Origin of the sequence: Lentzea alba (assembly GCF_011067745.1) — a bacterium.
Classification (GTDB): domain Bacteria; phylum Actinomycetota; class Actinomycetes; order Mycobacteriales; family Pseudonocardiaceae; genus Lentzea; species Lentzea alba.
In genome coordinates this window covers 225,505-340,847 of sequence record NZ_JAAMPJ010000014.1, presented here as the reverse complement: position 1 = coordinate 340,847, position 115,343 = coordinate 225,505, and the positions used below count along the sequence as shown (strand labels likewise).

99 protein-coding genes, 1 tRNA gene and 1 pseudogene (1 of these 101 running past the window's edge) are annotated in these 115,343 nt (G+C 67.6%); 53 read left to right on the top strand and 48 right to left on the bottom strand.

The window, feature by feature from the left end; genetic code table 11:
• Positions 1 to 536 precede the first annotated feature (536 nt).
• Positions 537 to 1,862 (bottom strand): PIN-like domain-containing protein, encoded by a 1,326-nt coding sequence (locus G7043_RS39780; protein ID WP_166053862.1) that lies wholly within the window; start codon positions 1,860 to 1,862, stop codon positions 537 to 539.
• Between the two features lie 601 nt (positions 1,863 to 2,463).
• Here G7043_RS39780 and dpdE point away from each other — a divergent pair.
• Genes dpdE through dpdD form a run of 8 tightly spaced genes read left to right on the top strand, consistent with a single transcriptional unit; the run spans position 2,464 to position 19,725 of the window.
• Positions 2,464 to 5,487, top strand: coding sequence for a protein DpdE (dpdE, locus tag G7043_RS39775; RefSeq protein ID WP_278186005.1), 3,024 nt, complete (start codon positions 2,464 to 2,466; stop codon positions 5,485 to 5,487).
• Positions 5,472 to 8,003, top strand: a complete 2,532-nt coding sequence (gene dpdF, locus G7043_RS39770) for a protein DpdF (RefSeq protein ID WP_166053860.1) — start codon at positions 5,472 to 5,474, stop codon at positions 8,001 to 8,003. The genes dpdE and dpdF overlap by 16 nt, the downstream gene beginning before the upstream one ends.
• Positions 8,000 to 8,920, top strand: coding sequence for a hypothetical protein (locus G7043_RS39765; protein WP_166053859.1), 921 nt, complete (start codon positions 8,000 to 8,002; stop codon positions 8,918 to 8,920). The genes dpdF and G7043_RS39765 overlap by 4 nt, the downstream gene beginning before the upstream one ends.
• A 53-nt stretch (positions 8,921 to 8,973) precedes the next feature.
• Positions 8,974 to 12,006, top strand: coding sequence for a hypothetical protein (locus G7043_RS39760; RefSeq protein WP_166053858.1), 3,033 nt, complete (start codon positions 8,974 to 8,976; stop codon positions 12,004 to 12,006).
• Positions 11,999 to 12,688, top strand: a complete 690-nt coding sequence (locus G7043_RS39755; protein WP_166053857.1) for a hypothetical protein — start codon at positions 11,999 to 12,001, stop codon at positions 12,686 to 12,688. Before G7043_RS39760 ends, G7043_RS39755 begins: the two co-directional genes overlap by 8 nt.
• Positions 12,681 to 17,069 (top strand): protein DpdJ, encoded by a 4,389-nt coding sequence (dpdJ, locus tag G7043_RS39750; protein ID WP_166053856.1) that lies wholly within the window; start codon positions 12,681 to 12,683, stop codon positions 17,067 to 17,069. Before G7043_RS39755 ends, dpdJ begins: the two co-directional genes overlap by 8 nt.
• The gene (dpdK, locus tag G7043_RS39745; RefSeq protein ID WP_166053855.1) at positions 17,066 to 17,596 is read left to right on the top strand and encodes a phospholipase D-like domain-containing protein DpdK; all 531 of its coding nucleotides are present in this window, start codon (positions 17,066 to 17,068) and stop codon (positions 17,594 to 17,596) included. Before dpdJ ends, dpdK begins: the two co-directional genes overlap by 4 nt.
• 5 nt (positions 17,597 to 17,601) lie before the next feature.
• Positions 17,602 to 19,725: a protein DpdD gene (gene dpdD / locus G7043_RS39740; protein ID WP_166053854.1), complete on the top strand. Its 2,124-nt coding sequence runs from the start codon at positions 17,602 to 17,604 to the stop codon at positions 19,723 to 19,725.
• A gap of 583 nt (positions 19,726 to 20,308) precedes the next feature.
• Here dpdD and G7043_RS39735 read toward each other — a convergent pair.
• Complete coding sequence (locus tag G7043_RS39735) at positions 20,309 to 21,262, bottom strand: hypothetical protein (RefSeq protein WP_166053853.1); 954 nt, start codon at positions 21,260 to 21,262, stop codon at positions 20,309 to 20,311.
• Positions 21,263 to 21,276: 14 nt separating this feature from the next.
• A complete protein-coding gene (locus G7043_RS39730; RefSeq protein WP_166053852.1) occupies positions 21,277 to 21,912 on the bottom strand; it encodes a hypothetical protein in 636 nt (211 codons plus the stop codon).
• Between the two features lie 924 nt (positions 21,913 to 22,836).
• Between G7043_RS39730 and G7043_RS39725 the strand changes: the two genes are divergently transcribed.
• Positions 22,837 to 23,985: a hypothetical protein gene (locus G7043_RS39725; RefSeq protein WP_166053851.1), complete on the top strand. Its 1,149-nt coding sequence runs from the start codon at positions 22,837 to 22,839 to the stop codon at positions 23,983 to 23,985.
• A 204-nt stretch (positions 23,986 to 24,189) separates the two neighbouring features.
• Here G7043_RS39725 and G7043_RS39720 read toward each other — a convergent pair whose 3' ends face one another.
• Positions 24,190 to 28,242 (bottom strand): hypothetical protein, encoded by a 4,053-nt coding sequence (locus G7043_RS39720; RefSeq protein WP_166053850.1) that lies wholly within the window; start codon positions 28,240 to 28,242, stop codon positions 24,190 to 24,192.
• A 627-nt stretch (positions 28,243 to 28,869) separates the two neighbouring features.
• Between G7043_RS39720 and G7043_RS39715 the strand changes: the two genes are divergently transcribed.
• Positions 28,870 to 30,981, top strand: coding sequence for an ATP-dependent nuclease (locus tag G7043_RS39715; protein WP_313888306.1), 2,112 nt, complete (start codon positions 28,870 to 28,872; stop codon positions 30,979 to 30,981).
• Positions 30,960 to 32,597 carry a UvrD-helicase domain-containing protein gene (locus G7043_RS39710; protein WP_166053848.1) on the top strand — a complete coding sequence of 546 codons (1,638 nt, stop codon included), beginning with the start codon at positions 30,960 to 30,962 and terminating at the stop codon, positions 32,595 to 32,597. Before G7043_RS39715 ends, G7043_RS39710 begins: the two co-directional genes overlap by 22 nt.
• 313 nt (positions 32,598 to 32,910) lie before the next feature.
• On the opposite strand, the gene G7043_RS39705 is transcribed toward G7043_RS39710, so the two are convergent.
• From G7043_RS39705 to G7043_RS39695, 3 genes are all read right to left on the bottom strand, one after another.
• A complete protein-coding gene (locus G7043_RS39705) occupies positions 32,911 to 33,753 on the bottom strand; it encodes a DUF5753 domain-containing protein (RefSeq protein WP_166053847.1) in 843 nt (280 codons plus the stop codon).
• 63 nt (positions 33,754 to 33,816) lie between these two features.
• A complete protein-coding gene (locus tag G7043_RS39700) occupies positions 33,817 to 34,716 on the bottom strand; it encodes a helix-turn-helix domain-containing protein (RefSeq protein WP_166053846.1) in 900 nt (299 codons plus the stop codon).
• On the bottom strand, positions 34,682 to 34,939 hold the full coding sequence (locus G7043_RS39695; RefSeq protein ID WP_166053845.1) for a hypothetical protein: 258 nt from the start codon (positions 34,937 to 34,939) through the stop codon (positions 34,682 to 34,684). Before G7043_RS39695 ends, G7043_RS39700 begins: the two co-directional genes overlap by 35 nt.
• A gap of 344 nt (positions 34,940 to 35,283) precedes the next feature.
• Between G7043_RS39695 and G7043_RS39690 the strand changes: the two genes are divergently transcribed.
• Positions 35,284 to 36,834, top strand: coding sequence for a transcriptional regulator (locus G7043_RS39690; RefSeq protein ID WP_166053844.1), 1,551 nt, complete (start codon positions 35,284 to 35,286; stop codon positions 36,832 to 36,834).
• Here G7043_RS39690 and G7043_RS39685 read toward each other — a convergent pair.
• From G7043_RS39685 to G7043_RS39675, 3 genes and pseudogenes are all read right to left on the bottom strand, one after another.
• Positions 36,823 to 37,184 (bottom strand): annotated as a pseudogene (locus G7043_RS39685) (signal peptidase I). The gene G7043_RS39690 and the pseudogene G7043_RS39685 sit on opposite strands and share 12 nt — an antisense overlap.
• A complete protein-coding gene (locus G7043_RS39680; RefSeq protein ID WP_166053921.1) occupies positions 37,169 to 38,740 on the bottom strand; it encodes a transcriptional regulator in 1,572 nt (523 codons plus the stop codon). The pseudogene G7043_RS39685 and the gene G7043_RS39680 overlap by 16 nt, the downstream one beginning before the upstream one ends.
• A 128-nt stretch (positions 38,741 to 38,868) precedes the next feature.
• Positions 38,869 to 39,252, bottom strand: a complete 384-nt coding sequence (locus G7043_RS39675; protein ID WP_166053843.1) for an XRE family transcriptional regulator — start codon at positions 39,250 to 39,252, stop codon at positions 38,869 to 38,871.
• Positions 39,253 to 39,600: 348 nt separating this feature from the next.
• On the opposite strand from G7043_RS39675, the gene G7043_RS39670 reads away from it, so the two are divergent.
• From G7043_RS39670 to G7043_RS39650, 5 genes are all read left to right on the top strand, one after another.
• Positions 39,601 to 39,939 carry a WhiB family transcriptional regulator gene (locus tag G7043_RS39670; protein ID WP_313888304.1) on the top strand — a complete coding sequence of 113 codons (339 nt, stop codon included), beginning with the start codon at positions 39,601 to 39,603 and terminating at the stop codon, positions 39,937 to 39,939.
• Positions 39,936 to 40,268: a hypothetical protein gene (locus tag G7043_RS39665; protein ID WP_166053842.1), complete on the top strand. Its 333-nt coding sequence runs from the start codon at positions 39,936 to 39,938 to the stop codon at positions 40,266 to 40,268. Before G7043_RS39670 ends, G7043_RS39665 begins: the two co-directional genes overlap by 4 nt.
• On the top strand, positions 40,265 to 40,858 hold the full coding sequence (locus tag G7043_RS39660; RefSeq protein WP_166053841.1) for a hypothetical protein: 594 nt from the start codon (positions 40,265 to 40,267) through the stop codon (positions 40,856 to 40,858). The genes G7043_RS39665 and G7043_RS39660 overlap by 4 nt, the downstream gene beginning before the upstream one ends.
• Entirely contained in the window at positions 40,855 to 42,933 is a 2,079-nt protein-coding gene (locus tag G7043_RS39655) for a cell division protein FtsK (RefSeq protein WP_166053840.1), read from the top strand. Before G7043_RS39660 ends, G7043_RS39655 begins: the two co-directional genes overlap by 4 nt.
• Before the next feature lie 150 nt (positions 42,934 to 43,083).
• Complete coding sequence (locus tag G7043_RS39650; protein ID WP_166053839.1) at positions 43,084 to 44,832, top strand: recombinase family protein; 1,749 nt, start codon at positions 43,084 to 43,086, stop codon at positions 44,830 to 44,832.
• Here the strand turns inward: G7043_RS39650 and G7043_RS39645 are convergent.
• The 6 genes from G7043_RS39645 to G7043_RS39620 form a co-directional block, all read right to left on the bottom strand.
• A tRNA-Leu gene (locus tag G7043_RS39645) sits at positions 44,814 to 44,896 on the bottom strand. The genes G7043_RS39650 and G7043_RS39645 overlap by 19 nt on opposite strands.
• Positions 44,897 to 45,241: 345 nt before the next feature.
• Positions 45,242 to 45,847 (bottom strand): response regulator transcription factor, encoded by a 606-nt coding sequence (locus G7043_RS39640; protein WP_166053838.1) that lies wholly within the window; start codon positions 45,845 to 45,847, stop codon positions 45,242 to 45,244.
• Positions 45,844 to 47,007: a sensor histidine kinase gene (locus tag G7043_RS39635; RefSeq protein WP_166053837.1), complete on the bottom strand. Its 1,164-nt coding sequence runs from the start codon at positions 47,005 to 47,007 to the stop codon at positions 45,844 to 45,846. The genes G7043_RS39640 and G7043_RS39635 overlap by 4 nt, the downstream gene beginning before the upstream one ends.
• A complete protein-coding gene (locus tag G7043_RS39630; protein WP_166053836.1) occupies positions 46,980 to 47,690 on the bottom strand; it encodes an ABC transporter permease in 711 nt (236 codons plus the stop codon). Before G7043_RS39630 ends, G7043_RS39635 begins: the two co-directional genes overlap by 28 nt.
• Positions 47,687 to 48,571, bottom strand: a complete 885-nt coding sequence (locus G7043_RS39625) for an ABC transporter ATP-binding protein (RefSeq protein ID WP_166053835.1) — start codon at positions 48,569 to 48,571, stop codon at positions 47,687 to 47,689. Before G7043_RS39625 ends, G7043_RS39630 begins: the two co-directional genes overlap by 4 nt.
• Positions 48,572 to 48,704: 133 nt before the next feature.
• Entirely contained in the window at positions 48,705 to 51,440 is a 2,736-nt protein-coding gene (locus tag G7043_RS39620; protein ID WP_166053834.1) for an AfsR/SARP family transcriptional regulator, read from the bottom strand.
• Between the two features lie 143 nt (positions 51,441 to 51,583).
• Between G7043_RS39620 and G7043_RS39615 the strand changes: the two genes are divergently transcribed.
• From G7043_RS39615 to G7043_RS39585, 7 genes are all read left to right on the top strand, one after another.
• Complete coding sequence (locus G7043_RS39615) at positions 51,584 to 52,246, top strand: GAP family protein (RefSeq protein WP_166053833.1); 663 nt, start codon at positions 51,584 to 51,586, stop codon at positions 52,244 to 52,246.
• A 58-nt stretch (positions 52,247 to 52,304) separates the two neighbouring features.
• Positions 52,305 to 53,462, top strand: a complete 1,158-nt coding sequence (locus G7043_RS39610) for a helix-turn-helix domain-containing protein (protein WP_166053832.1) — start codon at positions 52,305 to 52,307, stop codon at positions 53,460 to 53,462.
• 143 nt (positions 53,463 to 53,605) lie between these two features.
• Positions 53,606 to 54,199, top strand: coding sequence for a DUF6801 domain-containing protein (locus G7043_RS39605; protein WP_166053831.1), 594 nt, complete (start codon positions 53,606 to 53,608; stop codon positions 54,197 to 54,199).
• 25 nt (positions 54,200 to 54,224) lie between these two features.
• The gene (locus G7043_RS39600; protein WP_166053830.1) at positions 54,225 to 55,115 is read left to right on the top strand and encodes a glutaminase; all 891 of its coding nucleotides are present in this window, start codon (positions 54,225 to 54,227) and stop codon (positions 55,113 to 55,115) included.
• Positions 55,116 to 55,153: 38 nt separating this feature from the next.
• Positions 55,154 to 56,479, top strand: coding sequence for a M20/M25/M40 family metallo-hydrolase (locus G7043_RS39595; RefSeq protein WP_313888303.1), 1,326 nt, complete (start codon positions 55,154 to 55,156; stop codon positions 56,477 to 56,479).
• 10 nt (positions 56,480 to 56,489) lie between these two features.
• Positions 56,490 to 57,242 carry an SDR family oxidoreductase gene (locus G7043_RS39590; RefSeq protein ID WP_166053829.1) on the top strand — a complete coding sequence of 251 codons (753 nt, stop codon included), beginning with the start codon at positions 56,490 to 56,492 and terminating at the stop codon, positions 57,240 to 57,242.
• Positions 57,243 to 57,299: 57 nt separating this feature from the next.
• A complete protein-coding gene (locus tag G7043_RS39585) occupies positions 57,300 to 58,133 on the top strand; it encodes an alpha/beta fold hydrolase (RefSeq protein ID WP_166053828.1) in 834 nt (277 codons plus the stop codon).
• 52 nt (positions 58,134 to 58,185) lie between these two features.
• Here the strand turns inward: G7043_RS39585 and G7043_RS39580 are convergent, their stop codons facing one another.
• From G7043_RS39580 to G7043_RS39570, 3 genes are all read right to left on the bottom strand, one after another.
• The gene (locus tag G7043_RS39580; RefSeq protein WP_166053827.1) at positions 58,186 to 58,629 is read right to left on the bottom strand and encodes a hypothetical protein; all 444 of its coding nucleotides are present in this window, start codon (positions 58,627 to 58,629) and stop codon (positions 58,186 to 58,188) included.
• A 187-nt stretch (positions 58,630 to 58,816) separates the two neighbouring features.
• Positions 58,817 to 62,470, bottom strand: coding sequence for an nSTAND1 domain-containing NTPase (locus G7043_RS39575; RefSeq protein ID WP_166053826.1), 3,654 nt, complete (start codon positions 62,468 to 62,470; stop codon positions 58,817 to 58,819).
• Between the two features lie 46 nt (positions 62,471 to 62,516).
• Positions 62,517 to 63,239, bottom strand: coding sequence for a helix-turn-helix domain-containing protein (locus G7043_RS39570; RefSeq protein WP_166053825.1), 723 nt, complete (start codon positions 63,237 to 63,239; stop codon positions 62,517 to 62,519).
• A 68-nt stretch (positions 63,240 to 63,307) separates the two neighbouring features.
• Here G7043_RS39570 and G7043_RS39565 point away from each other — a divergent pair, with 68 nt between their 5' ends.
• Positions 63,308 to 64,243, top strand: a complete 936-nt coding sequence (locus tag G7043_RS39565; RefSeq protein WP_166053824.1) for an aldo/keto reductase — start codon at positions 63,308 to 63,310, stop codon at positions 64,241 to 64,243.
• Here the strand turns inward: G7043_RS39565 and G7043_RS39560 are convergent.
• The 4 genes from G7043_RS39560 to G7043_RS39545 form a co-directional block, all read right to left on the bottom strand.
• Positions 64,236 to 64,448 carry a DUF5703 family protein gene (locus tag G7043_RS39560; RefSeq protein WP_166053823.1) on the bottom strand — a complete coding sequence of 71 codons (213 nt, stop codon included), beginning with the start codon at positions 64,446 to 64,448 and terminating at the stop codon, positions 64,236 to 64,238. The two genes, G7043_RS39565 and G7043_RS39560, sit on opposite strands and share 8 nt — an antisense overlap.
• Positions 64,445 to 65,101, bottom strand: coding sequence for a YncE family protein (locus G7043_RS39555; RefSeq protein ID WP_166053822.1), 657 nt, complete (start codon positions 65,099 to 65,101; stop codon positions 64,445 to 64,447). The genes G7043_RS39560 and G7043_RS39555 overlap by 4 nt, the downstream gene beginning before the upstream one ends.
• A gap of 134 nt (positions 65,102 to 65,235) precedes the next feature.
• Entirely contained in the window at positions 65,236 to 65,925 is a 690-nt protein-coding gene (locus tag G7043_RS39550; protein ID WP_166053821.1) for a carbonic anhydrase, read from the bottom strand.
• Between the two features lie 48 nt (positions 65,926 to 65,973).
• On the bottom strand, positions 65,974 to 66,939 hold the full coding sequence (locus tag G7043_RS39545; RefSeq protein ID WP_086664294.1) for an aldo/keto reductase: 966 nt from the start codon (positions 66,937 to 66,939) through the stop codon (positions 65,974 to 65,976).
• Between the two features lie 72 nt (positions 66,940 to 67,011).
• Here G7043_RS39545 and G7043_RS39540 point away from each other — a divergent pair, with 72 nt between their 5' ends.
• Genes G7043_RS39540 through G7043_RS39530 form a run of 3 tightly spaced genes read left to right on the top strand, consistent with a single transcriptional unit; the run spans position 67,012 to position 69,587 of the window.
• A complete protein-coding gene (locus G7043_RS39540) occupies positions 67,012 to 68,061 on the top strand; it encodes an LLM class F420-dependent oxidoreductase (RefSeq protein WP_166053820.1) in 1,050 nt (349 codons plus the stop codon).
• On the top strand, positions 68,058 to 68,885 hold the full coding sequence (locus tag G7043_RS39535) for an undecaprenyl-diphosphate phosphatase (RefSeq protein WP_166053819.1): 828 nt from the start codon (positions 68,058 to 68,060) through the stop codon (positions 68,883 to 68,885). The genes G7043_RS39540 and G7043_RS39535 overlap by 4 nt, the downstream gene beginning before the upstream one ends.
• Positions 68,886 to 68,894: 9 nt before the next feature.
• A complete protein-coding gene (locus tag G7043_RS39530; RefSeq protein ID WP_313888302.1) occupies positions 68,895 to 69,587 on the top strand; it encodes a histidine phosphatase family protein in 693 nt (230 codons plus the stop codon).
• Here the strand turns inward: G7043_RS39530 and G7043_RS39525 are convergent.
• Positions 69,559 to 70,737: an RNA polymerase sigma factor gene (locus tag G7043_RS39525; RefSeq protein ID WP_166053818.1), complete on the bottom strand. Its 1,179-nt coding sequence runs from the start codon at positions 70,735 to 70,737 to the stop codon at positions 69,559 to 69,561. The genes G7043_RS39530 and G7043_RS39525 overlap by 29 nt on opposite strands.
• Positions 70,734 to 71,108, bottom strand: a complete 375-nt coding sequence (locus G7043_RS39520; protein WP_166053817.1) for a YciI family protein — start codon at positions 71,106 to 71,108, stop codon at positions 70,734 to 70,736. Before G7043_RS39520 ends, G7043_RS39525 begins: the two co-directional genes overlap by 4 nt.
• 105 nt (positions 71,109 to 71,213) lie before the next feature.
• Here G7043_RS39520 and G7043_RS39515 point away from each other — a divergent pair, with 105 nt between their 5' ends.
• Positions 71,214 to 71,663 carry a YybH family protein gene (locus G7043_RS39515; protein ID WP_166053816.1) on the top strand — a complete coding sequence of 150 codons (450 nt, stop codon included), beginning with the start codon at positions 71,214 to 71,216 and terminating at the stop codon, positions 71,661 to 71,663.
• 69 nt (positions 71,664 to 71,732) lie between these two features.
• Here the strand turns inward: G7043_RS39515 and G7043_RS39510 are convergent, their stop codons facing one another.
• The 3 genes from G7043_RS39510 to G7043_RS39500 all read right to left on the bottom strand — a co-directional run bounded on the left by G7043_RS39510 (position 71,733) and on the right by G7043_RS39500 (position 75,063).
• On the bottom strand, positions 71,733 to 73,220 hold the full coding sequence (locus tag G7043_RS39510) for a M4 family metallopeptidase (protein WP_207312318.1): 1,488 nt from the start codon (positions 73,218 to 73,220) through the stop codon (positions 71,733 to 71,735).
• 374 nt (positions 73,221 to 73,594) lie between these two features.
• Positions 73,595 to 74,641 (bottom strand): threonine aldolase family protein, encoded by a 1,047-nt coding sequence (locus tag G7043_RS39505; RefSeq protein ID WP_166053814.1) that lies wholly within the window; start codon positions 74,639 to 74,641, stop codon positions 73,595 to 73,597.
• Positions 74,642 to 74,691: 50 nt separating this feature from the next.
• A complete protein-coding gene (locus G7043_RS39500) occupies positions 74,692 to 75,063 on the bottom strand; it encodes a DUF4180 domain-containing protein (protein WP_166053813.1) in 372 nt (123 codons plus the stop codon).
• An 88-nt stretch (positions 75,064 to 75,151) separates the two neighbouring features.
• Between G7043_RS39500 and G7043_RS39495 the strand changes: the two genes are divergently transcribed.
• Positions 75,152 to 75,868, top strand: a complete 717-nt coding sequence (locus G7043_RS39495; protein WP_166053812.1) for an alpha/beta hydrolase — start codon at positions 75,152 to 75,154, stop codon at positions 75,866 to 75,868.
• Positions 75,869 to 76,209: 341 nt separating this feature from the next.
• The gene (gene add / locus G7043_RS39490) at positions 76,210 to 77,184 is read left to right on the top strand and encodes an adenosine deaminase (RefSeq protein ID WP_166053811.1); all 975 of its coding nucleotides are present in this window, start codon (positions 76,210 to 76,212) and stop codon (positions 77,182 to 77,184) included.
• Here add and G7043_RS39485 read toward each other — a convergent pair.
• The 4 genes from G7043_RS39485 to G7043_RS39470 are packed head-to-tail and all read right to left on the bottom strand — an operon-like array spanning position 77,151 to position 79,286.
• Positions 77,151 to 77,477 (bottom strand): hypothetical protein, encoded by a 327-nt coding sequence (locus tag G7043_RS39485; RefSeq protein WP_166053810.1) that lies wholly within the window; start codon positions 77,475 to 77,477, stop codon positions 77,151 to 77,153. The two genes, add and G7043_RS39485, sit on opposite strands and share 34 nt — an antisense overlap.
• Positions 77,477 to 78,028, bottom strand: a complete 552-nt coding sequence (locus G7043_RS39480) for a DUF4240 domain-containing protein (protein WP_166053809.1) — start codon at positions 78,026 to 78,028, stop codon at positions 77,477 to 77,479. Before G7043_RS39480 ends, G7043_RS39485 begins: the two co-directional genes overlap by 1 nt.
• Positions 78,029 to 78,085: 57 nt before the next feature.
• Positions 78,086 to 78,667 carry a DUF4240 domain-containing protein gene (locus G7043_RS49640; protein WP_166053808.1) on the bottom strand — a complete coding sequence of 194 codons (582 nt, stop codon included), beginning with the start codon at positions 78,665 to 78,667 and terminating at the stop codon, positions 78,086 to 78,088.
• A 55-nt stretch (positions 78,668 to 78,722) separates the two neighbouring features.
• Complete coding sequence (locus G7043_RS39470; protein WP_166053807.1) at positions 78,723 to 79,286, bottom strand: DUF4240 domain-containing protein; 564 nt, start codon at positions 79,284 to 79,286, stop codon at positions 78,723 to 78,725.
• Between the two features lie 75 nt (positions 79,287 to 79,361).
• On the opposite strand from G7043_RS39470, the gene hrpA reads away from it, so the two are divergent.
• Together hrpA and G7043_RS39460 are read left to right on the top strand one after the other, a co-directional pair.
• Positions 79,362 to 83,243: an ATP-dependent RNA helicase HrpA gene (gene hrpA, locus G7043_RS39465; RefSeq protein WP_166053806.1), complete on the top strand. Its 3,882-nt coding sequence runs from the start codon at positions 79,362 to 79,364 to the stop codon at positions 83,241 to 83,243.
• Positions 83,244 to 83,264: 21 nt separating this feature from the next.
• Complete coding sequence (locus G7043_RS39460) at positions 83,265 to 83,819, top strand: hypothetical protein (RefSeq protein ID WP_166053805.1); 555 nt, start codon at positions 83,265 to 83,267, stop codon at positions 83,817 to 83,819.
• A 6-nt stretch (positions 83,820 to 83,825) separates the two neighbouring features.
• On the opposite strand, the gene G7043_RS39455 is transcribed toward G7043_RS39460, so the two are convergent.
• The 4 genes from G7043_RS39455 to G7043_RS39440 form a co-directional block, all read right to left on the bottom strand.
• Entirely contained in the window at positions 83,826 to 84,320 is a 495-nt protein-coding gene (locus G7043_RS39455) for a hypothetical protein (protein ID WP_166053804.1), read from the bottom strand.
• Positions 84,321 to 84,483: 163 nt separating this feature from the next.
• Positions 84,484 to 85,251, bottom strand: a complete 768-nt coding sequence (locus tag G7043_RS39450) for an ATP-binding cassette domain-containing protein (RefSeq protein WP_166053803.1) — start codon at positions 85,249 to 85,251, stop codon at positions 84,484 to 84,486.
• Positions 85,248 to 86,249 (bottom strand): ABC transporter permease, encoded by a 1,002-nt coding sequence (locus G7043_RS39445; protein WP_166053802.1) that lies wholly within the window; start codon positions 86,247 to 86,249, stop codon positions 85,248 to 85,250. The genes G7043_RS39450 and G7043_RS39445 overlap by 4 nt, the downstream gene beginning before the upstream one ends.
• Positions 86,250 to 86,252: 3 nt before the next feature.
• Positions 86,253 to 87,272, bottom strand: coding sequence for a sugar ABC transporter substrate-binding protein (locus G7043_RS39440; protein WP_166053801.1), 1,020 nt, complete (start codon positions 87,270 to 87,272; stop codon positions 86,253 to 86,255).
• Positions 87,273 to 87,504: 232 nt separating this feature from the next.
• On the opposite strand from G7043_RS39440, the gene G7043_RS39435 reads away from it, so the two are divergent.
• Positions 87,505 to 88,539, top strand: coding sequence for a LacI family DNA-binding transcriptional regulator (locus G7043_RS39435; protein ID WP_166053800.1), 1,035 nt, complete (start codon positions 87,505 to 87,507; stop codon positions 88,537 to 88,539).
• Here G7043_RS39435 and G7043_RS39430 read toward each other — a convergent pair.
• The 6 genes from G7043_RS39430 to G7043_RS39405 all read right to left on the bottom strand — a co-directional run bounded on the left by G7043_RS39430 (position 88,528) and on the right by G7043_RS39405 (position 95,772).
• Positions 88,528 to 89,295, bottom strand: coding sequence for an alpha/beta hydrolase (locus G7043_RS39430; protein ID WP_166053799.1), 768 nt, complete (start codon positions 89,293 to 89,295; stop codon positions 88,528 to 88,530). The two genes, G7043_RS39435 and G7043_RS39430, sit on opposite strands and share 12 nt — an antisense overlap.
• Before the next feature lie 304 nt (positions 89,296 to 89,599).
• Positions 89,600 to 90,568: a PP2C family serine/threonine-protein phosphatase gene (locus tag G7043_RS39425; RefSeq protein ID WP_166053798.1), complete on the bottom strand. Its 969-nt coding sequence runs from the start codon at positions 90,566 to 90,568 to the stop codon at positions 89,600 to 89,602.
• Positions 90,568 to 92,697 (bottom strand): serine/threonine-protein kinase, encoded by a 2,130-nt coding sequence (locus G7043_RS39420; protein WP_166053797.1) that lies wholly within the window; start codon positions 92,695 to 92,697, stop codon positions 90,568 to 90,570. The genes G7043_RS39425 and G7043_RS39420 overlap by 1 nt, the downstream gene beginning before the upstream one ends.
• Before the next feature lie 17 nt (positions 92,698 to 92,714).
• Positions 92,715 to 93,671, bottom strand: a complete 957-nt coding sequence (locus tag G7043_RS39415) for a glutamate ABC transporter substrate-binding protein (RefSeq protein WP_313888301.1) — start codon at positions 93,669 to 93,671, stop codon at positions 92,715 to 92,717.
• Positions 93,668 to 94,909, bottom strand: a complete 1,242-nt coding sequence (locus G7043_RS39410) for a hypothetical protein (RefSeq protein ID WP_313888300.1) — start codon at positions 94,907 to 94,909, stop codon at positions 93,668 to 93,670. Before G7043_RS39410 ends, G7043_RS39415 begins: the two co-directional genes overlap by 4 nt.
• A gap of 107 nt (positions 94,910 to 95,016) precedes the next feature.
• Positions 95,017 to 95,772, bottom strand: coding sequence for a TetR/AcrR family transcriptional regulator (locus G7043_RS39405; protein WP_313888299.1), 756 nt, complete (start codon positions 95,770 to 95,772; stop codon positions 95,017 to 95,019).
• Between the two features lie 41 nt (positions 95,773 to 95,813).
• Between G7043_RS39405 and G7043_RS39400 the strand changes: the two genes are divergently transcribed.
• Genes G7043_RS39400 through G7043_RS39380 form a run of 5 tightly spaced genes read left to right on the top strand, consistent with a single transcriptional unit; the run spans position 95,814 to position 100,528 of the window.
• Complete coding sequence (locus G7043_RS39400; RefSeq protein WP_166053796.1) at positions 95,814 to 98,111, top strand: DEAD/DEAH box helicase; 2,298 nt, start codon at positions 95,814 to 95,816, stop codon at positions 98,109 to 98,111.
• Entirely contained in the window at positions 98,111 to 98,872 is a 762-nt protein-coding gene (locus tag G7043_RS39395) for an SWIM zinc finger family protein (RefSeq protein ID WP_166053795.1), read from the top strand. The genes G7043_RS39400 and G7043_RS39395 overlap by 1 nt, the downstream gene beginning before the upstream one ends.
• Before the next feature lie 17 nt (positions 98,873 to 98,889).
• Entirely contained in the window at positions 98,890 to 99,408 is a 519-nt protein-coding gene (locus G7043_RS39390) for a sugar O-acetyltransferase (RefSeq protein WP_207312363.1), read from the top strand.
• Positions 99,398 to 100,015, top strand: a complete 618-nt coding sequence (locus G7043_RS39385; protein WP_313888298.1) for a DUF2238 domain-containing protein — start codon at positions 99,398 to 99,400, stop codon at positions 100,013 to 100,015. The genes G7043_RS39390 and G7043_RS39385 overlap by 11 nt, the downstream gene beginning before the upstream one ends.
• Before the next feature lie 48 nt (positions 100,016 to 100,063).
• Positions 100,064 to 100,528, top strand: coding sequence for a DUF3626 domain-containing protein (locus tag G7043_RS39380; protein WP_166053793.1), 465 nt, complete (start codon positions 100,064 to 100,066; stop codon positions 100,526 to 100,528).
• Here G7043_RS39380 and G7043_RS47830 read toward each other — a convergent pair.
• Positions 100,476 to 101,648 carry a glycosyl hydrolase family 28-related protein gene (locus tag G7043_RS47830; protein ID WP_207312317.1) on the bottom strand — a complete coding sequence of 391 codons (1,173 nt, stop codon included), beginning with the start codon at positions 101,646 to 101,648 and terminating at the stop codon, positions 100,476 to 100,478. The genes G7043_RS39380 and G7043_RS47830 overlap by 53 nt on opposite strands.
• Positions 101,649 to 101,658: 10 nt before the next feature.
• Entirely contained in the window at positions 101,659 to 102,627 is a 969-nt protein-coding gene (locus G7043_RS39370) for a helix-turn-helix transcriptional regulator (RefSeq protein WP_166053792.1), read from the bottom strand.
• Positions 102,628 to 102,675: 48 nt separating this feature from the next.
• On the opposite strand from G7043_RS39370, the gene G7043_RS39365 reads away from it, so the two are divergent.
• On the top strand, positions 102,676 to 103,152 hold the full coding sequence (locus G7043_RS39365) for a hypothetical protein (protein WP_166053791.1): 477 nt from the start codon (positions 102,676 to 102,678) through the stop codon (positions 103,150 to 103,152).
• A gap of 63 nt (positions 103,153 to 103,215) precedes the next feature.
• Positions 103,216 to 103,719, top strand: coding sequence for a DUF2087 domain-containing protein (locus G7043_RS39360; RefSeq protein ID WP_166053790.1), 504 nt, complete (start codon positions 103,216 to 103,218; stop codon positions 103,717 to 103,719).
• A 4-nt stretch (positions 103,720 to 103,723) separates the two neighbouring features.
• Here G7043_RS39360 and G7043_RS39355 read toward each other — a convergent pair whose 3' ends face one another.
• Positions 103,724 to 104,455, bottom strand: a complete 732-nt coding sequence (locus G7043_RS39355; protein WP_166053789.1) for an SDR family oxidoreductase — start codon at positions 104,453 to 104,455, stop codon at positions 103,724 to 103,726.
• A gap of 505 nt (positions 104,456 to 104,960) precedes the next feature.
• The gene (locus G7043_RS39350) at positions 104,961 to 105,176 is read right to left on the bottom strand and encodes a hypothetical protein (RefSeq protein WP_166053788.1); all 216 of its coding nucleotides are present in this window, start codon (positions 105,174 to 105,176) and stop codon (positions 104,961 to 104,963) included.
• A 113-nt stretch (positions 105,177 to 105,289) separates the two neighbouring features.
• Between G7043_RS39350 and G7043_RS39345 the strand changes: the two genes are divergently transcribed.
• The 12 genes from G7043_RS39345 to G7043_RS39290 all read left to right on the top strand — a co-directional run bounded on the left by G7043_RS39345 (position 105,290) and on the right by G7043_RS39290 (position 114,880).
• Positions 105,290 to 105,868, top strand: coding sequence for an RNA polymerase sigma factor (locus G7043_RS39345; RefSeq protein ID WP_166053786.1), 579 nt, complete (start codon positions 105,290 to 105,292; stop codon positions 105,866 to 105,868).
• On the top strand, positions 105,865 to 107,109 hold the full coding sequence (locus G7043_RS39340) for a hypothetical protein (RefSeq protein ID WP_166053785.1): 1,245 nt from the start codon (positions 105,865 to 105,867) through the stop codon (positions 107,107 to 107,109). Before G7043_RS39345 ends, G7043_RS39340 begins: the two co-directional genes overlap by 4 nt.
• Before the next feature lie 90 nt (positions 107,110 to 107,199).
• The gene (locus G7043_RS39335; RefSeq protein ID WP_166053784.1) at positions 107,200 to 108,408 is read left to right on the top strand and encodes a hypothetical protein; all 1,209 of its coding nucleotides are present in this window, start codon (positions 107,200 to 107,202) and stop codon (positions 108,406 to 108,408) included.
• Positions 108,409 to 108,479: 71 nt separating this feature from the next.
• Positions 108,480 to 108,998, top strand: a complete 519-nt coding sequence (locus G7043_RS39330) for a GNAT family N-acetyltransferase (protein WP_166053783.1) — start codon at positions 108,480 to 108,482, stop codon at positions 108,996 to 108,998.
• A gap of 9 nt (positions 108,999 to 109,007) precedes the next feature.
• The gene (locus G7043_RS39325) at positions 109,008 to 109,784 is read left to right on the top strand and encodes an arylamine N-acetyltransferase family protein (RefSeq protein WP_166053782.1); all 777 of its coding nucleotides are present in this window, start codon (positions 109,008 to 109,010) and stop codon (positions 109,782 to 109,784) included.
• A gap of 38 nt (positions 109,785 to 109,822) precedes the next feature.
• Positions 109,823 to 110,329 (top strand): general stress protein, encoded by a 507-nt coding sequence (locus G7043_RS39320; RefSeq protein ID WP_166053781.1) that lies wholly within the window; start codon positions 109,823 to 109,825, stop codon positions 110,327 to 110,329.
• Between the two features lie 78 nt (positions 110,330 to 110,407).
• On the top strand, positions 110,408 to 110,962 hold the full coding sequence (locus G7043_RS39315) for a hypothetical protein (RefSeq protein ID WP_166053780.1): 555 nt from the start codon (positions 110,408 to 110,410) through the stop codon (positions 110,960 to 110,962).
• Positions 110,963 to 111,409: 447 nt separating this feature from the next.
• Positions 111,410 to 111,673 carry a MerR family transcriptional regulator gene (locus tag G7043_RS39310; RefSeq protein WP_166053913.1) on the top strand — a complete coding sequence of 88 codons (264 nt, stop codon included), beginning with the start codon at positions 111,410 to 111,412 and terminating at the stop codon, positions 111,671 to 111,673.
• A 63-nt stretch (positions 111,674 to 111,736) separates the two neighbouring features.
• Positions 111,737 to 112,492: a TetR/AcrR family transcriptional regulator gene (locus G7043_RS39305; RefSeq protein ID WP_166053779.1), complete on the top strand. Its 756-nt coding sequence runs from the start codon at positions 111,737 to 111,739 to the stop codon at positions 112,490 to 112,492.
• Positions 112,489 to 113,325 (top strand): NAD(P)H-binding protein, encoded by an 837-nt coding sequence (locus tag G7043_RS39300; protein WP_166053778.1) that lies wholly within the window; start codon positions 112,489 to 112,491, stop codon positions 113,323 to 113,325. Before G7043_RS39305 ends, G7043_RS39300 begins: the two co-directional genes overlap by 4 nt.
• A 66-nt stretch (positions 113,326 to 113,391) precedes the next feature.
• Positions 113,392 to 113,622: a YciI family protein gene (locus G7043_RS39295; RefSeq protein ID WP_166053777.1), complete on the top strand. Its 231-nt coding sequence runs from the start codon at positions 113,392 to 113,394 to the stop codon at positions 113,620 to 113,622.
• A gap of 7 nt (positions 113,623 to 113,629) precedes the next feature.
• Complete coding sequence (locus G7043_RS39290) at positions 113,630 to 114,880, top strand: RNA polymerase sigma factor (RefSeq protein WP_166053776.1); 1,251 nt, start codon at positions 113,630 to 113,632, stop codon at positions 114,878 to 114,880.
• 184 nt (positions 114,881 to 115,064) lie between these two features.
• Here G7043_RS39290 and infA read toward each other — a convergent pair whose 3' ends face one another.
• Together infA and G7043_RS39280 are read right to left on the bottom strand one after the other, a co-directional pair.
• A complete protein-coding gene (gene infA / locus G7043_RS39285) occupies positions 115,065 to 115,286 on the bottom strand; it encodes a translation initiation factor IF-1 (RefSeq protein WP_166053775.1) in 222 nt (73 codons plus the stop codon).
• Positions 115,276 to 115,343, bottom strand: the end of a protein-coding gene (locus G7043_RS39280) for a GNAT family N-acetyltransferase (RefSeq protein ID WP_166053774.1). It continues 703 nt past the right edge of the window; the window shows 68 of its 771 coding nt (coding positions 704–771); its start codon lies beyond the right edge, outside the window; it ends in the stop codon at positions 115,276 to 115,278. The genes infA and G7043_RS39280 overlap by 11 nt, the downstream gene beginning before the upstream one ends.

Here is a 115,343-nt window from a genome sequence, read left to right as displayed (position 1 = left end):
GTGAGCCGGCCATCCTGGACTTAGCATTCGACCTGATCCCGTGGCTGGTTCGTGATTGCTCTCCAGCGGGCTCAGATAGCGAGCTGACGCTACCCGAAATGGTGCGGAAACCGCATCGCGTCGAGATGTGCTCGATAGCGGTCTGCGAGCCCAGCGTTAAACGCCATGAAGGAAAAGCGGGTGAGGGTTGATAAACCCTCGCCCGCTTGATCGAACTCTGGGTGTTCGAGGAGGGAATTGCGCACTAACCGCCCCCCCCGTGCTGCCCACGTCGTGACTTCTCGCCGCATCGACGTTCGACTGCTACCAGCGCGATGCGGGCATCGGCATAGCGGCCCGTCTCGACGCCGGCCTGCTCAGCATTGGGCTCGCCGCTGGCCGCGCACCCTCACTCCGGCCGCGCCGGCATGGCCGACGCGATACCGCACAGCGATCAGTCGACGGCAAGGCGCTGCGAGGCGCCCGCTCGGGCGCCGCGAGGCTAATCTGCTGTCCGCACTGGACACCGCAACGCTAACGAGCGAGATCACAGTTGCTCAGCGATTAAAGCGAGGATTGTTAGTCCCGAGCAGTGCTTCCTTCACACTTGCAGGATCGTTGGTTTCATACCAACGGACGCTGCAATTTCCAAGCCAATCGGCGACGTCTGTAGCTTGAACGAAATTTTCAGGGGTGTCTAGCAGTCGGCCGACCCGGTCGTGCAATACGGAGGAGCCTCGGGGGCCAGCGAGATGCTGCCGTAGACGTGCCCGTAGATTTCCCGTTGATCCAATGTATATGATTTCGTCCCCATCAAATACGAGGTGGACGCCAGCCGATCGGGGTGCTCCACCGACATTCTCGTATGTGTACGGCAGCGGATCGGAAGACTCAGTCAAAACGTCTGAAGGATCAACTGATTTGGACGCGCTAAGTGAATGCACCCGATCAACACGTTCTGCGTCTTGAACGGATTCCTCCTGGACATCAACGCGAAGGATGTCGCGGGCACGCATGAGCAAACTCTCGGGGCGTAGCATGAACAGCCGTACGCCTGCACAGCGACGTAGTTCATCCGCGAGCTCGGGGCGGGGGCCTCGCGTCTGACCCCGATCCCTGCGCCACCAATCATCTTTGACATCACCGGTTACGAGGAGGACGTCGCGATTGCGCTGCCCCGCTTCGTCCAGGACCTGTTTCCAAACAAGGTAGTCACCGGCTGCCAATTCATCGATCTTGTTCTTGTCCTTGAATCCGGGAGGTTCGCTTGCTTGGATTCGACGTAAAGCCTCCTTGATCGCCTCTGCTTGGGCTTCAGTGCTCATGGGTCTGCCTACGCGGCCTTTGACTACCGGTTCTAGAGCTTGGAGAATAGGATCATTGTTTGTGTCCAAGGCTTGTTCAAGAGCCTCTTCTGCAATGAATCCCTTGATGGCCTCCGTGACGGAGTTAAACGCCAGGTCGAGGTAGTGTTGCAGCTCGGCGCGGCGCTCCGTCGATAGGGCGACCCGGTTGCCCCAGTGTCGCAGTACCTTGATGGATTCCTGAAGGTGGCCTTCTAGTGCTTCGACGGTGTTGTCGCCGGTCTCCTGTAGATCTCGTAGAGCGGATTCCCGGCCGCGCCAAAACTCGACCACAACCTGATGAGGGACCCACAGGCGATCTCCCAATTTGGTGAGCACGGCAACAAGATCGGTCCGCGTCTGCGCGTTGTATCGATACAGATTGAGTAAGACATTGGTGTCGAGCACAACCATTCCCTGGGTGAGTAGGGATTGGTAATCCTCGTCCGTAGGCGTTCGGAAGCCTTCGAACCCGTCGAAAATGCCGCGCGGTTCACCTCCTGCCATGTTACTGGCTGTATCGCGTATGTTGCGCTTCATGGCACCCCTTCGCCTGCTGGAGTTTGCGGAAAGGTTACCAGTTGTCGCAAGTCTGGCGCCGATACGGGTCATTGTCGCGCTGTCTGTCTTCCAGACGGACCGCTGATAGTCCTTCGTAATCCTCAGTGGACCTTGTTCACTAGGTGTGAGTCGCCAAATTCATCTGTCCGAGCAGCTGCTGGAGCAGCGTTTGCTCGTACGATCGCGGCGCGCGACGTCCTCATAGACTAGGCGGCGATGACCTCCTCCAGCGGGCCGAGACGGTCACGAGCTGCTGCGTGGGCGAGAAGTTGCTCCGCTAGCATTCCCCCTTGAGCGGCGCTGGTAGGCGCACGGGCAGTCTGTATGCAGCAATCACCTTCCTCACGGATAACAATCGAACAGTTCGTCGGAGCTGCTCGTCGGGGGTAATCTTTGCGTCGGCTCAGCTTGTCACGGCTGCTCGAGTGGGAGGGTGGGCCGACCGACAGGTCGTCGGCCATCACCGCCTCCTGTAACGAACTTCTACAGTCGCGACGACGATCTGATTGATCGTGTGTGAGTTCCTGGTCGAGACCGCGGAGGCAGTGTGTACGAGCGTCTGTCCCGCAGGCGTGCAGCCATGGCGCCAGGTGCAGGCGAGCTAGATCGCTGTAGGCCTCGTGCGGGAGCCCTTGTCGGCTCGCTTGAAGTGCGGAACGGACTAGGTGCAGAACGCGTGGTGCGGGTGGCGCTGGGTACCAGGGTATGGCTGCGCGGTGAGCCATATGGGTGGCACTCGGCGGAAGTGACAGGTTGGTCGGGTCATGACGAGTATTGGGTCCGTGTGCGAGGCATGCCGCGCGATGTGAAACTCGCTGCCAATCAGTTCGTTGTCCGTGCTGGCACCTCGGTATCCCACCCGGTGAGGGCGGTCGCAGAGGGCTTCTGCGACTCGCCGGAATTTTACGAGGCTCGCCGTCCCTTCCTGGACGAGTTGGTCCGCCAGCGCCGCTCGGCGCACGGGTTCACCGCGGCCCTCTCTGCGGCCGTCGAACTGTACGATCACCAACTCGATACCGTCGCTCGCGTGCTGTCCGACCCGGTGCTGCGCTACCTGCTGGGCGACGAGGTGGGTTTGGGAAAGACCATCGAGGCTGGGCTCGTCGTCCGTCAACTGATGCTCGACGACAGTTCCGCGATGGTGCTCATCGCGGTTCCGGCCACGCTTGTTGACCAATGGCGTGACGAGATCAGGAACAAGTTTCTGCTTGGTCGCCAGCTCGGCGGGCAGCGTCTGGTCCTCATCTCCCACGACGAACTCGGTTCGGTGCCGCGGTTGCGCGAGCGTGCGCTGGTCGTGGTGGACGAGGCGCACCAGTTGTTGCCCCATCTCGACCGACGGCCGGCGCTTCGCGAGGAACTTCTGGCGGTGCCAGGTCTGCTGTTGCTGTCGGCCACGCCGATGCGGGGGGACCCTACGACGTTCCGCGACCTGCTGAACCTCGTCGATCCGGTGGCTTTCCCGCGCACGGACATTGCCGCGTTCCGTCAACGGCTGCTGCAGCGTGAGAAGGAGGCTACCGACCTCGAAGTGCTCGTCGCACGGAAGGCAAGCCTGCGGCAGCGTAGGTCAGTAGTCGGCGACCTCATGGGCACGCATGGCAATGATCCGGCCGTGGTCCGCTTGGCCGAGCGATGCCTGGCGGAGACAGACGTTGGCGGACCGTATTGGGCGGAGTTGGCTGACTATGTGCGGGAGACCTACCGGATCAGCCGGCGCGTCGTCCGGCATCGCCGCAACACCGGGCCAACGGAGGACTATCCCGTCGCCGGTAGGCGAGCGATCTTCATCCCGGTGGACGATCCGGCCCAGGTCGTTGTCGACGAGTTTCTCGACCGCTATCGAGATTTGGTGAACGAAGGCGGGCCAGCGGTGTCGGTGGCCCAGTACCCCTTCGCGGTGCTCAACGGACTTGGCGGGCCGCGCACACTGCTGCACCACTTGCGGCGACGGTTAGCGGTTCGACCAGGGGGCGCTGCCGCGGTGCTCAGCCGCGAGCGGGTACTGCTCGAGTCCACCGTCGCGCGACTTCTGTTGGCCGAGACGAGCACCCGCACAGTGACCGCCCTGGACATCGTCCAAGAGCGCCTGAACAAGGGGCAGAAGATCGTTGTGGTGGGTACATCCGTCGCGGGCGCGCAGGATTTCTTCGATGCTGCAGTGGAACGTTGGCCGGGCATAGTCGGGAGCCACCTGGAACGGACCGCTCAGCGGGTACGGGAGGAATCTGTTGCGGCGTTCCTGTACGAACCCGGCGCTCGAGTGCTGGTCGGAGACAGCAGCATCGAGGAGGGGCGGAACCTGCAGGGTGCCGATGTGCTGGTCAACCTGGACCTGCCGATCGATCCGAACCGCCTGGAGCAGCGGATCGGGCGGCTCGACCGGTATGCCCGGCGGGTCGGACCCGCTGAGGTCGTGGTTTTCACTGAGCCATCCAGCGAATGGGTGACTGCGCACCTGCAACTTTTGCGCGATGGCATCGGCATCTTCAACGAATCCGTGGCTACCCTGCAACGCCGACTCGCTGAAGTGGTCCAGCATGTGGTTGATGCGTTGCTGGCCAAGGGGAGCGAGGCGTTCCTTTTTGACGTGGATGAACTGCGGGACAGCTTGGCTGCCGAGCGTATCGAGATTGACCTGCTCGACGAATTGGAGTCGGTCGCTGTTTCCACGAGTTTTGACCAGGGCAGCGCCGCAGATCTTCGTGCAGCTGACGCGGATGTCGGTGCGCTGCGTGCCGCCTTCTCACGGCTCACCTCACTGCAGGGCGGGATCAACCTTCGGCACCATGAGGATCAGCGTGGCGTCGTGCGGTTCTCTGTGCGACCCGGCGAGCGTATTCTTGGCCTCCCTGACGACGTGGTACCGGCTGTCCGGCCGTTGGTCGGTGGCGAGTGGGCCTACGAGCGTAGCCTTGCCGTCGACCTCGACGGCGTCGCGCCTTTTAGATTGGGCAATCCGCTCGTCGACTGGTTGGACCAATACCTTCGAACCGACGAACGCGGTCGAGCCCGCGCGGTGGTTCGTCCGTCCCGCAACGTCGAGGAACCGACCCTTTGGTTGTCCTGCGACATCCTTGTCGAGTTTGATGCGTCCCACTTGGCGTCTGAGACAGCGGCGGTAGCTAACCGGCTTCGCCGCCGTGGGGATGCGCTGTTGCCTCCAGAGATCCTCCGGATTTGCACCAACGCGCTCGGACAGGCCCCGTCACCGTCCTGCGCTGAAGTGCTCAGCGCTGACTTCGATGAGTATCGGGACCGGTTGCTGAGCGGTCCGATTTGGCGGGAGGTGCTGGAGGCCTTCCCAGCGTGGACTGAGTTGTGTCGGCTCGCCGGCGAAGCTGCGCTCGAACACGCGCGGCGTTCGCCAGCGGTCACGACGGCGCCGGTCGCGGCCGCTCACCAGGCCCGCGACGAGATCACGGCCAGGCTCGCGATCCTGCGTGCGCGGTCACACCAACTACCGTCAGAGGCCGAGCGAGAAGGGGCATACCAGGAGATGCGCCTAGCTGAGTACCTCGGCCAGGCGCTGGTCAACGGGATTGAGAAGCCGGTGATGTCGGTGATCGCGTGCGGGGCGGTCGTGCTGTGGCCGTCGCGGTGACCGGTGTAGAGGAGGAGACGCAACTACTGCGGTTTCTCAAGAGGCCGACGGCCGACGCTGGCGCGCTATTCCAAGACGACCTGCGCAGGCGCGTCGCGCACCTGGCCGGTAGCGGCGAGGGCAGCGACCTCGATCTCGCGGTGCTGATTAGGCAACTGCTGCGGCGTCGATCGCTAGAGGACGGGAACACCGCGTGGGTGACGACGGCGCAGTCGATTTCCGTCAGGCTACGTGCTGCACCGCGGGCGGGCCTGCGGGAGATCGCGCCTGATACCTGGTCCGCCCCGGCTTGGGCACCGGACTGGCTCGACTCGCTGGGCACACCGGACGGTGCGGCCGCGGCGGGGGAGAGCAGCGGCCAGCGTTTCGAGTCCGACCAACCGGCTGCCGACCCGTTCTTCACCGCATGCACCGGCTTCGAGACCTACCGGACTCCCGGCCAGCGCGCTGCGTGTAGGGCGGTGGTGTCGGTCCCAGACGGGTCCACAGTGATCGCCATGCTGCCGACTGGTTCCGGCAAGACCGAGGTGGCGCTGTGTCTGGCCGAGCGGTATCGGTACGGGGTGACGGTTGTGGTGGTTCCGACCACTGCCCTGGCCTACGACTTGGAGCGCCGCTTCCGCGACCACCTCGCTGCTCGTAACCGCCGCGTCGACCGCACCGCGCTGCACCTGGCCTGGACATCGAGTACGCCGGAGCAGACCCGTGAACTCATCCGGCGGCGGGTGCGCGACGGCAAGCAGCGCTTCCTAGTGACCTCACCGGAGTCGGTCGGCCGGGCCCTGCGCCACCTGCTCATCGACGCGGCTCGGACTGGGCGGCTGGGCGCGATGGTTGTTGACGAGGCGCACTTGGTCACGCACTGGGGTAGGGACTTCCGGCCGGAGTTCCGCACCCTCGCCGATCTCCGCACCAGCCTGGTGGACGCGGCGACGGTGATCGGCTACCCACCGCCGGTGACTCTGCTGCTAAGCGCCACTCTTGGCCCAGGCGAGTTGGCCGACCTGCACCAACTATTCACTGGGCCTGGCCAGTGCACGCTCATTGCGGCCAACGCGCTGCGTGTCGAGCCGGATCTGTTCGTTGCCGTAGCCGAGGACGACGAGCTCCGCGCAGCCCAGGTCCTGGAGGCACTGGCACACCTACCCCGGCCGGCAATTTTGTACGTGACCCGACCAGCCGACGCCAGGGACTGGACAGATCGACTGCGCGCGGCTGGCTGGGATCGGCTTGCCGTGGTCACTGGCGAGACCAAGGACGCTGACCGGGCGGCCGCGCTGGACGGCCTGCGCGCGACCGCCGACAGTCCGGCCAGCATCGACCTTGTCGTCGCCACGTCCGCGTTCGGGATGGGGATTGACTACCCGCACGTGCGCAGCATTGTGCACGCCTGTCTGCCGGAGACGGTGGACCGGTGGTACCAGGAAATCGGCCGGGGCGGTCGGGACGGGGATGTTGCTGTGGCGCTGTTGCTCACCGCCCCCGACGACCGGCGGGAGGCTGCCAGCCTCGGCGTCACGGTGTTGACCGCGGAGGTCGCTCGGGAGCGGTGGCGCGATCTCTGGGACCACCGCGTGCCGATCGGCGATCGGGACTTTGTCGATCTCGAAGGCAGCCGCGGCGCGGTCGGCAGCTACAACCTCCGGTGGAACAGCCAGTTGGTGCAGGGTTTGGTGGAGTTGGGTGTGCTGCGCCGGTTGCCGACCGATGCCGAGGACGTCACCGAATTGGCTGATCTCAAGGAAGGAGGTAAGCACCAGTGGGTCGGCGTCGCGCTGCTGCGTAGCGACTGGGATTCTGACGAGTTCTGGCGTGATGTCTGGACCCCGTGGCAGCAGCGGGAGATGGGCAGGTCGCAGAAGGCCCTGAGAGCGATAGAACAGTTGGCCAGTAACGCTGTCGCCGCTTGCGAGGCCGTCGCTGCGGCTTACCGGCCAGACAAGCACACCTACGACCTGTTCGGCGACGCCGCGAGGTTCGTTGAGCCACTCGCGCCCTGCGGGCGATGCCCGAGTTGTCGCCAGGCCAGAATTGCCCCAGTCAACGATCCTGCTCCGCGCCCGCCCCAGACTTGGCCGCTGCCCAGCGACGACGCACCAGACCTCGCCGATCTCATCGCGGCGGGCGCGACCCGCGATGGCCTGGTGGTGCTAGTAGCCGACGATCCGGAGGAGGTCGCCTCGCGCTTGGCGCGGGTGCTACTGCGCCGCGGGATGAGGCATCTGTCTGGACCGATCGGCTGTCCAGCCACTGCTTCTGACTGGTTGTTCGTTGACCCGGAACCGGTGACACCGCAGGACTTGACGCCACGGTCGGTCTTCGTCGGGTACCCGGTCAGCACGTCGGCGCCGGGTCGGTGGCTAAACAACTGGCAGCGGATGGCCAACCGCACTTATGCAGCACCCGCGGTGGATGTATTACTGCTGGCCCGATCCGCCACGCTGGGCGACCTTGACCCGGTGCGTGACCTCCGCGCCCTCGATGCCCTGACCGCTTTGCAGATACTCGGAGAGTGATGGACTACCTCAAGCAGCGCATCCAGGCCAGCGTTCCTACCCTGTTCGCGGTGTCGCGTTACTTGTCGATCCGACCGGAAGGCGTGCTTGAGGGTGACCTGAGCCGGGCGGTGCGGCCACCGGTGATGTTCGAGGGCCAGCCTGGGGAGCCCGCGCTGCAGGTCTCTCTGGAGGTTGGGGCCGATATTGGCCTGCTAACCGTCACCGGAGCGCGTGGCAAGCAGGCGTGGACTTTGGCGCCGGACGTCAGGGGAGCGGTCGTGGGGTGTCCGCCGGACGACTCGAGCGCGTTCCGCAGTCTGTTGCTGCGCCTACTCGGCATCCGAGCAGTGGCCGCGCTGGACCGCGGTGAAACCCCGTCCGACGTGGCGCGGGCGTTGACCTGGCTGGTGCTGCGCCAGGATCCGCGCAGCCCGCTAGCGGATGCCTGGGGCGACGGTCCGGAGAAGATTTTCAGAAAGGCACTGGGCGATCAGACGGTTGGCAATTCAGACCAGTGGCGGGGCCTGCGGCGCTGGGGCCGGTCGCTAGGAGTCCTCATTGAGGCCCAGGCCAGCCCGAGCCGCGGGCGGATGCGAGTGCTCGTCGATCCCACTTGCGCGATCCGTGACGTCTTGCCGTTGTTGCTTGCCCCATCCGCGGCCGGAGAATGGTTGGGCCGCCTACGGACCCTGATACCTGTCTTGGGCGCTCCTGCACTGGCTGCCGAGGTTGGTATCCGGGACGGGGATGTCCCGCCGACGTTGGCGCTGGCGTTGCGGAAGCTAGACCGGGCCGGTTATCTGAGTTTGGTTACCTCCGACGATGACCGGGATGCCGTGACCCTGCAGGTGGGAAGCGAGCCGGCGCAGCGTGTCGCGCAGATCCGCGTGGCCGCCGCCGGGGTTGCGCGCACCGCACTGGAGGCTGGCGCATGAGCGCAACAATGAAAGGTTTCCGCTGTTGGACAGCGGGTGCGGTTCGGCAGACGGTGTTCTCCGACATCGGTGCGTTGCCTGCTGACGCTGACGCCGTCTTTCTCGCCGCGCACACCCCAATGACATTGCACCATCTACGCGGCACCGAACTTGCCGATCTGGGCGCCGGCGAGCGGCAGGTTCTGGAGGCCGTCTGCCGCGGCATCGGCGACCTTGACCGCAACACCCTGATCGCGGTCACCGGCTCATCGGGGACTGGTAAGAGCCACGTGGTTCGCTGGGTGCACGCCAACCTGAACCAATCCGACGACTACCACATTCTCTACATCCCCCGGGTCGTGCAGACCATCCGTGAGCTCCTGCGCCGGATCGTTGACGGCCTACCCGGTGAGGGCGGCCAGCAGATCCTTGATCGGATCGACGCCGCCATCAGCAACGCTAGCCCGGCCGAGGTCACTGACCGCCTGCTGGAGGAAGTTCGGCACGCCCTCACCTGGACGATCGGCCCGCGGCCCGTGGTAGATGGGGAGACTGCGGACGAACAGGAAGCCCGCGAGGAGCGCAATGCTCTGCTGGGTGACCGAGATGAACAAGGCAAGCGCCGCAACGGGCTGGCTGACCTGCTCGCGCTCGCTCCGGTGAATAAGGCCCTGCTACGGTCCGGCAGTTGCCTCGACTTGGTCGTGCGGTCGTTCTATGAGGAGACTTCACGGCGAGACGAACAGTTGGAGGGTTTCCAGCGCGAGCACCTGCCGCTGGGTGAGCCGGGGGTACGCAAGGCCGCGCGCGACGGCGGTGGCCGGGATTTGGAAGATCTGTTGTCAGTCGTGGCCCGTGAGCCACAGCCTGCCCTCGACCTGCTCAACGAGGCCCTGACACAGGCTGTCCGCAAGACATTGGGCTTGTGGACCCAGGATCGGGAGTCGCTAGACTTCCTGTTCCGGACTGCTCGCGCGAATCTGCGTAAGAACAACAAGGAACTTGTCCTGCTATTCGAGGATCTCGCACAATTTGGCCTCGTCGACGGCGAGCTTTATGACCAGTTTACCGTCCAGCCTGGGCCCGACCTGGCACCGTTGCGGGCAGTGTTCGCCATCACGGACGGTCCGTTTAACAAGATCCCGGAGACGGTGAAGACGCGGATCACCCACCACTTCGTGGTCGATTCAGCGGCGCTGCCGGACCGCACCGCCTTCGTCGGGCGCTATTTGAATCTGGCCCGGCTAGGCCGCCCCACCGTTGAACAAGCCCGCAGGCAAGCCACGCACCGTGACGCTACTGACTGGGTGCCCAACGCGTGCGACACCCGCGAGAACGGCCAGCCGTGCCGTGTCCGCGACGAGTGCCACGCCGGATTTGGCACAGTCGATGTGACTGGCGTAGGAACTGTGGGCCTTTACCCGTACAACGCGACCGCGCTCCGTCGGGCAGCGGCCCCGCGCGATACTACGCGGGCGGTCGTGGACGTCTGCATCTCCGATGTCCTCGCCGAGGCCGACGGCCACCTCGACCGGCACAGCTATCCGCACGATCGGGTCTGGGATCAGTTCGACCACCACGTCGAGAAGTCCAGGGACGCCCTGTTGGACAGCCGGACCGGACCTGACTCCGACCGACTCTACCGGGCGCTGGTGCTTTGGGGCGACGAGACGCCGACCCTCCCTTGGCCCGTCGTCGACGCGTTCGCGCTACCCGCCACAAACTCAACGACGTCCTCGCCGTGGGCCGAGCCGACCGTGCTTCCAGACGCCGAGGCCCTGTCTGGGCGGCCAGCGGAGCGGCAGGCCAGCCCTCTGGTGCCACTGTTCCAGTGGCGGGTCGGTGAGCCGCTCCCGGAAGATCATGCGACCTTCTACCGCAACACGCTGTTCCGGCTCGTACGCTCCCGGCTCGACCTTGATCTGGACCTTTTCCACACCGCAAATGGCCACGGCAACGAGATCTTGGCCATGTTGTTCAATATGACTTCATTCGACCTCGGCGACGACGAGCACGGCCGGCGGATGGGCTCTGGCGGTGTGCGGTTCGAGTTGCACCGCATTCCGGCCGACGTCGAGGTTATGGTCGGCGCACGGTGGCTCGCTGACCATGGGCACTGGCTACCGGACCAGGGGCAATGGGACTGGCCGGATGGCTACACACCGGAGCGCGTGATGCTGAGCCTTGAGGACCGGCTGGACCATTGGGCCGAGCATGTGCGCCAGGCATACCGGGATCGGGTGCGAGGGCGTGCCGTGGCTCGTGCGGTGTTGGGCCTACGGGCCGTCGCGTTGATCGCTGCCGGAGCCTCGCCGACCCGTGTCCGGGACTTGAACGACGTGCTTGGCCCGACCCCAGGGGCGTCGGCGCCGTCGACTCCTGAATGGGCCGAGGTCGCGGTCGCCGCCCGCAGCGTCCTGGGCATCGACGCGTCCTTGTACCTGGCTCAGTTCGCTGCGGCTCGCCAGGGCGACACCGGTGACCCCCAGGTGCTGGACACCGCCGCCCTAGTCGACGTGACCGAACTGGCCGTACGGGCGCCGGTCGGGTTCCTGCGCACCGTCGTCGACGACATGCGCGACCTGGTGCCGGTTGTGGCCAAGGCAGCGCTCGATCTTGCGGATGCCGTTGAGGCGGCAGCGGACCAGGTGCTGGACACGGTGGACGGTGCCGTGCGCTTGCTTGGCATGAAGCTGGAGGGGCATCCACCCCGTTCGGTGGCTACGGCGCTGCTCGAGGTTGGCAAGCGGGCCAAGGACGGGGGCCTGCTCCGCCCCGCCAATTGGGTTGAGTTCACAAACCAGGTAGACATCCTGCGGACCCTGCCCGAGGACCTGCCGCTGGACTGGCGCCGACCCACCGACGCCATCGGCTCGGCGGCCAGCGATGAGGCGCTCGCCGTTCAACACTGGGCCCGGTCTGCGGTGGCGGGTGCGCACGCAGTGCAGGCACTGCACCACACGATGACCGAAACAACCGACTGGTGCCGCCAACGCGGTCAGACGATGGGCGACGTTGCCCAGTTGGAGATGGACGTGCGGCAGCGACTGGATCGGGTGGAGACCGGACTCCGGGCGCTGAGCGTTGCGGAGGCCGGCCGTGGCTGACGCCCCGACCTGGGTGATCGAGACCGCCGACGCCGTCGAACGGGCGAGCGATGCCGACCGAGCCCGGCGGGAGTCCGAAGGGCTCGGCACCGCAAAGGAGAGCCTGGACGCGCGACTGGCCGAACTCACCGAGCTCGGTAGGGCCGCGGCGGCTGGCCGCGGAACCTGGTGGTCAGGCGTCGACGCCCCGCCGGACCTGTGGAACAACCTGCGGTCCGCGCAACAGGATCTGAGCCAGCGGGCGTTGGGACGAACCGCCGAGCAGTTGGCCGTCTTCACTACGCGAGCCAAGCAGGCCGCGCTGGGTTTCTGGGACCAGCATGTCGTCGGCGACGCCGGCGACGTGAACGAACTGAAGCAGTTCGCGGCAGCACTGAGGAACGTTAGCGCGCTGCGCCAGGTCGCCGACGACCTCGACTCGGCACTCGGCGAGCTTGGTCGCCTGCGGTCCAAGCTGCCCGACTCGGCGGCCGTCGAGTCGCTCGCCAGGGCCGTCGCGCTCCTCGACGATCTGGAGGCCAGGCTGCCCCCCACGGTGCGGTCCTTTGTCTCGGCCGCGACCGGAGGTGGTGCCGCCCTCGATCAACTCGATGCCGAGGTACTCAACTGGCTCGTCGCGCACGGCGCCAGTGACGTGTTCAAGATCGTGCCAGGCCGCCCGGTAGGGACGCAGCATGGATGACGGGCAGTACGCCGATGCACTGACCGCAGTCGAACTGCGGGAGACCGCGCTGCTGGCCTGGGGCGCGGTCGAGGCGCGGTGGACCGAGGAAGAACTGGTGGCCGTGCTGGAGCCTTACGGCCCTCCCCAGGACCTGCTCGATCGACTTCTGGACACCGCGCTGGTGGTGCGGGAGCCCGGTGGCGGCTACCGCAGCCGGTTCGCCGAGACCGTCCGCCTGCTGGCCACCTTGCGCCAAGCGTTCCGAAACCAGCGGGTCACCGACGGGCGCCCACTGGTACTCGACTACCGGGTCCTGCACCGCCCGCGGCGCCGGCCCGAACGCAGCGTGCCCGCTAGCCAGTTGCACGCTCAGTTGCGCCCGCTGCTCGGACCGGCCGGCTCTGCCGCGGCGCACCGCCTGCTCCCGCCTCAGGTCTCCGGGTTTCAGCAGCGCAGCGCACGAGTCGTGCTGGAAGCACTGCGCGGTGGCGAGGCCTCAGGCGTCGTAGTTACCGCCGGCACCGGCAGCGGCAAGACCCTTGCGTTCTACTTGCCGCTGCTGGCCTGGCTGGCCGATCATGCCGGCCGGACCGGTAACGGCACCCTCGTGCTGTCGCTCTACCCGCGCAACGAACTTCTCAAGGACCAACTGCGGGCGTTGCTGGGGTACGTACTGAAGCTGAACCGGGCGGATTCCGGTCTCCAGGCACTGAGCGTGGCCACCTGGTTTGGTCTGACGCCGCCGGCGTCATCGTTCGTACTGAACGGGCAGACCGACTGGGTCGAGCGCCGCGGCGACTACGTCTGCCCGTTCCTGTCCTGCCTGACCTGCGGCGGCGATCTCCTGTGGCGACGTGCGGACTTGACGGCCGGCGTCGAGCGCCTCTGTTGCGGTTCCGCGACATGCGGGTTCGGCGTCGACGGCAGCGTGCTGCGGCTCACCAGGAGGAGCGCCGTCGACAGCCCGGCCGACATCATGCTGACCACTACCGAGTCGATCAACCGCCAACTCGCCGCGCCTGGGAACCTCGCAGCTTTCGGGGTCCGACCGGCGACCCTGCGCGCGGTGCTGCTGGACGAGGTGCACACCTATGAGGGCACCGCGGGCGCGCAAAACGCCATCCTGCTGCGCCGGCTCCGGTATGCCCTGGGCCAAGACCCGGTGTGGGTCGGGCTCTCGGCGACCCTACGCAACGCCGACGAGTTCTTCGCCCGCCTTGTCGGCCTCCGGCCGGGAGCGGTAACCGTCGTGCAGCCGGAGATCACCGAACTGGAGGAGTCCGGCGCGGAGTACCTGCTAGCCCTGCGACACGACCCGCACGGTGAGACGGGCACCCTGTCCACCAGCATCCAAGCCTGCATGGTGCTGGCCCGCTGCCTGGACAGCCCCGATGACCCGGCCGACCCGCCACCTTCGTCGGACGGCGTCCTCGGCAGCAAGGTGTTCGCCTTCACCGACAAACTCGACAGCACCAACCGCTTCTACTGGGACCTCCTAGACGCCGAGGGCTGGCAGTGGCCGGGGCAGTCGAACAACCGCGTTCCCATGACGCTGGCCCATTCCCGCGGCGAGAACCAACGCCTGCTAGCCGCCGGCATCCAGGAACCTGCCCACGATCGCGACCCCAACGGCCAGTGGTGGTGGCTGCCCGACGAGTTGGGCCACGGGGTGGAGGCCGACCGCCAGTTGGTCGTCTCCCGTACGAGTTCCCAGGATCGCGGCGTCGACGGCGACGCCCAGGTCGTCGTCGCCACCGCGACACTCGAGGTCGGCTTCGACGACGACCGGGTCGGCGCCGTGCTGCAGCACAAGGCTCCACATGACGCGGCCCAATTCCTCCAGCGCAAGGGACGCGCCGGCCGGAACCTGACCATGCGCCCATGGACGGTCGTTGTGCTCAGCGACTGGGGGCGAGACCGGGACGCCTGGGACGCCTACGACGCCCTGTTCAGTCCGGAACTGGCCGCCCGCAACCTGCCGGTCGAGAACCTCTACGTGCTGCGGATTCAGGCCGTGTACGCGCTGCTCGATTGGCTGGCGGGCGAATTGGGCTATGCCGGGTTCGACTCCACGTGGACCGATCTCGCCGCGCCGCCCTCCGTGCTGCACCCGGACAACGACCGTCAGCGGCAGGCCACCCAGACCCGGCAGGACCGTCTCGCCGAACACCTCGACCGGCTCCTGCGGCCTGGACCGGAGCGGGAACGCCTGCGCCGATACCTCGCCCGCGCGCTGGGGCTGGGCCTGGGGGACGCTGCGATGTCCGTGGTCGACACCTTGTTCTGGGAGGCACCCAGGCCATTGCTGCTCGCCGTCGTGCCGACCATGCGCCGGCGGTTGATAGACCGCTGGCGGGGCGAGGAACCGGCCAGTGGAGCGTCTGGCGTGCGGACGCGGACCCCGCTACGCGAGTTCATCCCCGGCAACCTCTTCGACGACCTGCTCGTACCCGACGTTGAGTTGCAGATCCCTGGACTGCGCGGCGAGGTGGCCGTCGACCACCTGTCGGCCCTGCGCACCCTCAATGAGTTCTGCCCTGGCAACGTCTCCCGGCACTTCGGGATTTGGGCGTCCAGCAAACGCCACTGGATCCCGCTGCCCCCGGTCGAGCCCGGCGGTACCGTGCACCGAATCGACGTGCTGGCGACCTATAGGGCTGAGTTGATGGACGCCGTCGTAGTCGACGGGTTGGGAACCCCGGTGTACACCCCGACCGGTGCCGCCTTGACCGCGGTGACCAATCCCGCGGTCAAGGACGCGTCGTCAGTGCGGCCCGAGTGGGAGGTGCAGTTCACCGCGCTCGGCTCGGGTGTGCCGGCCGGACTTCGCGCTGGCGCTGACCAACTGCTGCAGACCGTCACCGCACACTTGCACATGCAGGGTGGCGGTGTGCAGGTCGTGCGCTACGCCCGGACCGCCCGCGGCGCGGTGTGGTCGCCTCGCCCGCTACGAGTGCACGCCGAGTTCGGCCGCCGCGCAGAGAACGGCACTTGGGTGCCCGCGGCGATCGGCGTCGACGTGCATTGCGACGCCTTGGAGTGCGTCGTGCGGCTGCCAGAACAGATGTTGGAGCCCGACCCGCAGGAGCGGACAGCGCGGCTGCGGCACGTGCTGGAGGTTGAGGCAGATCTTCCGGACGAGGTGTCGGCTCTCGATCGCAGTACGCTCGCCGACATCGTCGTGCTGGCGGTGGTGGCCGAGACCTTCGATTCGCCTGACCAACTCGACGGCAACCGGTTGGCTTCGGCGCTGGCTGCCGCGGCGTCGGACCTGGGGCTTGTCGGTGCCGCCTCCGGTCAGCAGTGGTCAGCGTGGCTTACCGACCCCGATGTCCTGACCCCTGTGGCCGAGGCCGTGCGGGAAACGGCCGTGGCGGTCCGATCGTCGGCCTGGGCGGCCTGGTGGCGTCGGCGCTACACGCTCTCAGTCGCGCAGGTGGTCCTGTCCGCGCTGGCAGCGCTTTGCCCTGGGGTCGATGTTGACGACGTGCTGCTCGACGTCGACCCGCTCGATGACACCCGCTTCTACCTGTCCGAACCGTCGCCCGGCGGGACCGGCGAGATCGATGCGTTTCACCGGATGCTGGTCGAGAACCCCGACATGTTCGGTCGGATGCTCGAACAAACACTGCGCCCCTCATCGATGGAAACCATGGACGAGGAGTTGACGCAACTATTGCGCTGCGACTCCGTGACACTGTCCGCAGCGCTAGTGGCTCTCCGGCGGTCCTGGGACCAGGGACACGCCGCGGCGGACCGTGCGGTGAGGGCCGTCGACGCTGCGGCCCGCGCGGAGGGGATGGTGCTGGGCAACGCCGCACGCACGGCTCTAAGCACCCGACTTGCCGGTCCGGGTGCGCACGAGGACCTGCTCGACGCCCTCCGATCCTGGCTGGACCTGCGCGATCGTGTGATGGATCGCACCGGTCACGCGGTGGACCCACGCATGCTGGGTGGCCTACTTGCCCATGACGCCAGCATCGACGGCGTCCTGCATCTGGGTGCGGCTGGGAGCCGCCAGCGGCGGGCCCGAGCGGTGGCGAATGTGCTGTGGCCATGGGGTGAGGCCGTCAATCAGACCTCGGCCAACCCGTATGCGCCGCGCCTGGCTGCCTCGGGGCGTACGGTTCGCGCCCATGTCAACATCGGTCCCGCGGTGCTGGACCTGGTTGCCTGGACCGACGAGTGCCGTGACCGATTGCACCTGGCATTACGCGAGCACGGCGAATTGGTGGTCCGCGCCGCGGTCCCCGACCGCGCCGTACTGCGTGCGGCGCTGCTGGACCTGCAGATGAACCCGGTGGAGGTGGGGTCGCTCCTGTGCCACCCGGCCGTCGTCGGGGTGGATGAGTCGACATCCGGTGTACAGGCCCAACTGCTACTGCGGGAGGCGCTGTGACTCGGGTGATCCGCAAGTCCGCGGCGCAGAGCGCGGCAGAAGCGCTGGACCTGCTCGGGGCGCTTTTCTCGGCGGAGTTGGTTCGCCCGAGCAAGTGCCTCTGGTTGGTATCGCCGTGGATCTCAGACGTAGAAATTATCGACAACACGGCTGGCACCTATCCGGCTCTGGCGCGCTATGGGCGTCGGCCCGCCCGGCTGGCCGAGGTGCTCGGCACGCTGGCCGGTCCGAGCACCCGAATCGTCATCGGCACGACGTCGGACCAGCACAACCGAGCATTCTTGCGCCGGCTAGACCTGTTGGCGAGCGACCGCGGCGTAGCCGAATTCATCGACGTCCACCAGGACGCCACCCGCGCGCTGCACACCAAAGCGCTCACCGGTGACGACTACGCGCTCGTCGGGAGTATGAACATCACCTATAACGGGATCAACCTGCGCGACGAGTACGTCCAGTTGGAGACCGACGAGCAGTACGTCGCCAGGGCCCGGATGGACGTCCACGGCCAATTTGGGGGCATACTGTGACCTCGGTGCGGGAAGCGCTGGAGATCGCTCTCGGTGACCCTATACGGTACGGGGACCGGCGCGACCGGGTGGAGATCCTGGTCGGCAACCAGACCGCCAGCTGGACTAGCGGCACCGGTAGCTGGCTGGTAGCCCCGGTTCAGCGCGTTCCATCCGGTTTCTACCTGTTGTCCGAGAACCGCGAGGGCCAACGCAGGGGCGTCGAGGTGCTGCGGGCATTTCTCGGCCCGGCGGTGACCCTCGAATCTGAGGCGCTCGCGCCGCACGCCGGCGGCATCGACGCGGCGCTGCACCAAGCAGGGCTGGTGCACGTCGCGTACTTGCGGCGGAACTCCGCTCCGGAGATGTTCCTGGCCCGCATCGAGGATGCGGTCGCGACCCTTCAGGGCAAGGGCACCGCCAACCGGCCGGTTCGGACGTCGTTTGTCGACCAGCTGCGCGACTTCCGCCTGGCGCTCCTGCACCAGGACGCCGAGTCGGTCGAACAGACCTGGCGAGGACTGCAGCAATGCGGTCAACTCAGCGCGGAGAATCTCAGATTCCTCGAGGTCGAGAAGCTGGCACGATTGGAGCGCTGGCGCGACCTGCGCCTGCTGCCTTACCTCGCCGAACTCCTGCGGGCACGCCGGCCGCGGGCGGTGAACGAGGCGTTGCTGGAGATGCTCTGGTGGACCGAGGTCGCCGAACTCGCGGTGAACCGGTCGCCTGCAGAGATCTACGCCCAGGCCGATCTCGGAGCGCGCTACGGCGCGGTCCTGAACACACGTGAGGTCCCCGCCACGTCGTCCGGACGCGCGGTCATCGCGGTGGTGGCCCTCGCGGTGGGCGATATGGCCCGGTTCGAACTCGTGGCGGCTGCCGCCTCAGGCCCCACCGAGCGCGACCGCCTCGACCAGTTGGCTGCACTAGCCGCGCCGCCGCCGACTCCGGTGGGCACGGACATCCGGAGCCTGTTCGAGGACGGCCAGTACGGGGCAGTGGTCCGCGCATTCCTGGACGGCCCAGATCCGAGAGCCGCCGACCTAGCGGTGATCTCCGTGCTGGAGCGTGCCGACACCGTGCACGCTGTCGCCGTACGCACCGTTGTGGAGCAGCAGCTTGCCGAGGGGCTGGTGCGGCAGAGCCGTCACCTCCGGCAGAACCTGCAGGAGCTGTCCGACCTCATCAACAACCGGTGCCGCAGTTGGGATGAGTGGGGCGCCCGGATCGGCAGGGACGAGCCCTGGGAGTACGCCGCCGAGGTGCTCCGGTCGCAGTACGCGGAGTGGGACGAGCTCCCGCTTGTATCCAACGCGAAGATGACCGCGTTGGCCGACAACGTCTTCTCGGCCTGGCTCGGGATTAACCGCGAACAGATCATCGCCGGGCTCGACGTGCTCTGCCGCGCCGCCGCGTCCGCGGTGGCCTCGGCGTTCGGGGCTAGCCTCGCTGAGGCGGTCCTGCTTGTCCTCGCTGAACAGCAGAACCTGAGCGCGCCGGTCCGCGAGTCCTACCTGCACCTGCTCGGCCAACTCCTGGACAGTGGCCAAGAACAACCCGGCTACACCGACCTTCTAGCCCAGGCGGGCGAAATATGGCGGAAGGTGGCGGCCCCGGTGGCTGTGAACTGGGGGATCGGTCTCGTCGACATCCTGCTCGATACGCCCTGCCCCGACCCGGATAGTCGCATCGCCCTGGTCACCGAAATCGTGGGCCGGTCCCGCAGCTTCGGTCAACGCCTCAGCTCGCGGCAACGGTCGGAGTTGCAGGTGCTCGCGGCGGACATTGGGCTGCCTCCCGCCGAGGACGAGGGCATCACCGACGACGATCCGGTCTGGAAACGCCTCGACGGGAAGGTGCTTGGCATCTACTCGCTCCTGCCGCGGACGGCCGACGCTCTCCGAACGCGACTCGCCAGCCTATGCGAGCCTGCCTCAGTGGAGGGCAACGCCGACACCGTCGCAACTGCTGCGCTGCGAGGGCTCGCTCGACGAGCCGACTACCTGATCGTCGACACCTGGCACGCCGCTCATGCCGCAACCGAGGCCATCGACGCCGTTCGCACCCGTGATCAGCAGATTCTGCCGCAGGGCCGCGGGGTCACCGGCTTCCTGCAGGCGTTGGAGTTGTACCTCAGCGCTTCGGACTGAGCAGACGTCCATACCTGGACTAGGGCGGCCACGCCAGCGCAGGCCCGGCTCCGGCAACCACACCGAACCCAACTGACCGGCCATCACTCACGCGGTTATCGCGTCGTGAACGCTGTCGTGCCCACGGCAAGCCTGGACACGTGTGGTGCTGCCGCTGCCCAGGTACAGCCACGGCCGACATGACTTGCCGTCCCGGCTGCGTTCACGATGACCCCGGCTCCGACTCCTCGGTCGGCGACCAACCCGCCAACTATGGCGAGGGGTTAACCTGTTCACCTCGTCCGATGCGACGCACTCGCTAGCGTGCTGGTTAGGTTCACGAGGCCGCAGTCAGGGTCGTGACTTCGTCAACGAAGCGGACGGAATGACGGCCGCGCGGACCATGGCCGGAATCGCGCGGCCAAGCCCAGGCGTCATCGAGGGCCGGTGGCAGTGCCGCGTCGCCACTGCGCTCCTGATCGTCCACGGTTTCGTCGTCTCCGGCGTGTCTCTCGGTTGGCGCCACGGTGAAGCTGTCGCGCGAGCTCAACCGGAACTCACCGCCTCAAGCACAAGGGCCCGCTGCGGTTTGTCTTGGATGTACTCAGTGGCGCGTCTCGGACGAGGAGATGTTCTGAGGGCGCGGCAATCTAATTCGTGGAGCGGCATCTAGATAACTGCCCGCCAACTGGCCGCAATTCAAGTTATCATTTTTGAGCGAATAAAAGTGATATGCATCAAACCCCATCTTCCGTGCGACTTCTGCTAGGTGCTCGACCGTTGCTGTATCGGGAGGAGTCAGTTTGTTTCGTATGCTGGCAGCGGTTTCGTTCATTCTCGATACTCGGACGACGCAGTTGTCCTGTAGGCCTTCAAACATCTTCAAGGCGGCCGTGAAGATGTTGCCAGTGCTGTTGAAGCCCTGAATGACCACGTAGTTGAGCCGATACGTGAGATTTGCGGTCTTAGTCATCGCCGATGCTATGTCTTCAACCCGATAACCCGCAGATTCTCCCATTCGCATTATAGAGTGGACCTTGCTGGAGCGCGGGTGAAGTAGGCTCACCTGAACATACTTCAACTCCACGTCTGTGGCCAAGCGGTCCAAGTGAGAAAACAAATCGGGGCGGAGTCCTACGGTGGTCAAGTTAAAATAGCACGACGGAAAGTTGGTCGAGATTTCTTTGGCTGATTGTTCGATGGTCGTTCGCATCAACGACGACTCGCCGATTCCTGAGTAAGTAAAAAGGAATCTTGAACTCCGCGACAAAGTTTGATCGTCGGCCACGAACTCAGCAAGATCCCGCACCTCAGTATAATTGAGTGCTTCGTGAGTGCCCAGCTCCGTGGCTGCACAGTGATGACACCCCACGGCGCAGCCGTAGCTCGTGGGGAGCTCAACCACGTCTTTAATATGTTCGGCGTCCAAGTAATGGCGGAAGTGCGATGCTTCAACTATCTTACCGCCGATATTGACCACGTAGCGCGATGCATCTTCTCTGTTCCAGCCCCTGGTGGAGTAGCTGGTGGTCGCCCTGAGCTTCTGTAGAATTTCCATAGAAGGTCCATTCGCTAAAGCTTCTTGGAATTCTCCCTTAGGGAGGCGATATCAGTCACTACGCTTCTGGCAAACGGCGAGCCATGGTCGAATGAAAGGTGCACGACGTCTTTGCTATCTTCGGTGTGGAGATATGGTGTGAAGTCCAAGCCGGCGTCGGTAATAATTGCCATATAATATGGTTCAAGGTCGTCGGGTAGGTATCGAAGTTCGACATTACTTCGTATCCGCACTGGAAGTGAATCACGAAAATTACTCAAGGTCTGAGCGGTCCTGTGCTTCTTCGACGCGTGATCACGACCGCCTATGGCCTTGATGTGTTTCTGGGCAGCACCGTTGGGTGCGAGGAGCAGAAAACACACGTCACCCCCGTTGCGGGCAACGCGCTCAATCGCGGCTTTAAAATGCTCTTCATACTCGGGTTTTAACCAGCTCTGAAGTGCGCGGCCCATAATAATGAGCCGTCCGTTCGTTGCCTGCATTAGGCGGTTCCAATAGTCGGGTTTGTTGGAATACTTTCCGTCGACTCGTAGTGCACCGGTACGTGCTCTCGCATCGGCGAGAGCCTCCAGTTCCAAAAGTCGATCGACTATTTCTCTTTGTGCGCCGAATTCGCGACTATTCAAAGCCACCCAAATCAGCGATGCCATCAAGCTCGATATGGCACCGCTTGCTAATAGGAATCCTAGAGACGACCTAGATGTGGCGAGTCCATAACCTAGAAGAATGAGGCATGCGACAATGAACGCTAAGTAGACCAGTCGCTTGTTCACTAACCACCACATTCCACGTAGCTGTGATACTCCTCACATCCTGACTGTACCTCAAGTGCATGGCCGCCACCTAGGGAAAGCCTGGGGAAGTGGCGGATTGTTGCTCCAGATGGAGGCCTAGATCCCGCTATGTTTATGCGGAACCCATCGCTTCCATATTTCTTGCAACGTGAAATATCGCCTGGGATAGTGCTTCGGCTGCAGCGTTCCGCAGGCAAATGAAGGATGTTGTCGATGTCGTTTACGGCCATCTGGGGCGACTGTTGGTCACGAATAAAAAGCGGATGAGGATCTAAGATCCTCATCCGCTTGATCAACTCCGATGTCCGAGGACGAAGTCGCACACTATTCACCCACGTAGCGCTTCGTTGTCCAGAGTAGCTACCTGGTCCGTTCGACTGCTGAGGCCCGTCCCACAACGGTCACACGGGACGGGCCTCATGCGTTGCGCTTCATGCCCGCCACCAGCAGATGTGTCTGTGCAGGGCGTGGGACAGCTTTGCTTTAGCCCGTCCCGCCCGCTGGGAAGGGTGGGTCGAGCCAGTTGAGAGGGTTGCTGAACGCGGGACAGCCGGCTTGGCCCGCGGCTCCCTGCCCTGCAGAAGCACAGGATGGCCGCCGCACTGTTGTTGCGCCTGCGGTCTCGCCACGCAAGCTCATGACGCCGTCGGCCGACTTCTGGCGGAGAAGGTCGACGGCCTGATCAACAGCCGTAGGCGACCTGGACCTCGACTCGGCTGGCAAGGCCCGCCGAATCAAAGGGCGACGCGAATCTGTTGTATGTCTGCGATGCTTGTCGCCGTGGGTACCGACGCCTGGCGTAACTGGATAGCGTTCAACGACGAGAAGCCGGAGACCGAGAACGCCGACGACGAGCTCTACTCCGACCGGCTCTTCGTCGGCGGCCCGTCGTCCCACGGCCCGTACGCTCTTGCTGCCATCATTGGACGCCCCCTGCCCGGGACGCTGCCTACGGTCCGACCAGCGGTCAGGCTGCATGTCGGCGTCCACGCGAATCTCATCCCAGATGTCGTGATCGACGGCGAGTTGGTCCCTGCCAACTCTGACGCTTATCACGGCGGAACGGCCAGTGACGAGATCGCCGCATTGGTGTCACTAATCCTCGGCGTGCGCCTTCGGGTAGCCGGAACGGCCCGTCTTTCAGGCATACACGAACACAGCGAGGCACACCCACCCATCTACCTGGAGGTGGCGCCACTGGCACACCCAGGACGTCTCGGACGCGAGTACATCCCTGCTGCGCTGACCAGATTGGCCGACCTTGGTCAGCTAGATCGCTTGGATTCCTTCCCCGACCTCAATGAAGAAGCTCAAGTAGAACTGGTCCGTGCCGCTCGCGCTTACGCCACGGGCCTGTGGTGGTCAAACGAAGACCAGAACCATGCGTGGCTCCAACTGGTGACCGCGATAGAGATCGCCGCGAACTATCGCCAGACCGGCCAAGTCACACCGCAGGAGCTCGTCGAAGACCTATGGCCAGAACTGTGGGCGGCACTACAAACTGCGGACGACGCGGTGCGCGCCGAAGTCTCGCACCAGATCGCGCCTCAGATCAGGGCAACGAAAAAATTCGTCGACTTCCTCACCGAATGTGCACCCGAACCTGCCGACCTCCGCCCACCAACCGGAGAACTGGACTGGACCAAGATGGCCCAGCATGCCAAGCTCATCTATCGCCACCGGTCTAAGGCGCTACATGGCGGCAAACCATTTCCGCTGCCGATGCTCGAACAACCCCGGCACGAGGCGAACGGCGCCATCCAAGAAGTCCCGTGGGGCCTCAACACTGGCGGACTCGGTGGCGTCTGGGACGCCAAGGAAGCCCCGATGCTCCTCTCTACATTCGAGCACATCGCGCGTGGCTCCCTCCTGAACTGGTGGGACGAACTACGCAGATCGCCTGCTGCCGATGGTCAAGAACTTCCCTGATCTGTGCGCTGCTTATAACGCCCAGCGCGCGTGCGTGGTGTTCAGTTTGCTCTCGGGCACTGTCCACCCGTCTGTATTGGCGCGACTGCGTACTTCGACGCGGAACTTCGCCTGAACACTGCACCGGACAGGTGCAGGATGCTGGTCGCGCGTGCGGCGGTCTGTTGAGTGCTGGGCTGGGGTTACGGCAGACTACCGCGCTGTCTAGGTAGGGCGGCTGATGTCGAGAACGTAGGGAGTGATGTGCACGCCGTGCGTACGCTCGTCCTCCGCCTGCTGTTCCAGCTTCTCCAATAGATCAGCAGCGGTCGGATACGCCGAGTGTGACCAGCGCTTTGGTCGCTGGTCTGGGCGAATCCAGTAGGCGAGGTAGATGCCATAGCTGAGCTCAAGAGGTTTGAGGTAGAGCTCGATGAGCTGCTGCGATATCGAGGTGAGCAACTCATTGTTGTCTATGCGCTTGGCTTCGATGACAACAAAGGCGTCCTGAGCCGTGGGGGAACGGGATTCGGCGGTGAGATCAATGCGTGTGCCGATACCGCCCTTGGCGCTGTTCCGGACGACGTGTAGTTCGCGGTTCACCACAATGCCAGAGGACGAGAGCTCGTGGCACCGGCGACGGATCCAGTCGGAGATGTCGTCTTCGGTTTGCGGCGTGGTGTCGTTCCAGATGTCGCGGAAGGCGCCCTCATGTTTGATCGAGTGCTGCAGCTTGGCAAGCATGTGCAGGACCACCCTGACAAGGTCGGCGTCGTTGTGCACGAGCCGTGCGTCGGAGCTTCGGAGCAGTTCCAGGAGGTCGTCGGCTGTCGTGGGGGTCAAGGTGAGTTCGGCTTGGCGTGACCTGGCAGTTCGCAGGTAGGCGCTGGTAATGATGTTGTGGTCCAGCTCGGGACGGCCTTGGCGTAGCGCGTCCAAATCCTGGGCGTGGCCGTTGTCAGCGAGCTGCTGGAGGAGCCGGCCGCGGAGCTCCTGAGCGTGATGTGCGGGTGTGTAGGCGAATCCAGGCTGTAGAGGTTGGTCTTCCGCGTACGGGTAGGTGTTCAGGAGATGTGACGCTGCTCGGACCAGATGCGCGTGGTCGAGCTTGATGATGTTGAAGCGCGACGCCATCTCGGCCACTGCGGCGGCAGTCGGTGCGGTGGTGTCGAACTCGTCGATCACGAGGTTGGGCGCGATCGTCGCGAGGTGCGCGCGTGCACGGCTCGCGAGCTTCGAGTGGTCCTGGTTCCTGAGCTGAAGGCATGTGTCGAGCGCGGTCGCGGGCTGCGCCTGTTGAGCCACAAGGTCGAGGACATCACGGGCGAGTTCCCCGCTGTAACGACCGTCGAGGAGACGTCGGGCGACTTCGGCGCCGATATGGGGTCCGAGGTGCCGGTACACCGGTTCAGAGGACAGATTCCTGCCAGCTGCTTCGAGGTCGTCGAGGTGATGAAGCGCCGCGTCGAGGATCGGTTCGGGTGCCAGTGTCATCCCGACGTTCAGGAGCGCGTGCCGCATTGGCTCGTTGTTGCTGCTGGTGTGAGTTAGCCACGTGGCGATGATCGAGTGGCTCCAGTTGGTCCACACGCTGCTGCCTTGGGTCTTGAGGATTTCTGGAGTGTGGCGGGCAAGGGTGGACAGCAGGCGGACGCCCTCCCAGTCGGACAGCGCATCTCCGGTGTTCAACGATGTGAAGCCGCACCATCGTTTGGGCTCCGGCTGGTGGACGTGCAGGTATCGAATCCCTGCCTGCAGGGTCTTCACGCGCTCATCCTCGGTGAGGTGCTGCCAGCCCGGGCGTGCTGTCAGGTCCTCATTGAAGATCGCGTCGTTGTCGTCGTCCGTGAGCAGGTACGTCAGCTTCCACCACAAAGCCGGGTCCGCTTCGAGTCCGTCGAGTAGCTCTGCGATGGCGTGTCGAGCTTGAGTACGTCGATCGGTCTGTTCCCGCTTGTACGCGTGATCTTGTGCGGCCATTTCGCGTCGCTTGGCCACCGCGGGAGAGTTCAGCTCGGACGCCCCGCGCAGGTGGTTGGTCGCCTCGTACGCTGGATGTTCAGGCGATAGGCCGAGGATGAGGTCGGCGCTTTCGGCTGAGGGGTCGTGCAGGATGGCGGATAGGCACGTGCTCAGCGTTTCTGCTTCCAGGTCGAGCAATGCCGGAAGCTGATCGACGAGCCATGCAACGTCGTCGCTGCATATCAAGCCGGTAGTGACCACTGCATACCAGTCCCGAACTGTCATACGGGCGAGCTCGAGTGCGAGGGCTCGGCGACGTTCAACGGGCCCTTCCGCCCAGGGAATGTCCTGCCTGCCTCTGTTCCAGTGGTGGCTGCGGACGCTGGCCGCCACAAGTTCCGCCAGTGCTGTTCGAAGTTGGGGATCATCGGCGTGTGGCCACGCTCGGCGGAGCAGGTGCGTTGGCAGTTCGTAGTAGTCCTTGAGCACGTCTGACTCATCGTCGACGCCTGCGGCGAGCCCTCTGATGAACCTGGCCAGATCTGGAGTCGGAATGTCGTCGGCGAGGACCCGCAGCTTCTGGCGATAGTTGCCGTAGAGGATCGACCGGTGAGGCCGCATGACCGATGCAAGGTCATCGGTGGTGAGCAGCCGCGGATACAGAACCTCGATCAGCGTGCACAAGATCTCGTTGTCGGGATCGGCCAGATCCCCGTCGAGCAAGGTTCGCAAAGACCTGCGAACCTCGTCGTTACCGAGTCGATCCGCCGCGAAGATCGCCGCTCGCCTCGCGTATGCCTGGTGGGTCGTGTCTTGGGCCGCCTCGGCGAACTGTCGCGCAAGCCCCTCGCAGCGGCCCGCGATCGCTAGCCGAGAAAGCCACCACAGGAGCTGTGAATCTGCTGGCTCAGTCGGCAGACGCCGCGACAACTGACCTTCCAAAGTGGAGTGAACGAGACCAGTGAGATCAAGGTTCCACCGTGGCTGTTGATCGTCCCTCGCAGCCGCGTCCAGGAGTGCCTCGACGACCGCCGCCCGTGCTGGATCTGAGCTGATCTCGACAGCAGCCGCAGAGAACGCGAAGGTCTCGACGTTGTCCGCGATCAGTCGTTCAACGAGTTCGGGTTTCAACGCCGCAATCCATGCCGCGACGCCGATTCTGGAGGTGGGAAGTACGCCGTTGGCATCGGCGCCGAGCAAGGTGGCTACTTGCTCTGGCGTGGCACGACGGTCGACGAGGTAGGCCGCCGCCAAGTACTCGACGTACATCTGATGTCTGAAGACCAGGAGACCGGGAGCCGCGAAGTCGAACAACGCGGTTCTCAGCACGCTCCGGTAGTCCTCGGGCATGACGGGAGACGAAGGCGCGGCAGGCTCGGAGCTGGAGGGCAATTGATCCACGCTGAGGGTGACGCCGTCAGCCTCGTGAGGCGCCAGGCTTAGCGACTGAGTGCTGGAGAATGCGGTGAAGGCGCCGAGCCGTTTCGCGATCACACGCGCGCGGTCGATCGGCATCGCCGAAAGCACCTTGTTGTTCGGCTCGGCCAGAAACTGGTCGATCTCGAACTGCATCGCCTCCACTGAGCCGCTCGGCAGCCGGCCCTTCGTGGACCAGTACTTCGCGGTGGTGAGCAGCTGCCCGGCACACGCCGAAAGTCTGCCCAGATCTGCCTCGACGATGGCGGCGATGAACCTCTCACCATCGTGACCCTGCGCTGAGGCGAGCACTTCAGCGCTAACACGGTCGAGCGGCAACAACTTCCACTCGGTGAAGTCCGGCAGGCGGTCCTTGAGGACGTGGGCGAGTGATGCCTCCCACGCAGCAGACCGACACGCAAGCCGCCACGGCACCAGGCGGGCCGCTTCAGAGGTGAGTTCATCTTCCAGCCATTGCAGAAGACGAGGGTCGTGCAGGGCAGCTTGATCCAGTCCATCGAGGTAGATCGGACGGTGCTGTTCACAGGCAGCCGCGAGTTTTCGCTCCAAGCTGTCCCTGGTGAGCGGTGCGACGTTGAGGACGCTGGCGAGCGGCTCATGTTTGGCCAAGGCTTCGAAGGTACTGGTCTTACCGGCACCACCGGCACCAAGAAGCGCGAAGGAGCTTTTCGCTTTGGGAAGCGTGGTGACTGCGACAGGCCGTACGTCATCGCCGCTCAACCAGTCGTCCTCGGGGGGTGGCAGCAGGAAGCCATCATCGTCGAGCAGTACCGGATGTGACGCCGGCAGTGCGTATCGGTGGAACTCCTTCGCCTCGGTCATCCTGCAGTCTCCGATCTCACCGCTGTTGCCGTGCCGACCGTAGAGCAGTTGTTTCACCAGTTCGATCCTGTGACCGCCGGTTGGGTGGAGCCCCGACGAGAGTGAAGGACGGCTGGCCCGCCAGAACCGCCGCCAGCCGGTCGAACACGCGTCCGAGGGCGAATGCGGCGCCGCCAGAAACCGCGCGACCGCCTCGTCGCTCGGCGCGCTTCACGTTGTCGGCCGGCAGCGTGTGCATCTGAGGCGGGACCCCTGGGTCTGGTTTCGGCCAAGGCTGCGGTCGGACGCGTGGGGGTGGACCACACGAAGGCTGCTGCGGCGGGATAGGCGAGCTTGGTGGTGGGCTGCCGCCCAGATCACTTGCTTCCGTATCGGTCCGGTGCCGATCCGGGCCGAGTTTGACGGTGGGCTCGTCCCACTCATCTCCTCGTTCGACGAGCTGGACGAATCCGTCTCACGAAGGCATGCCGATCTGCCTCCGTGGTTGCGGAGGTCTCCGACAATCGTACGAACGAGTGAACAGCAGAGCAAGTATCACCCGTTCGTACGACAGCAGTAACATCGCGCAAACTGTGACCGATGGACTGGAAAACAGTTTGCCCCGTGAGGGAGTGATACGACACCCAGGTCATTCGCCTGCGGGTTTTTCCGGTTGCAGTCTGCGGACGTAGGCCATCGCCTGCCGTGAGCTGCTGTTGTTTAGTGGTAGACGTTCTGCCGTGCGCTGAAGGCCAGCTCGTCTGTGATCGAGCGCGCAGAGCGGAGGATTCTGTGCTGCTGAAGTCTGCGTCAATTCAGAACTTTCGGTCCCTCGTGGACGTCGAGGTGAAGATCGATCCGCTAACTACGTTGGTGGTAGGCAGGAACAACACCGGAAAAACGTCTTTTGTGGACCTCTTCTGCAAGTTCTTTGGATCTCGCGATGCGCGCTTCGTGCTGGAGGACTTCTCCACGCAGAGGATCGCCGATCTGCGAGAGGCGATCGATCTGTACGCGGAGTCGGAGTCCGGACGTGCGCAGGGAGACGGTGAAGCGGCGAAGGGGCTGCTTGATCGTGCTATCGGCAAGCTGCCAGTCATTCGACTCACGCTGACGATCGGCTACGACGAGTCAGATGACCTGGCTGCGCTCGCCGATGTGATCCTCGATCTCGATGAGAACTGCTACGAGGCGGTCGTGGAAGCAACCGTCGAGGTTGCCAAGCCTCTGGAGTTCTTCGCGCGGTATCTGGCGGAGCGTCAGTCGGCTGACATCGCGATCGATAAGTATCTGGAGCGAGGTTTTCAGCGGGTCTTCGCCGTTCGATACTTTGCGGTTGACGCACGTCGGGCGAGTCACCGGAAAGAGGTCAGCAGGGCCGTCATTGACCGGATCTTCTGTGCCAAGTTCGTCTACGCGCAGAACAAGTTCGATGACTCGTCAACCGACCGCACGAATAACCTGTCGCGCACCTTCGAGACGTACTACAAGACCAACAGCGGCGACCTGGGCAACGAGAACGTGGAGACGATCGACAAAGCGCTCGCCACCGTTTCTGTTCAGCTCGACGAGAACTACGAGAAGCTCTTCCGGCCCATCTTCGACGACCTGAATAGTTTCGGTCTGGACACCATCACCCCGGTGCAGAAGCTGAGAATCGTGTCACTTCTGGAAGCCGACGAGATCCTCCGCGACTCCACCCGGATCCGGTATCCGTCCGGAGAGGACGACTACCTCCTTCCCGAAGGGCACAACGGCCTGGGGTACACAAAGCTCATCTTCACAATCCTCCAGGTCGTCGGATTCTACGAGAACTACAAACGTCTGTCGCCGCAACCCGGATTTCAGATCCTGTTCATCGAGGAGCCGGAGGCGCACCTGCATCCACAGATGCAGGAGGCGTTCATCAAGAACATTCGCGACTTCATCGAAGGAAAAACGGGCTGGAACGTCCAGGTCGTCATCACCACGCACTCCTCCCACATCGTCACCAGTAGCGGCTTCGACGGCATCCGGTACTTCGCCTGCACGGGGGAAGGCCTGAAGGTCAAAGATCTCTGCAGGTTCAAGGAGTCCATCCTGCCGAGCAAGGACGGCAGCACTCCGGACGGGTCAGAGACCTACCGCTTTCTCTTCCAGTACATGGTGCTTCATCGGTGTGACATGTTCTTCGCGGATATGGTCATTATGATCGAGGGCGCGGTTGAACGCCTACTGCTGCCGGAGATGATCGCCAAGTCCGCGCCGAGCCTCAAGCACAGGTATGTCTCGGTCATCGAGGTGGGTGGCGCGTACGCGGACAAGTTCAAAGAGCTGTTGGAGTTCATCGGCGTCGCAACGCTAATCATCACCGACATCGACTCCGTTGACGCCGCAGACAAGCGCAGAAGGTGCCCAACAGCTCACGAGGGCGCGGTCAGCTCGAACGCGACGATCAAGAACTGGCTGCCCGGTGAGTCGGAGATAGCGAAGCTGGTCGCGCTTAATGTCGACCGGAAGATCAAAGGCCGAGTCCGGGTCGCCTACCAGCAGCCGGAAGAAGAAGGCGGTCCGTGTGGCCGCAGCTTCGAGGAGGCCTTCATCATCGCCAATGCTGAGAAACTGAGTCAGGACGCGAACAAACTTGCGCTAGGTAAGGTGTTCACCGCGAAGGACGGCACGGTTTTCTCGCCCGATGCGATTAGGGCGGCGTCGTACGAGATCGCGGACGCATTGGACAAGAAGACAGATTTCGCTTTTGACGTGATGCGACTTGGCGGCTGGCGAACGCCTCTGTACATCGAGGAGGGGCTCGAATGGCTGAGCGCGACGCTCTGAAGCAGGTCGAGGAGGCCATCGACAGTCGGCAGAGCTTCCTGGTGGAGGCGGGCGCGGGTTCTGGCAAGACGTTTGCGCTCGTGCACGGGCTTCGTCACATCTTGCGAACCCAGCGCGACGAGCTCGAACGCAGAGGGCGTCGCGTCGCCTGCATCACCTACACGAACGTCGCCAAGGGTGAGATCTCGGAGCGGATCGCGGACGATCCTCTGGTTTTCGTGGGCACCATCCACGAGTTCATGTGGAGCCTGATCGAGAACTATCAGGAGGAGCTGAAGGCTGAGGTAGTCGTTCTCAACGGGCAACTGAAGAAGCCTGCCGAAGGACTTGAACAGGCGCTCCAAAGTGTGCGTATCGTGTATAGCGACCGCGGCAGGAAGCTCGAAAAGGGCAGGATCTCGCACGACGAGGTCATCGCCTTTGCGTATAACCTCTTCGTCGAGTATCCGAAGATCTCCCGCATTGCCGCCGACAAGTATCCGTTTCTGTTCATCGACGAGTACCAGGATACCGCCCCGGAGACTGTGGAGCTCATCGTCGAACATTTCTGCGGTTCAGGTGTGTCGAAGTCGGTGGTCGGCTTCTTCGGTGACTCTATGCAAAAGATCTACCAGCGCGGTGTCGGGGCGGTGGACCACGAGAAGTTGCGGCAAATTACGAAACACGAGAACTTCCGATGCTCGCGGTCGGTCATCGGAGTGCTGAATCAGATGCGTCCCGAGCTTCAGCAGGTTCCTGCCGGGGAGAACGCAGCGGGTGAAGTCCATTTCTTCTCTGGTGCAGGAACTCCTGAAGGGGTGCGACGGCTCGAAGTGGCGCGGCAAATCCTCGCGGGGCTGGGCTGGAACGTGGATGAGGCGAAGACCTTGATGCTCACCCACCGCGGAATTGCGGGAACCCTGGAGTACGAACGACTGTTCGCCCTCTACGCCAAGCGCAGCAAGTGGGGGCGCGACGATCTGCTCGAAGGCAATGATCCTCACGCACAGTTCTTCCAGGAGATCGAAAAGCTCTGCCAGGCCTATGAGTCCAAGGACTACGGGGAGGTAATTCGCCTGGTCGGCCGCGACGGCACCAGGATCGTCCGACACTCGGAGAAGGCCAAGATCGCCGCCTTCATGCAAGAGCTGACGAATCTGAGGCAGTCTTCGGACATCGGTACCGTTCTGGACTTCGTCGTGGAGAACCAGCTACTCGGTCGGCCACGACGGTTGCGCGATGTGGAGGAGCGCATCGCGGCCGAGGAACTGGACGGGACTGACGAGGTGCTGCGCGACTTCGTCACCGCGTTGCGTGCAATCCCCTACAGCGAAGTCATGGCGTTCTCACGATTTCGTGACGAGCGGACGCCGTTCTCCACGCAGCACGGCGTCAAGGGCACGGAATACGACGACGTGATCGTTGTCGTCGACGATGGTGCGTGGAACCAGTACGACATGGGCGAGATGATGGCTGGAACCGAGCGTCTTCCGCAGCGGCGAGAGCGATCGCGCAACTTGTTTTACGTGTGTTGTTCGCGTGCCAGGCGGGGGCTGGCCGTCGTTTTCCTGAGTGAACCGCCAGCTGGCGCGGTTGAGACTGCCAGACGGTGGTTCGGCCCGGAGAATGTACGCTGACCGTGTCGTCCAAGCGATGCGGTATGTCACCCCATCAGGAGACATCTCTGAACCAGTGATCAACGCGGGGTAAAGCCCGCTGTAAGCGGCTGCTGCTGCCCAGTGTGGTCGGCTGACGATCGTGTCCTACCTGCCCGGTCGCCAGTCCGAGAGCGACGCCTGGCATGTATTCGTGTGCAGGAAGGCCCCGGGCGGTTCCGTGTTCCCCGCACGGTCACCAAGATGGAGCCAGAGCCTCCCCCCGGGGCTGGTCTGGGCCTGGTGCATGTGCATCGGCTGCGGCACAGTGCGGTGGTCGTTTGGTGGTCGTGGCCTAGATGCACGTGGCAGCCTCGGCGATGAGTTCCAATGACTCGGCCTCGTCGAGCGCCAGCGTACGCAACGCGGAGAACCGCTCGGCCACCCGTCCGATCTGGGAGTGGGTCTCCACGTACTCGGTGCGAAGGAACGTTTCCGTGTACACGACGTCGTTGTGCTGTCGGTGCGGAAAGCTCAGCCAAGTGACGGGGCAGCTCATCGCGGGATAGGCGCCAGCCGAGTGCGGCACGACCCGAAGGCTCACCTTTGGCAGCTCGCTCACCTCCATGAGGTGAAGCAGCTGTGCCTTCAGCACGCGTCTTCCGCCTACGACCTGCCGCAGCACCGCCTCCGGAAACATTGCCTCGACCGCAAGGGGGTCGTCCCCGCTTGAACGGGTTGCCCATGTCTCCCTAGCGCGCGAGAGCTGGGCGGCTCTGGCCGGGTCGTTCCGCTGCGTCGTTGCTGTGGTGTAGTCGGCGAGCTGGAAGATAGCCGGCACCATGTCCGTGGCGCACGTCCGCAGCTGTGTCGCATCAGCAAGCAGAAGGGGAAAGTCCTCAGCCGGGTCGAAGATGGCCGCTTGGGGCTGCCGGAGTGCTCTCAGGTCCGCGGCGTGCTGCGCCTGCGACATGACGAACTGCCACTCAGGTGTGGGCACCTTGTAGACGTAGCCCAGTGCCATGATGTCGATGACCGCAGAGGGCTGTATCGCGTTCTCCATCATGGACAGCTTGGCGCTGCTGAAACCTACGCGACTGCCTGCTTCGACGAGGCTGAGGTCGCGTTCGTCTCGCCACTTGACCAGCTTTCGGCCGACAGCGCGTTCGAGCGCAGTGGCTCGGAAGTCCTTAGGCATGAGGAGATCGACGCCTCACGATCAGTCTGCTCGCTCTCATCTCGGTGGCGAAGCGCTTGTCGCCTACAGCGGCGGAAAGGGCTCGTCCTCGTCTTCGCGGATCACGTCCTCGGCTCCGTCGGACTCCTGGAGGCGCACGCATCGGCGGGAGATCCACTTCAGCGACTGGTCCTCGTCGAGGCTGATCGCGTCGAGTGCCTGGACGACTGCTTCGTAGCCTTCGACCGCGTGTTCCTCTTCGACGAAGAGGCTGGAGTTCTCTGTCATGGTCCAGATCAGCGGCTGGTACTTCGGGAACGTGAGCTGCGTGAACGGTCCAGCCATGCCGGCATGCGCGCCAGCTGCCGCGGGCACGATCAAGATCCGGATCTTCCTCCAGGCCGCCATGCGCATGAGGTGTTGCAGCTGGGCGATGTGCCCTTCGCGCCCACCGACCTGGAGTTCAAGGGCGAACTCGTGGATATAGAACGTGCAGTCGAGGCCGTTGCGGAGCAGCTCCTGCATCTCGTGCAACGCACGCAGCCGCTCGTCCAGTTCGGTCGTCGGCACGGTGGCTGAAGCAGCTAGCACTCCACGCGCGTAGTCCGTTGTCCGGAGGAGGTCCGGGATCGCATGAGGTTGCCAGCTGACCAGGGTCTTAGCCGCGGCAAGGTTGGTGCGGGCTGTGTGCGATCGGACTGGTGCGCGCTTGCCGTGTGGCTGCCACCAGCCGTTCAGCTCGGTGGCGGGGAAGAGGCTGAGCAGGTACTCGCGTTCGGGCTCAGGTACTCGGCAGATGCCGAGTACCACCGCGAGCTCCAAGGTGGTGATCCCTCCCTTGCCGTTCACCATGTCCGAGACCTTGGCCTCCTGCCAGCACAGCAGGTCGGCGAGCTGTCGGGATGTCATGCCCGCTTGCGCGATGGCCGCTCGCAGCCTCTCGCCGAACTCACGGCCGCGTGCGGTGGAGTACCTCTTGGGCATGTCGCAATTCCTTGCTCTGGTGCGAAGAACTTGGTGAGAAGCTCGGGATCGGCGTGCTCGCCGACCTGGAGGGCTGTTCGTTCTCGCCGTGGTTGGTGGGCGCCTCGTCGAGTGCCTTCTCGTTGAGCTGGTTCTCGCGTCGCTGTGACAGCAACTCGGACCGCTGCTCGTTGGTGAGCGACAACCACTTCTCGCCGATCGCTTCGGCTGTGAGGCCGTCCATCTGAGCGACCGGCCTAGTGGCTAGAGCTCTGGTGACGTCGGCGTGCGGCTGCTCGTTGCCACCAGTCGAAGTGGTCGCCGATGACCCATGACCATGTCGCCGCTGCTACAACGCCGAAGACGACCGTGATCGCGGTCATGGCGACTCCCTTCCCGCAGGCGTGCGTTTGGGGTGTCCGGTGACGTGGTTGAGGCGGACGCGGAGTCCTCACGTCACCGGACGGTCTGACGGATGTTGAGCGGGCGTGTCAGACTGAAATCAAGATTTCATCAGCGCTCGATCAGCGGAACGGCCTGTGGGTGACCTGGGACGACCTGCTGCGACCTGGGAAGCTAGGAGGGGCGATGCGAACGTTTCGCACCGTGCTTGAGCAGCGGATTTGGGAACGTCGGCTGACGCTGGAGGAGTTTGTCGAGGAAGCCGAGCTGTACGCGCGAGAGCATCGGGAGCCTGGCACGCTCGGGCTCCGGCACCTGCAGAGGCTTGTTGCTGGTCGTCGGTCTGGAGGCGAGCCTCTTGGTCAGGTGAAGGCGAGTACCGCCCGACTGCTGGAGAGCATGTTCGGTGCGACGGTCGAGGTGTTGCTGTCTCCGCCGGTGGAGCGCGGTCCTGCGGAAAGCGCGGTTGGCGCGTCGGCTCATCCAGGTTTGGCGGGTGCGTTCGAGTGGCTGGACGGTGCGGCTGGCTGGCCGTCAGGTTCGGCCGCGGCGAAGCTGAGTGCCGGGTTGAAGGTCGCTGACGTTGGGGTGCTCCAGGGACGGCGGGCACGGCGGGGTGGGATCGGCCGGAGTCAGATCGCGGACGTTGTGAGGCGGTACTACCGAACCGACGCCACGTTCGGGGTCCGTGGCCTGGACTTGGATGTTCGGACCAGCGTGTTCACGCGGGCCGAATGGAATGACCTCGGGCTGTCGCTCGACACTGGCGACGAGCGACTGGCTCTCGTGCAGCGAGCTGGGGCGGTGCCTGCTTTGGACGCAGGCTGCGCGGAGGCGGCTGTCCAGCGGCTTGTGATGACTGCTGCTCTCGGTGTGCGGTTCGCGAACCTGCCGCTGTACCGGTTGGCAGAGATCAACGTCGGCTCACGGGGCATCGGTGGGGCCGTCGACGTGGGGAGCTTTGTCGAGTACGCGCTGACGATGGACCTGCTTGAAGCGGAGCTGGCGGATGCGGTGGCGAGCGGTTCCGGCGTGCTGCACCCGTTGCGGAACAAGTACTTGCCGGACATGGATGCTGTGCTCGATGTCGCTGGGCGCGTCTGTGCGGGTGGGGTTCTGTCGCTTGTGGCGATTGCGCGGCCGACGGACCCGTTCCGAGGTGCCGCGGACTACGCGTTGATTGTGCAGACGCGGTCGGGTCAGGTGGTGAACGCCGCTGGGAAGTTGGCGGTCATCCCGAAGGGCTTCCATCAGCCGCTCACCGATCCTCGGGCTGATGTCCGGCTCGGTGCCACGCTCCGGCGAGAGCTGGAGGAAGAGTTGTTCGGGCGCAGTGACGTGGACACGACAGTGGGCGCCACGCGGGCGGCATCGCCCATGCATCCAGGTCGCTGGTCTGCGCCCATGAGGTGGCTGGAGGACGAGTCGGGCCGGTTGCGGATGGAATGCACCGGGTTCGGGCTGAACCTCGTGAGCGGCAACTACGAGTTCGCAACGCTCGTGGTGATCGAAGACGAGGAGTTCTGGCCGCGGTTCGGCGGGCAGCTTGAGGCGAACTGGGAGGCGTCCGGGCTGACGTTGTACTCAAGCCTGGACGCCGAACTCATCACGGACCTGGTGCAGCAGGAGGCTTGGAGCAACGAAGGGTTGTTCGCGTTGCTCCAAGGGCTCCGGCGGTTGCGTGAAGTCGGTGGCTCGCGGGTGAAGCTGCCGAGCTTTGAGCTGTCAGGTCTGTGACGGCCAGCGGACGGTCATGACGACGGAGTCCGCGAGGGCTTCCCAGGAGTGGTCTACGCCCGGTCCCCACATGATGTAGTCGCCCTGGCGGCTCATGGTCTTGCTGCCGTCGGTGGTGTCTACGCGGAAGTTGCCTTCTACCAACAGGACCAGAGTTGTGCGCTGGTCGTCTGCGGTCCAATCTGGACGCTTGTCGCCCGCGGGGTGGGTTCCCCACTTCACTTCGACGTCCTTTGGGAGCGGACGCCGATCGACGGGTCGATGAAGTGTCCGACCAGCCAGCCGCGGGTTTCCGTGCTGTCGTCCGCGGCGTTGCCGGCTTGCCAGTTGGCGGTCACCTGATCTCCCATTCGATCTCTGGCAGGTCTACGCGGGTGCCTCCGATTTCGCGGAGGCGGCGTAGGCCCTGCAGAAGGGCGAAGAGCCCTTCGTTGCTCCAAGCTACATCGTTGACGAGTTCGTCCAGGAGCTCCGCGTCGTGGCTGGAGTACTGGTGCAGACGGGACGCTTCCCAGTTGGCTTGGACGTCTCCGCCGTAGCGGGTCCAGAACTCCTCGTCTTCGATGACGATGAGGCTGGCGAACTCGAAGTTGCCGCTCACGAGGTTCAGGCCGAAGCCTGTGCACTCCATACGAAGGCGGCCTGGTTCGGCCAGTAGCCAGCGCATCGGCTCAGACAGCCGGCTTGGGTGCATCGGGTCCGCGTGGCGCTGCTCGCCGACCGTGTTGTCGACGTCTTCGCGGCCGAACAGTTCCTCTTCCATCTCGCGACGGAGGGTCGCGCCTACCTGTGTGTCGGCGCGGAAGTCCGTTAGCGGCTGGTGGAAGCCCTTGGGGATCACGGCCAGGCGGCGGGCCGCGTTGATCACGTGGCCTGAGCGTTCCTGGACGAGCAGGAGATAGTCCGGTTCGCTGCGGAATGCGTCCGCGGGGCGGGCGATCGCTGTGAGCGCGAGGGCTCCGCCTGCGCACATTCGGTCGCCGACGTTGAGCGCGGCCATCAGGTTCGGCATGTAGGTGTCGCGGAGGGGGAGTGCACCGGGGCTGGTCGGTTGATCGGTGGTTAGCGCGTCGACCAGCTCGCCTTCGAGCAGGTCCATCGTCACCACGTACCCCACGAAGTCCGTCACGCCCACGGTGCCCACGAGCTGGTGCTTCCGCATGTCCACGTCGAGCAGCCGGAACAGCGGCATGTTCACCATGCGGTGTCCCAGGGCCAGCGTTTCGGCCAGCCGTTGCGCGGCGCGGTCTGCGCTCGCCTCGTCCATCGTGATGTTGTCGGCTGGGGTTACGCCGGCGAGCTTCAGCTTGTCGTGCTTGGGGAACAGTGGGCAGTCGAGGTCGAGCCAGTTCGGATGAGTCAGGACCGTGGTTGAGGCAGACGTGTTCGCGCCGAACGTGGCTGTGTAACGGCCGTGGCCGATCGCCGAGCTGCCGTAGTAGGCGGCGAGTGCGCGCGCCGTGTCGCGTTGGTTCACACGGCCGCGGCGCACGCCACGGTCCTGGAGGGCGTGAAGGTCCAGGGCTGCTAGGCGCGCGGCTACCTCGCGGCGTGCTGTGCCGGGGTCCCAGTCTGCTCGCTCGTCGAGCCAGTTGAGGGCGGCGACGATCGTGGCGTCTTCACTCAGGCGGAGTTCGGCGTCTTCGGAGGCGCCGTCTGGGAGGTTCAGCGGACCGCCGCTTACCAGTTCGAGGTAGCGGTCGACGACGTCGTCGGGTGCGTTGGCCAGGGCGGTGTTCAGCTCGCGTTGGATGCCCGAGCGCGGTTTGGTGTCCGGCTTCTGGTGCCACGAGGCAACTGTGCGCACGCCGATGCCGAGGTGTTCGGCGAAGGCTTCGTGAGTCATGCGTAGTGCTGCTTGGAGGCAGCGCGCTGATTGGCCGGTCCACTCAGTGTTCTCGCTCATGCTCGCGCTACCCCCGGAGCGCAGAACCTGCATTGAACTTGCATTGGACATGCATGGGTTCGGGCGGCGATTCACGCTGGAATTGGTGCATGGAAATCAAAGCGCTCAACCAGCAGAAACGCACCGCGCTACCGGTTCTCGCGGACTTGCTTCGCTACCGACGCGAGGTCCGACTTCAGGTCGTCGAGGCGTTCGGTGATGTCGATCAGGCGCTGTTCGACACTGTCCAAACGCGACCAAAGCGAGTCGCCGGGGTCGGTGATCGGCTCGTCTCGCTCGGGTGGGCGACGGCCGTGCAGCACCGCGTCGAGGTGCATCGGGTGCCAGCCCATGGCTGTAGACAAGGATTCCAGCGTCCGCGGCCCCCGCCGGCGCTCCACTGTGTGGTGCTGGATCTCGCGGACGATCGCCTGGGAGACGTTCGAGCGTTCTGCGAGCTCGCGTTGACGCCAGCCGAGCTCGTTCACGCGCTCGTTGATGGCTCTGGCGACTGCCGCCCAATCCTCCGACACGTATTCCTCCGCGTTCCGCCTCGGCGCTGATATTAGCCGCCTTGCGTTGTTTGGAGGCGTGACACGGCGCATTTCGCGCTGTGCGCGATCAAACGCGCCTTTGTGTGCGCTGAAATCAATCAGATAGAGCTGAAATCGTCAGCTCACTCTTTGAAGGGCCTATTCCTATGCGTACTTCTGTGTCTTCTGTTCACACCATCAGTGAGACCGCTTGGGTGCTCGGTGTCAGCCAGTCTGCGGTGTTCCGGGCGATCCGGCTCGGGGTGCTGACGGCTGAGCGCCAGTACGGGCGTCTCGTCGTCCCCGGTAGCTCGCTTCGGCGAGTGCTCTCGGAGCCGGGGGTGCTTCGTGACTGATCTGCGCCTGGTCGAGATCGCCTGGTCGCTGGACCACCTGCGATGGGTGCCGACCGATGAGTTGACCGACGTCGTTGAGAGCGACGGGCTGTGCATGTGGGCGTTCACGGGCGAACCGCCGTGGGCGGACGAGGAGATGACCGATCGGGAGTTGGCCGAGCGGCAGTGCTCCGGGTGTCCCGTGCGGGACGAGTGCTTGGAGCTGGAGTTGCGCACGGCTGGCGCTGAGACGGTCGGTGTGTGGGGTGCGCTGCCGGAGGACGAGCGGCGCGAGGTGCACCAGCACTGGCTTCAGCGCGGTGAACGGGCCGAGAGGGGGCCGCGTTCATGAACGCCATCAGCGTGACGCCTACGCAGGTGCTGGCTGCGGTCGGTGTGCTCTTGGTTCTGGTGTTGGTCTGGCGGGCTGGCTCTCGTCGGGCAAAGGCGGCGGCGAGCGCGGCGCGGACGAGCGTCCGGTTGATGTCGCTTGGTGGGCGCGTGGTCGTGAACGCCGTGTTGATCGTGATCGTTCAGTGGGTGGTCGTGACGCACGGCGGGAACGGCTGGCTGTTGTTCGCGGTGCTCGGAGTGCCGGCATTGCTCGCGTCCTACACGCTGACGAAGGCGCTCACGGTGACCACGTATGAGCCTCATCGCCGTGGTGGTGATCGGAAATGAGCGAGCCGATCGAGCGAGTTGCGGTGCAGGTGGACCGGTTGTGCTGGACCGGGATTCTGCTGGGACTCGCGTTCACGATGACCAACGTTCAGCAGTTCGCGGCGGCTGGTGCCGCGGTGTGGTCGCTGGCCTGGTTCGCAGCGTGGCTGTTGGACCCGATGGTGTCGCTGGTCCTGCTGGCGATCCTCCGTGCCGAGCAAGTGACGGCTCGGCACGGAGTGCGGCTCGGTGGATGGGTACGGGCCGCCAAGTGGTTCACGCTCGGGGCTACGTACGTCATGAACACCTGGAGTGCGTTCGTGGCCGGGTCTGCGGCGCTTGTGGTGTTGCACTCGGTGCCGCCGCTCGTTGTGTTCGTTGCTGCTGAGGCTGTGACGGAGTTGCGGGACAAGCTTGGGACCGCTGCGGGTGCCACGGTGGAGGCCGTGGCACCGGCTCCGCGGACGTCGTTCGCTGAGTACATGGCGGTGGCGCGCAAGGCTCGGAAGTCGAGCGCCAAGGTCTCGCCGGCCTGGGTTCGTGAGGTCACGGGGTGTTCGCGCGGGCTGTCCTCGAAGCTGGCAGCCGAGCTGAACGGGGACCAGCGATGACCGGTGAGCTGGTGCCTGCGGAGCAGGTCATCGAAGGGGAACTGGTCGACGAGCGTGCGGCGCTCGTCCGGCGGATCGAGACGACCTGGCGCTACTCGCGTGTGGTGCCTCCGGCCCTGAAGTCTCGGAAGGCGTTGAAGCTCGTCGCGAAGGATGTGCTCGCGTGGGTGCTTCGGGCTCCGCTCCGGTGTATGAGTGCGGTCGGTCGTGGCCTGGTGGTTGCGGCGCGTGGCTGGCGGAACTGGGTTCGGGTGCGGGACTACCGCGACGCTGCCGAGCAGTCGGAGAAGCTGGCGGACAAGTTCGTTGAGATCCGCGCGCTGACGCTGTTCCGGTGGAAGGTCACCGGGACCGTGCTGCTTGCTGGTGGTGCGGTGATCACCGTGGCTTGGGTGCTCTACGGCGACTTGGTGTTGTGGAGCGTTGGAGGCGTCGGTGCGGCTGTGCTGGCGATCGTTGGACGAGCGAAGGACGGCTCACCAGGTCGGAAGTCCGTGCTCGCCGGACCGCGCACGCTGACGTGGACGATGGATTCTCAGGTGCTGGTTGACGCGTTCCGGGATGCGAAGTTGATCGGGAAGGACGAGTCGCTGCGGCTGGTTGAGCGGGCGTCTCGGCAGGGCGCTGGTTGGGCTATCACGGTGGATCTGCCCGCTACGCGCAAGGCGGCCGACGTCGTGAAGCACCGGGAGGACCTGGCGTCGGCGCTGGCGGTGGACGAGATCCAGCTGAGTGTTGAGCGCGTGCGCGGCAATGGCGGTCATGCCGGGCGTGTGGCGATGTGGGTGGCTGATGAGGATCCGTACGCCTCACCGCCGATCGGAACGCCGTTGCTCGCGGTCGAGCGTTGGGACGCGTGGCGGCCGGTGCCGTTCGGTACCGATGCGCGTGGACGGCGGATCGACTTGCCGTTGGTGTGGACGTCGGTGCTCATCGGCGCGATTCCTCGGCAGGGCAAGACGATGGCCGAACGGTTGGCTGCTGCTGGGTTGATTCTCGATCCGTATGCGCGGCTGTACGTCGCCGACTTCAAGAACGGGAAGGACTGGCAGGCTGCGGAGCAGGTCGCGCACCGGTTCATGGCCGGTGACGACAGTGAGCACGTGTTGGCGTTCCTGGACTGGCTCGTTGAGCTGGTCGCGGACGTTCAGCGGCGGTATCGGCGGATGCAGGACTTGGACGACGTGATGTGTCCTGAGTCGAAGGTGACTCCGGCGATGTCGCGTGATCCGTCGCTGGACATGCCGATCACGGCGTTGATCGTCGACGAGGTCCACATTGCACTGGAGGATCGCACTCCTGTTGTGGTGCAAGGGAAGAAGCTCACGGCAGGGGAGCAGATCGGCGAGCTGCTGACGTGGCTCGCAAAGAAGGCTCCGGCGGCCGGCCTGGTCCTGGTGCTCGCTACACAGCGGCCGGACAGCAACACGATTCCGTCGAAGTTGCGGGCGGTGCTCGGGTCGCGGTTCGCGTTGCGGGTCATGGACTGGCGGGACAGCAACATCGTGCTCGGGGAGCAGATGAACACCCGCGGGTACGACAGCAGCCGGTTGCTCCCGTCGCACAAGGGCGTCGGCATCCTGCGGCCGGACGGTGAGACGCAGGCTGGGGCCGATGTGCTCGCGCTGACTGTTCGGACGTTCTACATGCCCAACGAGGACTGGCGGGCTATCTGCGAACGAGGCCGTGCGCTCCGCGAGGTTGACGGCACGTTGACCGGTCAGGCTGCTGGGCAAGACGCGCCGTTGCTCCATCGTGCGGAGGTCGTGCAGGAGATCGGTGGGTCTAGTCGCGACGAGATTGAGCTGCCTGAGCCGTTGTCGGCGGTTGTGGACTACCTCGGTGACGGACTGGACGAGCGGGAGTTCGTGCCCACGGCCGAGCTGGTTGAGGCGCTGGACGTCGAGCCGACGACGTTCGGGAAGGACATGGGCGACCTTGGTTGTCGACCCACGAGGCAGTACGTCCAAGAGGAAGAGGGCACGCGGCGGGTCCGTGGCTACCTGACGGCGGACATCCGAGCTGCGATTGTTGAAATCGGCTCGTCTGGTCTACTGGGCGTGGACCAGCTATGACCGGCGATGATCCGGAACGGGGAGAGCTGAAGGTCAACCTTCCGGCGGAGTTGCCTGTCCTCACCAGGCGAGTAAGCCGCATACTGCTAGACATCCTGTTCGAGCTGAGCGAGGCGGAGGCCCTGAATTGGCCTCCGGGAGGGAGGTGTGATGACTGTTGAAATCAGCCGAGACCCGTGGGCGACGCTCGATGACCTGTGGGGCATCGAGGTCAGCGAAGTCGTGGATGACGGCATCGGCCCAGTAGCGGGTTATGGGCGGTGCTCGACAGAGGACAACCAGGACCCCGAGACGTCGCGCGGCTGGCAGTTCGGCAACGCGGACAAGTTCGTCGGGCCGTTGGGCGGCCGGATCGTTGAGGAGTTCTTCGACATCGGCAAGTCGCGGTCCGTGCCGTGGGAACGGCGGGACGAAGCCTCACGGTTGCTGGCCGCGCTGAAGAACCCGCACCGTGGTTGGAACGCCGTCGTGGTGGGGGAGGGGACGAGGTGCTGGTTCGGCAACCAGTTCTCGTTGATCGCTCCTCGGTTCGAGGCATACGGCGTTGACCTGTGGGTTCCGGAGTTGGGCGGGAAGTACAACCCGCGCAACCCATCGCACAAGATGCTGATGAGCGTGCTCGGTGGCATGAGCGAGTCCGAGCGTCAGCACGTGCAGGCTCGTGTTCGGGCCGCGATGGATACGCAGGTGCTCAACGAGGGACGTCACCAGGGCGGCCGAGCGCCGTACGGGTACGTGACGGTCGACGGCGGTCCGCATCCGAATCCGCGCAAGTCAGCGGAGGGCTACCGGTTGCGCGTGCTCGCGATCGATGACGAGTCCGCATGGGTCGTCCAGCGCATCTTTGCCGAGTACTTGAGCGGTATGGGTGACCGGGCCATCGCGAACGGGCTCAACCGTGACCAGATTCTGTGCCCGTCCGCGCGCCGGCCGGATCAGAACAAGCATCGGCCCGGCGATGGTTGGCAGGGCGGCACGGTGCGGGCGATTGTGGAGAACCCTCGTTACACCGGCTATGCGTTCTTCGGTCGCTCTACGAAGTTCGAGACGCTGCTCGACCCTGACGACGTGTCGGCTGGTCACGTGGTGCGGTTTCGGAAGGCCAGCCCGGATCGAGTGGTCCGGTCGCGGAATCCGGCGCATCCGAAGATCGTGGAGATTGAGGACTTCACGGCTGCGCAGCTTCTGCGGAAGTCGAAGGGCAGCTTGCGGAGCGCGCGGAAGACGGAGCGGTCGGGGCGTGCGCTGAAACACCGCTACCTGTTCCGCGGTCGTATCCGGTGCGACATCTGCGGTCGGAAGATGGAGGGCAGTCCGCGAAAGAAGGCGATGTATTACCGGTGTCCTGCGCGCACGTTGGCTCCGGGATCGCCCGTGCTCACGTCGCATCCTGGCGCGGTCTATTTGAGGGAGGACGCTCTTCAGGATGCGGTGAATGGCTGGCTGGGGCATGTCTTCGACCGGAAGAACCGCGACCGGACCGTTGCCGCGTTGATGGATTCGCAAGAGCCGGTCATCCAGATCGGTCGCGATGCCGCGAAGAAGAGGCTCGCTGAGGCGGAAGCCAAGCTGACCAGGTTTCAGAACGCGATCATGGCCGGTGTGGACCCTGCGGCGCTGGTCGAGGCGATCAACGAGGTGCAGGCCGAGAGGCTCGCGTCACGAGCGGCCCTGGACAACGTCCCAGCACCGGTGGAGGTGGACGTCGCTGAGATTTACGCGGCGATCGACCTGATAGGAGACGTCAGCGCGGCACTGAGAGGCAGCGCGCCGACGAGACTGGAAGAGCTGTACGAGGCGATAGACCTGCAAGTTCGGTACAAGCAAAACCCCCACGAAGCTGATGTCTCCATCAACCCCGTGGGGGTGAATAACGCTCGTGTCCGAGGGGGGACTTGAACCCCCACCCCCTTTCGGGGACTAGCACCTCAAGCTAGCGCGTCTGCCATTCCGCCACCCGGACGTATTCAGTTCTGCCTCGGCTCGCGCCGTGGTGTGTGGATAGATTACATGATCGTCGACGCGCGCCAAAATCGGGGTGGTTGGCTGGTGTTTGTGCTGGTGGGGGCGTTGTGGGCCGGGCTGGTGAGCCAGCGGAAAGTCGATCACGCAGTCTGCAGACGGGGGCGTCGGAGGGGCTGGCGGGTTGTGCACGGCTGGAGCGGGCGGCTGGCGAGGTTGGGGTCGCGGGGGTGAGTGGGTTGACGAAGTGGTTGCTCAACTCTGGTCCCGCCTTGCGGAGGCAGGTTGAGAGGGATCTGGTGTGGCTCACGTTCTTCGGCACGCGGGTTCTTGAGTGGTGGGACGGTTAGATCCAGCCTCGGGCTCGGGCGAGGCGGGCGGCCTCGTGGCGGTTGGAGGCGCCGGTTTTGCCCACGGCTGAGGAGAGGTAGTTGCGGACCGTGCCTGGGGAGAGGGAGGCGCGGCGGGCTATTTCGTCGATGGGGGCGCCTTCCAGGGCCAGTTCCAGGACGTCGGCTTCTCTTGGGGTTAGGGGGCTGTCGCCCGCGCTGATGGCTTCGGCGGCTAGGGCGGGGTCTACGTAGCGGCCGCCGTTGTGGACGGTGCGGACCACGGTGGCCAGGACGTCGGAGGACACGGTTTTCGGGAGGAAGCCTCGGACGCCGGCGGCCAGGGCTCGTTTCAGGTGGCCTGGGCGGCCGTGGCTGGTGACGATCATGGTTGAGCACGTTGGCAGGTCGCTGGCCAGGGCTTGGGCCACGGAGACGCCGTCCAGGTCTGGCATTTGCAGGTCGATCACGGCCACGTCGGGGCGGACCACGCGGGCGGTGGCCAGGGCTTCGGCGCCGGTGGCGGCTTGGGCTACTACTTCCAGGTCGTCTTCCAGCGAGAGCAGGGCGGCCATGGCGCCGCGGATCAGGTGTTCGTCGTCGGCCAGCAGGATGCGGATCACGGGAGCTCCACGGTCAGCACGAAGCGGTTCGGGGGTTCGGGGGACGCGGTTACCGAACCGCCCAGGGCTGAGACGCGTTCGCGCAGGCCCGTCAGGCCGCTGCCGAAGCGGATGCCGGACGCGGAGGTGCCGTCGTTGGACATGGTGAGAACGTTGCCTCGCAACGTGATCGTGCACGTGCGGGCTTCGCTGTGGCGCAGGATGTTCGTCACGCCCTCGCGGACGGCCCAGCCCAGCGCGCCTGCGGACTCTCCCTCGGAGGAGGGCTCGCCGATCACGCGGCAGTCGATGCCGGCGGACGCGAGAAGTGAGCGGGCGCCGGCCAGTTCGACGGACAGGTCGGCGGTGCGGTAGCCGCTGACCACCGCGCGGAGTTCGTCCAACGAGTCGTGGGCGATGCGGCGGACTTCCAACATTTCGTCGATCGCCTCGTCACGGCCGCGACGTGCCAGTTGTGCCGCCAGGTCGGCTTTCAGGGCCACGACGGAGAGGTTGCGGCCCACGACGTCGTGCAGGTCGCGGGCGAAGCGGAGACGCTCCTCGGCCACGGCCAGGTTGGCGCGGACCACCCGAGAGCGGTCCAGTTCCCACACCAGGCCGAGCATCCACAGCGTCGTGCGGAACGCGAAGGCGACCAGCAGCAGCATGAACGTGCCGAACATCGCGTTGCTCGCGGGGGCGGTGAGCAGCAGGAAGGCACCGCCGGCCAGGGATGCCAGCACGACGGTGCGCGGACGGAGCACTGCGGAGAGGGACGTGATCGTCAGCACCAGGAAGATCAACGCGATGCCGTCGGCGGGGCTGTCGGGCTTGCCCGGTGGCGGGTCCGGGAAGGCGAGCTGACCTGCGGCCAGCACGGCGCAGGTGACGACCAGGAAGATCACCAGCAGCCGGCGCGGGTACGGGGTCCGGCCGAGGTGGTGCTCGATGCCGAAGTGGACCAGTCGCACGCCCAGCGCGGTGTGGATCAGCACTGCCGTCCCGATCGCGACGAGGGCGACAGTGCTGATCTCGGGAACCACGCCGATGATCAGCAGTGGTGGCAGGACCAGGTAACTGAGGTAGAACGTGGCGCGGACGTAGAAGTCGAACCGCGCCGCGTTGCCGCGGGACCGCCACCAGCCGAGCAAGTTCACCTCCGAGGATCCCAGCGGAACCACCGGCGTACAGCGTAGGTGCCCAGGACGATCCACACCGCCAGAACGATCATCGGCTGCAGCACCGGGCCGCCGTCCCACCCCGCTCGTGCCAGGTCGAGCACCGGGTTCAGCGGCAGGAGGCGCATCGCCGAAGCGACGCCCTCGGGCAGCATCGACAGCGGGAAGAACAGCCCCGACCCGAGCAGGCACGCCACCAGGATCGGCAGAGACGTCACCTGTGCCATCTCGACGGTGCGGGTGAACGCCGAGGAGGCCGCCGCCAGCAACACGAACACCGCCACGCCACCTGCGACACCCAAGACCAGGAACCACGGTCGCGTCGGCACGGCGACCTCGGTCATCACGGCGACGATCGCCGAGAACAACACGATCTGTCCCAAAGCCACCACCACGGACGGCAGTGACGCACCGAGCAGGATCTCCGGGTCCGTCAGCTCCCCGACGCGAAGACGTTTCAAAACGAGCTCTTCGCGCCGCGCCACGAACGTGGTGACGAGGTTGTAGTACACCGCCATCACCAGCACGAACCCGATCAGCCCGACGATCAGCGGCTTGCCTTCGGCGTTCGCGGCGGCCATCAGCGCCGGCGCGAGCAGCAACGGCAGCGCCAGCGAGTTGAACAGCGCGGTCTTGTTGCGCCAGAACAACGTCAGCTCAGCCTGCCCCACAGCCACGGCCCTCATGCCGCCTCCTCCGCGATCGCCAGGAACGCCTCCTCCAGGGACGCCGACCGAGCGTCCAAACCGGACAGTTCCACCGAGTTGACGTGCGCCCACGCAAGAAGCTCGTGCAGCGTCTCCTGCAGGTTGTTGGTCCGCACGGTCACGCGCCCCGCCGCGTCGGTATCAGCCACCACAGGCAGCGCGACGCCACGCGGTGCGACGAACGAGATGCGCGACGGATACGCGTCCACCACCTCGGAAACCGTTCCCTGCGCGACGATCCGGCCTCGATGCATGATCGCGAGCCGGTCGGCCAGCGTCTGCGCCTCCTCCAGGTAGTGCGTGGTCAGCAGGACGGTCACGCCTTCGTGCAGCAGCGCGCGGATCAGTTCCCACGTGTTGCGCCGGCTCTCCGGATCGAGCCCGGTCGTCGGCTCGTCGAGGAACAGCACCTCGGGTTTTCCCAGCAACGCCAACGCGAGGTCCAACCGCCTGCGCTCGCCGCCCGACAACTGCTTCACCCGCACGGAAGCCCGATGCGTCAGGTCGACGAGCGACAACGCCTCGTCAACCGGACGCGGAGAAGTCAGGGTCCCCGCCCACATCTTCGTGGCCTCGGCCACGGTCAGGTCGGGCGGGAAACCGCCTTCCTGCAGCATCACGCCGATGCGCGGCCGCACGAGAGAGCGCTCGCGGAACGGATCGTGGCCCAGCACCGACACCGAGCCCGCCGCAGGACTTGAGAGCCCTTCCACCACTTCGACCGTTGAAGTCTTCCCCGCACCGTTCGTGCCCAGCAACGCGAACATCTCGCCCCGCTCGACCTCGAAGGAGATGCCCCGCACAGCTTCGAAACCCCCGCTGTACCGGCGAGTCAGCCCGCTCACCTCGATCACTGTCATGAGATCACGATCTCGGGAAACATCGCCCGTGGGCAGTGCCGCCACACACCAGAAACCCATGACAGATGTCATCGCGCCCGTCTACGGGTGACAGACCCCCCGGATCTCGGTGATCACCGTGTTCGGCGCGTGGTCAGGGCTGGGGTTGCGTCAGGTCGTCGAGCTGCCGCCGCACCCGTGCGGCGTCTTCGTCGCGGCCCTGGTCCCGGTACAGCTCCAGTGCCTCCTCCCAGACCGCGCGTGCCTGGTCGTGCTGGGCGAGCGCGAGGTGGGACTGGCCGGCGCGGTCGAGGGTTTCCGCGAAGTAGTAGGCGTTGCCGTGGGCTCGGTACGAGGTGATGGCGTCGCGGTAGTGGCCGATGGCCTGCTGGTGGTCGCCGGTCTGCTGGGCGATGAGCCCGAGGCTGTCCAGGGTGGCTGACTCGCCGGCCGGGTTGTGGTGGAGCCGGTGCAGGGTGAGGGCGGCGAGGCAGTGCTCACGAGCGGTGTCGAACTCGCCGAGTCGCGCGGCGTACCAGCCCGCCGCGCTGAGTGCGTCCGCTTCCCAGTTCGGCTGATCGAGGGAGTGGTAGAGGTCGAGGGCGTGCCGAACGTGCTCCAACGCCATTCGGTCGTTTCCCTGCGCGTCCCAAGCAAGTGCGAACGACCGGTGGGTGTGTGCCTGTTCGGTCAGGTCGTGGTGGCGCACGGCCAGTTCGAGGGCTTGGCCGAGGTGTCCGACCGCTTCGTCGTGCAGACCCGTCCGGGAACAGGCGCGACCGAGCAGCCGGTGAGTGCGGCTGCGGGCCGGGTCGGGCAGATGAGCCGCGGCGTCCAGGGCGACTTGCCACATCGTGAGGGCGGTGTGCCGGTGGCCTTGCCAGATGTGGAACGTGTCCAGCGTCCAGGCCAGCTGCCAGACGAGTTCGTGGCGACCGAGGGCGGCGGCGGTGCGCTGGGTGGCGATGAGGGTGGCGTGCTCGGCTTCCAGCCAGGAGGTCGCGGTCGCGGCGTCGGGCAGCGGAAGCGGACGGACGCCGGGTGCGGGCGGCTCGACCGGCACGAGCGGGCGGAGCGAATCCAGCAGGCGGTCGGCGGCGATGGCGGTGTGCAGGTGAAAGTCCATCACCCGTACCAGTGCCGACTCACGAACATCGGCGGGCAGACCCTGGGCGATGTCGGCGGCGTAGGCGCGGATCAGGTCGTGCATCACGTACCGGTCGTGCCGGCGGCCGACCAGGGACACCTCCTCCAACGCCGTCAGAGCCTTGCGGGCGCGGGCCGGCGACAGGCCGATGAGCGAGGCCACCGCGGGCAGCGTCGTGTCGGGGCCGGGGGAGATGCCCAGCAGTCCGAACAGGGTGCGCTGCTCGTCGGTGAGGTAGCGCAGGGACCACGAGAGCACGGCGGGCAGGCTGGCGGCGGGATCGGTGTCGTGGTCGAGCGTCGCCAGGCCGAACTCGCGCAGTTCTGCGGCGACCTCGGCCAAGGTCGTGCCGGGATGGGTGGCGATGCGGGTCGTGATCGAGAGCGCCAGCGGGAATCCTCCGCACAGCTCGATCAGTTCGTCGACGGCACCGGGCTCGGCGGCGACGCGTTCGACGCCCAGTCGTGCGGTCAGCAGAGCACGGGATTCGTGCCGCGCCAGCACGTCCAGGCGCAGGTGGTGGGCGCCGTGCCGGTCGATCAGGGAGGCGAGTTCGTGCCGGCTGGTGATCAGCACGGTGCAGCTCGGGCTGCCAGGGAGCAGCGGGACGACCTGCTCCGCAGAAGCCGCGTTGTCCAGCACGATCAGCATGCGTCGTTCCGCGATCGTGGTCCGGTAGAGCGCCGCCGCGGCGTGCAGTTCCGCCGGAACGTGGTGCGGGGCGACGCCGAGCGCGGTGAGGAACCCGAACAGCGCGGCGTCCGGCGTCACCGGCTGTTCGGTCGCGCTGAACCCGCGCAGGTCGGTGAACAGGTGCCCGTCCGGGAACTGCGCCGCGTGGCGGTGGGCCCAGCGCAGCGCCAGCCACGTCTTGCCGATCCCGCCCGTCCCGCCGATTGCCGAGATGACCACCGTGGCAGAACTGAGCGTGAGTGCTTCCAGTTCGGCGTCGCGGCCGGTGAACCACCGCGGCGGCGCGGGCAGTTGCCGCGGCACGGGCCTCTCGGGCCGTGTCGGTGTTTCGCCGGTGAGGATGTGCTGGTGCAGGTCCTGCACCGCGGCGCAGGGCTCGGTGCCCAGCTGCTCGACCAGCCGGTCGCGGAGTTGCCGGTAGTGGGCGAGTGCGTCGGCCGTGCGTCCGGCACGGTGCAACGCGAGCATGAACTGGGCACTCACGCGTTCGTCCAACGGCCATTGGGCGGCGCGGGCACTCAGGGGAGCCACGAGGTCTTCGCCGTGACCCAGGCTCAGCAGGGCGTCGGTCAGGTCGCACTCGGCGCCTAGGAGTTGCTGGCCGAGCCGGTCGCGTTCGGCGGCCGCCCAGTCACCCGTGACACCGGTCAGCGCCTCACCACGCCACTGCTCCAGCGCCCGTTGCAGCAGGGCCGCGCGCTTGTCGTGGTCGTCGGTGGCGCGGGCCTCGGCGCACAGCTCGTCGAAGCGGTGCAGGTCGATCGTGGAGCGCTCGACCTCCAGGACGTAACCACCTGGCCGCCTGGTCAGTGCCGGCGAGCCTGCCTCGGCGAGCAGGAGTCGCAGGCGGGACAGGTAGTTCCGCAACGTCGCCCTGGCCCGCAGCGGCGGCTCGTCGCCCCACACCCTGCGCATCAGCCGGTCCACCGAGACCACGTGGCCCGCGTCCACCGCCAGTGCGGCCAGCACGCACCGCTGCCGGGCCGGTCCGAGGTCGAGCGCGCGGCCGTCGACCAGCACCGCGATCCCGCCCAGGAGACGAAGTTCCATTGTGACCGTCATACCAGCGCTGACCAGCTGATTGTTCCAGAACGCGCAAGTTTCACGGAGATGGCCGCTCCACCGCGGATCCGGTTGCGAAGATCAGCTTCAGGTCGTATTATCACGGTCGTGCTAAATACTGGGGGGAACGAATGACACTGGGGTTGGTCGCCGCGCTGGCGGGGTTGGCGCTGCTGGACTCGACGAGCATCGGGACTCTGTTCATCCCGATCTGGCTGATGCTCACGCCCGGACGGCTGCGGCTGCCGAGGTTCGGCGTGTACCTCGGCACGATCGTGGTGTTCTACTTCGCGGTCGGCGTGCTGATCGTGCTCGGCGCCTCGCAGGTGATCGACCACCTCGACGGCAAGATCGCGCTCTGGATCCAACTGGTGATCGGCGTGTTCCTGTTCGTCATCAGCTTCCGGTTCGACAGCAAGAAGAAACTCGACACGGGGAAGTGGCAGAACCGGATCAACGCATCGACGCCCGCGCTGGCCGGCGTCGCGGTGCTCGCGGGCGTGGTCGAGCTCGCGACGATGCTGCCGTACCTGGGCGCGATCGGGATGATGAGCGCCGCCGATCTCGGACCGGCCCAGATCGGGCTGCTGCTCGGCGGATACTGCCTGGTCATGATCTTGCCGGCGGTGCTGCTGCTGGGTGGGCGGCTGGCGCTGCGCGGCCGGATCGAGCCGTTCCTCAACCGGATCAGCGCGTGGTTCGCGGAGAAGGGCGCCGGCGCGACCGGGTGGATTCTCGGCATCGCCGGGTTCCTGGTGGCACGTGATGCCGTCGCTCGGCTGTTCTTCCTGTGAACCATTTGGTCCAGTTGGCTGAACGACCGCGTTTCGTTTTACTCCTACACTCGCCACCGTGACACAGCTGGGCGATCCGCGCAGATCCGTCCCGCCGGAGCTGGCGCCGTTGCTCCGAATGGAAGTGGCGACCGTCGCGACGAGCATTTTCGAGGCGATCGAGAAATCTATTCCAGAATACAGCCAGTTCCGCGAGAACGTCGTCGACGGCATTCGACAGGCGCTGGTGAAGTTCGTGGACATGATCGCCGCGCCGGATTCCGAACGCGACCCCCACGACGACATCCACCGCAAGCTCGGCGCGTGGGAGTTCAAGTCCGGCCGCAGCCTGGACAGCCTGCAGGCGGCGTACCGGATCGGGGCCAGGGTCGCGTGGCGGCACGTGTGCGGGTTCGCGGAGCGGCGGGAACTGTCGCTGCACCAGATGTCGGTGCTCGGCGAGGCGATGATCGCCCACGTCGACGAGCTGGTGAGCTTGTCGGTCGAGGGCTACGCGGCCGCGCAGGCGAGTGCGGCGGGCACGCTCGAACGCAAGCGGCGCAAGCTGATGGAGCTCCTGGTCGGCGATCCCACGACCAACTGGCAGGCGGTGCTGGACGCGGCTGCCGCGGCGGCGTGGCCGATGCCCGACCGGCTCTCGGCGGTGGCTCTTGAGCCGTCTGCCGCGCCGGTGCACGACCTGCCGGCCGACGTGCTGGTCAACTTCGAGGACGCGACGCCGTACCTGCTGGTGCCGAACCCGGCCGCGGTCTCGCGCTGGGTTCGCAGGGCGTTGCCCGGCTGGCGGGCCGCGGTCGGGCTCCCGGTGGTGCCCGCACAGGCGCGCGGCTCGCTGGCCTGCGCTCGCCACGTGCTGACGCTGGCGCGCGAGAAGGTGCTGCCGGACCGGCCCGTCCTCGACTGCGCGGACCATCTCGTCGAACTGACCGTGCTCGCGGACGAGTTCCTGGCCCGGCAGCTGGCTGAACGGGCGCTGGCTCCGTTGGCGCCGCTGACCGACCTGCAACGCACGAAGCTCGCCGAGACGTTGCTGGTGTGGCTGTCGGCGCGCGGCGGCGCACCCGAGGTCGCCGCGCGGCTGCAGGTGCATCCGCAGACCGTGCGCTACCGCGTGAACCAATTGGAGGAACTGTTCGGCGACCGAATGCACGACGCCGAGGAGAGGTTCACGCTGGAGCTGGCGCTGCGTGCGCACTATTTGTTGCAGCGGGACTGATAAACCACGCCGAGTCATTTCGTACCGGAGTGACAAAAGTGCGTTTTCTCTTGCACTGCGGAATGCGGGGTGGTTAGTTTACTGGCGAGTAAAGCAACACCACTTTCCTGCAGTTCAATGCCGTACTCAGGAGGTCCCTGCAGATGAAGACCGGACTTTTCGCACGCGCCGCTGCCTGCGTTCTGGCCACCGGAGCGCTGACCGTGGCGATGGCCGGCCCCAGCCTGGCGGCGACCGCCTCGCTGGACATCGTGTATTCCTGCAACTTCACCCTCATCGGTGCGCAGGACATGCCTACCACGGTCAGCTCCGCGAACCTGCCGGACTCCGCGACGGTCGGCGTGCCGACCGCGGCGTCCGACACGACGGTGACGAGCACGGTGTCGGAGAGCGCCACCGGCACGCTGGCCTGGATCGGCGCGAAGTCGGTGGACGGCACGATGACCAGCAACGTGCCAGTGACCAACGGCGGTGCCACCCAGACGCTGACGTCGGTGTCGACCATCCCGAACACGCCGGTGCCGGCCAGCGGCACGTTCGACGTGACGGCCACGGGCACGTTCCCGGCGATGACGCTCGCCAACGCCGGCACGGCGACGATCTCGCTCGGGAGCGCGGAGCTCAAGCTCACGCCGCGCTACGCGAACGGTGACCCGACCTGGCTCGGCACGATCACCGTCCCGTGCACGGTCAAGGCCGGCCAGAACACCCAGTTCTACTCCTTCCCGGTGGCCTGACCTCCTCCCGTGATGGGATGGCGGCATGCAGCTCCAGCAACTGGTGGACCGCATTGCCGCCGAGGTCACGCCGAGCGGTGTGGTCGCTGACTACATCCCGGCGCTGGCCAGGATCGACCCGCACGCCTTCGGCCTCGCCGTCGCCACACTCGACGGCGAGGTCTTCGGCGCGGGGGACTACCGCACACCGTTCTCGATCCAGAGCATCTCCAAGGCGTTCATGCTGGCTCTGGCCCTCGCCGAGAACGACGACGTGTGGACGCGCGTGGGCCGTGAACCGTCCGGCTCGCCGTTCAACTCGCTGGTCCAGTTGGAGACCGAGCAGGGCATCCCGCGCAACCCGTTCATCAACGCCGGCGCGCTCGTCGTCACCGACCACCTCGGCCACGGTGCCGCCGACCGGCTGCTCGGCTTCCTGCGGCAGGAGAGCGGCAACGCGAGCGTCGACGTGGATCCCGAGGTGGCCAAGTCCGAGCTGGACCACTCCGACCGCAACCGCGCTCTCGCGCACTTCATGGGCTCGTACGGCAACATGCGCAACTCCGTCGACGTCGTGCTGCACGAGTACGTCCGCCAGTGCTCGATCGCGATGAGCTGCGCTGATCTTGCTCGTTCGGCGTTGTTCCTCGCACGACACGGTGTCCGCAACGACGGCACACGGCTGTTGGGCGTGAGCGGCGCCAAGCGGGTCAACGCCGTGATGCTCACCTGCGGCACCTACGACGCGGCCGGACAGTTCGCCTACCGGGTCGGCCTGCCCGGCAAGAGCGGTGTCGGTGGCGGAATCGTCGCCGTGGTTCCCGGGAAGTGCGCGATCTGCGTGTGGAGTCCAGCATTGGACGCACGGGGTAACTCGGTCGCGGGCGTCGACGCGCTGGACCGTTTCACCACTCTCACGGGCTGGTCGGTGTTCTGACTGGTCGGCCAGGAAGAAACTGGTGGTAGGAAGACGGGGTGAGCACAACGGGCAACGCACTGGCGCTGGCGGAAGACGAGGCTGTGACTCTGGTCAGCGAGCTGATCAGGATCGACACCACCAACACGGGTGATCCCGCGACGGTCGTGGGGGAGCGCAAGGCCGCCGAGTGGGTGGCGGAGAAGCTGTCCGAGGTCGGGTACGAGACCACCTACGTGGAATCAGGCGCCAAAGGCCGCGGCAACGTCATCGCGCGCCTGGCGGGTTCGGATCCCAGTCGTGGCGCGCTCCTGGTGCACGGTCACCTCGACGTCGTGCCCGCGGACGCGTCCGAGTGGTCCGTGCACCCGTTCTCCGGCGCGGTGCAGGACGGTTACGTGTGGGGACGCGGCGCGGTCGACATGAAGGACATGGTCGGCATGACGCTGGCCCTGGCGCGGCACTTCAAGCGCAACAACGTCGTGCCGCCGCGCGACATCGTGTTCGCGTTCCTCGCCGACGAGGAGGCCGGTGGCCTGTTCGGCGCGAAGTGGCTGGTGGAGAACCGCCCCGAGCTGTTCGAGGGTGTCACCGAGGCGATCAGCGAGGTCGGCGGGTTCTCGATCACGCTGAAGGACGACGTCCGTGCATACCTCGTCGAGACCGCCGAGAAGGGCATCCGGTGGCTCAAGCTGCGGGTCAAGGGCACCGCGGGACACGGCAGCATGATCCACCGCGACAACGCGGTCGCGAAGCTCGCGGCCGCGGTCACCAGGCTGGACCAGCACAAGTGGCCGTTGATCGTGCGCCCGTCCGTGCGGGAGTTCCTGGACGGCGTCACCGAGATCACCGGCCTCGACTTCCCCGAGGACGACCTCGAGGGCTCGATCGGCAAGCTCGGCGCGCTGTCGCGGATGATCGGCGCGACGCTGCGGGACACGGCGAACCCGACCATGTTGTCCGCGGGCTACAAGGCGAACGTGATCCCGTCCGTCGCGGAGGCCACGGTCGACTGCCGGATCCTGCCGGGCCGCGAGGAGGCGTTCGACCGCGAGCTGGCCGAGCTGCTCGGCCCGGACGTCGAACGCGAGTGGATCGGCCTGCCGCCGGTCGAGACGACGTTCGACGGCGCTCTCGTGGACGCCATGACGGCGTCGATCATCGCCGAGGACCCCGGCGCCCGCGTGCTGCCGTACATGCTCTCCGGCGGCACGGATGCCAAGTCGTTCCAGCGGCTCGGCATCCGCAACTTCGGCTTCGCGCCGTTGAAGCTGCCCTCCGACCTCGACTTCTCGGGTCTCTTCCACGGTGTGGACGAGCGGGTGCCGGTGGACGCGCTCAAGTTCGGCGTACGCGTTCTGGACCGTTTCCTTCGCAACAGCTGAGGAGTGCGCTGTGTCCACTGTGGACTTGACTGGCCGGGTCGCGTTGGTGACGGGCGGCGCGGGAGGCATCGGTGTCGCGGTGGTGCGGCGGCTGGCCGAGCTCGGCGCGTCCGTCGCGGTGCTCGACCTGGACGCGGCAGGGGCACAGCGGATCGCCTCTTCGGTGGGCGGGCTCGCGGTGGTCGGTGACGTCACCGACCCCGCGACGATGCCCGCCGTGGTCGCACAGGTGGAGAAGGAGCTCGGGCGTCTCGACGTCGTGCACCTGAACGCCGGGATCGGCGGCGGTCAGGCCGGGGTCGACGGCGCCCTGGACGTCGAGCGGTACCGCAAGCTCGTCGGGGTGAACGTCGACCACGTGGTCTACGGCGTGTGCGCCGCGGTGCCCGCGTTGCGGCGGCAGGGCGGCGGCAAGATCGTGATCACCGCGTCGCTGGCCGGGCTGGTCGGCATGCCCGCGGATCCGTTGTACACGCTGACCAAGCACGCGGTGGTCGGGTACACGCGGGCGGCCGGGCAGGCGCTGGCCGCGGACGGGATCGTGGTGACCGCGCTGTGCCCGGGGTTCGTGGACACGCTGTTGCTCGGGGCTGCCAAGGAGGAGTTCGACGCGGTCTCGTTGCCGTTGCTGACGCCGGGGGACATCGCCGGCGCGCTGGAGTCGGTGCTGGCCGACGGGGGACCGGGGGAGGCCTGGATCATCCAGCCGGGCGGGCACGCTTCGGCCTACAGGCCACCCGATGTGGTGCTCGGCCGCGTTTGATAACCGAACCCGTGTTGTCTCGTTAGGACGAACAGACGACACGGCGAAAGGGAACTCATGGTGCGGCTGGAGGACGGGACCGAGCTCAACGTGGTGCGTGCGGGTGACCCCGAGGCGCCGGTGACGGTCGTGCTGGCGCACGGCTACGCGCTCGACCACCGCAGCTGGCACAAGGTCGTGGAGCAGCTCTCCGCCGACTTCCAGGTCGTCGCGTACGACCACCGCGGGCACGGCAAGTCGGCGGCGGCGACCAAGGAGACGGCGACGATCGAGCAGCTCGGTGAGGACCTGGGGGAGCTGATCGAACGGGCCGTGCCGCAGGGGCAGGTCGTGGTCGTCGGGCATTCGATGGGGGGCATGGCGGCGTTGGCGATGGCCGAGCGCCGGCCGCGGCTGTTCCGGCAACGGGTGCTGGGCAACGTCTTCGTGTCCACGGCGGCCAGCGGGATGAGCGAGACCTCGCTGGCGTGGCCCAAGGCGGTCGGGAAGCTCGTGCGGGAGCTGGAACGGGCGTTCGGGCCGATCGTGCGGGCGGTGCGGGAGAAGATCGAGCCGACCAAGACCGCGGGGCTGCGGTGGTGGCTGTTCGGTGATCAGCCGGCCGACGAGGACGTGGAGCTGACCGCGGACATGGTGTGGGGGCACTGGCCGGAGACGGTCGCGCTGTTCCGGCCCGCGGTGGACCGGTACGACCGGGAGGCGGGGCTGACCGTCGCGGGGGAGAAGGCCGTGGTCGCCGTCGTCGGAGACGAGGACCGGCTGGTGCCGGAGACGGACGCGGCGAAGTTCGGCGGGACGTCGATCGTCCTGGCCGATGCCGGGCACATGCTGCCGCTGGAACGGCCGGCGGAGCTGGTGGACCTGATCCGCGAGGTGGCCGCCAAGGCGTAGCCGTGACCGTGGGATCGGGGCGACCCGGTCCCACGGTCACGTCAGGGGGATCTCAGCGACCGGCCGCGCTGGACCGGCGTCTGCCCGGCGGACGGCCGAAGAGCCGGACGTGCTCGTCGACCAGCCAGTCCTTCAGCGGCGCCCACTCCGGGTGGTGGTTGAGCACCAGCAGGCGGTGCATCCACCAGTTCGGGTCGTCGTGGCGGGGGAACGCCGCGAGCCACGCGGCGCGCTCCTCGGCCGACAGGCCCCACAGGTGCGCGAGCTGGCCCTGGGCGTCGGTGTCGAGCTGGGCGGTGATCCGGCCGCCCTCGGTGTGCCATTCCGCGCGCAGTTCGCGCAGCACGGCTATCGCCTGTTCGTCGCCTTCCTCGGCTGTGACCACAACTGTGTGCAGGCCCTGCGTCGCGGCTTCGGCGAGCAGGGCTCGGGCGGACGTTTCGTCGTGCGGCAGTGCGCTGTGCGCGACCCCGACTTCGTGCGGCACGAGCTCCATGACAAGGAATCTGATCACATCTGCAACCAGTTCGGTATATTTTATTGCTTCAGTGTTGACTGATGATTCTGCTCTCCCCGGCTGCCCGGGGCGATTGCCTGGACGTTGTTGTACGACGCCCCGACATCGACACCACACAACGTTTCCGCACTACAAATGCGGTGAGACGAAGGGGTGAGGATGTTGTTCAGCAGAGTGGCCTCGGTTCGACACCGGGGAAGTAGTGCTCCCACTGATGAGTGGACAGGTGCGCCGTCGTAGTGGCGCAGACGCGAGCGGCGGTCGATTCGACGTCGATGTCCCAGACGCGGACGGTGCGGTCCGTGCCGGTGGACACGAGGGTGTGACCGTCAGGTGCGAAAGCGACACCCCACAGGCGGTCGGTGTGCCCGCGCAACACGGCGCGTTCCGACGGCTTGGCGGGGTCGCTGACGTCCCAGACGCGCACGAGGTCGTCCGTGGTGCCGGCCGCGAGCAGCTTGCCGTCGGGGGAGAAGGCCAGGCGCTGCAGCGGCGGGCCGCTGTACGGCACGGTGCCGAGCTTGCGCGGCTTGGCGGGGTCGGCCAGCTCCCAGAGCGTGGCCGTGCTGTCCATGTTCGCGAACGCCATCACGGTGCCGTGGACGGCGACGCTCATGACCACGTCCCGTCCGGCCTGGCCGCCGCGCTGGATGGGCCGTTCGTCCTCGTCGGTGGCGATGGCGGTGAAGGCGCGGGGCTGGGCGGGATCGCGCACGTCCCACAGCTCGAGCTGCCGGTTGCCGCCCGCGATGGCGAGCGCCCGGTCGTCCTCGGTGAACTGCATCTGCTGCACGGTGACCACGTTCGCGACGGCGGGGACGGAGAACTGGCCCGCGCGGGTGGGGGACGCCGGGTCCGAGACGTTCCAGAGCTGGATCACCCCGGTGCTCTCCGCGAACGCGAGCAGCTTGCCGTCGTGGCTGAACCTGGCGGCGGCGATCCATTCGGTGGCGCCGGTGGGCACGTCGGCGATGCGGCGGGGCGCGGCGGGGTCGGTGGTGTCCCACAGCGTGCTGCCGGCGAGGGTGGAGGAGAAGAGCACGTCGCGGTGGGGGTGCAGCGCGACCGCGGTCGCCTCCGTGCCGGGTGGCAGCGGCAGGCTGCTGATCGCTTCGGGATGGCCGTCCCGGGGGCGCCACAGTTTGATGCTGCCGTCGGTGGAGACCGTCGCGAAGAACCGGCCGCGCGGGTCGTAGGCGAGTTCCCACGCCGTCCACGTGTGGCGGGGGTAGGCGAGGTCGGCCAGGTCGATCAGCCGCACGGCCGTGTCGGTGCTGGTGGAGACGAGGTAGCGGCTGTCGGAGCTGAACGCGAGGGACCAGAGGGTGTCCGTGTGGCCGGTCAGCGCGGCGGCGGCCCGGAGGTTCCTGGGGTCGCGCACGTCCCACAGCCGGGTGCTCTTGTCGCCGCCGCCGGAGGCGAGGAACCGTCCGTCGGGGGAGAAGGCGAGGGTGTGCACGGAGAAGACGTGCTCGGTGTTGGCGCTGAGCACGCTCGGGTTGCGCGGGTCGGTGATGTTCCACAGCCGGAGCTCGCCGTTGTCGGCGCCGGTGGCCATGGTGGTGCCGTCGGGGGAGAAGGCGACCGAGTCGTTGGCGAAGTCGCCGTTGCTGGGGTCGATGGTGCTGAGGTTGGTGCCGGTGGCGAGGTCCCAGAGCTTGACGGTGCCGTCCCAGGACGCGGTGCCGATGACGGTGTTCGCCTCGTTGAGCGCGAGGCCGTGCACGAGGTCGGTGTGGGCCTGGATGGTGCGGACCTGGGTGGGGTGGTTGCCGGTGAGGTCCCAGAAGCGGATCGTGCGGTCCTTGCCGGCGCTGATGAGCGTGCGGGCGTCCTTGGTGAGCGCCACGGCCTGCACCTGGCCGTCGTGGCCGCTGAGCCGTGCCTTCTCGACGGGGTGGCGCGGGTCGCGGAGGTCGACGAGCCGGATGAAGCCGTCCCAGTTCGCGGTGGCGAGCAGGGTGCCGTCCGCGCTGAACGTCATGTGGTGGGTGGCGTCGTCGCCGGCGTGGACGCGGCTGAGCTCGGCGGGGTGGTGGGGGTCGGTGAGGTCCCAGAAGATCAGTGCTTTGTCGTCGCCGACGGTGGCCATGACCTTGCCGTCCGGGCGGAACGCCGCGTAGGAGGTCGCGTCGGTGTGGCCCTTGACGAGGGTGACCGGGGGAGCGGCGAACGTGCTGAGCAGGGCGTCGCGGGTCGCGGGCAGGCCGGTGAGGCGGTAGGCGGCCAGGCGCAGCTGGGAGGCGAGGCCGGGGTCCTGGTTCTGCAGCACGTTGGCCTCGGCGATGGCCTTTTGCGCGAGGGCGGAGGTCTGTTGTTCGGTGGCCTGTCGTTGCGCCCGTACGGCGAACACGGTGGCGGTGGTGGCCACGAGCAGCAGGACCGCGAGCAGCGCGACGACCCGGCGCAGGTTGGTGGTGCGGCGTTTGCCGGCGGCCACGGCGTGTTCGGCGGCGGCTTTGCTGGCGTCCAGGAACGCCTTCTCCTCGGCGTTGAGCGCGCCGGGTTCGCGGTCGGCCCAGTCGGTGGCCCTGGTGAGCGGCACGCCCCGGTAGAGCGAGCCGGGGTCGCGGTCGTGGGCCTCCCAGTCGGCGGCCGCGGCGGTGAGCCGGCGGTGCACGCGCAGGTCGTCGCGTGCCTCGGCGAGCCAGTCCTTGAGGCGGGGCCAGCTGCGGATGACGGCTTCGTGGCTGATCTCGACGCTGTCGTCGTCGACGGTGAGGATGCGTGCGGCGGCGAGGTGTTCGACGACCTCGTCGGCGGCGAGCTCGGTGCGTTTGACGCGGCGTTTCGTGTCCTCGGTGCCGTCGCCGGGGGTGACCAGCCGCAGGAACACCTGGCGCGCTTGGGTTCGTTGCCGCTCGTCGAGGCTGGTGTAGGCGTGCTCGGCGGTGTTGGCGATGGCGCGGGCGATGCCGCCGCTCTCGTGGTAGCTGGTGAGCGTGAGGGTGTTGCCGCGCTTGCGGTGCCACGTTTCGAGCAGGGCGTGGCTGACGTGGGGGAGGACGCCGGGTTCGCCGGTGGCGTCGGCGATCAGCCGGGCGACGAGTCCCGTTTCGAGCGCGCAGCCGACCTCGACGGCGGGCTGGGTGATGGCCTTGCGCAGTTCGTCGGTGCTCATCGGGCCGACCAGGACCTGGGCGTCCTCGACGGCGCGGACGAGGTCGGGGTAGCGGGCGCAGTGGCCGTAGAAGTCGGCGCGCATGCCGATGACCGTCTGGTGGCCGCGTCGGGTGAGCTCGGCGATGAACTCGTCGCGGTGGGGCAGCGCGAAGATCTCTTCGAACTGGTCGACGACCAGCAGCTTCTCGGTGCGGGGGAGTGCGGTGTGGGTGCTCGGGGTGATCAGCTCGCCGTCGCTGCGGGCGAGCAGCCCGGCCCGCAGCAGTGAGGACTTGCCCGATCCGGACGCGCCGATGACCAGCACGGTGTCCTGGTGTTCGAGCTTGCCCAGCAGCTTGCCGACGAGCCGCTCGCGTCCGAAGAAGCGGTCGGCGTCGTGTTCGGTGAACGCCTGGAGGCCGACGTAGGGGGAGGCGGAGGCGGGTTCGTCGGCTTCCTGCTCGCCGATGTCACGCCAGCGTCGTTCCCACGCCTCCTCGTCGCCGCCGCAGGCCCGGACGAACGCGAGCGCCACGGCGAGGCTCGGCAGCCGCTGGCCGCGGGCGGCGTCGGCGAGGGTGCTGGCGGAGTAGTGGCTGAGCTTGCCGAGCTCCCGGTAACCGGGGGAGCCGGCCTTTTCGCGGAGCTTGCGCAGGTCGAACGCGAACTGTTCGACGGGCCCGGCAAACGGGTCGAGCGGTTTTTCCGGGCGAGGCATGACGGACATTCTTCCATCCGGCTTCAGCTCGTCATGCTCAATAGCTTCAGTGTTGACTGAAGTAGAGCATCAACCGGTGCTCGCCATCTCCTGGGACGTACAGCGTGTCGAACACCAGGACGTGCGGGCCCCACCGTTCGGTGCCGGTGGTGGGTGGCAGCGACGCGGAGGAGTGGTAGCGGTCGGCGAAGGCCGCGCCGGCGGTGATGGACAGTTCGAACGCGAGCGCGGCCGCGGTGTGGTCGCCGAGGTCGGCGGCTGCCCGCAGGGAGGCGGCGCGGTGGTTCGCGATCTGGTCCCAGTCGGGGTAGTGGGCCTTGGCCTCGGAGCTGAAGGCGAAGCGCACGGTGTTCTGCTCGGCGCCGAGGCCCGAGATCTTGTGGAACTGCGCCGTGGACGCCAGGACGTCACCTGCCGGGCTCAGCACGCACGCCGCGGTGGGTTCGAGCGCTTCGAGCGTCTTGAGGACGGTTGGCCGCAGCTGCGGGGGACTGGGTGGTTCGCAGGTGCTGTCCGCCTTGATCAGGCGGTACAGGTGGATGCGTTCGTCGGCGGTGAGGTCGAGCGCGTCGGCGAGGGAGGTGAGGACCTGGCCGGACGGGGAGCGGTCGGTGCCGCGTTCGAGGCGGGTGAGGTACTCGACGCTGATCCCAGCTCGGTCGGCGAGCTCGCCGCGCCTCAGACCTGGTGTGCGGCGGCGCTCCCGGGTGGGCGGCGTCGTGGCTTCGCGGCGGGCGCGCACGAACCTGCCGAGTGCGTTGTCGGCCATGATCGTGAGCTTAGAGGGGCCCTGAGCGGGTCTCCCTGTGGTCGTCGTGGGCGGCGATGCTGTGGATCATGCGATACCGACTGTTCGGGCGGACCGGTCTGCGGGTCTCGGAGTTGTTGCTGGGCACGATGACGTTGCGTGCGGAGGAGGAAGCGCGGCGGGTGATCGACGTCTACGCCGACGCGGGTGGGAACTTCCTGGACACGGCTTCGGCGTACGGGGAGAGCGAGGAGGTTCTCGGCGCGGTGCTGCGGCGGCGGGACCGGTTCGTGCTGGCGACGAAGTACACGTTGTCGCGGGACGTGCGGGATGCGAACGCGGGCGGGAATCACCGCAAGAACCTGGTGCTGTCGCTGGAGCAGTCACTGCGGCGGTTGCGCACGGACTACGTGGACGTGCTGTGGGTGCACTTGTGGGACCGCCACACGCCCGCGGAGGAGACGATGCGGGCGCTGGACGACGTGGTGCGGGCGGGGAAGGTGCTCTACGTCGGGGTGTCGGACGCGCCGGCGTGGTTCGTGGCGCGGGCGAACACGCTGGCGGAGTGGCGGGGCTGGACGCCGTTCGCGGGGTTGCAGGTGCCGTACAACCTGCTTCGGCGGGACGTCGAGCGGGAGCTGCTGCCGATGGCGTCGGCTCTGGGGATGAGCGTGGCGGCGTGGTCGCCGTTGGCCGCGGGGAAGTTGTCCGGTGGGACGCGGCGGGCGGGGCGGCTCTCGGCGGGGGAGGAACGCGTGGCGGAGGCCGTGCGGGCGGTCGCGGAGGAGTTGGGGGCGACGCCGGCTCAGGTGGCGTTGGCGTGGGTGCGTGCTTCGGGGGCGTTGCCGTTGGTGGGCGCGCGGACACCGGAGCAGGTCGCGGACTGCCTGGGCTCGGTGGAGTTGCCGCCGGAAGCGGTCGCGCGCCTTGCGGCGGCGGCCCCGTTCGAGCGGGGCTTTCCGGCGGACTTCATCGCGGAGTGCGAGGCGAGCCCGTTCGCGTTCGGTGAGGCCGTGATCAGGTGATCAGGCCTGGTACGAGGTCGGGCTGGCGCTTGCGGCGCAGCCAGATCTTGCGGGAGCCGTCGCCGTAGAGCAGCGTGCGGGAGAGTTCCCAGCCCGCGAACTCGGCGTGGATGGCCAACTGCGTGGTCGCGGTGCGGCGTGAGATTCCCGGCGGCAGACGCAGCGGCCGGTATTCCCAGTCCCCGTCGATCACCCCTTCGTTCATGGCGAGATCACCTGTATCCCTCCGTTGTCGCCGGACGTGACCGTGACACGTCCGGTCTCCTGGTCGACGCTGACCGTGTTGGGTTGACGCACGGTGGGGAACCGGTGTTTCTCGGTCGGTTCGCCACCGGCGACGTTGAGTCCGACGACCTCGTTGCGCTCGGTGAGCGTGATCCACGCGATGTCGCGCTTGGCGTCGTAGGCGATGCCGTAGGGCGCGCCGGGCACGGGGTAGCGCTGGCGCATGATCAGCGGGTTGATCGAGAAGGCGATGAACTCCCCGCCGCGGGTGTCGACGACGAGCAGCCGGCCGAAGCGGTCGGGTACGCCGTTGGTGGCGCCGTCGCCGGCTCTGATGCCGGCGCCTCGGGTGGGGGTGCCCTTGTCGTCGGTGGTCATTTCGAAGACCGCGCTGCGCAGCCGGTCGAGTTCGACGTCACGGCCGTTGACGTGGAACTTCTGCGTGGGGTCGCCTTCGCTGAACGTGCCGCCGGGGGTGATTTGGCCGGGCGGGGTGGCGTTCTGGGCGGGGGAGTGGGCGGGTTTGGCCGCCTCGAGGGTTTCCGCGACCTGCAGCGGGTCTTGTGAGCTCTCGCTCTGGCCGCACGCTGCGAGCGTGGCGGTGGTCAGGAGCAGAGCAGCGAGCCGGCGCAAGATCGGGTTCCCTTCGCGGAAGTCGTCCTCTCCAGCATCCCTGACAGGCGGTCACAGGTCACGCAAGGGGTGGGGGTGAAAACCCGTTCGGCTTCTTCGGTCAGTAGATTTGATTGCTTCAGTGTTGCCTAAAATCAATGCTTTTCGAGTTGAACGACCCTGCCCGAACTCAAGTCATACGAAGCAGCAACGAGGCCGAGGGCCCGTTCGGCGATCGCGGTGCGGATGATCACACTGCGTTCCTGCAGGACTTCGGTGGTGCGGAGGGCTTGTTCGGCGACGCACGCGGCGAGGAACTCGCGGTGGTCGGCGCGTGGGGCGGTGGCGCGGACGGCGGGTTCGATGGTGCGGACGAGGGTGCTGATGTCGCCGGTGACGTGGCTTGTGCCGCGGACGACGTCGATGGTGGCGCTGACGGCTCCGCAGCCGGCGTGTCCGAGGACCACGACGAGCGGGACGTGGAGGTGTTCGACGGCGTACTCGATGCTGCCGATGACGCTGGAGTCGAGGACTTCGCCGGCGGCGCGGATGGTGAAGATGTCGCCGAGGCCGTCGTCGAACACGATCTCGGGTGGGACGCGGGAGTCGGCGCAGCCGAGGACGCAGGCGAACGGGTGCTGGCCGTCGACGAGTTGTTCGCGCCAGTGGCCGGTGGCGTGGGGGTGGATCTGGCGGCCTTCGACGAATCTGCTGTTGCCTTCGAGGAGGCGGGTCCAGGCGTCTTGGGCTGCTCGGGGGTTGGTGGGGAGGGCGTTGGCCGCGGGGGTGGTGACCAGGGCGGTTGCGGAGAGGCCGACGAAGGCGCGGCGGGTTAATTCGGGCACGGCGCGCAAGGTAGCCCTACTCCGTTCGGTCTAATGTGGCGGGGTGGCTCAAGGCATGGGGCGTTCCGGGTAGCCGAGCTCGATGGCGCTCACGTCGTCCAACGCTGCCCGGATGGCCGGTGGCAACGTCAGTTGCTCGGCTTCCAGTGAGGCGATGAGCTGGTTGGTGTCGCGGGCGCCGACGACCGGTGCGACGACGCCGGGCCGGTCGCGGACCCAGGCGAGGGCGACGCACAGTGGTGAGGTGCCGAGCCCGTCGGCGGCGGTGGCGACGGCCTGCACGATCCGGGCCGCACGCTCGTTGCGGTGCTGTTCGACGTATCCGGCGAAGTGTGCGGAGGCGCCGCGGGAGTCCGGTGGGGTGCCGTTGCGGTATTTGCCGGTCAGGACGCCACGGCCGAGGGGGGCCCACGGCAGCAGGCCGAGGCCGTGGTGCAGGGCGGCGGGGGCGACTTCGCGTTCGATGCCGCGTTCGAGCAGGGAGTATTCGACCTGGGTGGAGATCAGGGGGTAGGTGGAGGGCGTGAGCACGGCGGTGGCGAGTTGCCATCCGCTGTAGTTGGAGATCCCGGCATAGCGGACCTTGCCGGTGGAGATGGCGTGGTCGACGGCGGAGAGGGTCTCCTCGATGGGGACGCCCGCGTCCCAGGCGTGCAGTTGCCACAGGTCGATGTGGTCGACGCCGATGCGGCGCAGTGAGCCGTCCAATGCGGACAGCAGGGCGCCGCGGGAGGCTCCTCCGCCGAACGGGCCTTCGGTGCGGCGGGCGACGGCTTTGGTGGCGAGGACGAGTTCGTCGCGGGGGACGATTTCGCCGAGCAGGCCGCCGAGGATGCGTTCGGCTTCGCCGTCGGTGTAGACGTCGGCGGTGTCGATGAGGGTGCCGCCGGCGTCGGCGAAGGCCATGAGTTGGGTGGCGGCCTCGTCCGCGTCGGTGTCGTGGCCCCACGTCATCGTGCCCAGTGCCGTCCTGGAGACGCGGAGGCCGCTGCGGCCGAGGTATCGCTGTTCCACGTGCGCGATGCTAAGGGGTGATCATCGGCTCAGCCTGGCAATCGGTGTTACTGACCGGTAGGGTCTCGGCTCGTGAAGCTCGGATTGAACCTCGGATACTGGGGCGCCGGCAACGACGCCGCGAACCTTGAGCTGGCCAAAGAGGCCGACCGGCTCGGCTTTTCGGTGGTGTGGGCCGCGGAGGCCTACGGTTCCGACGCGCCGACGGTGCTCGCGTGGGTGGCCGCGCAGACCGAACGGATCGACGTCGGTAGCGCGATCTTCCAGATTCCGGCGCGGACGCCGGCGATGGCGGCGATGACCGGGGCGACGCTGGACACCCTGTCGGGTGGGCGGTTCCGGATGGGTCTTGGCGTGTCGGGTCCGCAGGTGTCGGAGGGCTGGCACGGTGTGCGGTTCGACAAGCCGTTGGCGCGCACGCGTGAGTACGTGGAGATCGTGAAGAAGGCTCTCACGCGCGAGAAGCTGCGTTATGAGGGTGAGCACTACACGCTGCCGCTTCCGGACGGTCCGGGTAAGGCGTTGCAGCTGACCGTGCACCCCGTGCGTGACCAGATTCCGATCTATCTCGCCGCGGTGGGTCCGAAGAACCTGGAGCTCACGGGTGAGATCGCGGACGGGTGGTTGGCGATCTTCTTCTCGCCGGAGTACTCGGCGGAGTCCCTGGCCAGTGTCAAGGCCGGGCGCGAGAAGGCCGGCAAGACGATGGACGGCTTCGACGTCGTCCCGACCGTGCCGTTGATCGTCGGTGAGGACTGGAAGGCGTGCGCTGACCCGGTTCGTGCGTACACGGCGCTGTACGTCGGCGGCATGGGGTCGCGCAAGCAGAACTTCTACAACAACCTGATGGTGCGGATGGGTTTCCCGGCCGAGGCCGAGGAGATCCAGGAGAAGTACCTGGCCCGTGACTACGCCGGTGCGATGGCGGCGATCCCGCTGGAGTTCCTGGACGCGACGTCGTTGCTGGGCCCGAAGGAGCGCATAGCAGACAAGATGAAGGCTCTCGCCGCCGCGGGGGTCACCACGCTGTCCGTTTCGCCGATGCTGCAAGATCTCGAGCAGGGGATCGCGGGCCTTCGTGCCGCGGCCGACGCTTTGGATCTGGCAGGAGTGGGTAGTTGAGCTGGTTGCAGGCTCTGGTCCTCGGACTGGTCCAAGGACTGACGGAATTCCTGCCGATTTCCAGCAGTGCGCACCTGCGCATCACGTCGACGCTGTTCTTCGGCAACGACGCGGGCGCCTCGTTCACCGCGGTCATCCAGTTGGGTACCGAGGTGGCGGTGCTGATCTACTTCGCCAAGGACATCGGGCGGTTCATCTCCGCCTGGTTCCGCGGCCTCTTCAGCGCGGAAGCGCGCAAGGAGAAGGACTACAGGCTCGCCTGGTACGTGATCATCGGTTCGGTGCCGATCTCGGTGCTCGGGTACCTGTTCAAGGACGAGATCCGGACGTCGGCGCGGAACCTGTGGATCACCGCGACGATGCTGGTGGTGTTCGGTCTGCTGCTCGGCCTGGCGGATCACCTGGCCAAGCAGCAGCGCGACGAGCTGCGGTTGAAGGACGCGGTCGGGATGGGGCTGGCGCAGGCGCTGGCGCTCATCCCGGGCGTGTCCCGTTCGGGTGGCACGCTGACCGCGGGGTTGTTCCTGGGTCTGACGCGTGAGGCGGCGGCGCGGTACTCGTTCCTGCTGGCGATTCCGGCGGTGTTCGGGGCGGGGTTGTTCTCGATCCCGGACGTGCTGGAGCGCTCGGGTGGCGGTGAGCAGGCGTCGATTCCGCAGATGATCGTGGCGACGCTGATCTCGTTCGTGGTGGGGTACGCGACGATCGCGTGGTTGTTGAAGTACGTGTCGAAGCATTCTTACTCGGCGTTCGTGTGGTATCGGCTGATGTTGGGTCTCGTGCTGATGGGGCTGCTGTCGATGGGGTTGTTGCAGCCGATCTAAGGTGATGTCGTGGCCACGGTGATCCTGCTCCGACATGCTCGTTCCACCGCCAACGGTTCCGGTGTGCTCGCTGGAAGATCGTTGGGCGTGGGTTTGGACGAACGCGGGCAGGCTCAGGCCGCGGCGCTCGTGGGCCGGTTGAAGGACATTCCGGTCGCCGCGGTGGTGTCGTCTCCGTTGCAGCGCTGCGAGGAGACGCTGGCGCCGCTGCTGGCGGACCGGGCGCTGGAAGCTGTCGCGGAGCCGGACGTGTCCGAAGTGGACTACGGCGCGTGGACCGGCAAGGCGTTGAAGGACCTGTTCAACGAGCCGTTGTGGGCGGTCGTGCAGCAGCATCCTTCCGCCGCGGTGTTCCCCGAGGGTGAGGGTCTCGCGCACGTGCAGGCCCGTGCGGTCGCCGCTGTGCGCGCGCATGACGCCCGGATCACGGCGGAACACGGGCCGGGTGCGGTGTGGGTGTTGTGCTCGCACGGCGATGTGATCAAGGCGGTGCTGGCCGACGCGCTGGGTGTGCACCTGGACGGGTTCCAGCGGATCGTGGTGGATCCGTGTTCGATCTCGGTGGTGCAGTACACGCAGACGCGGCCGTTCGTGTTGCGGGTCAACGACAACGGTGGTGATCTCGCGGGTGTGGTGCCCGCGGCGCCGCCGCAGGAGGAGCCGTCGTCGGACGCTACCGTGGGCGGCGCGACCGGGAGCTGAGGTAGCGCCGTTCGGGCACGCTCAGCGTCAGCTTCGCCGCCTTCTCGTACTCGGCTTTCGCTTGTTCGTGATCTCCTTGCAGGTCAAGGAGATGTGCTCGCACGGCGTGCACGCGGTAGTGGTCGAGGTCCAGTGTGGACAGTTCTTCCAGCGCTTGTCGCGGGCCGTGGACCATCGCGACCGCCACGATCCGGTTCAGCGCCACCATCGGGCCGGGCGCGGTGACGGTCAGCAGCTCGTAGAGGCCGAGAATCTCGTGCCAGTCGGTGTCTTGCGCGGTCTTGGCGTCCGCGTGCACGGCCGCGATCGCCGCCTGCAGCTGGTACGGGCCGATCTGCGCGGTTTCGAGCGCTTTCTGGATGAGTTCCGTGCCCTCGCTGATGGCCTGCCGGTCCCACTTGCCGCGGTCCTGTTCCGCGAGCGGGATCAGTGCGCCGTTCTCGTCGGTGCGGGCGGGCCGGCGTGCGTCGGTGAGCAGCATCAACGCGAGCAGCCCGGCGAGTTCGCCGTCGTGGGGGCGTCGGCGGTGCAGCTGGCGGGTCAGCCGGATCGCCTCGGCGGTGAGGTCGACGCGGACCAGGTCGTCGCCGGAGCTCGCGGTGGAGCCCTCGGTGAAGATCAGGTAGAGCACGTGCAGGACCGCGGTGAGGTCGTGCGGCGCCCGGAACCGGGCGCCTTTGACCTTCTGCTTGGCACGGCTGATGCGTTGCGCGATCGTCGCTTCCGGTACCAGGAACGCGCGGGCGATCTCGGCCGTGGTCAGGCCTCCGACCGCGCGCAGCGTCAGCGCGATCTGCGAGGCGGTGGTGAGTGATTCGTGGCAGCACAGCGCGAGGATCGTGAGCGTGTCGTCCTGCGCGGGTACCGGATCCGGCGGCGGCGGTGTCAGCGCGACGACCTTCTCCTCGCGCAGGCGTCGTGCGGTGTCCGAGCGGTACTGCTCGATCCAGCGCCGGCTGGCCGCGGTGATCAGCCAGCCCTTGGGGTTGTCCGGGACGCCGTCGCGCGGCCATTGCTGGGCGGCGCCGAGCAGGGCTTCCTGCACGGCGTCCTCGCACACGTCGAACTGCCCGTGACGGCGGACGAGCACGCCGAGGACCTGCGGCGCGAGTTCACGCAGCAGGCTCTCGACGCGCGGGGTGGTCCTCACATGTCGTCCAGCATCGACATGTCCCAGACCGGCCTGACCTCGATGCCGTCGTTGTGGGCGTCCGGCAGCGTGGCCGCGTGCGCGATGACCTGGTCGATCGTGTCCGCCTCGACCAGGTAGAAGCCGGCGAGGTACTCCTTGGCCTCGGCGAACGGCCCGTCGGTGACCACGACCTCGCCGTCGCGGATGCTCACGCCCTTGCCGGTCTCCGGTCCGGGAAGGCCCTCGCTGACGATCAGCTCCCCGGACGCGCGCAGCCGGTCGGTGAGGTCGTAGTGGTCCTTGCCGAACTGCATCTGCTGCTCGTCGGTGAGCTTGTCCCACGCGGCCCGCGACTTCGGGTTGCTGTAGATCAGGATCAGGTACTTCACTTCGGGCCTCCGCTCGTGGCTGCCAAAAATCTTCTCACCGCCATGTCGAGACCGCGGGGCGTGTCTCGACATCGGTGTGTCAGCCGACTTGACGGAGGTTTCGAGATGACGAGCACGCTGGTGCAGGACGAGGCCGCGATCCGGGCGGTGTTCACCGAGTTCGAGCAGGGCATGCGGGAACGCTCACCGGAACGGGTCGTCGCCCGGTACGCCGCGGACGCGGTGACGTTCACGTTGGCTCCGCCGCTGCGCAACACCGGTCTGGACGCCCGTGACCCGGAGGCGTTGGCGGGGTGGATGGCCGGGTTCACCGGGCCGATCACGATCGAGCACCGCGGCCTGGAGATCGCGGTGTCCGGGGACGTGGCGTTCGTGCACGGGCTGTCGCGGATGGCGGCGGTTCCGGTCGGTTATCCGGAGGGGTTCTCGATGTGGATGCGCACGACCGTGGGGCTGCGGCGGCGTGACGGGCGGTGGCTGGTCACGCACGAGCACCAGTCGGTGCCGTTCCACATGGACGGGTCGTTCCTGGCGGCCACCGATCTGCGGCCGTAGAAAGGTGTGCCGAGGCCCGGACCGTGCAGGGGGTCGGTCCGGGCCTCGGCGCTCGGGGAGGGCGGGTCGCTACTTGACGTTGACCGCGGCCCAGGCCCGGTTGACCGCCGCGTACTCCGGCGACGAGGCGCCGTAGAGGTCGGCCGCGGCGGCGAGGGTGCCGGTGCGGGCGGCGGCGTACTTGGTGCTGGAGGTGAACTTCGTGGTCAGCGCGCGGTACCAGATCTTCTCGGCCTTGGCGCGGCCGATGCCGGTGACGGGCTGGTTGTCGACGGTGGGGGAGTCGTAGGCGACGCCGTTGATCGTCTTCTGGCCGCTGCCCTCGGACAGCAGGTAGAAGAAGTGGTTGGCGATGCCCGAGGAGTAGTGCACGTCGACGTTGCCCGCCGTGGCCGACCAGTAGTCGAGGCTGCGGCCGTCCTTGGAGGGCTTGTCCATGTAGCGCAACGGCTTGCCGTCACCCCGGATGTTGATCTTCTCGCCGATCAGGTAGTCGCCGGCGTCTGCGGTGTTGCCGGCGTGGAACTCGGTGGTGGAGCCGAAGATGTCGCTGGTGGCCTCGTTGAGGCCGCCGGACTCACCGGAGTAGACCAGGCCCGCGGTGGCCGAGGTGACGCCGTGCGACATCTCGTGCGCGGCGACGTCGATCGAGGTCAGCGGGTTGCGGTTCTGGGCTCCGTCGCCGTAGGTCATGCAGAAGCAGGAGTCGCTCCAGAACGCGTTGCTGTAGTTGTTGCCGTAGTGGACCTTGCTCAGCGCGCCCACACCGTTGTTCTTGATGCCGCTGCGGCCGTGAATGTTCTTGTAGTAGTCCCACGTCTTCGCCGCGCCGTACGCCGCGTCGACACCGGCGGTCGCCTTGTCGGTGTAGGTGCCATTGCCCCACTTGTTGTCGGCGTCGGTGAACAGCGTGCCGGTGCCCGAGCCGTTGTTGAGGTTGTTGACGGCCTGGTTGCCGCGCGCCGGGTCCTTGAGCTGGAACGTCGAGCCCGACTGGGTCGTGTTCAGGGCGACCGCGCCGCTGAAGGTGGACTGGCCGGTGCCCTCCGCGACGTGGATGTCGTCGTAGGACAGCAGCGTCTCGCCGGTCTTGGCGTCGGTGAAGGTGTGCAGTTCGCTCGGCGTCTGGTCTTGTTTGACGCTGTGCTCGACGGTCTCCCACGCCAGCACGGGCGCGTGGTCCAGGGCGAACACGACGAGCGTCGCGCCGGAGCGGGCCGTGGCGGGCGCCGAGGTGTCGAGGCCCGCGAGGGTGGCCTCGGTCGCCTTGGTGACGCCGGTGAGCTGGCCGGCCTTCTGCGTGACGACGAGGTCGCCGCCGATGACCTTCAGGCCGTTGAGGGTGCGGTCGAACCGGAGGTGGTGCGTGCCGTCGGCGTCGCGCACGACGTCGCGCGGGACGAGCTGCTCACCGCCGGACAGGCCGAGGGCGGTGGAGATCGTCCCCGCCTGCCCAGCCGTGTTCTGCTCGGCTGCGTTGGCTCCGAGCGTGCCCGTGGCGGCCAGTGCCGCCGCGGACAGCAGGGCGGTGGTGATGCCCAGGGTTGTGCGTTTCATGAACGCTCCTTGTTCCGCTGCAGGGAGTGGTCGCTCCGGCGGTGCAGGGGTGCCGGGTCGACCACCGTGGAACAGCCCGGTCATCGTCGATCACTCGTCGATGACCGGGCGTGGTGATCGTATTGCTCTCAGTGCATGCGACCAGCCACTCCCAAATTGCGAGATTGCTTCACGAATTGCGCAGCGTCGCTGGTCAGGAGACCGGAATTTGCCCGCATAGTGGACATAAGAGCAGCTCAACGACCGTGGAAACACAACGGAAACTTTCCGTGCCGACCGTGCGGACGGCCTAATATGCTGCTCCGGTTGGTGCAGCCCTACCGGAGGGATCTTGTTTAGAGTTAACCGCCCAGCCTGAGACCTGGGTCACAGGTTCACGCGCGCGACGGCAGCCCTCTGATCAACTCCGCGACCTCCCGCGGCGTGAACTCCAGCGCGCTGACCCCCACGCTCACCTCGAAACTGCACCGCCGCGGATCCGGATTCGACCGCGCGTACAGGAACAGCTTGATCCCCGCGTCCTCGAGCAGGTTCTGCGCTGCCTGCTGCGCGGCCTCCCGTGACATCGGCAGATGAACGTGGAACACCGGAGTGACCGGCACCTCCGGGGTGGTGTGCGCGAACCCGTCGGCGTTGATCGCCGCCGCCAGCGCCTGCGCGTGGGCCTTGAACTCCGCCATCCGCGGCAGGTTCTCGTCCATGCCCATCAACGCGATCGCCGCCAACGGCCACGCGTCCACGATCGCCCCGCCCAACCGGCGCCGCCACACCGCCGCGTGCTCGATCGTCTCCGCGTCCCCCGCGAGCACCGCGCCCCGCACGCCTTCGAGTCCTTTGTAGAGCGACACGTACACGGTGTCGAACAGGTCCGCGATCTCGGCAGGTGTGGCGTCGTACCCGGTCTGCGCCTCCCAGAACCGCGCGCCGTCACAGTGTGCGGCCGCGCCGTTGTCCCGCGCCCATCGGGTTTGCGCCGCGAGGTCCGCGAACGCCGGCAGCTGGCCGCCGATGTCGCGCTGCGGCAGCTCGATCACGATCGCCGCCAGCGGTTCACCGACGGCCTTCAGGTCGTCGAGGGTGAGCAGTTCGTGGCGGTCGCCGGCCGGATGGAACCGCAGACCGTGCACCGCGCTGTAACCCTGGTTCTCCCACACGTGCATGTGCGACTGCGGATGCCCCGCGAACGCGCGCCGGCCCGTGCGCTCCGAGTGCACCCGCAACGCCGTCTGCTGCGCCATCGTCCCCGACGGGAAGAACAACGCGCGCGGCTTGCCCAGCAGGTCCGCGACCCGTTCCTCCAGCTCCCGCACCGGGTCCTGCGGCTGCGTCTGCGGGGTGATCCGCTCGGCGAGACGCCTCAGCACCTCGTGCGGCGACCGGCGCGCACCGGAATGGTTCGACAACGAACGGCGGATGTCCATCCCACGAGCCTAGCTGTTGCAACTAACTTGCAATAGCGGCTGTGCGGTGGTCAGGCAGCCACGCTCAGTCGCGCGTCCAGCTCGGCCTCGTCCGCGACGAACCACAACTGCCGGCCCTTGTTCGACTCGTACACGAAGTCACGCAACGCCGTGCTCGCCTCGACGTGCCGCGCGATGTCGCCGACCACCACCACCCGGAACCCGTACTGCTGCAGCTTCTGCACCACCGCACCCGCCACCCGCGTGCGCAACACGAAGAAGTCCTCGGTCAGCCGCGCCACCGGCAGCACCAGCCACTGCACGTCCTGACCCCACAACGTGCCGATCAGATCCACAGCGGACTGCTCGTCGGCGATCGGCGGCCCGTCCGGCGCGCACATCAGGACCGTGGCGCCGTGGCGCGTCTGCACAACATCAGGCATGACACGAAAACCTAGTGGCGCCACACTCCCGCTGTCGCGGCCAATTCCGATGCCACAGGTGATCCCAGAGCCCGAAAGGCCGGCTTCCATGCGCTTTCTCTCCACGACGCCCACCGACGGCATCACCGAACGCGACTTCGTCCACGACGGCGTCCCCGGCGTCCTGTGGACCCCCGGCCACCCAGCACCACTCGTCCTCGGCGCGCACGGCGGCGGCCAGCACAAACGAGCCCCCAGAACGCTCGCTCAGGCCGCCCGCTGCGTCGCCGCCGGCCTGGCGGTCGTGACCCTCGACTCGCCAGGACACGGCGACCGCCCACGATCCCCGCAGGACGACCGATTCATCACCGAGATCAGGGCCCGCACCGCGGCAGGCCAGGACGCCACGACCCTCCTCGACGAGTACTGCGCCGTTCTGGCCGCACAAGCGGTCCCCGAATGGCGATCCGCGCTCGACGACCTGCTCGACCTGCCCGACATCGACAGCGACACCGGCACCCGGTTCTGGGGCATGTCCATGGGCGCCGCCATCGGCATCCCACTCGCCGCCGCCGAACCCCGAGTCCGCGCGGCCGTGTTCGGACTCGTCGGCGCGTCCCCGAACCTCGTGCCCGCGGCAGCACAGGTGACGGTGCCGCTGCGGTTCCTGCTGCAGTGGGACGACCAACTGGTCGCCCGCGACGCCGGGCTCGCGCTGTTCGACGCCTTCGGCTCCCGGCAGAAGACGTTGCACGCCAACCCCGGCGGGCACGGCGAGGTGCCGGAGTCCGAACTGGACAGCGCGGTCCGGTTCCTCGCCGGGTGACGCCGCCCTCCGGGGCACGCGGCGGGTGAGCGGTTCGACGCGGTTCCTGTGGGACGCGGCTGGCCCGCGGTGGCGGGTTGAAGACGGGGCGGCTCACGTCCCAGGGCGCGACACCACGGTTCGGCGGCCGTGTGGTTCGACGCGGCCGGCACCCCGAAGCAGGGCGAACACGCGGCCTACTCCTCAGGGCACGACAGGGCAGTTCCGCACCCGTGCCGCGGCTCCGCGGTTCGACACGGCGGTTCCCCACGGTGCTGTGGCACCCCGCATGCGGCTGGGCCGACAATGCCGCGCCGAAAATGCCGGGCGTGGTGCGGCGGCGCTGCGTAGCGTCGCCGCACATGCGTGATCTTGCGGCGTTGCCCAAAGCCCACCTGCACGTGCACCTGGAAAGCACCGTGCGGGCAGACACCCTCGCCGAGCTCGCCGACCACCACGGCATCGACGTGCGGGCGCGGACCGGGCCGTTCGCCGACTTCACGCAGTTCGCCGACCACAACGGGGCAGTGCGGGACTGCCTGCGGCGAGCCGAGGACTTTCACCGGATCGCGTACGAGTTCTGCGCCGAGGAAGCAGCGCAGGGGACCCGGTACGCCGAGGTCACGTTCACCGCGGCAGCGCACGGAGAACGGCTCGCCGATCCGGACATGCCGCTCGAGGCGGTGTTGTCCGGGCTCGCCGCAGGACAGGCCGCCCACGGCATCGAATGCCGTGTGATCGTGGACCACCCTCGGAAACGGTCGGTCGAACGACTCGAGGCCTCGCTTCGGCTCGCGACACTGCACCCACGGGTCGTGGCGATCGGCATGGCGGGCGCGGAGGACTACCCGCTGACGCCGTTCGCCGCCGTGTTCCGTGCCGCGCGGGAAGCCGGGATCGGGCTCGTGCACCACGCGGGGGAGTGCTGCGGGGCGCCGAGCGTCGCCGAAGCCGTGACCGTCGGGCTCGCCGACCGGATCGGCCACGGGTTCCGCGCCCTCGAAGACCCGGAGGTCGTCGCGCTGCTGCGGGACCGCGCCATTCCGCTCGAAGCGTGTCCGTCGTCCAACGTAGCGTTGGGACTGGTCGACTCACTCTCCTCTCATCCACTGCCACAACTCGTCGAGGCCGGGCTGACCGTCACGCTCAGCACCGACATCCCCGCCACGACCGGCACCACCCTCACCGACGAGTACCGGGTGCTGCGCGACGTCCTCGGGTTCGACGACGACGCCCTCGCGGCGATCGCCACCAACGCCGTCGACGCCTCCTTCGCGCCCGCGGCCACGAAAACCGCGCTGCGTCAGGACATCGCCACCTGGCGGGCCGGCTCGTAACACACCAGACCGTGCCGCGCCGCCAGCAACGCCACCAGGTCCAGCACCTGCCGCTGACCCGGCCACACCACGTGCACGATCACCGCGTCCGTGCCCACCGTCAGCGCCTCGTTCCACGTCACCGGCGAGGCCGGGTCCGGTGAGGTCTGCCGCAACTCGCGCACGAACGCCGCCACCGCGGTGTCGAACGCGCCCAGCGGCGAGGACCGCAGCTCCGCATACCGCGCCGCCGCCTCCGGCAACGACGCCGGCCCCGGAGCCCGCCACACCACGACATCCACCGGGATGTCCATCACGCCACCTTCCCGAACAACGCGCCCAGCCGCGGAATCCGGGCCGAGATCTCCGCCGGATCCGCGAAATCCCACTGCTCACCGGACGGATCCGGAGACACCAGCACCTCCACGCCACGCGAGGCCAGCACCGACTCCAGATCACCGTCGAACGCCTCGGCCGCCACGTAGTCGAGGCCCTCCCAGTCCGGCCACTCGTCATCCGCCCACGCGTGCACGCCACCACGCGAGGCCAGCATCCGGACGTGCGGCAGATCCGCCAGCGCGTCCGGTGACGACTCCACCGACTCGAACACCTCCCGGCCCAGCCCGATCAGCCACGCCTGGAAGTAGAAGAACCCGTCGTCCGAGCACAGCCCGGCGCAGATCACGTCGGCCGCGTGCCAGTGCGCCCACGTGTCCACCCGCCGCCGCACCTCGTCCAGCCGGAGCGCGAACTCACACGCATCCGCGCCGGACAGAGCGGCGGTCAGCCACTCCAGCCGCTCGTCCTGCCCGGAGGTCTCCGCGGACGACCTCTCGACCAGGGCCCAGAACGCGTTCAGGTCCATGCCGAGCACGCTAGCGAGGGGGTCTGACAATTTTTGACGCCCGCGGATCGGACCAGGTCAGGCGGCCTTCTCCTGCCCACCCGACAGCTCCCACAACCGCGGCAGCCGCACCGCCGCCTCCACCGGCGAGTCCAAATCCCACACCGGACCCGAGAACGGGCCCGCGTCCGTCACCGGCACACACCCCAAGATCGCCAGCGCCCGGTCGAGCGAACGGCCCGTCGCGGCGAAGAACGCCTCGCGCGGCACCCGCTCCAGTCCCGGCCACAACGGCCACGCCGCATCCGGCCACGACTGTGCCCCGACCGCCAGCAACGTCCGCACCGCCGGCACCTCCGCCAGCGCGTCCGGGCACGACGCCACCGACCCCAGCACGTCGCGGCCCAGCCCGATCAACCACGACTGGAATGCGAAGAACTGCTCCGCCGAACACAAGCCGTCGCACAGAACATAAGCCGCGTGCCAGTGTGAGAACGTGTTCACCCGACCGCGTGACGCGCTCAGCAGCACCTCGAAACCGACAATGTCGCCCGGTAACAGCAAAGCCAGCCGCGACGTCAGCCACGCACGGCGTTCCCGCTGGTCAGAGGCGGAATGTGTCGATTCGTCGAGCAGGTCCCAGAAGACGTCGAGGTCCATGCCGACGACGTTATCGGGCGGGTCCGACAATTTTCGGGGTGCGCCGATCGGACGATCACGCCGTATTCCCGAACAACGCCCACAACCGCGGAATCCGGCACGCGATGTCGGCGGGATCCTCCATCTTCACGTCCTCACCGCCCGGCGACACATCCGACGCCCGCGTCTGCCCCCGCGACTCCAGCACCTCGTCCAGATCACCGGAGAACACCGCCTCGAACGCCGCGTCCGGCACCCGGTACAGCGCCTCCCAGTCCGGCCAGTCCTCATCCGCCCCGGAGTCCGCCGACGCCAAGCGCTGTACCGCGGGCAGGGACGCCAGCGCGTCCGGAGACTCCACGACCGACTCGAACACCTCGCGGCCCTGCCCGATCAGCCACGCCTGGAAGTAGAAGAACGAGTCCATGCCGCACAGGCCCCGGCAGATCAGCGTCGCCGCCTGCCAGTGCGCCCACGTGTCCACCCGCCGCCGCTGCTCGTCCAGGCGCACCGCGAAGTCGGCGATCTCACCGGCCGGTAACAACGCCAGCCGCCCGGACAGCCACGCCCGCCGTTCGTCCAGGTCAACCGCCTTCTCCCGCGCGTGATCGACCAGTCTCCAGAAGCCCCCGGTGTCCATGCCGCCACGCTAGCGGCCGGGTCCGACAGTTATTGGCGCGAACGATTTGAACGTCCTGACTATCCTTGAGCGCAAATGGACACCCCGCTCGCTGAACTGCACAAACGCCTGCCCGAGCTCATGCCGCGTGATCAACGCCGGCTCGCCAGGCGCCTCGACGGCGTACGCCGGGTCACAGACCCGCTCGCCCGCAAGAAGATCACCGAGGAGATCGCCGCCCAGATCGACGAGGCCGCCCTCGTGGTCGAGCTGCGCCGGGAGTCCGTTCCCAAGATCACCTATCCGCAGGAACTGCCGGTCAGCCAGCACAAGGACGGCATCAAAGAGCTGATCGCGAACCACCAGGTCGTGATCGTCGCCGGCGAGACCGGGTCCGGCAAGACCACCCAGCTGCCCAAGATCTGCCTGGAGCTCGGCCGCGGCGTCACCGGCCAGATCGGCCACACCCAGCCCCGCCGCATCGCCGCCCGCACCGTCGCCGAACGCGTCGCCGAGGAGCTCGGCACCAAACTCGGTGACGCCGTCGGCTACAAGGTCCGGTTCACCGACCAGTCCGGCGACGACACCCTGGTCAAACTCATGACCGACGGCATCCTGCTCGCCGAGATCCAGACCGACCGGACGCTGAGCCGCTACGACACGATCATCATCGACGAGGCCCACGAACGCAGCCTCAACGTCGACTTCCTGCTCGGCTACCTCAAACAGCTGCTGCCGCGCCGCCCGGACCTCAAGATCGTGATCACCTCCGCCACGATCGACCCGCAACGCTTCAGCCAGCACTTCGAGAACGCCCCGATCATCGAGGTCTCCGGCCGCACCTACCCCGTCGAGACCCGCTACCGGCCGCTCGACGAGGACGACGACCAGACCCAGGGCATCATCAACGCCGTCCACGAACTGCAGGCCGAAGGCCCCGGCGACGTCCTGGTGTTCCTGTCCGGCGAACGCGAGATCCGCGACACCGCCGACGCCCTCAAACAAGAAGACCTCCGCAACACCGAGATCCTCCCGCTCTACGCCAGGCTCAGCGTCGGCGAGCAGCACCGCGTCTTCCAGCGCCACACCGGCCGCCGGATCGTGCTCGCCACCAACGTCGCCGAGACCAGCCTCACCGTGCCGGGCATCAAGTACGTCATCGACCCCGGCAACGCCCGCATCTCCCGCTACAGCCACCGCCTCAAGGTCCAGCGACTGCCCATCGAACCGATCTCGCAGGCGTCCGCGAACCAGCGCAAGGGCCGCTGCGGCCGCGTCAGCGAAGGCATCTGCATCCGCCTGTACTCCGAAGAGGACTTCGAGGCACGGCCCGAGTTCACCGACGCGGAGATCCTGCGCACCAACCTCGCCAGCGTCATCCTGCAGATGACCGCCATCGGCCTCGGCGACGTCGCGAAGTTCCCGTTCATCGACCCGCCGGACTCGCGCAACATCAACGACGGCATCGGCCTGCTCCAAGAACTCGGCGCCCTCAACGCCGCCCAGAAGGGATCATCGGAGCAGAAACTCACCCCGACCGGCCGCAAGCTCGCCCAGCTGCCCGTCGACCCGCGCCTGGGCCGCATGGTGCTCGAAGCCGACACCACCGGCTGCCTCAAAGAAGTCATGATCATCGCCGCGGCACTGTCCATCCAGGACCCCCGCGAACGGCCCGCCGACCACCAGGAAGCCGCCACGCAGCAGCACGCCCGGTTCGTCGACAAGGAATCCGACTTCGTCACCTTCCTGAACCTGTGGCAGTACCTCAAGGAACAGCAGAAGGCGCTGAGCGGCAACCAGTTCCGCAAACTGTGCAAGAACGAGTTCCTCAACTACCTGCGCGTGCGCGAATGGCAGGACATCTACCTGCAGCTGCGCCAGGTCGCCAAGCAGATCGGCTTGCACCCCGCCGACCAGCCCGGCGACCCCCGCAACATCCACATCGCCCTGCTGTCCGGTCTGCTCAGCCACATCGGCGTCCAGGACGTCCTCAAAAAGCAGGCCCCCGGCGAGAAACGCCGCCCCCTCACCGAGTTCCTCGGCGCCCGCAACGCCAAGTTCGCGATCTTCCCCGGCTCCGCGCTCGCCAAGAAACCACCGCAGTGGGTGATGGCCGCCGAACTCGTCGAGACCAGCCGCCTGTGGGGCCGCATCGTCGCCAAGATCGAACCCGAATGGGCCGAACGCCTCGGCGAACACGTCGTCAAACGCCAGTACTCCGAACCGCACTGGGAAACCAAACGCGGCAGCGTCGTCGCCCTGGAGAAGGTCACGCTCTACGGCGTGCCGATCGTCGCCGGCCGCAAGGTCAACTACGGCCGCATCGACCCCGAACTCAGCCGTGAGCTGTTCATCCGCCACGCCCTCGTGCAGGGGGAGTGGACCACCCACCACCGGTTCTTCCACACCAACCGCGCCCTGCTCGACGAGGTCGAGGAACTGGAGAACCGCGCCCGCCGCCGCGACATCGTCGTCGACGAGGAAACCCTCTACGAGTTCTACGACCAGCGCGTCGCCGCCGAGGTCGTCTCCGCGCGGCACTTCGACTCCTGGTGGAAGAAGCAGAAGGACAAGAACCTCCTGACCTTCACCAAGGAAATGCTGGTCAACGACCGCGCCGACGTCAGCCCCGACGCCTACCCCGACCAGTGGCGCCAAGGCGAACTCACGCTGCCGCTGAGCTACCACTTCGAGCCCGGCACCAAGAAGGACGGCATCACCGTCCAACTCCCGCTGCCCGCGCTCACCACCCTGGACGACGACGCGTTCTCCTGGCAGATCCCCGGCCTGCGCCACGAACTCGTCGTCGCGCTGATCCGGTCGCTGCCCAAACAGCTGCGCCGCAACTTCGTGCCCGTCCCCGACGTCGCCACCGCCGTCCTCGCCCGCCTCACACCCGCCGACACGTCCCTGCTCGGCGGCATCGAACGCGAACTGCGGGCACTCACCGGCGTCACCGTGCAGCGCGAGGACTGGCAGTTCGACGCCGTCCCCGACCACCTCAAGCTCACCTTCCAGGTCGTCGACGAGCAGAACCGCACCCTGGCCGAGGGCAAGGACATCGCCGCGCTCAAGGAAAAACTGCGCGACGAGGTCCGCGAGTCGCTCAGCCAGGCCGCCGGCCACCTCGAACGCACCGGGCTCACCACCTGGGACTTCGACGCCCTGCCGAAAACGATCGAGCAACGGCAGTCCGGTATCACCGTCACCGCCTACCCCTCGCTCGTCGACCACGGCTCCGCGGTTGCGATCAAGGTCCTCGACACCCCCGGCCGGCAGACCTACGCCCACCGCCGCGGCGTGCGCCGGTTGTTGCTGCTGGGCATCAACTCACCGGTCAAACACCTGCAACGCCACCTCGACAACGCCGCCAAGCTCGCCCTGACCCGCAACCCGCACGGCGGCGTCGCGAACCTGCTGTCCGACTGCATCATGGCCGCCGTCGACCGGCTCATGGGCGAACCCGCGTGGGACGCTCGAAGCTATGCCGCGCAACTGAAGAAGGTCCAGGCCGCGCTGAACGACACCACCTGGGTCGTCGTGCAGGAAGTCCGCAAGGTCCTCGAAGCCGCCCACGAGGCCGAGCTGAAACTGACCGGGCTCAAGGGCGCACCGGACTCCGTCGCCGACATCCGCGCACAGCTCAACTCGTTGGTGTACAAGGGATTCGTCACCCACACCGGCTACGACCGGCTGCCCGACCTCGTGCGCTACCTCAAAGGCATCTCCCGGCGCATCGAGAAACTGCCCGAGAACCCGCGCCGCGACCTCGACTGGACCGGCAAGGTCCACCAGGTCCACGCCGAGTACCGGGAACTGCGCGCGCAGACCCCGGCCGACGAACCCGCGCCGGAGCTCGACGAGATCCGCTGGATGATCGAGGAACTGCGGCTGTCGTACTTCGCCCAGACCATCGGGACGCGGTACACCGTCAGCGACAAGCGCATCTACAAGGCTTTGGACGCCGTGCCCTTGTAGCAGCCGCTACCGTCGGATGACATGCACCTCGACCAGAGCAAGCACAGATGGGTGGTGTCGAGCGGCCCCGGCGACACCTTCGCCCTCTACGTCCGCGACGCCCTCGGCATCAGCACCCCCACCGCCGACGCCATCCCACCCCTGACGCCGCCGGTGCCGCGGCTGCACGGCGTCACGGTGCCCGAGACCTTCGGGGCCGAGTGGGACCGGTGGTGGAGGCAGTCCCTCGTCACCGGCGGCGCCCAGCACGTACCCGGCCGCTGGCCCGCCGGCCTGCCAGAAGAACTGGTCGGCGCCCACGAACAATGGGAGCCCGACCGGCGCTCACCCGAGAACACCCAGCGCCGCGACGACGCCAGGGCCGCCTTCTCGGACCTGCTCCGCGAGGTCGTCGATCAGCTCACCGAAGAACTCGGCCACCCGCCGGTGTTCGAGCTCGACATCATCGAGATCCCCGTCGCAGGCCAGTTCTGGCGCCGGCTCACCACGAGCAAAGTGCTCGTCTCCGAAGAGCTCAAGATCTCCCGCAACGTCCTCGCGCCACTCGAGTCAGTGCTGCGAGACCTCGCCCAGTAGCCGGCGTCAGCGGAAGAAGATCTGGATGATCCCGACCAGCACGCCGCACAGCGTCCACAAGCCGACCAGCCGCTTGTCGCCGAAGAACGCGAACCGATCACGCGCCGGCGGTGGCTCGGCCGGTCGGCCCGCTGCGGACGAGGTGGCCGGCCAGGGCGGGTTGACCGCGAACGGGCTCACCTGCGGGCCCGGACGGCCTGGCGCCGCCCTCGTCGACTGACCGGCGCGGGACGCTCTCTCGACGGCGTGACCAACGGCCAGGCCGGCGCCGAGGACCGCGCAGCTGACGATCAGCACCCAGGAGACGTGCGATATCGGCTTGCAGGTGTTCAACGACGACAGGTTGCCGGGGTCGACGTCGCCGACGCAGATCTTGATGAAGCGGTAGAGGAACCTGTCGTACACGAGATTCCAGACAGTTCCCCAGAACGCGAAACCCGCAGCCACGGTCGTGGCGTACTTCAAGACCAGCTCTCTGGTCGTCGGCAGCGGAGTGCTCATCACGGGAGAGTCCCAGAGGCTCATCCGCACATCGCCGCATCCGTCGCGGAGTCATCCATCTGGCGCACCATCGGCGACGTACACGGCACCGCCACCGACGTCGCCCGCGGGGGGAGCGGACGGCCGGTGGCGGTGCCGTGATCGACAACCCGTTCGGCGCGGGCTAGGCCTCAGGCGGCTCCATGGCGCCGGTCATGATCGCCACGGCGTCCGACATGGACACCGACTTCGGGTCCACCACCGCCTTGCGCCGCCCGAGCCGCTGGATGTGGATGCGGTCGGCCACCTCGAACACGTGCGGCATGTTGTGGCTGATCAGGATCACCGGCAACCCGCGGTCGCGGACCTGCAGGATCAGGTCCAGCACCGCGCGCGACTCCCGCACACCCAGCGCGGCGGTCGGCTCGTCCATGATCACAACCCGGCTGCCGAACGCCGCCGCCCGCGCCACCGCCACGGCCTGGCGCTGGCCGCCGGACAGCGTCTCCACCGCCTGGCCGGGGTTCTGGATCGTCATGATCCCCAGCGCGTCGAGCTGGCGGCGAGCCTCCTCGCGCATGCCCTGACGGTCGAGCATCCGGAACACCGAACCCAGCACACCAGCACGGCGTTTTTCGCGGCCCAGGAACAGGTTCGCCGCGATGTCCAGTGACGGCGACACCGCCAGCGACTGGTGCACCGTCTCGATGCCGGCCCGCCGCGCGTCGATCGGCGTCGAGAACGACACCGGGTCGCCGTCGACGAAGATCTCGCCCTCGTCCGGGATCACCGCCCCGGACAGGGCCTTGATCAGCGACGACTTGCCCGCGCCGTTGTCGCCGATCACCGCGAGGATCTCGCCGGGCAGCAGCTCCAGGTCCGAGCCCGCCAGCGCGGTCACCTTGCCGTATCGCTTGACCAGGCCACGGGCCTGCAGCACCGGCGTGGTCATGCCTTCACCTTCCTGATCCACTGGTCCAGCGACACCGCGACGATGATCAGCACACCCACGGCCATCGTCTGCCACAGCACGTCGACACCCGCCAGCGCCAGACCGTTGCGGAACACACCGACGATCAACGCGCCGATGAGCGAGCCCACCACCGCGCCGCGGCCGCCGAACAGCGACGTCCCGCCGATCACCACCGCGGTGATCGAGTCCAGGTTGTCGGTCTGACCCGCCTGCGGCGACGCCGAGGCGATCCGGCCGATCAGCGTCCACGCGGCCACCGCGTAGATCAGGCCCGCCGTCGCGTACACCGACAGCAGCACCCGCGCCGTGCGGATGCCCGACAGGCGCGAGGCCTCCAGGTCGTCACCCGTGGAGTAGACGTGCCGGCCCCACGCGGTGTTCTTGAGCACGAACGCCATCGCCGCCACCAGCAGCACCAGCATGATCGAGCCGTAGGTGATGCGGGTGCCGCCGACGGTGAACGTCTGCCCGGTCCACAACAGCAGCGACGGCATGTCCGTGCCGCGGATCGTGGCACTGCCGGAGTACCAGAGGTTCAGCGCGAAGAACACGTTCAGCGTGCCCAGCGTGACGATGAACGGCGGCAGCTTCAGCCGCGTCACCAGCAGTCCGTTGAGCAGCCCGCACACCGTGCCGACCAGAAACCCCAGCAGCAGCGCCGGCAACCCCGGCAGCCCGGTCTCCGCCGCCACCTTGGCCATCACGATCGACGTCAGCACCATGATCGCGCCGCACGACAGGTCGATGCCCGCGGTCAGGATCACGATGGTCTGCCCCACCGCGAGCGTGCCCACCACCGCGACCTGCTGCAGGATCAGCGAGATGTTGCCCGGCGTCAGGAACCGATCCGACAGCAACGCGAACACGATCACCGACGCCAGCAGCACCACCGCCGGTCCGATCGTGGCCTGCGCGTGCAACAGGTGCTGCACGCGCGTGAGCAGCGAGCGGTCCCGTTCCTCCACCACGACTGTCATCGATCAGCCCCAGCAGTTCTGCAGGCCGAACGCCGAGTCCTTCGACTCCACCCCGTCGGCCGGCTGGTCGGTGATCAACGTGACGCCCGTGTCGGTGTTCTGCGGCTTGGAGCCGTCCTTGGCGAACTTCGCGACCGCTTCCACGCCCAGCTGCGCCATCTTCAGCGGGTACTGCTGCGAGGTCGCCCCGATCACCCCGGCCTTGACGTTGTTCACGCCGGGACAGCCGCCGTCGACCGAGACGATCACGACGTCCTTCTCCTTGCCCACGGCCTTCAACGCCTCGTACGCGCCGGCCGCCGCGGGCTCGTTGATCGTGTAGACCAGGTTGACGCCGGGGTCGCGCTGCAGCAGGTTCTCCATCGCCGTGCGGCCACCCGCGGGGTCGCCGTTGGTCACGTCGTGGCCCACGATCCGCGGGTCGGACTCGTCACCGATCTTGTTCTTGTCCTTCACGTCGACGCCGAAGCCCTCCAGGAAACCCTGGTCGCGCTGCACGTCCACGGACACCTGGTTCGGGTTGAGGTCCAGCAGCGCGATCTTGGCCTGCTTGCCGTCCTTGGCGAACTTCGCCTTCGCCCACTGCCCGATCAGCAACCCGGCCTTGTAGTTGTCGGTCGCGAACGTCGCGTCCGCCGCGCTCGCCGGCTCCAGCTGCGTGTCCAGCGCGATCACCAGCAGCCCCGCCGCCCGCGCCTTGTCCACCGACGGCACGATCGCCTTCGAGTCGCTCGGCGTGATCAGGATGCCCTTCGCGCCCGAGGCGATCAGGTTCTCGATCGCGTCGACCTGCGACTGGTTGTCGCCGTCCTGCTTGCCCGCGAACGACTGCACCGTCGCCCCCGCCGAGGACGCCGCCTGCTGCGCGCCTTCCTTCATCTTCACGAAGAACGGGTTGGTGTCGGTCTTGGTGACCAGGCCGACCAGCGTGGCGCCACCACCCGACGAACCGCCGTTGCCACAAGCCGCCGCGGCCAGCGTCAGCAACGCCGCCGCCGTCAGCCCGAACGCTCTGCGCGACATGACTCCTCCTACGTCAACGTTGACGCAACCGGCCGCGTGGAGCGAGAGGTGATGAAACGGGCCCGGCTACGCGAGTACTCAAACCAAGTGGTGCAGAAGCCCCTGGTCGTACCGGCCCGTTCGAGCCGGGTGTGGAGAAACCGGGGATTCCATTACGTCATCGTTGACGCTAGCTTTCCAGGAGAAGACGCGACAAGCGGGCGTTACGCAAGCGTTACCGAGGTGGGTGGACATGGATCAAGCAGGCGAAAGACGCGAACCCACGATGCGCGACGTCGCGGCGCTGGCGAAGGTCAGCACCAAGACCGTCTCCCGTGTCATCAACGGACTGCCCGGAGCAGGCCAGGAGGTCGTCGACCGCGTCCGCGCCGCCGCCCGCACCCTGGGCTACCGCCCGAACCTCACCGCCAGCAGCCTGCGCCGCTCCGACCGCCGCAGCGCCACCATCGGCGTGCTGTTCGAGGACCTGTCCAACCCGTTCGACTCCGCCCTGCTGCGCGCCGTCGAGGACCGCGCCCGCCAAGGCGGCGTCCTCGTCCTCGCCGGCAGCAGCGAGGACGACCGCACCCTGCAGGGCGAACTGCTCGTCTCCCTGGCCGCCCGCCGCGTCGACGGCGTCGTGGTCATGGCCGCCGGCGGGCACCAGGACGCCCTGCAACAGGAACGCGAACGCGGCACCCCCATGGTGCTCGTCGACCGGCCACCCACCTTCGGCAGCACCGACTGCGTCACCACCACCAACCGCGACAGCTCCCGCGAAGCCGTCCTGCAACTCGCCGCGCTCGGCCACCGCGACATCGCCTTCCTCGGCGACCGCCGCACCCTGTGGACCAGCCAGGAGCGCTACACCGGCTACCTCGAAGGCCTCGCCCAGGCAGGCCTCACCCTGCGCGAGGAACTCGTGCGCACCGACCTGCACGGCGCCGACCTCGCCGAAACGGCCACGAACACGCTGCTCGACCTCGACCGGCCACCCACGGCCCTGTTCACCGCGCAGAACCTCGTGACCGTCGGCTCCATGCGCGTGCTGCGCGCCCGCGGCCTGCAACGCCGGATCGCGCTCATCGGCTTCGACGACTTCCCGCTCGCCGACATGCTCGAACCCGGCATCACCGTCGTGCGCCAGGACGTCCCCGGCATCGGCCGCAAAGCCGCCGAGCTCATCTTCGCCCGCATCGACGGCGACACCTCACCACCCGTGCACGCCGTCGTCCCTGCCGCGCTCGTGCGCCGCGGCTCCGGCGAGATCGCGCCGTCAGCGGACTGACAGCACCGCGTCGATCACCTGCGGACCCGAGCACAGCACCTCGTCGTTGTGGTCGGCGCCGGCGATCTCGACCAGCTTCGCCCGCGCCGCCGTCGCCACCTCACGGCTCTGCGCGGGCGGCACCACCGAGTCCGCGGTGCCCAGCACCACGACCGTCGGAACGTCCACAGCGGACACCCGTTCGAGCAGCGGGTACTTGTCCTGCAACAACATCTTCACCGGCAGCCACGGGTAGTGGTGCGACCCGACGGCCGCGAGCGAGGTGAACGGCGACCGCAGCACCAGCCCCACCGGCGCGCGATGCGTCGCCAGCTCCACGGCCACCGCCGCGCCCAGCGACTCGCCGAAGTAGATCACCGGGCCGTCGATCAGGTCCAGCGCCGCCCGCGCGTCGTACGTCAGCCCCTCCTCCGAGGGCTTGCCAGGGTTGCCGCCGTAGCCGCGGTAGTCGAATAGCAACACCGACAACCCGCGATCGGTGAGCTCGCGGGCGATCGACACGCGGCCCGACCGGTTGCCGCCGTTGCCGGGGAACACGATCACCGTCGCGGGCGCGTCCGGCACCTCGAAGTGCCAGCCGTCGAGCAGCAGGCCGTCCGCCGTCACCAGCCGCACGTCCCGCCCACCGGGCAGAACCTCCTCGGCGGACGGCAGCGGACCAGGGGAGGGGAAGTAGACCAGCTTGCGCTGAAAGGCGAAGACCACGGCGACGATGGTGACAACCACCGCCACCGCGATCAACACCGGCCTGCCCATCAGCCCATTTCAGCAGCGCTTGCCCGTCTTCGTCGACCAGCCGAAGCTCGGGACGCCGCGACACCTGTCCACAGCCGCAGGGCGAAATCACCAGAACGTGTGCACCACGCCGTGTGCCGAGGTAAAGCCGCCGCCGCATTCACTCACACAAACCCCACCAGCCCCATCTCGTAGTACGCGGGGACCTTTCGTACTACTGGAGCGGACGTAGGGCCCCCGCGTACCCGACGGCAGGCGGGGCGGGACTGGGGAGAGTGAAGGGTGCGGTGGGTGCCGACGGACGAAGGCTGCTTCGGAGGTTGGCCTAGGAGGCCGGGGCGAACGGCACCAGCACCACGGTGATGTTGTCGTGGCCGCCCGCCTCGAGGGCGACCTTCACGAACTCCTCCGGCCCGCACGGCAGCAACGGCTGCAGGTCCTCGGGCTGCGGCCGGTAGTTGTGCAGCCCGTCCGAGCACAGCAGGAACACCCCGGGCCCGGTCGGCTGCAGCGTCACGACCTGCGGCACCACCCGGCCGGCGTCCGCGCCGATCCACCGCGACAGCACGTGCGCGCGACGGTCCGTGCGCGCCTGCTCCTCGGTCAGCACGCCCTCGGCGACCAGCTGCGCCGCCCACGTGTCGTCGGTCGTGAGCTGCTTCGAGCCCTCGTCGGCCAGCCAGTACGCGCGCGAGTCACCGACCCAGCCGACCGTCACCGAGTTCCCCGTGACCAGCGTCGACACGAACGTGCACGACGGCGCCACACCCCGGCCGCCCGCCTCCATCGGCTCGTTCTCCACGAGCTGCTCGACCGCGAAGCACGACGCGGCGACGGCGTCGATCATCGCCTGCTCCGGGTCGGCGGTGTCGATCAGCGCGTTGAGCAGCACGTCCACCGCGGCGTCGGCGGCCGCCTGCGACGCCTGCTCGGCGCGTTCGGACGAGGCCACGCCGTCGCAGACCACGGCGGCGACACCCTTGCCCGCGACGTGCCCGAACGCCATCGAGTCCTCGTTGCGCGCCCGCCGCTTGCCCCGGTCCGACACACCGGACACCGCGCCCAGCGTGTACTCGACCCGGTCACGCGCCGATGGCTGGTGACGGCCGCACTGAGTGCAGTAGTCCTCGTCATCGATGTCGGGTGAGCCGCACAAGATGCACGAGGCCTGCGCGGGACCGGTCGGCCCGCCCAGCGGCGTGCGGCGGACCAGCAGGTTGCGTCCGCACGCCTCGCAGAACCGGTCCTCCGGCGCGACGGGCGCGAAGCACTCCGGGCACTTCAGGGTGTCCATCAAACCAACGTCCTAGGCCTTACCGCGTTCGCGCGGTCCACCAATGCGATCCGTTCCTCCGGCGTGGCCGCGAACCGGGCCAGCGTGCGGTAGCGCCGCTCGAGACCCAGCCGAAGCTCGTGTTCGGAGAGTGCACAGTCCAGCACCTTGCCCTCGGCGGCCTGATTGCGGGTCACGTAGTCGAACGCCGCCTCCAGCAGCTCCGCCGCCAGCTGCGTGTGCGAGTGAACGTCGATGTCCAAGGCGTGCAACCGTTCCCCGGCGGCCACGAGGTCCTCCGCGTCGCTGTGACCGAGCTGCGCGCGCACCGCCGCGATCTGCGCGGCCAGATGTTGTGAAGATGTGTCCGGAACGGACAGCAGCACCTCGACGGCCCGTGCCCGGTTCCCGCACGCGAGCAGCACTCGCGCCAGGCCGAACGCCGCCGACACGTACGCGTGGTCCGTTCGCCACACCAGCTCGTACCAGCCCGCCGCCGCCACCAGGTCGCCGACGGCCTCGAGACACACACCCAGCGCGAGCTTCGGCGCCGCCTCACCCGGCACCGCCGAGCACACCGCGTCGAAGAACCCCCGCGCGTCCTCGGGACGCTTGTCGGTCAGCGCGGCCAGGCCCCGGTACCAGTCGGGACGCCAGTCCTCGGGGTCCAGTTCGGACTCGTCGAACATCGACGGCGCCGTGAGCGCCTCCAGCTCACGCAGCGCCGCCTCGGTGTCCCCGGACTCGATCAGCACCCGCACCAGCCGAAACCGCACCTCCACGGTGTACTCCGGCGCCTTGCGCAGCCCCGCCGGGTCCGACGTCGTCGCCGTCGCCAGCCACGAGGCGGCCGCGTCCGAGGTGTTCACGCTCGGTGCCGGCAACGCCTGCGCCACCTCGGCCAGGTCCAGCGCGCCCTCCACGCCGAAGCGGCGGCGCTCCGGCGTGAACTGCCGTGACAGGCCGGGCCGCGGCACGCCGTCCTCGATCGCCAGCACCTCGCGCAGCACGCCCGTGAGCTGGTCGGCCATGTCCTCGGCCGAGGAGAACCGCAGCTCGGGGTTCGGGTTCGTGGCGCGCAGCAGCAGGCGGTGGAACGACTCGAAGCGGCCCAGCAGCGGTTGTTCGTCCACCGTCGGCAACCGGTCCTTGCAGCGGCCGCGGAAGTCGAACGGGAAGCTCATCACCGCCAGCGCGCGGCCGACGGTGTAGATGTCGGAGAACACCGACGGCCCGATCGTGCCGATCTCCGGCGCCTGGTAGCCGATCGTGCCGTAGATGGGGGAGTGGTGGTCGTCGATGCGCCGCACCGCGCCCAGGTCGATCAGCTTGAGCTGCTCCTCGGTGTGGATCATGTTGTCCGGCTTGAAGTCGCAGTACAGCAGCCCCACCCCGTGCAGGTAGCCGACCGCGGGCAGGATCTCCAGCACGTACGCGATGGCCTGCGCCAGCGGCAACGCCTCGTCGCCGCGGCCCTCCCGGCGCCGGTGCGTGATCATGTCCTTGATCGACTCGCCGCCGACGTACTCCATCACGATGTACTCGACGAGGTTCTCGGTCTTGCGGTCCGCGTGCCGGATGAAGTTGTGGATCTTCACGATGTTCGGGTGCTCGACCTCGGCCAGGAACCGGCGTTCGGCCAGCGCCGCCGCCATCGCGTCCGCGTCACCCGAGTCGAGCAGGCCCTTGAGCACCACCCACCGGTCGCTCACCGCGTGGTCCAGCGCCAGGTACAGCCACCCCAGGCCGCCGTGCGCGAGACACCCCAGCACCTCGTACTGGTCGTGCAGCACCTCGCCCGGTTCCAGCTTCGGCGTGAACGAGTACGCGTGCCCGCACTGCGGGCAGAACCCCTCCACCCGGCCCGGCTTGCCGTCGCCGCGCCGCCCGACCTTCTTGCCGCACTTCGAGCAGAACCGCTTGGCCTCCGGCACCTCCGGGTTCTCCAGCACAGCGGTCTTCGGATCCCGGTACGGCACCCGCGGCACCTCGACCAGCCCCGCGCCGAGCCGGCCGCGACTCATCGACCGCGCGCTGCCCCGGCGGGCCCGGCCCGAGCTCGAGCGCACGGCCTCCTGCGACACCGACCAGGGTGCGGTCCCCGGCGACGTCGCGGGCCCGGTCGCGGGCAGATCCAGGTCCTCGCTCATCTCGCGCGACCCCCTCCCTAGTCCCGATAACGAGCGACAGGCGGCGCTGGTGCCGGTCCGAGCGTGTTGAGCCACCGGGCGTAGATCGCCGCCCACGAACCGTCCCCGCGCATCCGCTCCAGCACGCCGTTGACGAACCGGACCAGGTCCTCCTGCCCCTTCGGCACACCCACGCCGTAGGGCTCCTCGGTGAACCGCGCCCCGACCACCTCGGTGTACGGGTCCTGCGCCGCCAGCCCCGCCAGGATCGTGTCGTCGGTGGAGATCGCGTCGGTCTGCCCCTGCTGCAGCATCACCAGGCAGTCCGTCCAGTTCGGCACGCTCACCGTCGTCTTCACCCGGTTGACGACGTTGCCCAGCGACGTGGACCCCGACGCCACGCACACCTTCTTGTCCTTGAGGCTGTCCACGCCGGTGATGCCGGAGTTGCGGCGGGCCAGCACCCGCTGGCCCGCCTGGTAGTAGACCGACGAGAAGTCGACGTCCTCGAGCCGTTCGCAGGTGATCGTCATCGTGCGCACCACGACGTCGACCTCGCCGCTCTTGAGCATCGGGATCCGCTCGGCCGAGGTGACGACCTTGAACTGCACCTTCTTCTCGTCACCGAAGATCGCCTTCGCGAGCTGCCGGACGACGTCGACGTCGAAGCCCTCGATCTCGCCGGTGAACGAGTTGCGGAACCCCATCAGGTACGAGTTCTGGTCCACCCCGGCGATCAACCGGCCGCGTTTGAAGATCCGTTCCATGTTCGAGCCCGCCGGCATCTGCCCCGCGGCCGGCAACGCGCCTGGTCGCAGGCTCGCTGTCGGGTCGCACGACGGCGCCGGGCCCGCCGAACTGCTCGGCGCGGCCGTCACGGTGCTGGCACCGGCGGGCTGGGGCGTGGGCGCGCCCCGCGGCACGACCTCGCTCGGCGCCGGACCCGCCGAACACGCTCCGAGCAGCATGACCGCCGCGAGTGTCAGTCGCCTCACCGGTACTCCTTGAGTCGCTGCCACAGGCCCATCGTCGACCCGACCGCGCTGATCACCGCCAGCACCAGCACCCCGACCACCGTGCCCGCGAGCGACGCCCGCGCCACCGCCACCTCGTCGCTGAAGTCCTGCCGCGCCTCGCCGATCGCCCGCACCAGATCCTGGTCCAGCGAGTCGAAGTACGGGTTGTTGATCAGCGCCACCGCGTCGTTGTACTGGCCCGCGTCGTCGGCCTCGCGGATGCGCTGGTGCACCTGCTGCCACTGCCGGAAGTGCCGCATCGCCTGGTCGACGGCCTCGGTGTCGTCCAGCCGTTTCGCCTGGTCCAGCTGCCCCTCCAGCCGTGCGGAGACCTCGACGAAGTTCTTCTCGTACGTCTGCCCCGCACCGCGCGCGACCAGCGTCAACGTCTCCTCGCCGCGGGCGGTCAGCGTCGCGATCCGCGCCTGCGCCAGCACGTCGACCTTCGCCGACGCCGTCCGCGAGTCCGCCACGTCGTTCATCACCAGCACCGACACCGTCGTCACCCACAACAGCGACAGCACCGCCGCCCCGGTCGCGACCAGCAGGCCGACGTTGAACAACCGGTTCGTCTTGCGGGTCAGATAACGCTGGGTGAGGTACAGCGCCACCACGAACAGCAGCGCGACCGACACCGAAGCCCACGGGAAGTCCGCCTCGTCCTGCGCCCGCGCCACCCGGTCCGTCTCCGCCCGGTACAGCTCCTGCGCCGCCGGCAGCAGCTGCGTGCGCATCAGCCCCGACGCCTCGCGCAGGTACGCCGCGCCCACCGGGAAACCCTGCCGGTTGTTCGACCGCGCCGTCTCGATCAGTCCCGTGTAGACCGGCAGCTGCGCGGCCAGCGTCGCGGTCAGGTCGGGGGAGGAGGCCGTCGCCACCGACAGCGCCGCCTGGGCCTGCGCGATGTCGGCCTCGTAGCGTTCGCGCAGCTGAGCCGGCTCCAGCCCGCCGGACAGGAACGCGCTCGCCGCCGTCGCGTCCGCGTCCTGCAAGGACCGGTAGACCTCCTGCGCCGCGTGCGAGAGGGGCTCCGACCGGGTCGCCAGGTCCTCCAGCGCCCGCTCCTGCCGGACCACGCTCCACGTCGTCAGCGCGCCGCTCGCGAGACTCGCCAGCACCAGTACCAGCACGATCAGGCTCAACCGCCCCGGTGTCGACCGCGCCAGACCGGTGACCCGGCGCACCAGCGCCTGCCGCGGCTGCGAGTCGATCACCACGAGCGGGCCTCCCGAACGGCGAACTTGATCGGCGTGGCGTAACTGTAGGCACCTGAAGCACACCGCGTGGGAATTAACGACGCATCCCGGAAGGTGTCACTCGCCTGTTACGCCTGACGCGACTCGATCAGCCGATTGACGCCGTCCAGGATCATCTCCAGCCCGAACTCGAACGAGTGCTCCGGGCTGAACGCGCTCTGGTGCGCCTCCCCGACCGCGCCGCCCACGCGTGCCGCCACCGGAAAGCGCGCCGGGTCGAACACCGTCATCAGGAACGGCGCCGCCGCGTCCCACCACTGCTGGTCGGTCAGCCCCGTCTCCTGCTCGGTCACCGCCGCCGCGGTCAGCCCCCGCGCCGAGTTCTGCACGTGGCCCAGCACGAGGTTGAGCACCGAGTCCATCTCCACGTCCGACAGCCCGACGTCCTCCAGCCCGCGCAGCTCGAAGTCGTACTTCGCCGCCACCTGCGGCCCCAGCACCGTGCGCGACGGTGCCACCTGCAGCAACCACGGATGCCGCCGGTACAGCGCCAGGTTCTCCCGCGCCACGTATGCCAGGTGCGCACGCCAGCCCTCGGCCGGCTCCCGCCCGGTCGCGGCCTGGACGGTGTCGACCATGACGTCGATCAGCTCGCCCTTGCCGGGCACGTAGGTGTAGAGCGACATCGTCCCCACGCCCAGCGACTCGGCGACGCGGCGCATCGACAACGCCTTCAGCCCGTCGGCGTCGGCCAGCGCGATGCCCGCCTGCACGATGCGGTCCACGCTCAGGTCCGGCTTGCCCTTGCGCGACACGCGCTCCTGGGTGCGCCACAGCAACGCCAGCGTCCGCGCCGGGTCACCGCTGCCCGTGTGTTCGATCACGAACGTGACCCTACCGTACCGTATGCTGTACGGTACAGAGTATGTTCGGGCAGCTGCGCGGAAAATCCCTGTTCGAAGCCTTACCTGACGCACTCGACGACGCCGGTTACTGGGGAGTGGCCACCGCCACCGCACTCAACTTGATCGCGCGCGGCCGGATCGTGCCGAGCGTGACGGAAGACGGCCACGACACCTGGCGGATCGGACCGCTCGACCACGCTGACGAAGTGCACCTGCGGCAGCTCGCGGCCCACGGGGACTACGACGAGCTGCGGGCGTTCCTGGACGCGGTGGCGGACGTGCTGCCACGCGGTGAGGCGGACGGCCCCTTCGCCGCCGCCGAACCCCACCACGTCCCGGAGCTGAAGCCGTGGGCAGACGAGCAGATCAAGCTCTCGCTGCGCGTCGAAACGACCGATGACCTGCGGTTCCGCGCGATCGTCCAGGTCCGCGGCATCACCGATCCGCACCCGCGGGACGTGCGCGGCTCCGGCCGTGAGCTCGCCGCGATCCGCGCCATCGGCCGTGCCACCTGGCCGCCGTTGCAGCGGCTGCTCGACCAGGCCGACCTCACCGACTCCGAAGTCGCCGAGCTGCTCGACACCGACATCGAGGTCCACTGGCCGCGCAACCTCAGCACCGGCCTGCGGGCGAAGGCCGTCATCGGCGAACCCAGCGGCCAGTTCAAAGCCGACGACCTCCTCACGTTCAACTGGCAGCTGGCGCTCGGTGACGCACCGCTGACCGACACCGAGATGGACCTCATCGCCGAGGCCAGCCGACCCGTCGTGCGGCTGCGCGACCAGTGGGTGGTCGTCGGCCCCGAGCTGAAGAGGAAGGCCCGGCAGCAGCTCGCCCCGATCACCGCCGTCCAGGCCGTGACCGCGGCGCTCGCCGGGGTGGCGATCATCGACGGTGAACAGGTCGAGGTCGCTGCGCACAGCCTCACCACGGCCATCACCACAGTCCCCGAGTTCCCGGCGCCCGGCGCTCTGCAGGCGACCCTGCGCGACTACCAGTTGCACGGCCTGCGCTGGCTCGCTCACATGACCGGCCTCGGCCTGGGTGCCTGCCTCGCCGACGACATGGGCCTCGGCAAGACCATCACCCTCATCGCCCTGCACCTGCACCGCGACCACCCGGCCCCCACGCTGGTCGTCTGCCCCGCGTCACTGCTCGGCAACTGGGAACGCGAGATCCACCGCTTCGCCCCCGGCACGACGGTGACCCGCTACCACGGTCCACAACGGACCCTCGCCGCCACCGGCGTCGTGCTCACCACCTACGGCACCATGCGCCTCGACGCGGAGGCGTTGAAAGCGCACACGTGGGGCATGGTCGTCGCCGACGAGGCCCAGCACGTCAAGAACCCGCACTCCGGCACCGCCAAAGCACTCCGCTCGATCCCGGCGGCCGCCCGCGTCGCCCTGTCCGGCACCCCGGTGGAGAACTCGCTGTCCGAACTGTGGGCCGTCCTGGACTGGACGACACCGGGCCTGCTCGGCACGCACCGCGCGTTCCGCACCCGCTGGCCCGAACCCGACGACACCCTCGCCAAGGTCGTCAAACCGTTCCTGCTGCGCCGCCGCAAGTCCGACCCCGGCGTCGCCCCCGAACTCCCCCGGAAGACCGAGACCGAGCTGCCGGTCTCGCTCACCACCGAACAAGCCGCGCTCTACGAAGCGCTGACCAGGGAAACCCTCGACCAGATCGCCCGCTCCGACGGCATGGCCCGCCGAGGCTTGGTCCTGAAGCTGCTGACGGGGTTGAAACAGATCTGCAACCACCCGTCGCACTACCTCGGCCACTCCACGCTGCAGGGCACGTCCGGCAAGCTCGAACTCCTGGACGAACTGCTCGACACGATCGTCGCCGAGGACGGCTCGGTGCTCATCTTCACCCAGTACGTCGGCATGGCCAGGTTGCTGGAGGGCCACATCAAGCAACCCACCCGGTTCCTGCACGGCGGCACCCCCGTCCCGCAGCGCGAACAGATGGTCGACGACTTCCAGCACGGTCGCGCACCGGTCTTCCTGCTGTCGCTCAAAGCCGCCGGCACCGGCCTCAACCTCACCAGGGCCGACCACGTGATCCACTTCGACCGCTGGTGGAACCCCGCCGTCGAGGACCAGGCCACCGACCGCGCCTACCGCATCGGCCAGACCAGGCCCGTCCAGGTGCACAAACTCGTCACCGAGGGCACCGTCGAGGAACGCATCGCCGCGCTCCTGCAGGACAAACGCGACCTCGCCGACGCCGTCCTGCACGGGGGAGAGGCCGCGTTCACCGAACTCACCGACGCCGAACTCGCCGAACTCGTCCAACTCAGGAGCGCCTGATGACCTCCGCCCGCGGCTTCGCCGCGTTCCCCAAGATGAAACGCCGCGTCGCCACGACGTGGTGGGGCAAGGCGTGGGTGAAGGCGCTGGAGGACACCGCGCTCGACCTCGGCCTGATCCGCCTGGGCCGTCGCTACGCCCACGCCGGCGTCGTCGGCCCGATCACCGTCAGCCCCGGCCGCCTGCACGCCCAGGTCCACGACGACCACACCGTCCACAGCACCACGGTCCACGTGCCGGTGCTGACCGAAGTCCAATGGGGACGGTTCCTCGACCGCGTCGCCGACCAGGCCGGGCACATCGCCGCCTTGCTGGACAACGACATGCCCCGCGACCTCGTCGCCGCGGCGGAAGAGTCCGGTGTGGACCTGCTGCCCGGCATCGGCGACCTGGAACCTTCGTGCGACTGCGACGGCTGGGAACTGCCCTGCCGCCACGCCGCCGCGCTCGCGTTCCAGGTCGGCTGGCTGCTCGACGCCGACCCGTTCGTCCTGCTGCTGCTCAAGGGCAAACCGGAACACGAACTCCTCGACGCCCTGAAGCAGCGCGTCGCCGGACCCGTCGGCACCAGAACACCTGTGGTGGTTTCGACTGAACCCGCAGGTCAGCTGCCTGAACGTCCCGGGCTTCCGGCCACCACACCTGTGGTGCTGGCGGTCGAACCGCCGCCCGGATTCGATGCTGGGGAGCTCACCGCTCTGATGGAGATCGCCGCGAAGAGAGCACGCGCGCTGCTGCGTTCGGGCACTCTCGAAGGGTGATCACCGAGAAGCAGAAGATGATGACCGGCGAGCTGTACAAGGACTCCGACCCCGAACTGGTCGCCGAGAGGCTGGCCGCGCAGCGGTTGGTGGACGAGTTCAACGCCACGCGTTCCCACGCCGTCATCGAGAAGCTCTTCGGATCCGTCGGCGAGGGCTCGTGGGTCATGCCGCGGTTCCAGTGCGACTACGGCTACCAGATCCACCTGGGCTCCAACAGCTTCCTCAACTACGACGCCATCCTCATGGACTGCGCCACCATCACCATCGGCGACGACGTCTCCATCGGCCCCCGCGCGCAGCTGCTGACCGCCCTGCATCCCATCGAAGACCACGAGGCCCGCCGGCAGCGCTTCGAGTCCGCCGCGCCGATCACCATCGGCGACAACGTGTGGCTCGGCGGCGGCGTCATCGTGTGCGCGGGCGTCACGATCGGCGACAATGCCGTGATCGGCGCGGGCAGCGTCGTGACGCGCGACATCCCGCCGCGCGTGCTCGCGGTCGGCAACCCCTGCAAGGTGATCCGTGACCTATGAGCGTTCCGCCACCGAGCCGTTGATCCTGCTCGGCCTGACCCTGGTCGCGCTGGTGGTGTCCGGTGTCGGGCCCTACGACCGCACCACCTGGTACCTCGAGGTGGCGCCGGTCGTGATCGGCGCGGCCATCCTGATCCCCACCTACCGGCGTTTCCCGCTGACACCCCTGCTGTACCGCCTGATCTTCGTCCACGCGCTCGTGCTGATCCTCGGCGGCCACTACACCTATGCCCGCGTGCCGCTGGGTTTCTGGGCGCAGGACCTGTTCGACCTCGTCCGCAACCACTACGACCGGTTCGCTCACTTCGTCCAGGGCTTCGTGCCGGCCTTGCTGGCCCGCGAGGTGCTGCTCCGCAAGTCCCCGCTGCGGCCGGGCGGGTGGCTGTTCTTCCTCGTCGTGTGCGTGTGCCTGGGGTTCAGCGCGACCTACGAACTGCTCGAGTGGGCGGCGGCTGTCGCCGGTGGCTCGGCAGCGGAGGACTTCCTCGGGACCCAGGGCGACGTCTGGGACACCCAGTGGGACATGTTCATGGCACTGCTGGGCGCGATCACCGCGCAGGTCGCGTTGTCACGGGTGCACGATCGTGAGCTCGCCCGTGGGGTTTGAGCAGGCGATCGCGCACGTCACGGCACGTTCAGCTGGTGGACGAGCTTCGTGCGACGGGCAGGGCCCTGCACACCACACCCATCCGACACCTTCGGCACCGCCCAGCGGTTCGCCCTGATCGAGCTGATCGACGACCGCGATCCGCTCGACAACTACGTCGAGGCACACGTCCACGGCCCCGTCACCCTCGACGACGTGGAAGCCCTCGTCCTGGACCCGAGTTTCCCGGACACAGTCGAGCTGCCCTGCCCGGTCGAACGGCACGCGGGCTTCCGGCTGTCCACAACAGACCTGCTGCGCCACCAGGACTACCGCACACCCGAGTCCGTCGCGTTAGGACTCACGATCGCCGAGAACGGCTACCTCGACCCGCACATCCTCGAAAGCGCGGCCGTCAACAACGCCGGGGCGGCACCACAGGTCGTGAAGCACCTGTGGCACCACCTCGCGCGCTTCGGGATCAGGTGTCCTGGATCTCGTGGATCTGCAGCCGCTGGCCACCCACCCGCGTGAGCGGGATGCCGAGGTAGTCGCGGCCGGACCGGGCCATCCAGATCCAGCCCCGGAACTTGTTGTTCGGGTCGTAGACGTGCACGTCGTGCCTGGTCCACGCCAGGCGGTTGTCGAAGCCGTTGAACTCCTCGACGTCGAGCAGGTCGATCCGGAAGCTGTCGCCCTGCGGCGCCGCGATCCGGCCCTGCTCCCAGTCGACCTGGGAGATCAGCGTCGGGCACAGCTCGATGGTGACCAGGCCGAACCGGGACGTGTGCAGGATCCGGCCCAGCGGGGCCAGGCCCACCTTGCAGGCGAAGATCAGCAGGCTGGACGCGTCGGTGTGCTCGCTGAAGATCACGCCGGTGTGGAAGCCGCCGACGTGCACGTCCCGGACGTAGATCACCGCGTTGTTGTCGCCGCCGGGCAGCACGACGCCGGTGGACCAGTTGTGCGTCGGCTCGACCATCGCGGGCAACGGCTCCGGGGTGCTGATCCGCACGCCCTGCAGCCGGACCTGCGGCGTCCAGAACAGGTTCAGGCCCGACAGCGTCGGGTTGGACGGCACCTGGACGGCGAGGTTGGTGATCGCCACGCACACGCGGTTGAAGCCGCCCCAGGTCTCGCTCTCGCCGCGCGGGGCCGCGAGCACCGCGGGTGGCTGGCCCTCGGCGTGGCCGCTCCAGGTGGTGGTCACCGTCGACTTGAGCAGGGTGCCCGCCGGCGCCTGCGGTTCGTGGTAGCCGAACTGCAGACCGGTCTGCGCGCCCGCGCCCGCCAGTTCCAGCGAGACGAGCGGGCCGGAGGTCCGGCGCGGGATCACGAGCTGGCCGGCTGTGTGGAACTGGCCGGGAATCGGTCTGGCCGGTGGCGAGGCGAGCCGGTAGGTCCTGGACTCGAACTCGACGCGGGCGTAGCCGTTGCCGTCCGAGGCGAACTGGTAGGCCGCGTCGATCGCCCGCTGGATCGCCGCCGTGTCGTCGGCCTGGCCGTCGCCCACGGCACCGAAGTCGCCCACCCTGAACACGTGCGAGCCGCCGACAGCGGCCTGCGCGGCCGGCGTCGCCACGGCCATCACCCCGACGCCCACCGCACCGGCGCGCAGGAAAGAACGACGACTTGAATCGGAAATGTCCCCCATGGACGTCAATCTACGACAGGTAGATCGACGCCAGCTGCCGTACCGCGGCCGTGACCTGCGCACGCAGCTCGTCCGGCGCGAGCACCTCGACCTCGCCACCCATCCGCAGCAGCATGCCGGTCGCGTGGCCGATCGATTCGATCGGGATCGTCACCCGCACCCCCGGGCCGTCGTCCACAGCGGACTCCTCGGCCGCCCGCGCCACCGCGGGCAGCACGTGCGACGAGAACGACTTCCAGGCGCCCGGCGAGAGCCTGATGGTCGCCTCGCCGGTGAACTGGCGTGCCTGGAAGTCCTCCAGCGACGCCACCCAGTGCGCCGCCAGGTCGAACCCCTGCGGCCGCTCGAACGACTCGTCCAGCACCGACACCGCCTGGATCTGCGACACCCGGTACGTCGAGATGCGCGACGCCCCCTGGGCGACCAGGTACCAGCGCCCGGCCTTGAGCACGAGCCCCAACGGCCGCAGCACCCGAGTCACGTACTCCGGCGCCTGCCAGCGCCGGTAGCCGACCTCCAGCATTCGCGAGCGCCACACCGCGTCCGCCACGACCTCCAGGAACGGTGACTTCTCCGGGTCGTAGTACCAGGCGGGCGCGTCGAGGTGGAACCGCTCCGCCATGTGCGAAGCCCGGTCCCGCATCGACGACGGCAACGCCGCCATCAGCTTGAGCTGCGCCGCCGCCACCGCGTCGCCGAGCCCCAGCTCCGCCGCCGGGCCCGGCAGCCCGGCCAGGAACAGCGACTCCGCCTCCTGCTCGGTCAACCCCGTCAGCCGCGTCCGGTACCCGTCGAGGAGCTGGTAGCCGCCGGACGGGCCCGCGTCGCCGTAGAGCGGCACGCCGGCCGCGTGCAGCGACTCCACGTCCCGGTAGATCGTGCGGACCGAGACCTCCAGCTCGTCGGCCAACGCCTGAGCCGTCATCCGCCCCTTGGTCTGGAGCAGGAGCAGCAACGACACCAACCGGCTCGCACGCACGCGACAACACTGCCACACCCTGTCAGGGATAGCTCATATGTTCGACGCATGGCTTTCTACGAGAAGCAGCTGGCGGTCAAGGAACCGCTGGTCGTCGCGGGCAGACACGTCAAGCGGTACGAGGTCGTCACCCCCGGCCTGGAGATCACCGACGACATCCGCGCGGCCGCCTACGCGTTCCTGCCCAAGATCTACCCGGACTTCGCCGACCCGACCCCGCCCGCCACCGTCACCGTGCTGCACCGCAGCGCCGCGGGCATGTACCTCAACGCCTACAACTGGGTCTGGGACAACGTCCTGCACTGCCGTACCGCCGTGTCGGGCGACCAGCCGTTCCTCGGCTCCACCGACCCCGACCTCACGCACTTCACCGTCATCCCGAAGGACCTCATCGGCTGCGTGTGGGAGCTGCCGCCGCTGGCCCACGAACGCACGGCGTGGGTGCGGCACGTGCTGGAGCCCGACGAGCCCGACTTCGAGTCCTACCTGACCGACGTCATGGCCGAGGGCCTGGTGGGCCGGTGAAGGAGTGGCAGGGCGCGCCTTCACGCTGAAAATCGGGTGGACGGCGGCGTTAGGTTCGCAACCATGACCACTCCGGAGTCCGTTGTGCGCGCGCTGGCCGAACCGACGAGGCTGAGGGCGTTCGCCGCCGTCGTCCTCGGCGCGGGAACCCTCGCTGACGTCGCCGCCGCCTCCGGACTCCCGGTCAAGGACGCCGGCACCGCGCTGCGCAAGCTCCGCGAGGCCGGGCTGATCGAAGGCGACCCCGCCCGGCCGGCCGACCTCAAGCCCCTCGCGGCCACGCTCACCGAGCAGATGCCCGCGGACGGGCTCGCGCCGTTCGTGCGCGGCGACAAGCTGATCTCGCTGCCGGTCGCGCACGAACGCCGCCGCAAGATCCTCGAGCACGTCGCCGCGCACGCCTTCACCGCGCGGACGTACTACGAGGAGAAGGAGATCAACGAGCGGCTCCAGGCGTGGTGCGACGGGGGAGAGGTCGACCACGTGACCATCCGCCGCTACCTCGTGGACTTCGGTCTGCTGGAACGCGGCGGCGGCCTCTACCAGGCCCAGCCACTACCGATCTGACCCCTCAGCCTCGGCCGATGTAGGGCATGGTCGTCGCCATCACGGTCATGAACTGCACGTTGGCGTTCAACGGCAACTGAGCCTGGTACAGCACCGCGTCGGCCACGTGCCGCACGTCGAACGTCGGCTCCGGCGCCGTCGAGAAGTCCGCCTGCAGCACGCCCTGGCCCATCCGCTCGGTGAGCTCCGTCGCGGCGTTGCCGATGTCGATCTGCCCGCACGCGATGCCGAACGCGCGACCCTCCAGCGACAGCGACTTGGTCAGCCCGGTCATCGCGTGCTTGGTGGCGTTGTACGCCACCGCGTGCGGGCGCGGCACCGTCGAGGACACCGAGCCGTTGTTGATGATCCGGCCGCCACCCCGGGTCTTCATCACCTTGAACGCCTCGCGGGCGCACAGAAAGGCGCCCGTCAGGTTCACGCCGACGACCTTCTCCCACGCGCTGAGGCTGAACTCCTCGATCGGCGTCGCGCGCACGTTCATCCCGGCGTTGTTGAACAACACGTCCACGCGGCCCCACCGCGAGACCACCGTCTCGAACAGCGCGACGACCGAGTCCTCATGCGACACATCGGTCGGTACAACGAGCGCCGAGTCGGGAAAGCCCTCTCCGGTCTCGTGCAACGCGTCCTCGCGCCGGCCCGCCAGCGCCACCTGAAAGCCCGCCGCCAGCAGGGTTCGCGCCGCCGCGCGTCCCACCCCGGAACCTGCTCCCGTCACGACCGCGACCGCCATCGGAGTTCTCCCCTCGATCCAGTGATTGCCCGAAGTGTCCCGTGTGGAGTACTTAACTGAGGTGGAGTGCGAAGAGGACACCTGCCTGCTGTGCGCGGGGTCCGGAACGATGTCGTGGCAGCAACCCGTCCCCGGCCCGGAAGGCCTTGTGCTGCACGAGATGTCGCATCCGTGCCCGCGCGGCTGCTCCGGCTGGTGGAAGCTCCCGCACGGTGACCGCGGAGGCATCGTCCCAGGTGTTGTCGCAGGCAACGCCGCACGCGCCAACGAGATTCCGGCAGGACCGTCCACCCGTCCTGATCACCGAGCGTAAACGATGGGGGTCACCCATTATTGCCGTTGGGGTCCCTTTTTGGCGGCTGCGTCCACTCGGAGTAGAAGCGGACACTGTTCTTCTGTGAAGGAGTGCAGCCGTTGCCTTGGTTCTGGGCTCAACGAGGACCGGACCGCCTGCCGGGTGTGTGGCGGGCTCGGCCAGGTCCCCGATCGCTAGCGCGAAGAGCCCTTATTTCTTCGTCATCAAGGTCGGGCCGAGGATCCGCCGAGCAAGTCGCCTGGTGAGCGACTTGGGCTTGCGCGCGGGCGGCGGCGTGGCTGCGGGTGGCGTTGCCGGCGTCGGCGTGACCGGGGTCGTCGCCGGCATCGTCGGTTCCTCGATCATGATCTTCGCGAACACCTGGGTTTCCGGTTCTGCACTACCGGGCTGCTGCTCGATCGGCACGCGAAGATCTTGCCATCGCTGTCAGCCACGCCTGCGGCGAGGGGCTACTCCCCGGTACCGAGTGACCGGCGTCACGCAGCAGACTGGGCGCTGGTGGCCCCAGGCGGAGTGTGATGACTGAAACGACCGAGCGCGCGAACGTCGGTCCGCCCGACACACAGCTCTGGGAGCAGATCGCGCAGGGTGACCACGCCGCGTTCACGGAGCTGTTCGAACGCCACGCCGAAGCGGTCTGGAACTACGCCTACCGGTTGACCGCCTCCTGGTCGCAGGCCGAGGACCTGCTCTCCGCCACCTTCCTGACCGCGTGGCGCAAACGCGGCGAGGCCCAGCTGCTGCGCGACTCGGCGCTGCCGTGGCTCTACACCGTGACCGCGAACCGGGCCCGCACCGAATGGCGTGCCTCGCGCCGGGCGTTGCGGCTGGTGTCGAGACTGGCCCCGCAGGACGAGCGCGACCACGCCGACGAGGTCGCCGCCCGCACCGACGCCCAGCGCCGCCTCGCGCTCGTCGTCGCGGCCATCGCGAAGCTGCCGCCGTCCGAACGCGAGATCGCCCAGCTCTGCCTGCTCGGCGACCTGTCCACCGCGGACGCCGCCACGCTCCTCGGCATCGCCGAGTCGAGCGTCCGCGCCCGCGTTGCCCGCACCCGCGCCCACCTGCGCGACCTGACCTCCGAGGACACGCCGTGATCGACCAGCTGCCCGAACACCGCACCCTGCCCGACGACGTCCGCCTGCGGGCGCGGCGCCGCCTGTCCGAAGGCATGAACCCCGCCGCCCGCACCGCCAGGCCGCTGCTGATCGCCGCCGGCGTCAGCGTGCTCGCCGCGGGTGCCGTCTTCACGGGCCAGGCGCTCTACGGTGGCAACACCGACGTCGCCACGCCTCCCATGCAGTACAACGGCGAGCTCGTCGGCAAGGACCGCGCCGTCGTCAACCACGTCGAACGCAGCACGGTCGCCCCCGACGCACTGGCCCGCTGCACCGCCGCCGCGACGACGCACCCGCCGGCCGACCAGTGGCAGCCGATCGCGACCAGCAACAAGAACGGCACGGTCCTCACCGCCTTCCGCGGCCCGACCGGCCTGTTCTTCTGCGCGAACACCGCGACCACCACGACGATCTCCGCACCGAACCCCGTCAAGATCGAGGACGGCCGCCGCCAGGTGAAGATCCTGTTCACCACCCCGAGCGGCACCCTGGCGGGCCTGGTCTCGCCGGACGTGAAGTTCCTCAGCCTGTCCCGGATCGCCGAGCCCGGCCAGAACAACACCATGCCCGCGCTGGTGGACGGCCTCTTCCTCGCCCCCAGCGGCTACACCAAGGCAGAGACCGGCACAAAAGCCCTGGTCAACGGCGAGGAGTCGGCCGTGCGCGGAGTTGCCGGGCCGACTCCGTCCGTGGTCGACCGCCCGCTGCCGCCCGCCGACCGCGCCACCCCGGAGGCGCAGCGGTTCGCCTCCTCCTGCCTGGCCGACCGCGCGATCCCGGACCCCGACCAGTTCGTGTTCGGCGTCAGGGCGAAGGTCAGCGCCACGAGCACGATCCTGCTCGGCCGGTTCAACGACCTGATGGTGTACTGCCTCGACGACGGCGGCCCGCTGCGCGGCTGGGTCTACGACCTGCGCGACACCGACGGGATGGAGATCGTCAACGGCACGACCGTGGGATCGGTCCGAGCGTTCTACGACTTCGTCCCGCTGGAGGGCGGCGGCTCCGGCAGCACCGGCACCGCCGCGGTGGGGGTGATCTTCGACCCGCGCGTCGCGTCGATCACCTACACCGCGCCGGGCAGTGCCGACGTGCCCGCCGTGCTCGGCAACGGCACCTTCGTGCTCGCGATGCCGCCGGGGGAGCCCAACCCGGAACGCCGCGTGGTCGTGCGCGACGCCCAGGGTGTGGTCCTGGAGACCATCACACCCACGCGGTAGCCACATCCGGCCCGCGAGGGAAGGAAACTTTGCCCACGCGGGCGCGCTCGTGCTCTCGCAGGCACGAGGACGCGGCTCGACACTGGCCTGATGCGGGAACACGCGAAGCCGGTGAGCCAGCCGGCCCGCCCGGTTGCCGCAACGCCTCCGGCGACGCGCCATCAGCTGGAGGCGTTGCAGCGGCAGGTGGGCAACACCGCGGTGAACGCGCTGGTGCAGCGCGACCCGGTGCCGGGTTTCTCCCAACGTGGCGACACGTGTCATCCCGCATCGCTGTTGACCGCGTTCCTGGTGTGGGACAGGGATTTGGCCAGCCCGGGGAGACCGCACGGCAACATGTTGTCGGCGTGCGACGGTGCGCTGCTTTACCTGCAGGCCAACAGGCCTGTGCTGATCACGCGGCTGGGCGGGGCGACCGGCTACGGCCGCGTGGTGGCCACGGTGAACCGGGTGCGAGCCGCGCTGGCCGCACCCGGCGCGGCCATGAGCGAGCCGCAGTTCCAGGAACTCGCCGAAGCACTGAGCCAGGTCTTCGACGACTCCGCGAGCGCGCTCCGCGCCATGGGTGGCCAGGCGACGTCGGACGCGTACGACACGCTGGACTTGATCTTCCACAGCGCACAGCTGACCGGCCTCACGCCGGGCCAGATCGCCCAGATCGAGTGGTACGTGCACACCCGCGTCATCCAGAACGGGCAGAGCGTCGCCGCGCGTGGTTACCACGTCTTTCTGATCGGCAGGCAGGCCGACGGCAGCTGGTACCTCTCCGACCAGGGCACCACCCCCGCCCTGGTGCTGCACGCACCGAACCTCGACGCTTTGCGGACGAGCTTGAACGCCGCCGCGGCGTCCGGCCAGTCGTGGATCGACACGCGCCCCACCCAGCGGCGGCACACGCTCGACTGGACAGGCGTCCACCTGCTGACCGCGCCCGAGCAGATCGAGCCCCGCCATCGGCGGTTGCTGCCGCCGGGACAGCCGCTCGGCGTGGTCAACCCCGGCTGGCGCTGGCGGGACATCCCGCTCGTCACGTGGGACTGGGTCGGCATGGCCAGCGGCCTCGCGGGAGCGCGGGCCCTGTTCCCCGGTTCCGGGCATGGTCACAGCTTCGTCATCGGCGAACTGCCGGTCGGCGTGTTCAACGTCGCCAAGGCGACCCCGGTGACCCAGCAGGGACTGAGCGGCACCTTCACCCCGGCGGGACTGCTCGCCACGGCTCCTCCCCAGTTCCTGCACGCCTGGCTCCAGTTGGGGACGGCGAGCGGGGCACTGGCGGCGAGCCTCACCAGCGTTTATTGACGGGTCAGTCACGCCACCGGACAGATTGGTCAGCATGGCGAAGTGACTGTGCGGGTGGTGGCTCCGGCCGGATGCAAACCGGTGGACGACCGGGGCACGATGCGTCCGTGGAAACCGAACGCCTGACGCTGCGCCCGCTCGGGCCGTCCGATGTGGACGACCTCGAGGCCCTGCACGCCGATCCCGAGGTCATGCGGTTCCTCGACCCCGAACCGGTCGAGCACTTCCTCGGCGACAGCTTCCTGGCCGCCCACGAGAAGTCCGGCGGGCGGTTCGTCGGCTGGTTCGAGTTCAAGCCCCTCGGCGACGGCGTCGTGGAGCTCGGCTACCGGCTGCATCCCGAGTTCTGGGGCCGCGGCTACGCCACCGAAGGCGGCAAAGCCCTGATCGAACGCGGCTTCACCACCGGAGGTGTGCAGCGGGTCGTCGCCACCACGATGTTCGTCAACGCCGGGTCCCGGCGTGTCATGGAGAAGTGCGGGCTGCGGCACGTCCGCACGTTCCACGTCGATTGGGACGAACCGTTGCCCGGCTCGGAATACGGAGAGGTCGAATACGCGCTGACCAAGGACGAGTGGCAACAAACCTAGGGGGAAGCCATGTGGCAGACGGATTTGGTGGACCTGGACGCGTACTTCGCGCGCACAGGAGCGTCCGCATCGAGTTCGCTGACGGAGTTGCACGAGGCGCATGTGCGCGCCATCCCGTTCGAGAACATCGACGTGATGCTCGGCGTCGTGCCGTCGCTGGACCTCACCGACATTCAGGCCAAGCTGGTCGGACGCCGTCGCGGTGGTTACTGCTACGAGCACCAACTGCTGTTCACCGCCGTGCTCGAACGACTCGGTTACACGGTCGCACGCAGGATGAGCCGGGTGATGACCGGCCCGCGCACGCACTTCATGTCCATCGTGGACAACCACCTCGTCGACGTCGGTTTCGGCGCCGGAATGCTGCACCCGATGCCGCTCGTCGACGGCGCGGTCATTGATCAGGCCGGATGGCCGCACCGGTTGCGGCGCGTGGAACGCCGGTGGGTGCTGGAAAAGCAGGTCGCGGACGGCTGGGACCTTCAGCACGCGTTCGAGGACGACGTCGAGCAACGACCCGTCGACTACATGGCCGCCAACTACTACGTGGCCACGCACGAGCGTTCGCCGTTCAGCCGCCAACTCGTCGTCATGCGCCTCGAACCGGGGCTGAGCCGCCGTCTCGTCGGGTCGAAGTTCACTGTGGAGCGCGCCGGGGAGAAACCTGAGGATTCTCAGGTGGAAGACCTCGCGAAAACCTTGGAATCGCTGGACATCACGCTTACCGAGAGGGAGCTGAGTCACATCAGCTCAACTTCGGGAACACCGGTGGAAGCGCGTTCGTAGTACCAGATGTAGGGGATCGCACTTCGGAGGTGTTGCACATGACCACCGCGACTCCGTTTGCCACCGGGGCCAACGCCGGCGTCAACGCTCTGCCCACGCCGCCCACGGGCTGGCCGATCGGTTCGTACGGCACCTACGAAGAGGCGCAGCGAGCCGTCGACCACCTGGCGGACAACGACTTCCCGGTCGCCGACGTCACCATCGTCGGCGTCGAGCCGATGATCGTCGAACGCGTCACCGGTCGCCTGACCTGGGGCCGCGTCCTCGGCGCGGGAGCCGCGTCGGGTGCCTGGTTCGGTCTGTTCGTCGGTCTGCTGCTGGGCTTCTTCTCGACCGGCGGCGCTCTCGCCCCGATCGTCGCGGGCCTGGTCACCGGTACGCTCTTCGGCCTTGCCGGCGCCGCCGTCCGCTACGGAGCCCAGCGCGGCCGCCGCGACTTCGCCTCGACCACCCAGCTCGTGGCCGGTCGTTACGACGTGCTGAGCCACCCGCGCAGCGCCGAGCGCGGCAAGGAGATGCTGACCGCCCTGGCCTGGCGCTCCTGAAAGCCCGCTGAATCCAGCTCCCACCACAAGGAAACGCCGTCCCTCAGTCAGGGGCGGCGTTTCCGCTTTACTGGCGGGATGCCGAACTTGGGGGAGAAGTCGCGCTCACGCACACGGGTGATCGTCGGCCTGATCGTGTTGGCGCTGGTGGTGTGGTTCGTGGTGCCGCGCGGACTGGACTGGTCCGGGCCCTGGGTGCCGTCGTTCACCGAGACGTTCTGGCTGCTGCCGCTGCTGGTGTCGATCGTGCTCGGCGCCGGCTTCCTGGTGGAGGGGCGGACGGTCGCCGTGCTGCTGTTGCCGTTCCTGGTGGTCGGCGGGTTCGTGGCCGGTGGGTTCGTCGCGATCATGCGAATGGAGGCGCCGCCTGGTGACGAGGGCGTGCTACCCGGTCCGGCGGGGCTGCGGGTCGGCAAGGCCGAAGTTGCGTGCGGTTCTGGCGGGTGCTGGCGTCAGTTCGACGCGACCGGAGACCGCGCGCACGAGGTGATGCGCGCGCACCTCGCGTCGCGCGGTTACCGCGGAGATGACCGGAAGATGTGCCGCAGGACCGGACTCGTGGCGGCGCACGAGGTGTGCGCCGAGCTGAAGGACGCCTCCGCCGGGGTCCACGTCACCTGGTACGTCAACTAGACACGTGGGGCGGCCGGCCATCAGGCCCGCCGCCCCGGTCACCGTGTTGAACTCCTTTCGCGCCGGCTGAACGAGGACGTGCACCTCCTCATCCGGCCGGAGGAGACCGCTGCCGCGACCTCGCTGACCCGGCGCGCCGCACCCCTCGCAGGACCGCGGGCTCCGGAAGGCCCACGGCGCCTGGACGAGAGTGAGGACGCGGTCTCGGCTTCGTGCCGAAGTTGGCGTCGATGATCGCCTCGAACTCCGCGCTCACCCACGCCGGATCGGCGCACACCAGGTCCGCGAAAGCCCTCTCGCTAGTCGAAAGCACCTCGCGTCACTCCTCGAAGAAGCGTTACTAGGTACAGATTTTTTGTAGCGCTCACTGTAGATTGTGTCAAGTACCTACTTGAGGAGTTTGTGGTGCCGCTGAGCGATCTCGACGACGACTACCCGGCCTACACGATGGGCCGGGCGGCGGACCTGCTCGGTGTGCAGCCGGCGTTCCTGCGCAGTCTCGACGCCGCCGAGGTCCTCGTGCCGCACCGCTCCGACGGCGGCCACCGGCGCTACTCCCGCCGGCAGCTCGGCGTCGCGCAGCGGTACCGGGCGCTGTTCGACGACGGCCACCCGCTCGCCTCCGCGGCGTTGATCGTGGGCCTGGAGGACGACCTCGCGACGGCGAACGCCGAGGTGGCAGCGCTGCGGGCCCGCCTGAGCGACAACTGAGGCGCCATTTCCGTAGGGCGTACGGTATTGTTTCCGTATGGCCTACGGAAATGGGGTGGACGGATGGCCGCCGAACGCAGCGGCGGGGGAGACCCGGTCAGGACGCTCGCGCTGCTCTGGCGCAGACCGCCGGAACCGAAACCGGTCGGCAGGAAGCCCAAGGTGAGCGTCGACCAGATCGTCACTGCGGCGATCGCGGTGGCCGACCGCGAGGGACTCGGCGCGATGTCGATGGCCCGCGTCGCGCAGGAACTGGCCGTCGGCACGATGTCCCTCTACACGCACGTGCCCGGCAAGGCCGAGCTGATCGACCTGATGGCCGACACCGTGCTGCAGGAACGCGATCTCAAGCCCGAGGGCACGTGGCGTGAGCGCGTGAAGCACTACGCCGACCGCACCCGCGCGGTCTACCAGGCACACCCGTGGATGCGGGACGTGTCGATGGTGCGCCCACCGCTCGGGCCGGGCCTGATGGACGGGCAGGAGTTCGTGCTGGCCGCGCTCGCCGACTCCGGTCTGGAACCGAACCAGGTCACCGTGGCGCACATCGCGGTCGAGGGGTTCGTGCAGGGCGCGGCGGCGTCCGAAGTGGACGATCAACAGCTCGCGGCGAGCACCGGCCAGTCCGGTGACTCGTGGTGGGGCGCGCGGCAGGTGTTCTGGGACGACTACTTCGACGTCGAGCGCTACCCGACGATGACGACCCTGTGGAACGCCGGCGCGTACGACACCGGGGGCACGCTCGCGGACAACATGCGGAGCTCCTTCGACTACGGGCTCGAGAAGCTGCTGGACGGAATTCAAGGGGGCATGCGATGACGATCCTGGTGACCGGTGCGACGGGCAACGTCGGCCGTTTGGTGGTGCAGGGGCTCGGCGCGCACGTCCGGGCCCTCACCCGCGACCCGGGCAAGGCGAACTTCCCGGCCGACGTGGACGTCGTCAAAGCCGACCTCGACGACCCGGACAGCATTCCGTTCGACGGCGTGGAGAAGCTTTACCTGTTCGTGCACCCGCCGACCGCGCGTGACGTCGTCGAACGAGCGGTGAAAGCCGGCGTGCGCCGGATCGTGACGCTGTCCTCGGGCGCGGTGACCTACGGCTACGACACGACCCACCACCTGCCGGTCGAGCAGGCCGTCGAGGCGTCCGGCGTCGAGTGGACGCACCTGCGGCCCGGTGAGTTCGCGGTCAACAAGATCGATCTGTGGGGTCCGTCGATCCGCGAGGACGGCACGATCGTGCACCCCAACCCGGACGAGTTCGGCCAGCCGATCCACGAGGCCGACATCGCCGAGGTGGCGATCAAGGCGCTGACCGAGGACGGGCACGCGGGCAAGGCCTACAACCTGTCCGGGCCGCCGCAGCTCACGCAGCGGGACATGGCTCGGGCCATCGGCGAGGTGATCGGGCGCGACCTGACGTTCCGCGACGTCACCACGGAAGAAGCGCTCGCCTACTACGTCAGCGTCGGCTGGCCCGAGGAGATCGCTCGGTACGTCCTCGGCCTCGGCGGCTACGAGGGCGGCGACCCGGACGAGTTCGGCGACTACGAGTTCGTGGTGCAGCCGGACTTCGAGGCCGTCACGGGCAAGCCGTACCGGACGTTCGCACAGTGGGCGCGTGACCACGCGGACGACTTCACGGCCTGATCATCGCGTCGATTTCGGCACCTCCTCGTTCGACGTCCTCACAAGGGGAGCGAACGAGGAGGTCCGGTGCGGTTCATGGTGTTCGTCAGAAGCCCGAAACCGATGGCCGCGCTGAACGGGGACGCGCTGCTGCGCGCGGGTGTCCTGCTCGACGCGGGCGACCTGGTGCCGGACGCGCTCGGGGTGTCCGGGTACTGGCTGATCGACGTCCGCGACCACGAGGAGGCGGTCGAGCGGATCCGGCGCATCCCCCTTCCGGCGTGCGTCGTGGAAATACGTCAGGTGGCTGTGGTCTGATGCCCATATGGGGGCAACCACCTCGGTGCACCGCACCATCGACGCGGTCTGGCGGATGGAGTCGGCGAAGGTCATCGCCGCGCTCGCCCGGTACACCCGCGACGTCGGCCTCGCCGAGGAGATGGCACAGGACGCACTGGTCGCGGCGCTGGAGCAGTGGCCGACGGAGGGCGTGCCGCGCAACCCCGGCGCGTGGCTCATGACGACGGCGAAACGGCGGTCCATCGACCAGATCCGGCGGCGCGAGAACTTCAACCGCAAGGTCGAGGAGATCGGCCGCGACGTCCAGGAGGCCACGCCGGACGCCAGCGAGGGCATCGAGGACGAGATCGGCGACGACCTGCTGAGCCTCATCTTCACCGCCTGCCACCCGGTGCTCGGCACCGAGGCGCGAGTCGCGCTGACGCTGAAGATGCTGGGCGGCCTCAAGACCGAGGAGATCGCCCGCGCGTTCCTGGTCAGCGACGCGACCGTCGCCCAACGGATCGTGCGCGCCAAGAAAGCCCTGGCCGACGCCGGTGTGCCGTTCGAGGTTCCGGAAGGCCCCGAGCTCGCGCCCCGGCTCGCGAGCGTCCTCGAGGTCCTCTACCTGATCTTCAACGAGGGCTACTCCGCCACCCAGGGCGACGACTGGCTGCGCCCCGAACTCTGCGCCGAGGCGCTGCGGCTCGGCCGGGTGCTGGCCGAGCTCGCGCCGAAGGAGGCCGAGGTCCACGGCCTGGTCGCGTTGATGGAGATCCAGGCCTCCCGCACCAGGGCCCGCACCGGCCCCGGCGGCGAACCCGTGCTGCTGCTCGACCAGGACCGCGGCAAGTGGGACTGGCTGCTCATCGGCCGCGGCCTCAAGGCCCTCGAACGCGCCGAGGCGCTCAACCAGCCGCCCGGCCCCTACTACGTGCAGGCCGCTCTCGCCGCGTGCCACGGCCGCGCGCGCCGGGCCGAGGACACCGACTGGCAGCGCATCGCGACGCTCTACGGGGTGCTGGCGCAGATCTCGCCGTCCCCGATCGTCGAGCTCAACCGCGCGGTGGCGTTGTCGATGGCCTTCGGACCCGCCGCCGGCCTCGCACTGGTCGACGAGATCGCTGGGGAGAAGGCGTTGAAGGGCTACCACCTGCTCCCCAGCGTCCGCGGTGACTTCCTCCTCAAACTAGGCCGCACCGAGGAAGCGAAAGCCGAGTTCGAAAAGGCCGCCACCCTGACCCGCAACGAACGCGAAAAAACCCTGCTGCTGGCCCGCGCCGCAGCCTGCACCTAAGTCCCCAGCCGACCCCGTTCGAGTGAAGCAGCACCCACCCGTCACACTCCGCAGTCCCCGCCCGCCTTGCCGATCGGCACGCGGGGGCCTTTCGTCCGCTTCTGTAGTACGCGGGGTCCCCGCGTGTCGAAAAGTGGGGCTGGTGGGGTTCGGGTGAGTGAACAGGCGCCGGCACTGCGGGGCGCTAGTTGCGGTAGCGGAACAGGATTCGGGCCCGGTTCAGGTCATACGGGCTCAACTCCACCAGGACCCGGTCGTACGGCAGGATCTTGATGAAGTTCTTCCTGATCTTGCCGCTGATGTGGGCCAGTACGTGGTGCCCGTTCGGCAGCTCCACCGTGAACCGGGCGTCGCGCAGGCACTCGATCACGGTTCCCTCCACCTCGATACCGCCCTTAGAGGCCATGGTGCACCAGCTCCACGGTGCTGGTCGCCCGCCGGGCGCCGATGCCCTCGAACAACG

Bases quoted from the DNA above. Each gene is read 5' to 3' on its own strand.
- G7043_RS39325 (WP_166053782.1), top strand. From the start codon at position 109,008: ATGTGGCAGACGGATTTGGTGGACCTGGACGCGTACTTCGCGCGCACA.
- G7043_RS39300 (WP_166053778.1), top strand. From the start codon at position 112,489: ATGACGATCCTGGTGACCGGTGCGACGGGCAACGTCGGCCGTTTGGTG.
- infA (WP_166053775.1), bottom strand. From the start codon at position 115,286: ATGGCCTCTAAGGGCGGTATCGAGGTGGAGGGAACCGTGATCGAGTGC.
- G7043_RS39585 (WP_166053828.1), top strand. From the start codon at position 57,300: ATGGTGCGGCTGGAGGACGGGACCGAGCTCAACGTGGTGCGTGCGGGT.
- G7043_RS39310 (WP_166053913.1), top strand. From the start codon at position 111,410: ATGGGCCGGGCGGCGGACCTGCTCGGTGTGCAGCCGGCGTTCCTGCGC.
- G7043_RS39360 (WP_166053790.1), top strand. From the start codon at position 103,216: ATGACCACTCCGGAGTCCGTTGTGCGCGCGCTGGCCGAACCGACGAGG.
- G7043_RS39650 (WP_166053839.1), top strand. From the start codon at position 43,084: ATGACTGTTGAAATCAGCCGAGACCCGTGGGCGACGCTCGATGACCTG.
- G7043_RS39485 (WP_166053810.1), bottom strand. From the start codon at position 77,477: ATGGACATCCCGGTGGATGTCGTGGTGTGGCGGGCTCCGGGGCCGGCG.
- G7043_RS39700 (WP_166053846.1), bottom strand. From the start codon at position 34,716: ATGCCCAAGAGGTACTCCACCGCACGCGGCCGTGAGTTCGGCGAGAGG.
- G7043_RS39390 (WP_207312363.1), top strand. From the start codon at position 98,890: ATGATGACCGGCGAGCTGTACAAGGACTCCGACCCCGAACTGGTCGCC.
- G7043_RS39730 (WP_166053852.1), bottom strand. From the start codon at position 21,912: ATGGCATCGCTGATTTGGGTGGCTTTGAATAGTCGCGAATTCGGCGCA.
- G7043_RS39565 (WP_166053824.1), top strand. From the start codon at position 63,308: ATGCGATACCGACTGTTCGGGCGGACCGGTCTGCGGGTCTCGGAGTTG.
- G7043_RS39600 (WP_166053830.1), top strand. From the start codon at position 54,225: ATGCAGCTCCAGCAACTGGTGGACCGCATTGCCGCCGAGGTCACGCCG.
- G7043_RS39355 (WP_166053789.1), bottom strand. From the start codon at position 104,455: ATGGCGGTCGCGGTCGTGACGGGAGCAGGTTCCGGGGTGGGACGCGCG.
- G7043_RS39660 (WP_166053841.1), top strand. From the start codon at position 40,265: ATGAGCGAGCCGATCGAGCGAGTTGCGGTGCAGGTGGACCGGTTGTGC.
- G7043_RS39470 (WP_166053807.1), bottom strand. From the start codon at position 79,286: ATGGACACCGGGGGCTTCTGGAGACTGGTCGATCACGCGCGGGAGAAG.
- G7043_RS39575 (WP_166053826.1), bottom strand. From the start codon at position 62,470: ATGCCTCGCCCGGAAAAACCGCTCGACCCGTTTGCCGGGCCCGTCGAA.
- G7043_RS39345 (WP_166053786.1), top strand. From the start codon at position 105,290: ATGACTGAAACGACCGAGCGCGCGAACGTCGGTCCGCCCGACACACAG.
- G7043_RS39620 (WP_166053834.1), bottom strand. From the start codon at position 51,440: ATGGAACTTCGTCTCCTGGGCGGGATCGCGGTGCTGGTCGACGGCCGC.
- G7043_RS39605 (WP_166053831.1), top strand. From the start codon at position 53,606: ATGAAGACCGGACTTTTCGCACGCGCCGCTGCCTGCGTTCTGGCCACC.
- G7043_RS39460 (WP_166053805.1), top strand. From the start codon at position 83,265: ATGCACCTCGACCAGAGCAAGCACAGATGGGTGGTGTCGAGCGGCCCC.
- G7043_RS39315 (WP_166053780.1), top strand. From the start codon at position 110,408: ATGCCGAACTTGGGGGAGAAGTCGCGCTCACGCACACGGGTGATCGTC.
- G7043_RS39320 (WP_166053781.1), top strand. From the start codon at position 109,823: ATGACCACCGCGACTCCGTTTGCCACCGGGGCCAACGCCGGCGTCAAC.
- G7043_RS39420 (WP_166053797.1), bottom strand. From the start codon at position 92,697: ATGAGCGAGGACCTGGATCTGCCCGCGACCGGGCCCGCGACGTCGCCG.
- G7043_RS39615 (WP_166053833.1), top strand. From the start codon at position 51,584: ATGACACTGGGGTTGGTCGCCGCGCTGGCGGGGTTGGCGCTGCTGGAC.
- G7043_RS39780 (WP_166053862.1), bottom strand. From the start codon at position 1,862: ATGAAGCGCAACATACGCGATACAGCCAGTAACATGGCAGGAGGTGAA.
- G7043_RS39695 (WP_166053845.1), bottom strand. From the start codon at position 34,939: ATGGACGGCCTCACAGCCGAAGCGATCGGCGAGAAGTGGTTGTCGCTC.
- dpdJ (WP_166053856.1), top strand. From the start codon at position 12,681: ATGGATGACGGGCAGTACGCCGATGCACTGACCGCAGTCGAACTGCGG.
- G7043_RS39570 (WP_166053825.1), bottom strand. From the start codon at position 63,239: ATGGCCGACAACGCACTCGGCAGGTTCGTGCGCGCCCGCCGCGAAGCC.
- G7043_RS39430 (WP_166053799.1), bottom strand. From the start codon at position 89,295: ATGGGCAGGCCGGTGTTGATCGCGGTGGCGGTGGTTGTCACCATCGTC.
- G7043_RS39630 (WP_166053836.1), bottom strand. From the start codon at position 47,690: ATGAGGGCCGTGGCTGTGGGGCAGGCTGAGCTGACGTTGTTCTGGCGC.
- G7043_RS39680 (WP_166053921.1), bottom strand. From the start codon at position 38,740: ATGAGCGAGAACACTGAGTGGACCGGCCAATCAGCGCGCTGCCTCCAA.
- G7043_RS39480 (WP_166053809.1), bottom strand. From the start codon at position 78,028: ATGGACCTGAACGCGTTCTGGGCCCTGGTCGAGAGGTCGTCCGCGGAG.
- G7043_RS39455 (WP_166053804.1), bottom strand. From the start codon at position 84,320: ATGAGCACTCCGCTGCCGACGACCAGAGAGCTGGTCTTGAAGTACGCC.
- G7043_RS39665 (WP_166053842.1), top strand. From the start codon at position 39,936: ATGAACGCCATCAGCGTGACGCCTACGCAGGTGCTGGCTGCGGTCGGT.
- G7043_RS39500 (WP_166053813.1), bottom strand. From the start codon at position 75,063: ATGCCTGATGTTGTGCAGACGCGCCACGGCGCCACGGTCCTGATGTGC.
- G7043_RS39515 (WP_166053816.1), top strand. From the start codon at position 71,214: ATGACGAGCACGCTGGTGCAGGACGAGGCCGCGATCCGGGCGGTGTTC.
- G7043_RS39560 (WP_166053823.1), bottom strand. From the start codon at position 64,448: ATGAACGAAGGGGTGATCGACGGGGACTGGGAATACCGGCCGCTGCGT.
- G7043_RS49640 (WP_166053808.1), bottom strand. From the start codon at position 78,667: ATGGACCTCGACGTCTTCTGGGACCTGCTCGACGAATCGACACATTCC.
- G7043_RS39655 (WP_166053840.1), top strand. From the start codon at position 40,855: ATGACCGGTGAGCTGGTGCCTGCGGAGCAGGTCATCGAAGGGGAACTG.
- G7043_RS47830 (WP_207312317.1), bottom strand. From the start codon at position 101,648: ATGGGGGACATTTCCGATTCAAGTCGTCGTTCTTTCCTGCGCGCCGGT.
- G7043_RS39495 (WP_166053812.1), top strand. From the start codon at position 75,152: ATGCGCTTTCTCTCCACGACGCCCACCGACGGCATCACCGAACGCGAC.
- G7043_RS39580 (WP_166053827.1), bottom strand. From the start codon at position 58,629: ATGGAGCTCGTGCCGCACGAAGTCGGGGTCGCGCACAGCGCACTGCCG.
- G7043_RS39625 (WP_166053835.1), bottom strand. From the start codon at position 48,571: ATGACAGTGATCGAGGTGAGCGGGCTGACTCGCCGGTACAGCGGGGGT.
- G7043_RS39735 (WP_166053853.1), bottom strand. From the start codon at position 21,262: ATGGAAATTCTACAGAAGCTCAGGGCGACCACCAGCTACTCCACCAGG.
- G7043_RS39690 (WP_166053844.1), top strand. From the start codon at position 35,284: ATGCGAACGTTTCGCACCGTGCTTGAGCAGCGGATTTGGGAACGTCGG.
- G7043_RS39395 (WP_166053795.1), top strand. From the start codon at position 98,111: ATGACCTCCGCCCGCGGCTTCGCCGCGTTCCCCAAGATGAAACGCCGC.
- add (WP_166053811.1), top strand. From the start codon at position 76,210: ATGCGTGATCTTGCGGCGTTGCCCAAAGCCCACCTGCACGTGCACCTG.
- G7043_RS39510 (WP_207312318.1), bottom strand. From the start codon at position 73,220: ATGAAACGCACAACCCTGGGCATCACCACCGCCCTGCTGTCCGCGGCG.
- G7043_RS39705 (WP_166053847.1), bottom strand. From the start codon at position 33,753: ATGCCTAAGGACTTCCGAGCCACTGCGCTCGAACGCGCTGTCGGCCGA.
- G7043_RS39505 (WP_166053814.1), bottom strand. From the start codon at position 74,641: ATGGACATCCGCCGTTCGTTGTCGAACCATTCCGGTGCGCGCCGGTCG.
- G7043_RS39450 (WP_166053803.1), bottom strand. From the start codon at position 85,251: ATGACCACGCCGGTGCTGCAGGCCCGTGGCCTGGTCAAGCGATACGGC.
- G7043_RS39445 (WP_166053802.1), bottom strand. From the start codon at position 86,249: ATGACAGTCGTGGTGGAGGAACGGGACCGCTCGCTGCTCACGCGCGTG.
- hrpA (WP_166053806.1), top strand. From the start codon at position 79,362: ATGGACACCCCGCTCGCTGAACTGCACAAACGCCTGCCCGAGCTCATG.
- G7043_RS39305 (WP_166053779.1), top strand. From the start codon at position 111,737: ATGGCCGCCGAACGCAGCGGCGGGGGAGACCCGGTCAGGACGCTCGCG.
- G7043_RS39330 (WP_166053783.1), top strand. From the start codon at position 108,480: ATGCAAACCGGTGGACGACCGGGGCACGATGCGTCCGTGGAAACCGAA.
- G7043_RS39710 (WP_166053848.1), top strand. From the start codon at position 30,960: ATGGCTGAGCGCGACGCTCTGAAGCAGGTCGAGGAGGCCATCGACAGT.
- G7043_RS39365 (WP_166053791.1), top strand. From the start codon at position 102,676: ATGGCTTTCTACGAGAAGCAGCTGGCGGTCAAGGAACCGCTGGTCGTC.
- G7043_RS39335 (WP_166053784.1), top strand. From the start codon at position 107,200: ATGCGGGAACACGCGAAGCCGGTGAGCCAGCCGGCCCGCCCGGTTGCC.
- G7043_RS39290 (WP_166053776.1), top strand. From the start codon at position 113,630: ATGGGGGCAACCACCTCGGTGCACCGCACCATCGACGCGGTCTGGCGG.
- G7043_RS39425 (WP_166053798.1), bottom strand. From the start codon at position 90,568: ATGGACACCCTGAAGTGCCCGGAGTGCTTCGCGCCCGTCGCGCCGGAG.
- G7043_RS39440 (WP_166053801.1), bottom strand. From the start codon at position 87,272: ATGTCGCGCAGAGCGTTCGGGCTGACGGCGGCGGCGTTGCTGACGCTG.
- dpdE (WP_278186005.1), top strand. From the start codon at position 2,464: ATGGCGCCAGGTGCAGGCGAGCTAGATCGCTGTAGGCCTCGTGCGGGA.
- G7043_RS39435 (WP_166053800.1), top strand. From the start codon at position 87,505: ATGGATCAAGCAGGCGAAAGACGCGAACCCACGATGCGCGACGTCGCG.
- G7043_RS39400 (WP_166053796.1), top strand. From the start codon at position 95,814: ATGTTCGGGCAGCTGCGCGGAAAATCCCTGTTCGAAGCCTTACCTGAC.